Below are 113,419 nucleotides of genomic sequence, written 5' to 3' on the forward strand. Positions count from 1 at the left end.
GCAGGCGGACTGGCCGCCACCCGCCATCTGCTCGACCTCGGCCACCGCGCCATCGCGGTCGTCACCGGCCCCGAGGACATGCTCTGCTCCCTGGCGCGCCTCGACGGATTCCGCTCGGCCATGGCGATGGCCGGCGCGGAGGTCGATCCCCGCCTCGTGAGATTCGGCGACTTCCATGTCCAGGCCGGTTACGACCACGCGATGGAACTGCTCCGGCTCCCCGAGCGGCCGACCGCGATCTTCGCCGGGAGCGACCTCCAGGCGCTCGGCGTCCTGGAGGCCGCGCGCGTGCTGGGGGTCCAGGTCCCGGAGGACCTCTCCGTGGTCGGGTACGACGACATCCCGCTGGCCCAGTGGTCCAGCCCCGCGCTGACCACCGTCCACCAGCCGCTGGTGGAGATGGCCGAGGAGGCCGCCCGGATGCTGCTGCGGCTGCGGCGCGGGCACCAGAGCGGCGGCCCCCGGACCGACCGGTCCGACGGACGTCCCGAGACCCGCCCGGAGGCCCGGCCCGACCAGGCCGACACCCGCATCGAGTTCGGCACCCGGCTGGTCGTCAGGAACAGCACCGCGGTGGTGAAATCCCCGACGGAGTGAATCATTCCGTGAGAGAGACCGGTCCCGGGGAAGGTGAAGGGCGACCCAGCAGGACCGGAAGGGACGGACACCGTGGCACGATCGAGGATTCTCGTAGTGGGCGCAGGCTTCGGCGGCGTGGAGTGTGTACAGCGCCTGGAGCGGAAGCTCGGGCCGGAAGAGGCGGAGATCTCGCTGGTCACGCCCGTCTCCTACCAGCTCTACCTGCCGTTGCTGCCGCAGGTGGCCGCGGGCGTGCTCACCCCGCAGTCGGTCGCGGTCTCACTGCGCCGCAGCAGGAAGCACCGCACGCGGATCATCCCCGGCGGGGCCATCGGAGTGGATCCGAAGGCCAAGATCTGTGTCATCCGCAAGATCACCGGCGAGATCACCTATCAGCCGTACGACCTCATCGTGCTGTCCCCCGGCAGCATCACCCGCACCTTCGACATCCCCGGACTCGTCGACAACGCACGCGGGATGAAGACGCTCGCCGAGGCCGCCTACGTACGCGACCACGTCATCGCGCAGCTCGACCTCGCGGACGCGAGCACGGACGAGAAGGAGCGTGAGGCACGCCTCCAGTTCGTGGTGGTCGGCGGGGGATACGCGGGCACGGAGACGGCCGCCTGTCTGCAACGCGTCACCAGCCACGCGGTACGGCGCTATCCGAGGCTGGACCCGAAGCAGATCAAATGGCACCTCATCGACATCGCCCCCAAGCTCATGCCGGAACTCGGCGACAAGCTCGGCGCCACCGCCCTGGGCATCCTCCGCAAGCGCGGCATCGAGGTCTCGCTCGGGGTGTCGATCGCCAAGGCCGGCCCCGACGAGGTGACCTTCACCGACGGCCGGGTGCTGCCCTGCCGCACGCTGATCTGGACGGCCGGCGTCGTCGCGAGCCCGCTGATCGGCACCCTCGGCGCCGAGACGGTGCACGGCAGGCTCATGGTCTCGCCCGAGCTGCGGGTGTCCGGGCTCGACGGTGTCTTCGCCCTCGGCGACGCCGGGGCGGTGCCGGACCTGGCGAAGGGCGGCGACGCGATCTGCCCGCCGACCGCTCAGCACGCCCAGCGGCAGGGCCGCACGGCGGCCGACAACGTCATCGCGACGGTACGCAACCAGCCCCTGCGGCGGTACGAACACAAGGACCTCGGCCTCGTCGTCGATCTCGGCGGCAGGGACGCCGTCTCCAAGCCGATGGGTGTCGAACTGCGCGGGCTCCCGGCGCAGGCCGTGGCCCGCGGCTACCACTGGTCGGCGCTGCGGACGAATGTCGCCAAGGCGCGGGTGCTCACCAACTGGGTGCTCAACGCCGTCGCCGGGGACGATTTCGTACGGACGGGTTTCCAGGCGCAGAAGCCGGCCTCGCTGCACGACTTCGAGTACACCAACGTCTATCTGACGCCGGAGCAGGTGCGCGAACACACGGCGGCGCTGACCGTACGCGGTTGACCGAAGCGGCTGGGCGAGACGTCCGACCGGCGCGTTTCGGCCCTTCGGCAATCCGACCAATCCGCATCGCTGCCGGCTCCGAACTGATGTCTGTGCGCGTGGATCGACAACGCGCGGACCAGGAGCGGAGACCAGGGGGCGTGTCGAGCGCGGTGACCGGACACAAGGACAGTTCACACAGGGACAGCGCACACAACGACGACTCACACACGGTTGGCCGGGCGGAGAGCCGGTCGGTGTTCGTCGACGCCAGCGGTCGTCGGGGCCGGACACTGCGCCGGTTCGGCTGGGCGGTGACCATCGTCTGCGCGTGTTACGCGACGACCGTGGCCGCCTCGCTGGTAGGGGGCGATTCCGGCGCACCGTTCCTGCGGATACCCGGGGTGACGGAGGGAATGGCGGAAGCCGTCGAGGCCGAGGGGGCAGAGGCCGAGGCGGTGGCCGAGGCGGAGCGGCCCACCCGGGAGCCGACCATCCCGAACGGGACGCCGCCCTCCGACCGGGGCCGGTTGGCGGGCGTCGTACCTCCCTCGGCCACGGCGGATCCCGACGAACCGGTGGGCCGGGTCGCCCCGGTCGCTGAGGGCGGCGTATCGGACGAGCGCGACGAGGAGGGCGGCACGGTCGCGGACACCGCTCCGGCACAGCCCGCTCCGGCACAGCCCGCTCCCGGCACGACGCCGCCGGCCGGAGGCAGCGCCGGGACGCCCCCGGCGGACCCCCAGAACGAGACCGGGACCGAGGACGAGGCCGACCCGCCTGCCGAAGAGCCGGCGGGCAACGGCAATCCGGTCGACGGCCTCCTCGGCGGTCTGCTCGGACTGCCGCCGCTGCTCGGCGGCTGACCCGCTCCACCGGGTACGGGCAGCACCCGTACCCGGTGGAGCCTGTCGCGACCGGTCCCGCGATCAGTCCCGCGACCGGTCCCGCGATCAGGTGGTGAACCGGTGCCGTCCCGACCCCACCACGTACACCGCGCAACCGTCGTCCATCCGCAGGAACTTCGCCCGCGTATGCCTGACGTCGCGCTCCTTCGCGGCCGGTACCCACACCTCGGCGGTGGTGTTGGGCGGTACGGAGCACTCCAGCTCGAAGCCGCCGCGTCCCGTCGTCTCCCAGCGGGTGGTGATCGGCCCGTAGACCGAGACGTACCGGCCGCCCGCCCGCCTGACCTCACCGCCGGGCCGCGGCCGGACGACGATCTCCTTGAACCCGGCCCGGCCGGGCGCGATGCCGGAGATGTTCGCGTACATCCACTCGCCGACCGACCCGTAGGCGTAGTGGTTGAAGGAGTTCATCCCGGCGTCCTGGAAACTGCCGTCCGGCCTGATCGAGTCCCAGCGCTCCCACATCGTGGTCGCGCCGTTCTCGATCTGGTAGCCCCAGCCGGGGAACGTGCGCCGGTGCAGCAGGCGGTAGGCGACATCGTTGTGGCCGGTGGCGGTGAGCACCGGCAGCAGCCGGGGAGTGCCGAGGAAGCCGGTCGACAGATGCCAGTCCTTCGCCTCGATCAGCGCCACCAGCCGGTCGGCGGCGGGCTTGCGGGCCGCCTCGGGCAGCAGATCCATGGACAGGGCGAGCACGTACGCCGTCTGCGTATCGCCCTTCACCCGGCCGTCGGCGCTCACGTACGCCGCCCGGAAGGCGTCGCGGATCTGGCCGAACAGCGTGTCGTACGGGGCGGGATCCTTGCCCAGCACCCGCGCCGTCCGCGCCGTGAGATCGGCGCTGTGCGCGAAGTAGGCGGTCGCGATGACGTCCTTCGGCGTCTCGTCCTCGATGTTGAGCCAGTCACCGAAACCGTCCGCCGGGCGCAGCAGTTCATCGCTGTGCGCGCGCAGGTAGTCCAGCCACTTGACCATCGAGTCCCACGACGTGTCGAGTATCCGCTCGTCGCCGTAGGCCTGGTACAGCGCCCACGGCACGGTGACGCCGGCGTCTCCCCAACCGGCCGAGCCGTCACCGACGTTCGCGATGTCCGGAGCGACGTGTGTGAACGAGCCGCCACCGGTCTGCGCGTCCCGCAGGTCCTGGAGCCACTTGGTGAGGAAGCGCGCCGACTCCATGACATACGAGGCGGTGGGCGCGAAGACGTTGATGTCACCGGTCCAGCCGAGCCGTTCGTCGCGGGCGGGCGTATCGGTCGGTATGGAAAGGAAGTTGCCGCGCTGGCCCCAACTGATGTTGCTGTGCAGCTGGTTGAGCATGGGGACGTCGGACTCGAACTCGAAGGTGAACGGCGCCGACGTGTGCATCACCCGACCGGTGACCGCGCTCGCTCGCGGCGTGCCCGGGAAGCCGGTGACCTCGACGTAGCGGAAGCCGTGGAAGGTGAAGCGCGGTTCGAACGTCTCCTCACCCCCGCCCTTGAGGGTGTAGGTGTCGGTGGCCCGTGCCGTACGGAGGTTGGTGGTGTAGAGCGAACCGTCCGGGTTCAGCACCTCGGCGTGCCGCAGCCGCACGGTGGTGCCCGCCTTGCCCGACACGCGGAGCCGTACCGAACCGACCATGTTCTGGCCGAGGTCGAAGACGAAGACCCCGGGAGCCACGCGCGTGACCTTCTTGGCGGGCAGCTCCTTCGCCACCCGCACCGGGCCGTCCAGTTCCGCGACGATCTCCGTGTCCACGCCCTCGACCGGCTCGGCCGCGAGCCAGTCCTTGTCGTCGAACCCCGGTGACGTCCAGCCCTTCGTCTCCAGCCGGGCGTCGTACTCCTCGCCCGCCTGCATGTCGGTCGACACGATGGGCCCGGCGGCGGCCCGCCAGCCGTCCCCCGACACGACCCGCTCTCTCGTCCCGTCCTTGTACGTGACCTCCAACTGGGCCAGCAGCGCGGGCCGGTCACCGTAGTGGTGAGGTCCGAACATGCCGAGGTTGCCGCCGTACCAGCCGAGCGCGAGATGCGCGCCCAGCGCGTTGGCGCCGCGCCGCACCAGCCCGGTGACGTCGTACGTTTGGTACTGCACCCGCTTGCGGTAGTCGGTCCAGCCGGGCGCGAAGTGGTCCTTGCCGACCCGCTGTCCGTTGATGTGCGCCTCGTAGTGGCCGAGCGCCGTCGTGTACAGCCTGGCGCGCGCCACTGGCTTGTCGGCCAGACGGAAGCCGTGGCGCAACTGGGTGGCGGGGAAGAACGCGGGCGCCACCGCGCCCCACGGCCCCGAGCCCCACGCCGGGCCCTTCTTCGCGGCGGGCCAGGCGCTGTCGTCGTAACCGGCCTGCCGCCACGCGCCGTCGGCGCCGGACGGCTCCGCGTTCGTCGTCCTCCAGGCGTCGTCGGTGGGGACCGTGGTGGCGGTGCCGTCCGCCGCGGTCAGTTCCAGTACGGCGATGAGACCGGCCGGGCTCTCGGTGGCGTTGACCGCGGTCGCCGCCAGCACACCCGCGCCCGCGCGCAGTTGGGCCGTGACATCCACGACGGCCGGACGACGCCAGTTCTCGGCGGGCCCGTCGGGCTCGGTGCGTGCCACCTCGGTGCCGTTCACGTACACGGTGTACGCGTCGTCGGCGCTGATGACGAGCCGGGCGCCGGTGACACCCGCCGGGACGTCGACGGTGCGGCGGAACCAACGCGTCCCGGCGGGCAGGTTGCCGGTCGGCTCCCCCTCGGGGAACCAGATCCAGGACGCGCCCCGCAGGCTCGGGGCGCCGCTCAGCGCCGCCGGCGCCGCGATCCACTTCGCGGACCAGGCCGCCGTGCTCATCAGCCCCGTCTCCCACGAGGCGCTCTCGCTCCAGCCCGAGACCTCGCCGGCGGCGTTCCAGACCCGCACCGACCAGTGATAGCGCGTCAGAGGCTTGAGCGCGGGCCCCGCGTACGGCACGAGCACCGACCGGTCCGACACGACCTTGCCGCTGTCCCACACGTCGGGCTCGGCCAGCTTGTCGGGACCGGAGGCGACCCGGACCTGGTACGCGCTCTGCGCCTGGTCCGGCGTGTCGGACAGCAGGGGCCAGCTCAGCCGGGGCTTCGCGGTGTCGAGGCCGAGCGGATTGCGTACGTACTCGACGGTGGGCGAGCTGACACGCAGCGCGCCGGCCCGGCCCGAGCCGGCGGCGGCGCCGGCCGAGGTCTGCCCGGCGGCCTGCGCGGACGGGGTGTTGGCCGCCGCGAGGGTGGTGCCCAGTGCGGCTGCGGTGGTGGTGGTGAGCATGCGGCGTCTACTGATCACGTCAACCCCAGAACAATTCGACAGTGAATCGATTCACTGCGTGAAAGTAGGGGTGCCCCCTTGGCCCGTCAAGGTGTCGCGCTCAAATTGCTGCGCCGGGCAGGAGATTTGGGCGGCCTTGCTGAACCCTTTCAGTCGGATCGGGCCGATGAACCCCTCGACGTGAGCCGCCGTACCGGAGCGTCGAGCTCGCTCGTGTAGAAGTCGAAGAAGCCGTCCGGGTCCGGCCCCGCGTTCATCAGGACGAGCTGGTCGAAGCCCGCGTCGACGTAGTGCTGGACGGCTTCCACGAACCGCGCGGGGTCGGGCCCGCACGCGAACTTCTCCAGGATGTCCTCCTCCCGGACGGTGGTGGTGGCCGCTTCGAAGTTCACCGGATTGGGTAGTTCGCTCATCACCTTCCAGCCGGTCACCGCCCAGCGCGTGGTGTCCAGCGCGGCACGGGCCGCCGTGCGCTCGTCCGCCGCCCAAGCGACGGACACCTCCGCGTAACGCGGCCCGGCGCCGCCCGCTTCGCGGTAGTGCCGGACGATCTCCGGCTTCGCCTCGGTGGCGAACAGACCGTCACCCAGCTCCGCGGCGATCCGCGCGGACAGCGGTCCGCTCGCGGCCACCGCGATCAGCGGCAGTTCGGCGGGCAGGTCGAAGATCCGCGCGTCCTCGACGCGCAGATGCCTGCCCTCGTAGCTGCGGTAGCCGCCGCTCCACAGCAGCCGGATGATGTCCAGGGCCTCCCGCAGCAGTTCGTGGCGGGTGCGGACGTCCGCGGGGAATCCGGGGCCCACGACGTGCTCGTTGAGGCGTTCGCCGGAACCGACGCCGAGGACGAAGCGGCCGTCGGAGAGCAGCGCGAGCGTCGCCGCCGCCTGGGCGATGACCGCCGGGTGGTAGCGCACGGTCGGACAGGTCACGCCCGTCGCCAGCCCGATGCGTTCGGTCTTCGCCGCGATCGAACCCAGCACGGTCCACGTGAAGGGCGAATGTCCCTGGTTGTCGAGCCATGGGTGGAAGTGGTCGCTGATCTCGACGAAGTCGAAACCCGCGCGCTCGGCCAGGACCGCCTGCCGTACCAGCTCCGCCGGACCGAACGCCTCTGAGGCCAGTTTGTAACCGATCCGCATATGTGGTCCTTGTCTCTGTCAGGATCTCTTCCGGGTACTCCGAAGGCCGCGCGCCGACCGGGCCCGCGCACAGGTACCCGATGTCCCCGGGCGTCTAACGGGACCATCGGCCACCAGGACGACCATGGCGTCGGCCCGTACGCGCGCCTGATCGTTCGAGGCCGGCCGAGGGTGATTCCGGAAAATGTTGTCATGGGGTAACTGATCGCTTTAGTCTCAACGCGGACGCACCCGTAGGTCCCACGGGCGCGGCGCCTGTGGCGAGAGGAGAACAACTGCCATGGGCACCGGCCCGAACACAGCGGTCAGATCCACCTCAGGCAGACCCGGCACCTCCCCGTCGCCCGGCGCCCGGGACCACGTCCCCGCGAGCCGTGACACGACGCGGGGGGACGACCCGGCGGAGGCCCCGTGGAACGGCCGCACGCCCACGGTGCTGCTGATCGAGGACGACCCCGGCGACGCGCTCCTCGTCGAGGAACTCGTGGCCGACAGCGAGGTCCCGCTGCGGCTGAGTCTGGCCAGGACGCTCGCGGAGGCGATCACCGCGCTGGAGGCGGAGGTGCCCCAGTGCATCCTGCTCGACCTCCATCTGCCGGACGCCCAGGGCCTGGAGGCCCTGGAACGCGTCCTCGTCCACTCCGGCGGCTCCGCCGTGGTCGTGCTGACCGGGCTCGCCGAGGAGCGGTCCGGTCTCGCGGCCGTCGCCGCCGGAGCCCAGGACTATCTGATCAAGGGCCGGGTGGAGCCCGATCTGTTCGTCCGCGCGATCCGTTACGCGATGCAGCGCAAGCAGACCGAACAGGCGGCGTCCGCGCTCCAGACGAGCCGCCTGCGCGCCCAGGAGAACGCCCGCCTGGAGCGCGGGCTGCTGCCCACCCCGCTGCTCCTCGACTCGACGGTCGCCATATGCGCCCGCTACCAGCCGGGCCGCTCCCAGGCCCTGCTCGGCGGCGACTTCTACGACGTCGTCCAGACGCCCGACGGCATGACTCACGCGGTCGTGGGCGACGTGTCCGGGCACGGGCCCGACGAGGCAGCGCTCGGGGTGTGCCTGCGCGTGGCGTGGCGTTCCTTCGTCCTGGCGGGTGCACGTGGCCAGCAGTTGCTCACCCTGCTCGAACAGATACTGGTCGCCGAGCGGTCCGGCCCGGAGATCTTCGCGACCCTCACCTGTCTGACCCGGTCGCCGGCCGACGACCACATGAACCTCCAGCGCGCCGGCCACCCCGGAGTGCTGATCCGCTCGCCCGAGACCGGCGTGAGTCTGGAGGAGGTGACGGGCGGTCCGGTGCTCGGTCTGCTCCCCGGCCGGGCGTCCTGGCCGGTGACCGCCGTCCCCATTCACCGGCACGGTGCGGTGATGATGTTCACCGACGGGCTCATCGAGGGCCGTATCGGAACGGGCCACGAACGGCTGGGCGAGCAGGGACTGCTGGAACTCGCCCGGCGCCACGCACACGAGGCGGCCGACGCGTTCGTCGACACGCTGATCCACTCCGCGCAGACCCTCGCCGCGAGCGGCGGCGGCCTGGCCGACGACGTGGCCGTGCTTCACCTCGAATGGAACGGTGCCACCTGATGTCCCAGTCCACGCGGCTTCCCGCCGGGACGCCACCCCCCTCCGCGGACGAGGCGCCGCCCCCGGGCGACGTAACCCCGCCGTCCACGCCGCCGCCCCCGGCCCCACGGCCACCGCTCGGCCACCGGGTACGGATACTCCGGCGGCTGACCGTCCAGGGCTGGTTCCTGCTGGCCGTCGCCGCCCTCTGCGTCATGACGCTGGTCGCCGGCGGAGCGGCGGCGGCCATGCTCGCGCGCGCCACCGACACCGGAGACCATCTGATCGACGAGGTGTCCCCGGCCCGTACCCAGGCGTTCCGGCTCCAGGCCGCCCTCCTCGACCAGGAGACGGGCGTACGCGGCTACCTCCTCACGAAGGACGAGGACGTGCTGGAGCCCTACCGGCGCGGTCTCGCCGACGAGGCCGTGGCGCGCGAACGCCTGCGCGACCTCGTCGACGGGCTCGACCGGCCGGTCGCCGACCTGCGGGCGGTCGACCGGGCCGCGCGCGAGTGGCGTGCCGAGTTCGCCGACCCGGCGCTGGCGGGCCGAGGAAGCGACGGGGGGAGCGACGAGGTCGCCTCGGTGACCGAGGCGAAGCAGGCGTTCGACCGGGTCCGCGCGGCGCTCGACGCCCAGCAGGCGCATCTCGGGGACGAACAGCGCAAGGCACGGGCCGCGTTCGCCGAGGCGCGTTCGGACCGCGACCGGGCGCTGGTCGCCGCCCTGGTGGCGTTCCTGCTCACCGGAGTGGCGATCACCGTCCTCGTGCACTTCACGGTGGTACGGCCGCTGGACACCGTGCGTGCCGCCTCCCGCCGCGTCGCGGGCGGGGACTTCGACCACGCGATCCCCGCGCACGGGCCCGCCGATCTGCGGACGCTCGCGGACGCCGTGGAGGGCATGCGGCTGCGGGTGGTCAGTGAGCTCGCCACCTCCCGGAGCGACCAGGCCGAACTCGCCCGTCAGGCCGCCGACCTGGACGCCGCCGCGGTGGAACTGCGGCGTTCCAACGCGGAGCTGGAGCAGTTCGCGTACGTCGCCTCGCACGACCTCCAGGAGCCGCTGCGCAAGGTCGCCTCCTTCTGCCAGCTGCTGGAGAAGCGCTACGGGGACCAGCTCGACGACCGCGCCACGCAGTACATCGGCTTCGCCGTCGACGGCGCCAAGCGCATGCAGGTCCTCATCAACGACCTGCTCACCTTCTCCCGCGTCGGCCGGGTCCAGGACGCGCAGGAGGAAGTCGCCCTCGACGCGGCCCTGGACCGCGCCCTGCGCAACGTCTCGGTGAGCATCGAGGAGACCGGCGCCGTCGTCGAGCGCCCGGCGGAGCTGCCGGAGGTCATGGGCGATCCGACGCTGCTGACGATGCTCTGGCAGAACCTCGTCGGGAACGCGGTCAAGTTCCGCCACCCCGACCGGGCTCCGCACATCACGGTCGCCGTCGACCGTGAGGAGGGGGCCGACTCCTGGACGTTCAGCGTCACCGACAACGGCATCGGTATCCCCGAGGAGTTCGCCGAGAAGGTCTTCATCATCTTCCAGCGACTGCACGCCAGGGACGCGTACGCGGGTACCGGCATCGGTCTGTCACTCTGCAAGAAGGTCGTCGAGCACAGCGGCGGCCACATCTGGATCGACACGGCCCACACGGGCGGCGCCCGTATCGCCTTCACCCTCCCCGCCCAACCGCCGCCGCCCGCCGTCGAGCCGCCCTCGCCGGCCACCGCCACCACCGAAGGAAGCACCGCATGAGCACCTCTCCCCAGCCGCACCCCGTCGAAGTACTGCTGGTCGAGGACGACGCGGGTGACGAGCTCATGACGCGTGAGGCGTTCGAGGACAACAGGATCGGCAACACCCTGCATGTCGTACGGGACGGACTGGAGGCCCTGGACTTCCTCTACCAGCGCGAGGAGCACGCCGAGGCGCCGCGCCCCGATCTCATCCTGCTGGATCTGAATCTGCCCAAGTACGACGGCCGGCAGGTGCTGGAGAAGATCAAGTCCGACCCCGACCTCAGCCATATCCCGGTGGTCGTCCTCACCACGTCGGCGGCCGAGGAGGACATCCTGCGCAGCTACAAGCTGCACGCCAACGCGTATGTGACCAAGCCCGTCGATCTCGACCAGTTCATCAAGGCGATCCGGGACATCGACGATTTCTTCGTGACCGTGGTCAAGCTGCCGCGCGCGTTCTGAGACCGGCCCGTCGCGCGGTAGGGTTCACCACGTAAACGAATGTTTCCCTATGACAACATTCTTGGTCGCACGCGGCACACGCGGAAATGGAGCGCGATGACGTCAGGCGCTGTCCGCCGCGGTGCCCCGGTCGTCCGCGGAACGCGTCTCCGCCGCCGCGTCGAGCCGGGCGGACGCCGCCTCGTGGAACGCGGTCAGCCCCTCCGTGAGCGCGGCCACGGCCGCGGGGCTCATACCGTCCAGCACGGCGCTGACCTCAAGGGCGCGGATGGCCCGGTGCTCGTCCAGTACCTTGCGGCCGCGCGGGCTCAGCCGCAGCTCCACCTCGCGGCGGCTGGTCGCGCTGGTGCGCCGCTCCACCAGGCCCAGGGCCTCCATCCGGTCGCACAGCCGGCTGACCGACGGGGGACGGGAGCCGAGTGCCTTGCCGAGCGAGCGCAGGTTCGTCCCGTCGTACTTCTCCAGCACGAGAAGGGCCCTGAGCTGCGAGGGCGACACCGTTCCCGACGGCGCGGCCTCCTGCCCGCGTCCCCACAGCACCTCAAGAAGCTCCGAGGCGGTACGAGCTGCCTCGGCCATCTTCTCGCGCGGACGCGGCTGACCGGTGAGGGGGGACATCCCTCCACTGTGTCACCCGACGGCCGCCCCTGTCAGCTCTGCCCCACGGACGACTGCGCCCGTGCGGCCACCCCCGCCCCTACCAGGAATGTCTGAGAGACCGTGACACAACGCGACGATGTACTCGGAAAATCGGTGCGCTCAGCCGCGCCGTACGCGCTCGTGGACAGGGTCCGCGACGCGCTCGCCGCCTCGCACGGTGCCAGGCGCGTACAGCTGTTCCTCGCCGACTACGGGTTCACTGTCCTCACCCCGTACGACCCGCTGCCGGGCAAGGAACAGCCGCTCTCCCTCTACAACAGTCCCGAGGGGCGGGCCTTCGGCAGCCAGGAACCGCGCGAGCAGCAGGTGCGGCACGGCGACGCCGTGGACCACCATCTGCCGGTGACCGTCCGTGGTGAGCGGATCGGCATCCTCTCGGTCCGGCTGCCCGGTGACCGGTCCACCCCCGAGGCCGTCGACGAGCTGACGCACGTCGCCGATCTGCTCGGGCACGAGATCCTGGTCGCCGAGCGGGACACCGACGCCTACCAGCGGGCCCGGCGGATCAGCAGGCTCACGCTCGCGGCCGAGATGCAGTGGCAGTTGCTCCCCGGGCGCGCCTGCGGCGCCGAGGAGTTCGCCATCGGCGCCCAGCTGGAGCCGGCCTACGCGATCCACGGGGACAACTTCGACTGGGCGACCGACGCGGATCAGCTGACCCTCGCCGTCACCAACGGCATGGGCGAAGGCATCCAGGCGTCCCTGCTCAGCAATCTCGCCGTAAACGCCCTGCGCAACGCCCGCCGATCGGGCCTCGACATCGCCGGTCAGGCCGCCCTCGCCGACCAGGCGATCTACGAGCAGCACCGGGGCGCGTCGCACGTGTCGACGCTGCTGATGCGTTTCGAACTGGCGACGGGCCGCGTGGAGGTCGTGGACGCGGGATCGCCGCAGCTGTGGCGCCGCCGCGGCCGGACCGTCGAGCGCGTCCCCCTCGAAGCGCAGCTTCCGCTCGGCATGTTCGAGGAGTCCCACTACGAGGCCCAGGAATTCCACGTACTGCCGGGCGACCGGCTGTTCATGGTGAGCGACGGCGTGTACGAAGCGGTCTCGCCGGAGGGTGAGGCGTACGGCGAACGGGCGCTGGCCCGCGCGATCAACTCGACGGGTCTGCTGCCCGCGGCGACGGTGCCGCGCGCCGTGCTGCGCGCGCTCGCCGAGTTCCGCAAGGCGGATACGACGGACGACGCGCTCGCGGTCTGCCTCGACTGGTTCGGCAGACCGGACGGCGAGTCGCCCACGGCTCCGCCGCTCCTCCCGTCGGACGCCGCTCCGACGTCGCCCCCGCAGAGCTGAACGGGGGGTGCGGACGCCCGTTCCGGCGCCCGCACCCCCGCTGATCAGGAACTGCCGTCCCTCACTCCTCGGAGAGCATGCCCGTGCGCAAGTTGGTCAGGATGCGCGAGAGCAGCCGGGACACATGCATCTGCGACACACCCAGCTCGGCGCCGATCTCCGACTGTGTCATCTCGCGCCCGAAACGCATCTCGACGATCCCGCGGTCGCGTTCGTCGAGCCGCCCCAGCAGCGGTGCCAGCGCGTGGAAGTCCTCGACGAGCTGCATGGCCGGATCGCACGCGCCGAGCGTGTCGGCGAAGACGCGCCCACCGACGACGGCCGGTGCTTCGTCCCCGCTGTCGGTCGGCAGATCGAGCGAACCGGCGGTGTAGCCGTTGGCGGCGACCCGCCCGTCGTTGACCTCCGCCTCGGTCAGCCCGAGATGCTCCGCCAGCTCGGCCACGGTGGGCCCGCGGTTCAGCTTGTCGCTCAGCTCGTCCTGGGCCCTGGCCAGGTCCGTACGCAACTCCTGGAGCCTGCGCGGCACATGGACGGCCCATGTGGTGTCCCGGAAGAACCGCTTGATCTCGCCGTGGATGTAGGGCACCGCGAAGGAGCTGAACTCCACCTCGCGGGAGAGGTCGAACCGGTCGATGGCCTTGATCAGACCGATCGTGCCGACCTGGAGGACGTCCTCCATGTCGCCGCTGCCCAGATTGCGGAAGCGCCGCGCCGCGTATCTGACCAGGGACTGGTTCATCTCGATCAGTGTGTTGCGGGCGTACTGGTGCTCAGGCGTGCCTTCTTCGAGGACCTGGAGCCGGTCGAAGAAGAGCTTGGACAGCGCCCGCGCGTCCTTGGGGGAGACCTTCCCCGTGTCCTCGATCCACGGAAGCTCGTCTGACAGTGTGTCTGTGTCCGTTCGGGTGATGACCGCTCCGGAGCCCATAGGGGCCGGAGCGGCGGGGGAGTGCGTACTCATCGTCACGTCATCGCCTTCGCTGGTGTGGGCGCTCTGCCGCGTTGCCACTGCCTGAGGACCCGTCCGGTCCCACCGTGGCCTAATAGTTGCCGCCTGGCAAGTGTTGCCCGGAATCCGGTCTTCTAACGGGATGCGTGAGTGAAGATCGCTTAGCATGTCGGCGGAAGGCATGGTGAGTCGTGGTACTGAAAACTTTCGGCTGGGCATTCGGATTCACCGCGCTCGGTCTGGCGGCGGCGGTGTTCTACGACGGCTGGGCCGCACTCGGGGTCGTCGCGATCCTGACCGTGCTCGAGGTCTCGCTGTCCTTCGACAACGCGGTGATCAACGCCGGAATTCTGAAGAAGATGAGCGCCTTCTGGCAGAAGATCTTCCTCACGATCGGTGTCCTCATCGCCGTGTTCGGCATGAGACTCGCCTTTCCCGTCGTCATCGTCGCGGTCACCGCCAAGCTCAGCCCCGTCAAGGCGGTGGAGTTGGCCGTCAACGACAAGGACCGCTATCAGCAACTGGTCACCGACGCCCACCCGTCGATCGCCGCCTTCGGCGGCATGTTCCTGCTGATGATCTTCCTCAACTTCATCTTCGAGGACCGCGAGATCAAGTGGCTGGGCTGGATCGAGCGCCCGCTGGCCAGGCTCGGACAGGTCGACATGCTGGCCGTCTGCCTCGCGTTGATCGTGCTGCTCGTCGCCTCCATGACGGTGGCGACCCACGCCCACCAGCACGGCGGCGAACACGCGGACAAGGCCCAGACCGTGCTCACCTCCGGACTCGCCGGCCTCGTCACCTATCTGATCGTCGGCGGGCTCTCCAGCTACTTCGAGAACCGGCTCGCCGACGAGGAGGACGCGCAGGCCGAGAAGGAGGCCGAGGCGCGGACGGCGGCCGGGCGCGGTGGCAAGGGCGGCCCCTCGCTCGTCGCCGTCACCGGCAAGGCCGCGTTCTTCATGTTCCTCTACCTCGAAGTCATCGACGCGTCCTTCTCCTTCGACGGGGTGATCGGCGCGTTCGCCATCACCAACGACATCGTGCTGATGGCACTCGGCCTCGGTATCGGCGCGCTGTACGTCAGGTCGCTGACCGTCTATCTCGTCCGCCAGGGCACCCTCGACGACTACGTCTATCTGGAGCACGGCGCGCACTACGCGATCGGCGCGCTCGCCGTGATCCTGCTCATCACCATCCAGTACCAGATCAGCGAGATCATCACCGGCCTCGTCGGGGTCGTCCTGATCGGCTGGTCCTTCTGGTCGTCGGTCCGGCGCAACCGGCGGATCGCGGCGGGCGAGGCGCGCGCGTCGGACGCCGCGTGAGCCGTACGTCGCAGGAGCCGAACGTGACCACGGAGGCGGCCCGCCGGACGACCGACGTGCTCCAGCCCCGCAACACCCTGCTCGCCGGAATGGTCGGCATAGGCGCCGCGGCGGCGGGTGACTGGACAGGCGTCCCCTGGGGGCTGCTCGGCGCGGTGTGCGCCGGGCTGGTGCCGGCCGCGTACATCGAGTGGGAGCGCGGGCGCGGCAGATGGGGCGACCGGCATGTCGTGGACCGGACCCAGCGGGCACCGATCTTCCTGGTGATCCTCGGCTCGATCGGTACCGGTGCGCTGGCGATGATCGCCGGACGGGCACCCGACGGCATCCTGATCGCGATGACCGCGCTGTGGGTGATGACGGTCGTCCTGCTGGCGGTGAACACCGTATGGAAGATCAGCGTCGACTCCGCGGTGGCGTCCGCGGTCACCGCGATGCTCGCCGCCGTCCACGATCCGTGGTGGCTCGCGGCGTACGGCCTCGTGGCCGCCGTGTGCTGGTCGCGGGTGCGGCTCGGCTACCACTCCGTCGCCCAGACGGCGGCGGGCGCCTCGCTCGGCGCGGCCACGGCGGCCGCGTTCCTGCCCTTGTAGTGGCTGTCCCGGTCACCGAACGGGCGGAAGCGCCTGTACCGGGGCAAGGTGGACGCGACGCACACGGCCGACGGAGGATTTCCATGACGAACGGCGACGCGGCGAACGGTAGGGACGCGGCACCCGCGCTCCACTGTCTGGTCACCGGCGCCACCGGCTACATCGGCGGCCGGCTCGTGCCGGAACTCCTGGACGCCGGACACCGGGTGCGCTGCCTCGCCCGTACGCCCGGGAAACTGCGCGACCACACCTGGGCGGACCGCGCCGAGGCCGTACGCGGCGACGTCACCGACGCCGAGTCCGTACGCGACGCGATGCGGGGCATCGACGTCGCCTACTACCTCGTCCACGCGCTCGGCACCGGATCCGGCTTCGAGCGGACCGACCGCGAGGCCGCTCGGATCTTCGCCGAACAGGCCCACGCCGCGGGCGTCCGGCGCATCGTCTATCTCGGCGGCCTCACCCCGGCCGGCGTACCGGAGCGGGACCTCTCACCACATCTGCGCTCCCGCGCCGAGGTCGGACACATCCTGCTCGACTCGCGGGTCCCCACCACCGTGCTGCGCGCCGCCGTCATCATCGGGTCCGGCTCGGCGTCCTTCGAGATGCTGCGCTACCTCACCGAACGCCTCCCGGTGATGGTCACACCGAGCTGGGTGCGCAGCCGTATCCAGCCGATCGCCGTCCGGGACGTACTGCGCTACCTCGTCGGCGGCGCGCGGATGCCCGCCGACGTGAACCGCTCCTTCGACATCGGCGGCCCCGACGTCCTCACCTACCTCGACATGATGCACACGTACGCCGCCGTCGCCGGGCTCCGGCGCCGGCTGATCGCACCCGTGCCCGTCCTCACGCCGACCCTCTCCAGCCACTGGATTGGCCTGGTCACGCCCGTACCCCGCTCGATCGCCCGGCCGCTCGCGGAGTCCCTGCGTCACGAAGTGGTCTGCCACGAGCACGACATCGCGGGTTACCTGCCCGACGGACCCGGCAGGCCCATCGGCTTCGAGGAGGCACTGCGCCTGGCCCTCAAACGGATCCAGGACGCCCAGGTGACCACCCGCTGGTCCTCCGCCGCCGTCCCCGGGGCGCCGAGCGACCCGCTGCCGACCGACCCCGACTGGGCGGGCGGCAGCCTCTACACCGACAATCGCGAACTGACCGTCGACGCGGGCCCCGAGGCGCTGTGGCGGGTCATCGAAGGCATCGGCGGCGAAAACGGCTGGTACTCCTTCCCGCCGGCCTGGGCCGTACGGGGCTGGCTTGACCGCCTCGTCGGCGGCGTCGGGCTGCGCCGGGGGCGCCGTGACGCCGCACGGCTGCGGGTCGGTGACTCGCTGGACTTCTGGCGCGTCGAGGAGATCGAACCGGGCCGGCTGCTGCGGCTGCGCGCGGAGATGCGGCTGCCCGGACTCGCCTGGCTGGAGATGCGCGTCGAGCAGGGCGAGCGCGGCCGTACCCGCTACCGGCAGCGCGCCGTGTTCCATCCGCGCGGGCTGCTGGGACACGCGTACTGGTGGAGCGTCGCTCCGTTCCACGCCGTCGTGTTCGGCGGTATGGCGCGCAATATCGCGCAGGCCGCGGGTGCGGACCGTCCGGAGACCGAGGACGAACCGGCGGCGGGGCGGGCCGGGTAGACGGCCCCAACTCCCCCGCGCGCAAGGGCTTTACGGGTCCGTCGCGCGGCGGTAACTTCCTTTCTGCAAGAGCTTGCAGCAACATTCCGGCACAACTTCCATGCCGGACCGTGCTGTTCAGCCGACCCCTGAGGCGCGTCAGGGTCCCGGCCGCCGCGGTCGTGACCGTGGCACCTCTCCGCAGGAGTCCTGGATGACGCGCGACTCGCACCCGCTCCACCCTCAACCTCACCGGCTCAGACGCCCCTTGGCCGCGGCGACCGCCGCCGTCGGTCTGCTGGGGCTCCTCAGCGCCGTACCCGACACCGCGAACACGGCATCGATGCCCGTCGCCGCCGCCGAGACCACGGCGACGGTCTTCTACTACACGAAGACCAAGAACTGGTCGGCGTACAACCTCCATTACGCCCCGGACGGCGGCGACTGGACCGTCGTGCCCGGAGTCCGGATGGAGGCCGCCTGCACGGACTGGGTGAAGAAGACGGTCACCCTCGGCGCCGCGCCCGGACTCAAGGCCACCTTCAACGACGGAGCCGGGGTCTGGGACAACAACGCCGGGAAGAACTACGACCTGGGCAGCGGGAACATCACCGTCAAGGACGGCGTCGTGGCCCACAGCGACCCGTGCGCCGACACCGGACCGGACCCGGACCCCGGCGAGGGCAACACGGCCGACGTCTACTACGCGACGGCGAACGTCGGCTGGACCACCACCAACCTGCACTATCAGCCCGACGGCGGCGCCTGGACCCCGGTCCCGGGCGTCGGCATGGAGCCCGCCTGCACCGGCTGGGTGCGCAGGACCGTGGACCTCGGCGCCGCCACCGGGATGCGGGCCACGTTCAACAACGGCAACGGCGTGTGGGACAACAACAACGGCAAGGACTACACCGTCCCGGCCGGACTGAGCACCGTCAGGAACGGCACCGTCACCAAGGACGCCGACGACCCCTGCGCGGCCGAGCCGCCGGACACCCGGGCCCCGACCGTACCGGCGAAGGTGACCGCGAAGGCGGACGGCGTCGCCGTCGTCCTCACCTGGGAACCGTCCGAGGACGACCGGGGAGTGACGAAGTATCAGGTCACCCGCACCGGCGGCACGAAGGGCACGGTCGTCACCGACGTCGGCTCCACGGTGCTCTCCGACGCGAACCTGGAGGAGCGGACCACCTACCGCTACACGGTCAGGGCGGCCGACGCGGCGGGCAACATCTCCGCTGCGTCCACGGCGGCCGAGGCCACCACCGGCGACCGGCCACCCGCCGCCGATCCGGGAAAGCCACTGGGCACCGACCCGCGCAAGGACCCCATCTACTTCGTCCTCACCGCCCGCTTCAACGACGGCGACGCGAGCAACAACCGCGGCGGCAACCAGCACGTGAAGTCCGGCAACGCCGCGAACAACGACCCCATGTTCCGGGGGGACTTCAGAGGGCTCGTCGACAAGCTCGACTACATCAAGGCCCTCGGCATGTCGGCGATCTGGATCACCCCCGTCGTCCTCAACCGGTCCGACTACGACTACCACGGCTATCACGGCTACGACTTCTACAAGGTCGACCCGCGACTGGAGTCCGCCGGCGCCTCCTACCAGGACCTCATCAACGCGGCCCACGCCAAGGGCATGAAGATCTACCAGGACGTCGTCTACAACCACTCCTCGCGCTGGGGCGCGAAGGGCCTGTACACCCCGACCGTGTACGGCGTCCGGGACCAGGACTGGTCCTGGTACTACGACGAGAAGAGCGACGGGTTCGAGTACGACGGCCTGACCGTCGAGCCCAAATCCGGGAAGTCCTACTACAACGGCGACCTGTGGTCGACGGCCGAACCGTCCGGCAACACCTGCGTCGACTGGGGCAAACCCACCCAGCACACCTCGCCCGAGGGCTACCGCATCTACAACTGCCAGTGGCCCAGCCCCACTTCGGGCATGTTCCCGAAGGCGTACTACCACAACTGCTGGCTCGGGAACTGGGAGGGCGAGGACTCCCGCTCCTGCTGGCTGCACGACGACCTCGCCGACCTCAACACCGAGTCCGCGCCCGTCCAGAACTATCTGATCGGCGCGTACGACAAGTACATCGACATGGGCGTGGACGGCTTCCGCGTCGACACCGCCGTACACATCCCGCGCACCACCTTCAACCGCCGCTTCCTGCCCGCCATCCAGGAGCGCGTCACGCGGAAGCACGGCGCCGAGGCCGCCAAGAACTTCTTCGTCTTCGGCGAGGTCGGCGCGTTCGTCAACGACAAGTGGAACCGCGGCTCGGTCAACCACTCCGCGCAGTTCTTCACCTGGAAGGAGCGCAAGGAGTACGCCGCGGACGACGCGAAGGCCGCACTGGAGATGTACGAGTACGAGAACCAGGCGGGCGTGGCCGCACAGCCCACCTCCACCAACGCGTTCCTCGACGGCAACGCCTACCACACCCCCGACCGCAGCCGGTTCTCCGGCATGAACATCATCGACATGCGGATGCACATGAACTTCGGTGACGCCGGCAACGCCTTCCACAACGGCAAGGACTCCGACGACTCCACCAACGACGCCACCTACAACGTCGTCTACGTGGACAGCCACGACTACGGACCCAACAAGAGCGCCGAACGCTACACCGGCGGCACGGACGCGTGGGCCGAGAACATGTCCCTGATGTGGACCTTCCGCGGCATCCCCACCCTCTACTACGGATCGGAGATCGAGTTCCAGAAGGGCAAGAGGATCGACTGCGGGCCCTCCTGCCCGCTGGCGACCACCGGCCGCGCCTACTACGGCGGCCATCTGGCCGGTGACGTCAAGGCGTCCGAATTCGGCAAGGCCGACTCCGCCACCGGAGAGGTCGCCACGACCCTGGCCAAGCCGCTCGTCAGACACCTCCAGCGGCTGGGCGACATCCGGCGGAGCGTGCCGGCCCTCCAGATGGGCCAGTACTCGACCGACGGCATCACCGGCCAGATGGCCTTCAAGCGCCGCTACACCGACGCCGCCTCGGGGACGGACAGCTTCGCCCTCGTCACGGTCACCGGCGCGGCGAAGTACACCGGAATCCCGAACGGCACCTACCGGGACGCCGTCACGGGCGACACCCGCACGGTGACGGGCGGCACGCTCGACGTCCCGGCGCCCGGCAAGGGCAATCTGCGCGTGTACGTCCTCGACCTCGGCGGCGCGAACGCGGCCCCGGGCAGGATCGGGACCGCCGGTCCGTATCTGAAGTGAGCGGTACGCCCGAGCGGGGCGGACACGCCCCGCTCGGGCACACCCGCGCCCGTCCAGGATGCGGCCGGTGATTGACCGGGTTCGGCCGGCGCGGTTACGTTGCCCGGCATGCAGCGATCCGCGCACCTGACGACGAGAGGTCACATCGATCTCAAGCGTGTGTGCTCCGCGGCGTGTCGCCAGGGCTGACGTCACCACGCCCACGCGGTCCGGCCGACCCTCGACGGGACATGTCCCCGAGGTCGCCGCCGCTGCCATCCAGGATCTGGAAGACACCCGTGAAGAAGCCGCCGGTGCCCGTCCCCCGCCGACCCACCCCGCTGCGCCGCGCGGACATCCCGCCGGCCACCGCACCGCCACGCCGCGCGCCCGGCACGAAGACCGTGCTGAACGCCGTCCTCGACCACGGCCCGGTCGCCCGCAGCACCGTCGCACGCCTCACCGGACTGTCCCCGGCGTCCGTCACCGGGCACAGCGCGCACCTGCTGGCCCGGGGGCTGATCCGGGAGAGCCCGGAGACCACCGGGCCGCGCGGCCTCGGCCGTCCGCACGTCCCCGTGGACATCGACACCGGCCGCCATCTGGTCGCGGGCGCGCACATCGCCGTCACCAACTCGACCCTGTCCCTGATGGATCTGCGCGGCCGGATCGTCGCCGAGGACCGGCGGCCGCACGAGGACATCCGTCCGCGGCCGGGCGCGGTGCTGGACTCCCTCGCCGAGCGGCTGCCCCGGCTGGTGTCCGCGCACGCGGGCGGCCGTTCGGTGCTGGCCCTCGGCGTGGCGACCGGCCACCGGGTGGACCCCGGCGCCGGGGTGATCGTCCGCCATCCCCAACTGGGCTGGCGGAACGTGGCCGTACGGGACCACCTCGCCGACGCGACCGGGCTGCCGGTCCATGTGGACAGCCACGCAAGGGCGTTGGCGCGCGCCGAGCAACTGGTCGGCGAGGCGTCGACGCGCGGGAGCGCCGTCCTGCTGTTCGTCGGCGCGGTGGTGGACGCCGCGTTCGCCACCGCCGGAGAGGTGCACCTCGGGCCCCGGCACGGCGCGGGAAGCATCGCGCATCTGCCTGTCGGCGGCGACGGCAGCCTCGAATCGGAGGTCTCCGAGCAGGCGATGGTGCGCCTCGCGGCCGAACAGGGCGTCCCCGTACCGTCGTTCCCCGCCCTGCTGGAGCGGGCGGTGGCGGGGGAGGCCCGCGCGCTGGAGTTGTTCCGCCGCAGGGCCCGGCTCGTGGGCCGGGCCGTGGCACTGCTGCTGGACATGTTCGACCCCGAGGTAGTGGTGGTGGTCGAGCCGGGCACCGGTCTGCTTCCGCACTGCCTGGACGATCTTCGGACGGAGGTCGCGAGACGCTCCCTCGTCTGCGACGACCCCGAACAGGCCGTCGTGGCAAGCAGTTTCACGGGCGGTGTGCTGTCCACGGCGGGGGCGGCGGTCGCGCTGGGCGCGCTGTACGCGGATCCACTGGGGCCCTGGCCCGAGCTGACGAACGTGTCCTGACCGGTGAGCGGTCCCGTCCCGACCGGCGAGTCGCTTCGAGTTAATTCAGGAAGTTGCATTGTTGACCCGGCCCGTACGTGCGCAGGACAATCAATTCATGACCATTCGGCAGCGGATCCCGCGTTACGTGCCCTGCCCCTGTTGTCGCGCCTGAATTCTCCTCGCGCCACGGTCCACCGATGAATTCACCGGCGATCGCGTCCGGCCCGCCTCGCGCGCCCCGAAACGCGTAGTACCGAAACGCGTAGTACCGACTCGTCCCACGGCTCCGTGTGTGGCCACCGCATGCCCTTTTCCGCTGCTTCCACCTCTCTTTCTGGGGGAGACGTTGACTGTCACCGTGTCGTCGCATCTCGTTTCGGGTATCGCCCCGGAGCGTTTCAAGAAAGTGTTCCGCCGATATCCGGCCGGAGTGGTCGTGGTCACCGCCGACGCCGGCCTCGGTCCGGTCGGTTTCACCGCCACCTCGCTCACGTCCCTCTCCCTCTCCCCACCGCTCGTGTCGTTCGGTATCGCCCTCACCGGCTCGTCCTGGCCGACGATCGAGCGCGCCTCCTCGGTCGTCGTGAACTTCCTCGGTGCCGAACAGGAGCCGCTGGCACGGACGTTCGCCACCAGCGGCATAGACAGGTTCGCCGCGCCGACGGCCTGGCGGCGGCTGCCGGAGGGGGAGCCCGTGCTCGACGGCGTGGCCGGCTGGCTGCGGCTGAGCATCCAGCAGATCGTCCCGGCCGGTGACCACCGGATCGTCGTGGGCCGCGTCGAGGACGCCGCGCACGACGACGGCCGGCGCCCGCTGCTGTTCCACGACGGCCGGTACCTCGCGCTCTGAGCGTCGCGAACACCCGGCACCGAACACCCGGCACCGAGCACCCGGCACCAAGCGTCGCCACTCACGCACCCGTCACCCCGCCCCAGGAGAAGAAGACCCATGTCACGCGACCCGGACCGCAAGCCCCTGCACCTCAACGCCTTCCTGATGACCGTCGGCCACCACGAGGCCGCCTGGCGGCTCCCGCAGAGTCCCGCCGACGGCACGGACGTCGAGCACTACAAGAACCTGGCCCGCATCGCCGAGCGCGGCAGACTCGACTCGCTCTTCCTCGCCGACGGCCCCGCCCTGCACGGCGACCCGGGCCGCCGGCCCGCCAGCATTCTGGAACCCACCGTGCTGCTCACCGCACTGGCCGGCGTCACCAGCCGGATCGGCCTCATCGCCACCGCGTCCACCAGCTACAACGAGCCGTACAACCTCGCCCGCAGGTTCGCCTCCCTCGACCATGTCTCGGGCGGTCGCGCCGGCTGGAACATCGTCACCACGGCGGGCGCCGACGCCGCCCGCAACTTCGGCCTCGACGACACCCCACCCCACCACGAGCGCTATCTGCGGGCGGCCGAGTTCATCGACGTGGCCACGAAACTGTGGGACAGCTGGGCCGACGACGCGGTGGTGGCCGACAAGGCACGCGGTGTGTACGCGCTCGCCGAACGCGTCCGCCGGATCGAGCACCGCGGCCCCCACTTCCGGGTCGACGGGCCGCTGAACGTACGCCGCTCCCCGCAGGGTCACCCCCTGCTCGTACAAGCCGGGTCCAGCGAGGACGGCAAGGACTTCGCGGCGCGCTACGCGGAGGCCGTGTTCACCGCACAGCAGACCCTGGAGGAGGGCGTCGCCTTCTACAAGGACGTCAAGCAGCGCGCGGCGGCCCTCGGCCGTGACCCGGACGGCATCAAGATCCTGCCGGGGATCGTGCCGGTCATCGGCGACACGGAGGCCGACGCCCTGGAACTGGACGCCGAGCTGGACCGGCACATCGTCCCCGAGTACGCCCGGCGTCAACTGGCGAACTTCCTCGGCGTGCCCGCCGAGCGGCTGGTCCTCGACGAGGAACTGCCCGACGACATCCCCACCGAGGACGAGATCCAGGGGGCCAAGAGCCGCTTCACCCTGGTCGTGGAGCTCGGCAGACGAGAGCGCCTGACGGTACGTCAACTCATCGGCAGGCTCGGCGGTGGCCGCGGGCACCGCACCTTCGCGGGCACGGCGGAGCAGGTCGCCGACACGATCGAGCACTGGTACGACAGCGGCGCGGCCGACGGCTTCAACATCATGCCGGCGCTGCTCCCCTCCGGTCTGGAGGTCTTCGTCGACCAGGTCGTGCCGATCCTCCAGGAGCGTGGCCTGTTCCGCACCGAGTACACCGGTACGACGCTGCGCGAGCACTACGGGCTGGAGCGCCCGGCCAACCGGCTGTTCGACCCGGTGGGTGGCTGATCGGGGTGAGGGGGCGGCTCACCGGGCACGGCCCGGCCCGGAGCCGTACGCGATACTGCGCACATGCGCATTTCAGCCAGAGCGGACTATGCGGTACGTGCCGCGCTGGAGCTCACCACGTCCCCCGACGACGCCCCGTTGAAGGCGGAGGCGATCGCCGCCGCCCAGGACATCCCTCACAAGTTCCTCGAAGGCATCCTCAACGACATGCGCCGCGGCGGGCTCGTGGTGAGCCGGCGCGGCGGCAACGGCGGATACCGGCTGGCCAGGCCCGCGAACTCCATCACGGTCGCCGATGTCATCCGGGCGGTGGACGGACCCCTCGTCTCGGTGCGCGGGGTCCGACCGCCGGAGCTTTCCTACAGCGGGCCCGCCGAGTCGCTGCTGCCGCTGTGGATCGCGGTGCGGGCGAATGTCCGCCAGATTCTGGACGTGGTGACGCTGGCGGACGTCGCCTCGGCCGGGCTGCCGGACGACGTGTCCGCCCTTGCGGCGGACCCGGAAGCCTGGACGAACCCCTGAAATGACCGGGACGGCCCGAGGGCCGCCCCACCCCGGTTTCGCTGACCGGAACGCGAGTCCACCATATGAACACGCACTTGGGGCAGGGATGACTCCGTGCCAGTATTCCTACTAATCCAGTGGGAAACCTAGGGATGTTGGAGGTGGCCGGCACCGTGCCGACGAAACCCGTGGTCCGAACCGCTGCCCTGCGCAAGCCCCCCGTGGCCGACGACGCGATGTGGCCGCGCGTCACGCGGGAGGTGGCCGACGACCTCGCCGCCGACGCGATCGCCCGTGATCGGGCCGGCAAGCCGCCGTACGACGAGGTGGCTCGGCTGCGCGAAGCCGGTCTGCCCGCGCTCCTGACGCCGCCCCCGCCCCTCGGCCGGGCCGGTACGGCCTCCGACGGTGGCGGCGAGAGCGGCGCCGACTGGCGCACGGCCACCGCCGTGATCCGCGAGATCGCGGCGGCCGACGGCTCCATCGGCGAACTCATCGCCCGGCACTACGTGCTGTCCTGGAGCAGCCGCTTCTTCGGCGCGTCGGACGATACGGCCGAAGCCCCCGCCGTCGGCGACGGTCTGCTCCTCGGCGGCGGCACCGACCTGCCGGAACTGGAGAGCGGCCCCGGACTCACCCTCGCCCCGGCCGGCTCGGGCTATCTCCTCAACGGCCGCAGGACCATCGCCGCCGGTGTCACCGTCGCCGACCGGCTGGTCGTCGGGGCGACCTCCACGCACACCGGCGAGCTGCTGGTCGCGCTGGTGAACCCGGCCCACCCCGGCGTACTCGCCGGCACCGACGACGACCGGCTCGGCCAGCGCCTCACCGGTGCGGGCAGCGTCGACTTCGACAACGTGCCCGTGGACGCGGGCCACATCCTCGGCGCGACACCGCGCGACGAGCACGCGGTCTCCGCCTTCACCGCGCTCGCGCCGCTCGCCCTGCGCCTCGTCCTCAGCCATGTCGCCCTGGGCATCGCCGAGGGCGCCCTCGCCGAGGCCCGCGACGTCAGCCGGGCGGTACTGCCCGCACCGCGCTCCGAGGCAGCGGGCGCGACCACCTACGCCGTACGGCCCAGCGGCGACCCGTATCTCCTGCTCGCCTACGGGGAGTTGGCGACCGCCGCGCACACCGCCGCCGCCGTCGTGGAACGCGCGACGGACGCCCTGCAACAGGGCCTGATCACCGGGCGTGACCTCGGCATGGACGAGCGCGCCGAGATCGCCGTCCTGGTCGCGGCGGCCGAGGCCGTCACCAGCAGATCCGCGGTCGACATCACCACACGCATCCTCGAACTCACCGAAGCGGCAACGTCGTTCGACGGCGGACCGGCGCTCGACAGATTCTGGCGCAACGCCCGCGCGCTGACCGCGCAGAGCTCACCCACCCACCGCCTGCGCGACATCGGCGACCACTACCTCAACGGAACGCACCCGCCCTTCACGGCCCGTTCCTAGGGCCTGTCGTTTGGATCAAACCGGTGGCCGTCCGGGCCGGGGAAGCCTCCAGCGTCGACACCAACCGGCCCAGCGACTCGGTGAGTTCGTCCTCCTCGACCGTCATCGGCAGCCGTGACCAGTCGTCGCGGATCTCCCGGTCCAGCCGGGACCACAACGCGCGCCCGCCGTCGGTCAGATACGCCAGGATCCGGCGGCGGTCGAGCGGGTCGACACGGCGGTGGACGAGATTCTGGTCGACCAACTGGTCGACGAGTTTGGTGAGCGTCGGCGGCGGCAGGAACACGCAGTCCGCCACCGCGCTCATGCGGTGGCCCTGTCCGTCCGAGAGCAGCGACAGCACGCGCCAGGCGTCGACCGAACAGCCGGCGGCGTCCAGCACGGTGCGCAGCCGGCGCAGTACCAGCCGCTCGGCACCGGTCAACAGGCGTACCAGGTCGTGGGGTTGACGCGCAGAGGGCATGGGCCGCTCGCTCCTCGGTCCGGTGGCCGGTCCATCGTACAAAGTGTGGACGGACGCTCCGCGTTCCACAGGGCGGACAGCACGGAGATCCCCGGCCGGACCGGGCAATCATGGGGCGATGCGCCGGTCCATCTGGCACGCCGACGACACGTCGATCGGCGTCGCGCTCGTCCACCCCATGCGGGGGCCCGCCGGGATCTTCGGCCCCGCCTGCGGGCTCTGCGCGCAGCTCGCCGCCGACGAGGTCAACCGCAACGGCGGCGTCCTCGGCCGGGAGCTGCGCCTCGTCCCGGTGGACGGCGGCGCCCCGCCGCACCGGGTGGCGGACGAGGTGGAGACCCTGGTGGCGAGTGGCGCGGTGCACGGCGTGACCGGCTGGCACATCTCCTCCGTACGGCAGGTCCTCGCGCCCCGCATCGCCCACCGGGTGCCGTACGTGTACACGGCGCTGTACGAGGGCGGCGAGCGCACAGACGGCGTCTATCTGACGAGTGAGACCCCCGCCGCGCAACTGCGCCCGGCGATGCGGTTGCTGGCGGACGAGCGGCGTATCAGGCGTTGGTACGTGGTCGGGAACGACTACGTGTGGCCGCGCCGCACCGCGCTGGCCGCGCACGGCTACGCACGCGAGAGCGGGGGAGTCGTCTGCGGCGAGACGTATCTCCCGCTGGGCACCGAGGAGTTCGGCCCCGTACTGCGGGCGATCGAGCGGTCGGCCGCCGACGGCGTACTGATGCTGCTCGTCGGCAGCGACGCCGTCCGTTTCAACCGCGCCTTCGCCTCGGCCGGACTCCCGGTACGCGCGCCGCGCCTGAGCACCCTCATGGACGAGAACATGCTGCTGGCCAGCGGCGCCGACGCCACCACCGACCTGTACAGCGCCGCCGGCTTCTTCGCCTCCCTCGCCAACCAGGACACCCTCGACTTCCACGGGCTGTACGCCCGCAGGTTCGGCATCGAGGCGCCCCTGCCCGGCAGCCTCGGCGAGTCCTGCTACGAGGGAGTGCTGCTGCTCGCGGCCCTGGTGGAGCGGGCCCGCACCCTCGATGTGACGGCGATCGGCGCGGGCGCCGACAAGGTGTCGTACGAAGGGCCGCGCGGACACCTGCGGCTGCGCCGGCGCCATGTCAGCCAGCGCATCTATCTCGCGCGGGCCGACGGACTGGACTTCGACGTGCTGACCGAGCTGCGGCCGGACCGGCAGGACCACCGGCCGCACTGACCGGCGCGCCAACCAGGAGCGCCCATAGTCGAGTTACTTCCTGCGGGAAGTATTAATTGCCGTGAAACAACGGGGAAACCGCGCCCCCCGAGGCTCGTTGCCGTCAACGCAACCCGCACTTCACGGCCCCCGTCCGGGGGCGAGGAGGCTTCGATGCCCGCTTCCCGCGCGATCCGAACAGCCTTGAGCTGTACGGCACTTGTCACCACCACCGCACTGGTACTGACCGGCTGCGGCGCCAAGACGGGTGACGCGTCGGCCGAGGGCAAGGGCGTCGAGGCCGACGTCTCGGGCAAGACCGTCAAGGTCGGTCTGCTCAACTCGCTCTCCGGCACGATGGCCATCAGCGAGGTCACCGTACGCAACGCGCTCAATCTCGCCATCGGGGAGATCAACGCGGACGGCGGCGTGCTGGGCAAACAGGTAAAGGCGATCAGCGAGGACGGCGCGTCCGACTGGCCGACGTTCGCGGAGAAGTCCGAGAAGCTGATCCGGGAGGACCGTGTCGCCGCGGTCTTCGGCTGCTGGACGTCCGCGAGCCGCAAGGCCGTCAAGCCGGTGTTCGAGAAGAACGGCGCGCTGCTGTTCTACCCCGTCCAGTACGAGGGCCTGGAGCAGTCGCCCAACATCTTCTACACCGGCGCCACCACCAACCAGCAGATCGTGCCGGCGCTCGACTATCTGAAGAAGCAGGGCAAGAAATCCCTCTACCTGGTCGGCAGCGACTACGTCTTCCCGCGCACCGCCAACAAGATCATCAAGGCGTACGCGAAGGCCAACGGAATGACGGTGGCCGGCGAGGACTACGCGCCGCTCGGCTCGACCGAGTTCAGCAGCATCGCGGGCAAGGTGAAGTCCGCCAAGGCCGACGCCGTCTTCAACACCCTCAACGGCGACAGCAACGTGGCCTTCTTCAAGGAGTACAAGTCCTCCGGCCTCACCGCGGCCACCATGCCCGTCGTCTCGGTCTCGATCGCCGAGGAAGAGGTCAAGTCGATCGGCGCCCCGTACCTGAAGGACCAGCTCACCTCCTGGAACTACTACCAGACCACCGAATCCCCGGCGAACACCGCCTTCGTCAAGGCGTACAAGGCCGAGTACGGCCAGGACAAGCCCACATCGGACCCCATGGAGGCCGCGTACACCTCGGTCCATCTGTGGAAGGCCATGGTCGAGAAGGCCGGCTCCTTCGACGTCGACAAGGTGCGCGAGGCGTCCGACGGCATCACCTTCGACGCCCCCGAGGGCAAGGTCACCGTGGACGGTGCGACACAGCACATCCACAAGACCGCGCGTATCGGCAGGATCGGCCCCGACGGGCTGATCACCGAGGTCTGGAAGTCCGAGGGACCGGTCAAGCCGGACCCGTTCCTCAAGGGCTACGACTGGGCCGCGGACCTGTCATGACGGTGATCATCGGTCAGCTGTTCATCGGCATCAGCATCGGCGCCGTACTGCTGCTCATCGCGCTCGGACTCTCCCTGACCTTCGGGCAGATGAACGTCATCAACATGGCGCACGGCGAATTCATCATGGCCGGCGCCTACACCGCCTATGTCGTCCAGCAGACCGTCAGCAGCGCCGGAGTGTCCCTGCTCGTCGCCCTGCCGGCGGCCTTCCTCGTCGCGGGCGCGCTGGGCGTCCTGCTGGAGATGCTGCTCATCAGACGCCTCTACGAGCGGCCCATGGACACGCTCCTCGTCACCTGGGGCGTCTCGCTGATCCTCCAGCAACTCGCCCGTGACATCTTCGGCGCGCCCAACGTGCAGACCCGCGCGCCCGATTGGCTCACCGGTCACACCACGCTGTACGAGTCCGGCGGCGACAGCCTCACCCTCGCCAACAGCCGCCTGTTCATCCTCGCCCTCGCGATCGCCGCGGTGGTCGGCATCACGCTGCTGCTGCGGCTGACCCCGCTCGGCCGCCGCATCCGCGCGGTCGTGCAGAACCGCGATCTGGCGAAGGTGTCCGGACTCGCCACCGCGCGGGTGGACCGTACGACGTTCTTCATCGGGTCCGGTCTCGCCGGCCTCGCCGGTGTCGCGCTGACACTGGTCGGCCCCATCGGCCCGACCATGGGCACCAACATCATCATCGACGCCTTCCTCGTCGTGGTCGTCGGCGGCATCGGCCAGCTCAAGGGGAGCGTCATCGTCGCCTTCGCACTCGGGATGCTCCAGTCCGTCATGGAGTACTCGACCACCGTCAGCATCGCCAAGGTCGTGGTCCTCGTCGCCATCGTCGCGTTCCTCCAATGGCGCCCCCAAGGCCTGTTCACCCTGCGCACCCGGAGCCTGGCATGACTGACCGGACCGGCACGAAGCGGCTGCGCGCCGCCGCGATCCTGGCCCTCGGGGCACTCGCGCTCTTCGGCCTCGCCCCCGCGCTCCTCAGCGACTTCCGGCTCTCGCTCCTCGCGAAGTACCTCTGCTTCGCGATCGTCGCCGTCGGCATCTGCCTCGCCTGGGGCCGCGGCGGACTCCTCACGCTCGGCCAGGGAGTCTTCTTCGGCCTCGGCGGCTACGCCATGGCCATGCACCTCAAACTCGCCGACGCCGGGCCCGGCGAACTCCCGGACTTCATGCAGCTGTACGGACAGGTCGACCAACTGCCCTGGTGGTGGCGGCCGTTCGAGAACCCGGTCTTCGCGCTGGCGGCGACCGTCCTGCTGCCGATGGCCGTCGCCACGCTGCTCGGCGTACTCATCTTCCGGCGCCGGGTGCGCGGCGCGTACTTCGCCATCCTCAGCCAGGCGCTCGCCGTCGCCATGGTCATCCTGCTCGTGGGCCAGCAGGGCACCACGGGCGGCACCAACGGCCTCACCGACATCCAGGGATTCTTCGGCTACGACCTGGACGACCCCGTCAACCAGCGGATGGTCTACTTCGTCATCGCCGCCGTGCTGCTGATCCTGATGATCCTGGTCCGTCAGCTCATCCACAGCCGCTACGGCGAACTCCTGGTCGCCGTACGGGACTCCGAGGAACGTGTACGGTTCCTCGGCTACGACCCGGCCAACGTGAAGCTCTTCGCGTACGTCGTCGCCGCGGGCGCCGCCGGTCTCGCGGGCGCCCTCTTCGTCCCCGCGGTCGGGATCATCTCGCCCGCCCTCATCGGCATCGTCCCGTCGATCGAGTTCGTCATCGGCGCGGCGCTCGGCGGGCGCGCGTCGCTGGTCGGCGCCGTGCTCGGCGCGATCGCCGTGGCCTGGGCGAAGACCGCGCTCTCGGAGGAGTTCCCGGCGGCCTGGACCTACGCCCAAGGGCTGCTGTTCGTGCTGGTGGTCGGCTTCCTGCCGGGCGGGCTCGCGTCCCTCGCCGCGTTGCTCAAACGCCGCTCGGCCGCACCGGAGACGCCACCCGTCGCACCGGGGGCGCCACCGACCACACCGTCCGCCGTACCCGCCGCACCGGAGGTGACCTCATGACGGGGACGACGACACCCGACGTCCTGCTCAGCATCCGCGACCTGCGGGTCTCCTTCGACGGATTCACCGCGGTCGACGGGGTCGACCTCGATGTCGCAAGGGGCGACATCCGCTTCCTCATCGGCCCGAACGGTGCGGGCAAGACCACCCTCGTCGACGCCGTCACCGGCCTCTCCCGGGCGAGCGGATCGGTCGAGTTCGACGGCCGGCAACTGCTCGGGCGCAGCGTCCACCGCATCGCCCGCACGGGCATCGGCCGGACCTTCCAGACCGCCACCGTCTTCGAGCGGCTGACCGTGGAACAGAACCTGGACATCGCCGCCGGTGCCGGCCGCTCGGCCCTGACGCTGCTGCGCAGACGCCGGTCCACACCACAGAGCGTCCTGCGCGCCCTGGAGGAGATCGGTCTCACCGCGCAGCGTGACAAGCTCGCCGGAGTGCTCGCGCACGGTCAGAAGCAGTGGCTGGAGATCGGCATGCTGCTGGTTCAGGACGCCCGGCTGCTGTTGCTGGACGAGCCGGTGGCCGGGATGAGCCACGAGGAACGGGAAGCCACGGGGCTGCTTCTCCAGAAGGTGAGCCGCGACCGGACCGTGGTCGTCATCGAGCACGACATGGACTTCATGCGCTCCTTCGCCCGCACCGTCAGCGTCCTGCACGCCGGGCGGGTGCTGAGCGAGGGGACCGTCGAGCAGGTCCAGGCGGACCCCGGGGTCCAGGAGGTCTACCTCGGGCACGCGCCCGTCACCGACACCGGTGCCACCGGGGTTCCCGTACCCCCGCGGACGCCCGCCGCGCAGGAGGCATGATGCTGGAGATCGAGAACGTCCGGGCCGGCTACGACCGCAGCTCCGTCCTGCACGGTGTGTCCCTCACCGTTCCCGCCGACGGGGTGGTGGCCGTGCTGGGACACAACGGCGCGGGCAAGACCACCCTGCTGCGCACCGCGATCGGCCTCCTCGGACCGCAGGGGGGAACCGTGCGGCTCGACGGCGAGGACATCACGCGCCTGGCGCCGCACGAGCGGGTCGCCCGGGGCATGGCCTACGTACCGCAGGGCCAGCAGTGCTTCCAGCAGTTGACCGCCGGGGAGAACCTTCAGCTCGTCGCCGACGGCCGGCGCGGCGGCAAGGCGTCCATGGCCGCCGCGCTGGACCTCTTCCCCGCGCTCCGCGGGCTCCTCGGCCGCCGGGCCGGGCTGCTGTCCGGCGGCCAGCGGCAGCAACTGGCCATCGCCCGCGCCTTGATCACCGAACCGCGTCTGCTGCTCCTCGACGAGCCCACCGAGGGCATCCAGCCGTCGGTGGTCGCCGAGATCGAGGAGACCGTGCTGCGGCTGAGCGCGGCGGGCGGGCTCTCCGTACTCCTCGTCGAACAGCACGTCGGCTTCGCGCTGCGCGCCGCCGAGCACTACTACGTGCTGGAGTCCGGCCGGGTCACCTCCACCGGCGCGGGCGGCGTGGCCGCGCAGCGGGACGTACGGGAGGCGCTGAGCGTGTGAGCCCGCGCTCCGCGCCCACCGATGGGGCAATCCCGCCGGTGCGGGTCCGCATGGGGTCGGATGGCGGGCGTCATCGATAGACGCCCCCGTCTCCGGCGTGGTGTCCCTGAACTCCGGAGCCGGAGCCGGGACACGTACGGGGCCGAGCGGGGGCCTCACCCGTGGGAGCCCTGTTGAAGCTCAGACATGTCGCCGCCGCACTGGTCGGATCCGTAGCGATCGCCGTCGCGGCGGCGGCGCCCTCATCCTCGTCGTCTCCCTCCATCTCCGTCACGGCGGGCTCCGCCCGCACCTCGGCGGCCGCCCCCAACGCCGGCCTGGCGAGTTTCTCCGCCGCGTTCGCCCGGTCGCAGGCCGCCCCCGAGATGTCACCGCCCGGCGCCAACGACTGGGCGTGCGAGCCGAGCGCCGCGCACCCGCGGCCCGTCGTGCTGATCCACGGCACCTGGGCGAACGCGTACGCCAACTGGTCAGGGCTGTCACCTGTTCTGAAGCAGGCCGGCCACTGCGTCTACGCCCTGAACTTCGGCGCACCCGACGGCGACGTGTTCAAGGGAAGGGGCCACATCCCCGAGTCCGCCAAGGAGGTGGCCGTCTTCGTCGACAAGGTCCTGAACGCCACCGGCGCCGACAAGGTCGATCTGGTCGGACACTCGCAGGGCGGTGGGCTGCTGCCGCGCTGGTACCTGAAGTTCGAAGGGGGCGCTGCGAAGACCCACCGCCTGGTGGGCATCGCCCCGAGCAACCACGGCACCACGGCGTCGGGCATGGCGTCCCTGGCCAGGTCGCTGCGCGTGCTGGACACCGCGGCGCAGATGGCCGGGCTGGCGGCCAAGGACCAGACGATCGGTTCCGACGTCAACGCCCGCCTGGACGCCGGCGGCGACACCGTGCCGGGCGTCCGCTACACGACCGTCGTCACGCGCACCGACGAGGTGGTCACCCCCTACCGCCAGCAGTACCTCAAGGCGGGCACCGACGCTCCGGTGGACAATCTGGACCTCCAGGACGCGTGTTCGGTCGACATGAGCGCGCACCTGGGTATCGCCTACAGCACGGTCATGTACCGGCTGGTCCTCAACGCCCTCGACCCGGCGAACCCCCGCACCGCGAACTGCCTCAGCTGAGCGCGGTCACCGGCCGGGGGCGGCGCAAAACGGATGTACGGCCGGAGGCCGTCGGCGGCACCATGGGGCGCATGACCCCACCGACGCGACCTCCGGCCCGGCCCCGTACCGCTCCGTCCGGAACAGCCGCACCCGCCGCACCATCCGCTCCCTCGGCTGCCGCCGCGCGCAGGAGCCTCGAAGGGCTCGCGCTCGGCGACGCCTTCGGCGAGCGCTGGTTCCCGCTCTTCCGTGACCGGTCGCGGGCGTACGCGGAGATCAGGGCGCGCGTCACGCCGAGCGAGCCGCGATGGCACTGGACCGACGACACTGCGATGGCGCTGGCCGTCCAACGGGTCCTCGACCAGGGCGGCTTCATCGATCAGGACCGCCTCGCCGGCTGCTTCGCGCTCACCTTCGACGCCGACCAGGCGCGGGGCTACGGGCACGGCATGCACATCCTGCTGCCCCAACTCCTCGCGGAACCGGCGAGTTGGCGGACCCTCGCGCCCACCCTCTTCGAGGGTGGCAGCCTCGGCAACGGGGCGGCGATGCGCGTCGCGCCCCTCGGCGCGTGGTTCGCCGACGATCTCGAACGCGTGGTGGAACAGGCCACGTTGTCGGCGGAGGTGACCCACGCCCATCCGCAGGGCATCGCGGGCGCGGTGGCCGTCGCCGTCGCGGCGGCGCTCTCGGTCCGCGGCGAACTGTCGCTCGCGGCGGTCGTGGAGGCGACCCCGCCGGGGCCGGTACGTGACGGCCTCGCGCGGGCGGTGGACGTCTCCTTCGACACCGAGCCGTGGAAGGCGTCGGACATCCTCGGCAACGGTCAGCGCATCCGGGCCGACGACACGGTGCCCTTCGCGCTCTGGACCGCGGTCCGGCACCAGGACGACTTGGAGGCCGCGCTGTGGGCGACGGCAGAGGCCTTCGGCGACGTCGACACGACATGCGCCATCACGGGCGGCGTCGTGGGCGCGCGTACGGGAGTGGACGGCGTACCGCGCGAGTGGCTGGACCGGCGGGAGGCGCTGGGCTGAGAGCCCGCGCGGCGGGCCACCGGCTAGGACCCGAACAACGCGAATCGCTCAAGCGTTCGAATGTGTGGTTATGCTGGAGGTATGGCAGCACACGCGCAGGGGTCCCTCTTCGACCAGACCGACGAGATCCGGCTCGGTCCGCTCACCGGCATCCGGCGGACCGTGCTCGGTGACGGGGCGTGGATCGATCTGCTCCCCGGCTGGCTCGGCGGGGCCGACGCGCTGCACGAGGAGCTGGCCACCGGCGTGCCGTGGCGGGCCGAGCGCCGGCGGATGTACGAGCGGGAGGTGGCGGTCCCGAGGTTGCTGGCCTTCTACGGAGAGGGCGACGGCACGCCCGACGCCCTCCCGCACCCGGTCCTGGACGAGGCGCGCGACGCGCTGAGCGCGCACTACGCCGAGGAGTTGGGTGAGCCCTTCGCGACCGCCGGACTCTGCTACTACCGCGACGGCCACGACGGTGTCGCCTGGCACGGCGACCGGACGGGCCGGGGTTCGAGTGAGGACACCATGGTCGCGATCCTGTCGGTCGGCGCCCCGCGGGATCTGGTGCTACGGCCGCGGCACCGGCACGGTTCCGTCGTTCGCAGGCCCCTCGGGCACGGCGACCTCATCGTGATGGGCGGCTCCTGCCAGCGCACCTGGGAGCACGCCGTCCCCAAGACGGCGCGGGCGGTGGGGGCGCGCATCAGCGTCCAGTTCCGCCCGCGCGGCGTGCGCTGAGCGCCCCGGAACACCCGCAACCGCACCGGACCGGCGCGCCCGGGATCCCTCCTCGGCCTTGACGCATCCGACTCGGCGATGTGCAATATATTGCATGCCGGTACCCCAGAGCCGAGGGCTCGTCTCCAGATCGCTCCTGCGGGAGAACGCCTACCAGGCGCTCAGGGACGCGATCGTCGACGGCACGCTCACACCGGGGGAGCGGCTCAACGACAGTGATCTCGTGGAGTGGCTGGGCATCAGCCGCACCCCCATCCGGGAGGCGCTGGGACGCCTGGAGCAGACCGGTCTCGTACGGACCAAGCCCGGCCGCTACACGATCGTCAGCCCGCTCGACCTCAGGGCGGCCCGGGGTGCGCAGTCCGTCACCGCCGCCATGCACGAACTGGCCGTACGGGAAGCCCTCCCCAACCTCTCCACCGCCGAACTCGACGCCATGCGCGCCGCCAACGCCCGCTTCGCCGACGCCCTGGCCAGGAACGACGTGGACGCGGCGCTGGCCGCCGACGACGCGTTCCACGGCGTCGCCGTCACGGCAGCCGCGAACCAGGCGCTGCACGCCGTGCTCGAACAGTTCACACCGGTCCTGCGCCGTGTCGAGCGGCTCCGCTTCTCCTCGCTGAGCGGCCGGGGCTCGGTCGCCCAGCACGACCGGATCATCGAGCGGTGCGCCGCCGGAGACGTGGACGGAGCCGCGGCGGCCACGCGCGCCAACTGGCAGACCCTCGCCCCGCTTCTCGACGCGCTGGCCGCCGACGACAGCGACGACTGACCCCAAGCCTCAAGGAGCCCGAGATGTCCCTCGACAGTTTCCCGCGCCATCCCCTCCTCTTCGGCCCCAGCCCCGTCCATCCCCTCGACCGCCTCTCCGGCCATCTCGGCGGCGCCCGTATCTGGGCCAAGCGCGAGGACTGCAACAGCGGTCTCGCGTACGGCGGGAACAAGACCCGCAAGCTGGAGTATCTGGTCCCCGACGCCCTCGCGCGGGGAGCCGACACCCTTGTCACCATCGGCGGCATCCAGTCCAACCACACGCGACAGGTCGCGGCCGTCGCCGCAAGCCTCGGACTGAAAGCGGTCCTGGTCCAGGAGAGCTGGGTCGACTGGCCGGACGCGGTCAACGACAAGGTCGGCAACATCCTGCTGTCCCGTGTCATGGGCGCCGAAATACGCCTGGTCGAGGCCGGGTTCGGCATCGGCGCGAAAGACAGCTGGCGCCAGGCGCTGGCGGATGTCGAGGCCGGGGGCGGCACCCCGTACGCGATCCCCGCCGGCGCCTCGGACCACCCTCTCGGCGGACTCGGCTTCGCCAACTGGGCCCAGGAGGTGGCGCGTCAGGAGCAGGAGCTGGGCGTCTTCTTCGACACGATCGTGGTGTGCAGCGTCACCGGCAGCACGCACGCGGGCATGATCGCGGGTTTCGCCGGACAGGACCGGCCCCGCAGGATCCTGGGCATCGACGCCTCCGCCAAGATCGGCGAAACCCGCGCACAGGTCGCCAAGATCGCCCGCGCCACCGCCGAACTCATCGGTCTGGGAAGGGATTTGAGGGAGGAAGAGATCACCGTCCTGGAGGGCTGGGCCGGAGATCTGTACGGCATCCCCGTGGAGTCCACGCTCGACGCCATCCGGCTCACGGGCCGGCTGGAGGGCATGATCATCGACCCGGTGTACGAGGGGAAGTCGATGGCCGGGCTGATCGATCTCGTACGCGGCGGGGATATCCCCGCGACCTCGAACGTGCTGTACGCGCACCTCGGCGGCCAGCCCGCCCTCAACGCCTACAGCGGTGTCTTCCGCTGAGCGGTGTGCGCGGCCTGTTGAACGGCGGATGTACTGGGCCTGAACTCCCGTTGTCGCAGGCGTAGTTCGGGACTCTCGCACCATCGCGCACAGGAGTTCCGGGAGTGCTCGACGGTCATCACTGGACGTCGCGAAGTGATCGTAAATGGTCACACTCGGCTCATCTATGACCAAGGGATATTCAAGGGGCAGCCAAGACTTCGCATGTATGAAAGTTCTTTAATGTTACGAGAGTTAACGTCCGTGCGTGAAAATGACCACGCATGCTCAGATGCCGGTGGCGACCAGCCGCCGCGCACTGCTCCGCGCCTCCGTCGCCACCGCGGCGGTCGCCACAGCGGCCGGAAGCGGACTCATCGCCGGCGCCACGCCGGCGGGTGCCGCCACCCGGAAGCCCACGACGCGTCCCAGGCCCAGCACCCCCGCCGCCGCGCTGGCGGAACTCTCTGCCGGTAACCGCCGGTGGCGCACCCTCAACCAGCAGCACCCGCACGAGTCTCAGGGCGTGCGGCAGTCGCTCGTGTCCGGCCAGGCGCCCTTCGCCGTGATACTCGGCTGCATCGACTCCCGCGTTCCGCCGGAGCTGGTCTTCGACCAGGGGCTCGGCGACCTCATGACCGTCCGCTCCGCCGGTGAGGTCCTGGACGACGCCGTGCTCGGCAGCGCCACCTACGGTGTCCTGGAACTCGGCGTCCCGCTGATCGTGGTCCTCGGACACCAGTCGTGCGGCGCCGTGGCTGCCGCTGTCCACGCGGACGAGACGGGCGCGCACCTGCCCGCCTCCCTCCAGTACATAGCCGACCAGATCAAGCCCGCGATCGACCACTCGCAGCAGGGTGACGCGCGGGTCGACGCCACGGTCAGCGCGCAGGTCGACCTGGTCCGTTCGCGCCTGGCGGCCGAGCCCGACCTCGCCGCCAAGGTGGCCGCGGGTGAGCTGCAGATCGTCGGCGCGCGTTACGAACTGAACACCCAGCTGGTCCACCGCATCAGCTGACCCGACCGGAACCAACGGGTTCTCACGGGGCACCCAGGGATCGCGGACGAGTGCCACTCGTCCGCGATTCTTTGCGTTCACGGCCCCTGGCCGCGGCGCCGGACGACGCCGCGGCCAGGGACCGCAGGGCGAGCAGCAGGACGCCGATGTCGTCGAGGTAGACGGGGTCGGGCAGCAGGTCCACGGGGCTCACCACATAGATGAGGGCGCCCCAGTACGCGGCGCGGTTGCTCAGCGGCACCCCGGCCTCGCGCAGCAGCGCACGGGTCCGGAAGACCTTGACGAACAGGACGATCGTCGTGGCGAGCATCGCGACCACCGCGACGGCTGCGACGACCAGGGCGACCGTGAGGTTGACGTCCATCGTTTCCATGGCCTCCTGCGGCGCGGGCCTTGCCTGTCCCGGAGCGTGTTCCCGTAACGGGGCGCTCCAACGTACGAATTGAGCGGGTTCACCGTACTGCCTCCCCTCGGTGATGGGCTTCCGAACCTCTATACACTCCGCGTATACAGCGTGTGTATAGTGACTCGCATGTCATGGGAAACCGCCTGGCCCGGCATGTTCTGCCCTGCCCGGCTCCGTCCGGCCGATCCCGCGCCCGCTCGCGGTGACGGGCCCCGGATGTAAGCACCAGCCCTTCCGGGGGCCCTTCTCCGCGCGACAGCGCCCACCTCACCTTCCGCACAGCCCCGCTCGCGCGCACACCACCGCGAGGCCCGGGGGTGGGTCCCGTCGTGCCCGGTCACCCGCAGGCCGGTGACCGGTGGACGCCGAGCGGTTCAACGCCGAGCGCGGAAACGCGCCGCGAGAACACAGAGAGAGCACCGACATGTCCGCAACCGCCACACCCCGCTCCGCCATGCCCGAAAACGCCCCGATCGCGCGTGTGCGCCGTACGGCCACCGCCGCACTCGCCGTCGTCGCGGCCCTCGCCCTGACCCTCACCGGCTGCGGCACGCAGACCCTCTCGCCCGCCTCAGTCAGGGCGGACGCGGGAGGTGACGGCGAGGGGAGTTACGGCTCCGTCGACTGCGCCGAGGCCAAGTGCATCGCCCTCACCTTCGACGCCGGCCCCGGCGAGGACACGCCCCGGCTGCTGGACATCCTCAGGGAGGAGAAGGTGCCGGCGACCTTCTTCCTGCTGGGCAGGAATCACGTACTGGCCCATCCCGGCACCGTCCGCCGTATCGCCGACGAGGGGCACGAGGTCGCCAACCACACCTGGAGCCACCGCATCCTGACCGATCTCGACCGGGACGGGATACGCGAGGAGCTCTCCCGCACGCAGGACGCCATCGCGAAGATCACCGGGAGCGAGCCCACGCTGATGCGCCCGCCCCAGGGGCGTACCAACGACGACGTCACGGACATCTCCCGCGAACTCGGCCTCTCGCAAGTCCTGTGGAGCGCCACGGCCAAGGACTACTCCACGACCGATTCCGACCTCATCGAGAAGCGCATCGTCGACGACGCGTCCGCCGACGGGATCATCCTGCTCCACGACATCTACGACGGGACGGTCCCCGCCGTGCCCGGGATCATCAAGCGGCTGAAGGAACGCGGCTACACGTTCGTCACCGTTCCGCAGCTGTTCGCCCCGGCGCTTCCGGAGCCCGGCGAGGTGTACCGCCCATGAGGACGGACTTGAACGAAGTGTTCAACATGAACTGTTGACATCGGCTTGTGTATCGAACCATGCTGGTGTGCATGTCATCGACTTCCGATCAGCACCCCTCCGACCCCTTCACCGCCCCTCACCCGGACCAGGCCCGTGCGCACCGCGTGCACGCGTCCCTGTTCCGTATCGCCGAGCGGCACGCGGCCACGGAGACCCAGCGCCGCCGGCAGACGCATCCGTCCGTCATCGCGCCGCACGAGGCGGTCAGGCTCGTGTCGTTCCTGCTCAGCGGGGCGGCGAAGCCGGAAGCGGGTGAGCCGGAGGTGGACCACGCCGACATCACCGCCGCTCTGAGCCTCGTGCCGCGCGCCCGCGGGGACATGGACGAACTGGAGGCGGGACTCCTCCAGATGGCGCGCGGCCGGGGCATGACCTGGCAGGAGGTCGCCTTCGGTCTCGGTCTCGGCACCCCGCAGGCCGCCCGCCAGCGCTACGAACGGCTGGTCGGGCGTACGGCCGCAGACCAGGACGCCGAGTAGGCCGCAGCGTCGGCAGAGTCGGGGAGGCCGCGCGCGCGGCGATCGCGCGAGGTGGTCACGTGGAGTGGTCCGACGGCACGTCGTGCGCGGCGAGCGGGAGCGTCGGCAGGCAGAGTAGAGCCATGGTGACCATCTCTACGGGTGACGGGCAGCCGTCCCGCACTCTCCTCGGCAGTTGGCCGACCCCGCTCGAACCGATGCCACGGCTCGCCCGCGCACTCGGCCTCGGCGCCGACGACCTGTGGGTCAAACGCGACGACCTCATCGGTCTCGGCGGCGGCGGCAACAAGGTGCGCAAGCTGGAATGGACCTGCGGGGCGGCGCTGGCCGACGGCGCGACGGTCCTGGTGACGACCGGGGCGCCGCAGAGCAACCACGCGCGTCTCACAGCGGCGGCGGGCGCCCGGCTGGGACTGGACGTCGTCCTCGTACTGACCGGCGGCCCCGGATCGTCCGAGTCGGGCAATCTCACGCTCGACGGACTGTTCGGCGCGCGGGTGGTGTGGGCCGGTGATGTCGGCAAGGAGGAGCTCGCCTCCATCGCCCGGCATGTGGCGGGCACACTGCGCGACCGCGGCGCCGTGCCCGCGCTGATCCCCTTCGGCGGCTCCAGCGTGCTCGGCGCCCGTGGCTATGTCGAATGCGGACAGGAACTCCTCACCCAGGCCGCCGACCTGGCGACCGTGGTGGTCGCCCTCGGCTCCGGCGGCACCATGGCCGGACTGGTCGCGGCGCTGGGACCCGAGCGGGTCCTGGGCGTTCACGTCGGAGCCGTCGCCGACCCCGGCCGCGTCGTGTCGCACCTGGTCTCCGGTCTCTCCGGAACGCACTGCCCGCCGGAGTCCCTGCGGATCCGCCTCGACCAGGTCGGATCCGGCTACTCCGCCCTCACCGAACCCGTCATGACCGCCCTCACGCTGGCGGCCCGCACCGAGGGCATGGTGCTCGACCCCATCTACACCGGACGCGCGATGGCCGGGCTGACGGCGGCGGTCGAGGCCGGCGAGATCACACCCGGCCGGCGCACGGTCTTCCTGCACTCGGGCGGCCTGCCCGGCCTCTTCGGCCACCGGCCGGCCCTCGAACGGGCGGCGGCCGAACTGGCCGTGGACGGCGACCCGTTGAGCACCTGGGAGCCCTCGTCGGAGGTGACGGACCGGCGGAAGTGACGGCGAACCGGCGGAGGTGACGCACGGGCAGAGGTGACGCACGGGCAGAGGCGACAAGCCGGCCGGGTGTCACGAATCCGGCTCGGCGAGCGCGGCCTGCTGCCGGGCCGTGCGCACCGCCGCCGAGAGATTGCCGATGTCGTACGCCCCGTGGTGGCGCCGCCCGTTGATGAAGAAGGTCGGCGTCCCCGACACACCGCTCAGATCGGCCGAGTCCACGTCGTCGGCGACCCACGCCGCGCCCTTGTGGCGCCGCAGGTGCCGCTCGAAGCGCTCCGTGTCCAGACCGAGGTCGGCGGCGAAACGGAGCGCGTCCGCGAACCGCAGCGTGCCCTCGTGCGCGAGCAGGAGATCGTGCATCTCCCAGAACGCGCCCTGGTCGTACGCGGCCTCCGACGCCTCGGCGCCGAGCATCGCACCGGGATGCACATCGGTCAGCGGCATGTGCCGCCATACGTAGCGGACGTCCCCGAAGTCGGCCAGCAGCTCCCGGATGACCGGCTCGGCCTTCCCGCAGTACGGGCAGTCGAAGTCGCCGTACTCCACGACCGTCACCGGCGCCTCCAACGGGCCGCGGATCTTGTCGCGTTCGGAATCGACGGGGACCGCGAGGTCGACGATCGATTCGGCGGTGCCCAGCAGCGCCCGGTTGCGGCGCCGTTTCGGCAGCAGCCCGATCACCGCGCTGACGGCCCAGGTCACCGCGAACGCGCAGAGCAGAGCCGTGAGCGTGCCGATCTTCGCCTCCTCCAGATGATCGCCGTCGAAGGCCAGGGTGGCGATCAGCAGCGACACCGTGAACCCGGCGCCCGCGATCGTCCCGCCGGCGGCGACGGCGCCCCAGCCGACCGGCGGACGCAGCCGGCCGTGGCTGAGACGGGAGGCCAGCCACGAGGCGGTGAGTACCGCGATGGGCTTGCCCACGACGAAGGCGCACACGATGCCCAGCGTGACGGGGGAGGTGAAGGCCTGCGACAGCTCGTCGGGGGTGATCCTGATGCCCGCGTTGGCCAGCGCGAACACCGGCACGATCACATAGCTGGACCAGGGGTGGTACATGCGCAGCAGCCGGTCGTTGGGCGAGATCGCCGAAGCCAGCCCGAGCCGCGCGGAACGCTCGAGTTCCGGCGTCGGCTGTTCCCTGAACCGGCGGAACAGGCCGGTGGCGCGCTCCAGATCACCGCGGGCGGCGGGGTACGCGGAAGTGAGCAGGCCCATCACCAGCCCGATGACGACCGGATCGACACCGGACTCCAGCAGCGCCACCCATGCCGCGATCGCCAGCAGCGCGTACCAGACGCCCCGGCGTACCCCCTGGTAGCGCAGCACGATGATCACGCCGAGGATGCCGAGGGCCACCAGCAGAGCGACGGGCGCGACGCTCTCGCTGTAGGCGAAGGTGATGACGGCGAGAGCCACGAAGTCGTCGACGACGGTAACGGCCAGGATGAACGTACGCAGACCGGTGGGCAGCCGCCTGCCCAGCAGCGCGAGCATGCCCAGGGCGAAGGCGGTGTCCGTGGACATCGCGGCGCCCCAGCCGTAGGCCGTGCCGTTCCCGGCGTTGACCAGCAGATAGATCGCGACGGGCACGAGCATTCCGCTGACCCCCACGAACACGGGCAGCGCGATACGACGTCCGTCGCGCAGCTCGCCCATGTCCCGCTCGCGGCGCGCCTCGAGACCGACGACGAAGAAGAACAACGCCATCAGGCCGCTGTTGACCCACTCCCGCAGTTCGAGAGACAGGCTCCGCGACCCGAACGACAGCCCCACATGCGTCCGCCAGAGGCGCTCGTACGACGAGAGGTCGGCGTTCGCCCAGGCGAGCGCGGCGAGCACGGCGGCCAGCAGGACGGCCGCACTGCCCGTCTCGGTGCGCAGGAACTCCCGCCACGGTGTGCGCGTCGGCCCACCGCACCGCGTCTGGCCGGTGTAGTCGGCGTCCGGGGAGGAATCGGTCATCCCCGGATTCTCCACTCGCCGGGCGGGCGGGCCCGGCAGCGAAGAGTGTGTCGGCCCCGGCTCTTGCCGTACGCCGCCGCGCGAGCACCGCCCGGACCGCCGATGCTCGTCGGTCGTCGTCGCCGGGCGGGCTCACGCGGCGTCGTGGAAGACGAGCCCGAGAGTGTGCCGACGGCCGGTGCGCACCGTGCTCACACCGTGCCGCATGGGCGCGTTCGACCAGCCCCGCGCGGAGCGCACCGGCCGGTCACGGGTGGTGAAGACCAGCCCGTGACCCTGCGCAATGGTGGCCGACGAGCCCCGCGACTGGGCGCGCGGACGCTGCTCGGTCATGATGAATTCCCCGCCGCCGAAGTCCGTTCCGGGCACGTCAAGACCGACAACGACCTGGAGCGGGAAGACCATGTCGCCGAACACGTCCCGGTGCAGGGCGTTCCAGTCGCCGGCGCCGTAACGCAGCAGAATCTGGGCGGACTTGGGCTGCCCTGCCTCATGACACATCGTCAGCCACTCGTCCAGCGTGTCGGGCCAGGGCGCCGTCTTGCCCAGTTTCCCGGCCCAGTCGCGGGCGACGGGCAGCAGGCGCGGATAGAGTGCGGCCCGCAACTCCCGTACCAGGTCGGGAAGTTCATGGGTGAAGTAGCGGTACTGCCCGGACCCGAACCGGTGGCGGGCCATGTCCACGGTCGTCCGGAACCGCTCGCCGTCGTCGTACAGCGCGCCGATCGCGCGGCACTCGGCGGGGGAGAGGAGCGGCTGCCCGGTCAGGGCGTTGCCGTACGCGTCGAGGTCGCCGGTGATCGCCTTCCAGTCCTGCGCTGCGACGCGATCACCGATCCTGCCTGCCGTGTCGATGGTCCGCATCGTCTCTCCGCCTCTCCGGTCGCTCTCGGTGCACTGTCGAGAGTGCCGCCCGGAGACCTCTCCCGCTGGCGGGATTCGGACATCGCGCTGGTCGGGCGAGACGTCCGGATCCACACCTTCCGATGAGTGGCCGATCGGCTATCCGGCGGGCAGATCCGCCTTCGCGAGGAATTCGCGGATCAGCTCGGCGACCTCGTCCAGCGTGCTTTCCAGCAGGAAGTGCCCTCCGTCGAGGAGATGCACCTGCGCGTCCGGCACGTCGTCGGCGAACGCGCGGGCGCCGTCCGGACCGAAGATCTCGTCGTTCCTCCCCCAGACGGCCAGCAGGGGAGGCCGGCGGTCACGCAGATAGGCGTGCAGGGGCGGGTAGAGCGGCAGATTGCTCGCGTAGTCGAGCAGCAGCTTGAGCTGCACGCGGTCGTTGCCGGGGCGCGACACGAGGGCGTGGTCGTGGAGCCAGGTGTCCGGGCTGACCAGGCTCGGGTCCGGAACGCCGTGCAGATACTGCCACTTGATGGTGTCCAGGCTGAAGGCTTCGCGGATGGCGCCCACCGTCTCGGGGGTCTGCTCGCGCCAGTACGCGCGGGCGGGCTCCCAGAAACTCTCGACGAGTCCGGCCTCGTAGCCGTTCCCGTTCTGCGTGATGATCGCCGTGATCGCGTCCGGGTCGCGCAGCGCCAGGCGCCAGCCGATCGGGGCGCCGTAGTCCTGGACGTAGAGGGCGTAACGGGAGACCCCGAGCCCGGCGAGAAGCTGGTGGGTGAGGTCGGTGAGCGCGTCGAAGGTGTAGTCGAACTCCCCGACGGGCGGCGCGTCGGACAGGCCGAAGCCGAGGTGGTCGGGGGCGATGACGTGATAGCGGTCCGCGAGCTCCGGGATGAGATGGCGGAACATGAACGAGCTGGTGGGAAAGCCGTGCAGCAGGACGAGTACGGGGGCGTCGGCCGGTCCCGCCTCCCGGTAGAAAAGCTGTCGGCCCTGAACTGTCGCGTAGCGGTGATGGACGTCGACCATGACGGTCTCCTTGCCTCGGGCCCCGAGTGTCTGGTTGTTCCACACCGGTCCGGCCGATCCGTCCGGCCGGGCCGGGCGGGCTCACGCCTTCGCCGACTCGGCGGCGTCGCGGTGGCGCCGGTAGTGGCGGGCGACGCGGGCGCGGTTCCCGCAGTCGGCGGAACACCACTCCCGGCGTGGGTGGGAGCGCACGAAATACAGCACGCAGCGCGGACCGTGGCAGGCCCGCAGCTCGGTCCTGCCGGGCCCGGCGAGGAGGCGTACGCCTTCCTCCGCGAGCTGCGACAGGATCCAGCCGGACGGGGCGCCGTCGGTGGCGGCCGTACGGCCCGGCCCGCTCTCCCCGGTCCACTCCAGCATGGACCAGGAGGGTGTGTACGCGCAGGACTCGTTGACGGCGGCGACCGCCGTCGCGAGGGCGTCGGCGTCGGAGGCGGCGCCCGTAACGGTGTCCGGCGTGTCCCCTGTGTCGCCTGTATTGCCGGTCGTGACGGCGGCGAGGTGGCGCAGCGCGTCACGCAGTCGCCGGAACTGTCGGAGCTCGTCCGCAGAAGGTTCCGGCAGCCGCGCGAGGGACAGACCGTCGGCCCGCGGGAGGCGCGGCCGGACGCCGCACAGCCAGGCCACCAGGCCTCCGGGACGCGCCAGCTCGTCGTGCACGCCGTCCCGGTCTGCCCAGAGCGTGTTCATGAACTCGACCGGCAGAGGCTCCCCCAGCAGCGGAGCCGCTGTCGGGGGCGGGACCTCGGACGTGCCGGCCTCAGTGCTCTCCATACGCACAACCGTAATACGGAACCTAATGGTTGTCGACCGGAGTAAGCATTTGGATCGGTGGTGGCTGTCAGCGGCGGCGCTGCACCTGGGTCCACTCGGCGAACCACCAGACGAACGCGACCAGCACCGCCCACAGCAGTGCGTGCCCGGCGGCCGACGGCCAGGGCAGTTCCCCTCCGAAGCGCTCCACTCCGGCCGTCGCGGCCCAACTCACGAGCAGAACCGCCAGGATCCGGATACGTCGGTGTTTCAACATGAGACCCGAATACCCAAGATCATGAGCCGGACACGCGACGGCCGCACTCGGCCACCCGAAGCCACAGGCGGCTACCGCGGGAGCACCGCGTAGATCGTCTTGCCGGGACCGGGCCCCGGACCGGGCGCGATCGCCAGCCAGCCGGCCAGCCTGCGGACCATGTGCCAGCCGAACCCGCCGCCACCGCCGTCGAGATCGGGGGCGCGCTCGCGCGGCGGCGCCGGGTTCGGGTCGCTGACGGCCACGGTCACCGAGTCGGGCGCCGCGGACAGTTCGAGCGTGTACCGGCCGCCGCCGTGCCGCAGGGCGTTGGTGACCAGCTCGGACACCACCAGGACGATGGTGTCGACCACGCCGGACCCCGGTGTCGGAGTGAGGCCGCCGGTGAAGGCCCTGGCGGTGTCGCGGGCCTCGTGGATCCCCGCCGGGTTGTCGCCTCGCACCACGCCCGGTTCGGGCATCACGTCGGTGATCCTCGTGCCGTTCATGCGTGTTCACCTCACGTGCATCGCTTGTACCGCTTTCAGGGCAAGCGTTCCCCCTCGGTCCGACTTCAGGCCCATGGAATCAGCCGTGTCCTTAGACCCCCTCCCGTCCCTCCCCTTCCTCGTCCTCGGCCCGTTCCTCGTCCCAGAGATCGGTGCTGTACGCGCCGACAAGTGCCCCGAGCCTGTCCAGGAGTTCGACGGCCGGCAGGGCGTCCACGCGCCGCCCGTCCCGCAGGCGCAGCGCGACCGAGTCCCCGGCGGCCTCCCTCGCCCCGATCACCGCCTGGTACGGCACCAGCCTGGCCGCCCTGACGCGGGCACCCAGGGTGCCGTGCTCCGGCCCCGAGATCTCTGCCCGCAGTCCTCGCGCGGCGCATCGCTCCACGAGCGCTTTTGCCTGCGGGAGTTCGGTGTCGGAGACGGGCAGGACCACGAGCTGGGTTGGCGCGAGCCAGCCCGGAAAGGCGCCGCCGTGCTGCTCCACAAGATGTGCGACCGCCCGCTCCACGCTGCCGATGACACTGCGGTGGATCATCACCGGCCGGTGCTTGGCGCCGTCGGCGCCGATGTAGCGCAGATCGAACTGCTCGGGCTGGTGGAAGTCGACCTGGACGGTGGACAGGGTCGACTCGCGCCCGGCCCCGTCGGCGATCTGTACATCGATCTTCGGGCCGTAGAACGCCGCCTCACCCTCCGCCGCCTCGTACGCGACGCCCGCCCCGTCGAGGACCTCGGTGAGCAGCGCCGCGGACCGTTCCCACAGAGCCGGATCGGCGACGTACTTCCCGCCGGGCCCCGGCAGGGACAGCCGGAAGCGGGCCGGACGGATGCCGAGCGCGTCGTACGCCCGCCGGATCAGCTCCAGCGCCGCCCGCGCCTCCTCGGCGACCTGGTCCACGGTGCAGAAGATGTGCGCGTCGTTGAGCTGAATGGCGCGTACGCGGGTCAGTCCGCCGAGCACCCCGGACAGCTCGGAGCGGTACATGGCGCCCAACTCGGCCATCCGCAGCGGAAGTTCACGGTAGCTGTGGGCGCGGGACCGGAAGATCAGCGCATGGTGCGGACACAGGCTCGGCCGCAGCACGAACCGCTCCCCGCCCAGCTCCATCGGCGGGAACATGTCGTCGCTGTAGTGCGACCAGTGCCCGGAGATCTCGTACAGCTCCTGCTTGGCCAGCACCGGTGAGTACACATGCCGGTACCCCGCGCGCCGCTCCACGCCGCGGATGTACTCCTCCAGGGCGTGCCGTACGGTCGCGCCGTCGGGCAGCCAGTACGGCAGGCCGGCGCCGATCAGCGGATCGGTGTCGAACAGGCCCAATTCGCGGCCGAGTCTGCGGTGGTCGTGCATGGCGGTCTCCTCGCTCGCGTGGAGCGAGTGACCGCGTGACGAAGCCCCGGGGCACTCGCCCCGGGGCTTCGAATTGGATCAGCAGTCAGCGCGCCGGGACACTCTCCGGCGTCGTCGTCATCGCGGCACGCTTCATGACGTCGACGGTAGAGCCGAACCCGCGCCCGTAGCAACGCCATTTCCGCCCCGCGTCCCGCGAACACCTTGTGTCGTAACTCTGGACACCCGCCGAGCGGGCGTGCTGTCATTCCGCTGCGCACTCTTTCCAACGTTGTAATGCCAGGGACGGAACCCTTCCGCTCCCGCTCGTTCCGCCCCCGCCCGCGCGAGGACACCGAGGAAACCATGAGACGAAAGCCCGCCACCCGCTCCCGACCACTGCTCCGCTCGCTGCTGCTCGCCGTCGCCCTGCTGCTGCCGGCGAGCGGTTTCGTCCCGGCCGCGACGGCCGCCGACACCGCGTCCGCCGATGCCCGGTCCGCCGTCGCCCCGGCCGACGACGAAGTGCACGGTCTCAAGGGCGAGTACTTCAGCATGTCCGCGCCGGGTGCGCGCGACTTCGCCGACCTCGGGGGAGTGGCCCTCGACCCGCAGATCGAATTCCCGGGCCTGGCCTCGACGTTCGAGTCCATGACCGGCCGCACCGAGCACACCACCGCCCGCTGGACCGGCCGCATCGAGGCCCCCGCGAGCGGCGACTACACCTTCTACGCGACCGGCGACAACGGCTTCCGGGTGTGGATCGGCGACAAGGTGGTCATCGACCACTGGGAGCCGGACTGGGACAAGGAGCAGACCAGCGAACCGGTCGCGCTGACCGCCGGTGAGCCGCAGGAAGTCCGGGTCGAGATGTTCCAGGACATCGGCGGCGCGAACATGTTCCTGCGGTGGTCGGGCGCCGGCACCGAGAAGCAGATCGTCCCGGAGTCCGCGTTCACCCCGCCCGCCGACTTCGAGATCTACCCGGTCTCGCTGACGGTCGGCAAGGACGGCCGCCGGCTCCGCGCGACCTTCGAGGACAAGGTCGGCGGCACGATCGCTTCGGTCAAGGACCATCTGAAGGTCGAGGTCGACACCACGCCGATGCCGGTTTCCTCCGTCGCCCGCACACCCGGCGACCCCTACTCACTGACCGTCACGCTGAAGGCGCCGGTCCAGAAGGACCAGCGGGTCAGCTTCCGTTACGACGGCGAGGGCGGCCTCCAGGCCGGCGGCGAGACGGTGCCGGAGATCATGCGCACCGCCACCAACGACTCCACGCACCGCCTCACCACCGAGTGGGGCGACAAGCTCGACCCGGACAACCCGCTGCCCGAGTACCCCCGCCCGCAGCAGGTGCGCGACAACTGGAAGAACCTGAACGGCCCTTGGCAGTTCGCGGGCGCCGAGAAGGACGAACGTCCCGTCTTCGGCAAGGACCTCGACGAGAAGATCATCGTGCCGTTCCCGGTCGAGTCGCAGCTCTCCGGCCTCGAACGCCACGAGGACCACATGTTCTACCGCAAGCTCGTCACCGTGCCCCAGGGCTGGAAGGTCGGCAGCGGCAAGCGGCTGAAGCTCAACTTCGACGCCGTCGACTACGCGACCCGCGTCTGGGTCAACGGCACCCAGGTCACCGAACACACCGGCGGCTACACGGCGTTCGGCGCCGACATCACCGACGCGCTCAAGGACGGCGGCAAGGGCCCGCAGGAGATCGTCGTCGCCGTCACCGACACCAACGGCCCCAACCAGCCGATGGGCAAGCAGTCCACCGACCCCGGCGGCATCGTCTACACCCAGTCGTCGGGCATCTGGCAGACGGTCTGGATGGAGCCCGTCGCGACGGCGGCCATCGACGAACTCCTCACCACGCCCGACATCGACGCCGGCTCCCTGGCCGTCACGGTCAACTCCGCCAAGGCCTCGCCCGACGCCAAGGTCAGGGCCGTCGCCCGCGACGCCAAGGGCCGGATCGTCTCGGCGGTCAGCGGCCGTCCCGGCACCGAACTGCGCCTCCCGATCAAGAACCAGCGCCTCTGGACCCCGGACGACCCGTACCTCTACGACCTCGACGTCACCCTCACCGACGGCCGCTCCACCGACAGCGTCGACAGCTACTTCGGTATGCGGTCCGTCGGAATCGAGAAGGTCGGCGGCTACCAGAAGCTCGTACTGAACGGGAAGCCGGTCTTCTCCCTCGCCATGCTGGACCAGGGATTCTGGCCCGACGGCCTCTACACCCAGCCCAGCGACGCGGCGCTCGCCTTCGACCTCAAGGCCCAGAAGGAGCTCGGCTTCAACGCCGTACGCAAACACATCAAGGTCGAGTCGGCCCGCTTCTACCACCACGCCGACAAGCTCGGTCTCCTCGTCTGGCAGGACTTCGTCTCCAGCGACATCACCAACGAGGCCGGACAGCGGACCTTCGTCGACGAGGGCAAGCAGATGATGCGGCAGCTGCACAACTCGCCCTCCATCATCGGCTGGATCGTCTTCAACGAGGGCTGGGGCGAGTGGAACCGCGAGGAGACCGGCCGGATCGCCGAATCGGTGAAGCAGACCGACCCCTCCCGGATCGTCAACGCCCACAGCGGCGTCAACTGCTGCTCCTCCAAGGGGGATTCGGGCAAGGGCGAGATCATCGACCACCACGACTACGTCAACAACGACGCCCCGTTCCCCGACCACCGCGCCGCGATGGACGGTGAGCACGGCGGCTTCACCCTCCGTACCCCCGGGCACATGTGGCCGGGCCCGCCCGCCGCGATCTACAGCGGAGTGGCCGACAAGGACGCGCTCACCGCGAAGTACGTCCAGAACACCACGGACTTCTACCTCGAAGCGGCGGGCGCCGAACTCTCCGGCTCCGTGTACACACAGGTCAGCGACCTGGAGAACGAACTCAACGGCTTCTACACATACGACCGCCGGGAGATAAAGGTCGATCCGGCGCAGGTGCGCGCCATCAACCTGAAGGTCATCGAGGCAGGCGCCGAGGCGGGCGAGCGGGACGAGCTGAGCGGCGGCGGGTACTGGCCGCTGGACGAGGGCACGGGCACCACCGCCCGGGACAAGGGACCGAACGGCAGCTCCCTGAACCTCGTCGGCGGTTCCACCTGGACACCGGGCGTCAGCGGCACGGCGCTCGCCTTCGACGGCGAGGGCCAGTACGCGCAGACCGAAGGACCGGTGGTCGACACGACCAGGAGCTACTCGGTGTCGGCGTGGGTCACGCTCGACGAGCTGCCCGGCAACTACGCCACGGCGGTGAGCCAGGACGGACGGCGCACGGAGAATCCGTTCTATCTCCAGTACGGCCAGGGCGCGTTCGCGTTCAGCACCCCCGGCGGCAACCGCGCGCGCCTGGAGATCCGGCCCGAGACGGACCGCTGGTACCACCTCGTCGGGGTCCGTGACTCGTCCTCGGACGACATCACGCTGTACGTCGACGGCGCACCGGTCTCTACCGTCGCCGCGGGACCGGTCGATGTGAGCACCGGACCGCTGTCGCTCGGCCGCGCGAAGTACGACGGCGCCAAGGGCGACTTCTGGAACGGATCGATCGACCAAGTACGCGTCTACGACAAGGCGCTGACGGACAGTCAGGTTCAACAGCTGCACGAGGAGGAGCAGCCGCGGTAACGCGGACACACAGCGACGTGGTCCCCGGCGAGCCGAGCGGCTCGCCGGGGACCACACGCGCGTCGGGGGCGGCCCCGGTCAGGGCAGCGGCGCGCCGCGCGCCGTCAGCCACAGGTCGTACCACTCCTCGTGGGTGAGTTCCGGCTCCCGTACGGCCGCGTCGGCGCAGGCGCGGATGCGCTCCGGGCGCGCGCTTCCGACGACCGGCGCGATCCGGGCCGGGTGCCGTCGCAGCCACCACAGCAGGATCGTTTCCGGTGTGGTGTTCTTCGCCTCGGCCAGCGAGGCGACGAGCCGCGCCGTCGCCCGCTCGTCCGCCGTCTCCTGGCGGCCGGTGTACCGGCCCTGGGCGAGGGCTCCCCAGGCCTGGATCGCGATCCCGTTCGCCCGGCAGTACTCGGTCGTCCCGAGCGGATAGCCGCCCTCGGCCGCCTCCGGGGTGTTGATCAGCACCCCGGCCTCGACCCAGTCCCGGCGCGCCAGGCTCATCTCCAACTGGTTGGCGACCAGGGGGAATCCGAGCCCCGCCCGCAGTTGTGCGATCTGCGCGCCGCCCATGTTCGACACGCCGAACCGCCGTACGAGACCCTGCTCGTGGAGCGAGGTGAGGGCGCTCGCGATGTCGTCCGGGTCGGCGAGCGGGTCGGGCCGGTGCAGCAGCAGGACATCGATGACGTCCGTACGCAGCCTGGTCAGGCTCTCCTCGACGCGCCTGACGATGCTCGCGGCGCGCAGGTCGTAGATTCCGGGCCGCTCGCCCTCGGCGAGCCGGATACCGCACTTCGTCTGTACGACGACACGCTCCCGTAGTCCCGGGGTGCGGCTGAGGACCTCGCCGAAGACGGCCTCGGACTTCCCGTGCCGGTAGATGTCGGCGTGGTCGAACGTGGTGATCCCGCTCTCCAGCGCCGCCTCGACCGCCGCCTCGGCGGCGTCGATGTCCGCAGGGCCGTAGGGGGTGGTGTCCCAGCCGCCGCCGAGCCCCATACAGCCGTACAGCAGCCGGTCGGCGTCCTTCGGCTCCGCTTCTTTCGTCTCTTTCGTCACGCGGTCACCCTACGGCGGCCCGGATCGCGTGTGGCCCCGGGGAAAGCCTCCCCGGGGCCACACGCTTCGTACGTCCTGCCGGGGCAGGTCAGCAGTACAGATTGCCGCCCGGCGCGACGCCCAGGATCTGGGTGAAGCGCTGGTAGTTGTTGATCCTGCTCTGGACCGTCGCGGGGTTACGTCCGTCGCACTCCAGCGAGCCGTTGATGGAGCGGATCGTCTGACCGAAGCCGGCCTGGTTGACCATCGCGTTGTGCGGGGTCATGGTGCCGGGACCGTTCTGGGTGTTCCAGTACCAGAGACCGGTCTTCCAGGCGACGGCCGAATCGTTCTGCACACGCCACGGGTCGGCGAGCAGGTTGATGCCGAGGGCGTCACCGGCCGCCTTGTAGTTGAAGTTCCAGCTGAGCTGGATCGGTCCGCGGCCGTAGTACGCGGCCTGGCCGGCCGGGCACCCGTACGACTGCGAACTGTCGCAGTAGTGCGGGTAGTTGGCCGTGTTCTGCTCCACGACATGGACCAGACCGCCGGTCTCGTGGCTGACGTTGGCGAGGAAGGCCGCTGCCTCCTGGCGCTTGACGGTGTCGCTGCCGGTGGTCGCGAAGCCCGGGTAGGCGCTCAGCGCCGCGGTGAGACCGCTGTAGCTGTAGAAGCCGTTGCGGCTCGGGAACATCTGGTTGAACTGCGCCTCGCTGACGACGAATCCGCCCGGGTTGCCGCCGCCACCGCTCGGCGGCGCGTTCCACTTCTGGTTCGACTGCCCCGAACAGGTCCATATCTGGAGCCGGGTGCCGTTCGCCGAGTTGCGGTCCTGGACGTCCAGGCACTTGTTCGCCTGCGGGTTGACGATGTCGTTCGCACCGGAGACCACCCAGCGCTGGTTCGCGCCGCCGGTGCAGTCCCACAGATGGACGAGCGCCCCGTCGGCGGTGCTGTTCCCCGAGACGTCAAGGCACTTGCCGAGCGCGCGCAGCGTGCCGTCACCCGAGTTGGACCAGCGCTGCGCGTTGCTGCCGTTGCAGTCGTAGATCTGTACGGGGGTGCCGTTGGCGCTGCTCGCCCCGGCGACGTCGACGCACTTGCCGGCCAGACCGGTGATCTGGCCGTCGGCCGCCTGGGCGGCCGGAGCGGTGAAGAGAGTGGCGATGAGGGCTGCGACCGCGAGGAGGATCGCGGACCGTACGAGGGAAATGCCTCTGCCGGATTTGCTCAACATCTCTGATTTTTTCCCTTCGCGCCAACGGCGCACGGAGCCCTGCCGGCGAGCCGGCAGGGCCAAGGAGGAGATGCGCATGGGTGGTGTGTCGATTGGATTGAAAAGGAAGGTCTAGACCTTGTCAAGGCACATGGCGGACGGACCGTCAGGGGGCGACGCGGGGCTGACCCGGCGTCAGGCCCTCGGCGGCAGCATGGACCAGGTGCTGTGCCAGGTCGTCGACTTCGTCGGATCGAGAGTCGCACCGCCGCGGCGAGACGCGGCCGGCGTCATGATCCGTGATGCGCGGTATCCGTACCGCGCCGTGACTTCGTGAGGCTTCCCGATCCCCTAAGGAAAGGCCGCGGTGGGACCGCCCGCGTCGAGATCGCCCTTGCGCAGACGGTAGACCTGCAACTGCAGGTTGTAATACTTCTCCGTCTCGCCGACCCACTCCATCCCGACCCGCCGGGCCGTCGCCGCGCCTCGGGCGTTCCGGGGCCGTACCACCGCGAACAGCTCCTCGACGCCGGCGTCCGACTCGAAAGCCCGATGCGCAACGGCGTGGCCCGCCTCCGCGGCCAGACCCTGCCCCCAGACGCCGGGAGCGAGCTGCCAGCCGATCTCCAGGTCGCTGCCGAACGGGGGGAGCGGCAGCAGGGCCACCCCTCCGACCAGCTCACCGGTCTCGCGCAGGGAGACGGCCCACCGGCCCTGCGGAGGTTCGAGCGTGGCCGACTCGGTCACCCACCGCTCGACGAGGCGCTCCATGGCGGCCAGATCCGATACCGGCTCCAGAGCCGGGGCGAGCCATCGGGACACCTCGTCCACGCCGTAGACCGGCAGGGCCGCCTCGGCATCACCCGTCGCCCACGGTCGAAGGGTCAACCGGGGAGTACTGATCAGGGAGCCTTCGATAATGACCCGATGTATTCGGTCAGCCATACATCGAGAATATCACCGGAACGCCTGGTCAGTCGGGGGCGGTACGGGTCAACTACCTGTTCATCGGCCACCGGTGGACCATCCGAATTCGGCGGAATAACCGTCCCCCTCCCACCGTTGAACCACATACGCGGGGGTCGATCGGACCCCAGGCGAGTCGGCAGGAAGGGATCACATATGAAGCCTCGTATCCACCCCGTATCCCGTCCGGTGGTTTTCCGGGACCGCGCTGCCGATTACGCGTTTCTGACGCGCTCGACCGCGGAATCGGACAAGACGATCGAGTGGGAGGACGGGGGGAAGTACCCCGTCATCGACGTCGAGACATCATCGGCGAGCCACCCCTTCTACACCGGTAACTCGCAGGTTCTTGACACCGCGGGCCGTGTGGAGCGCTTTGAGCGCCGCTACGGCGACGCCTCGAAACGTGGATGAGTCGCACCGGGAAGCGTCGGCGCGAAGACGGAGACCATGGGCCCCGGTGGCGAGATCAATTGATCACGCCACCGGGGTTTTTCCTATGTCGCGGTGCATTGTCGTACGCGCGGGGACCGGAAAATATCGCGCGCGACGGCCAAAACGAATTGATCATGGCCCGACCCGTCTGACACCATCACCGGATGATCAGCATCGGGACGATCGTGATGGGCGCCTCCGACGTGCGGCGCGCGGCCGAATTCTGGAGCCGGGCGCTGGACTACGTCCCGCGCGACGGCGAGAGGGAGGACGACTGGGTCGTCCTCGTCCCCGCCGACGGCCCGGGGCCGGGGCTGTCCCTCGGGCTCAGTGAGACGCCGGTGCAGAAGCACCCCCGCGTCCACCTCGACCTCTACGCGCGCGACGCGGCCGAGCAGGCCGCGGAAGTGGCGCGCCTGGTGTCCCTGGGCGCCGAACGCGTGGACTGGGACCTGTATCCCGGCGACGCCGACTTCGTCGTCCTCGCCGACACCGAAGGCAACCGCTTCTGCGTCATCGACACCGGACGCGGCTGAGATCCGCCTGCGAGGGGGGAGAACCGGGTGAGTATCCAACTACGTTCCGCGGTCGTCCTGATCACCGGCGTGATGGCCTCCGGGAAGTCCACCGTCGCCGGCATCCTGGCCGAACGGCTGCCACGCGCCGCCCACGTACGCGGCGACACCTTCCGCCGCATGCTCGTCTCCGGCCGGGAGGAACTGCTGCCCGAGGAGACCGCCGAGGCCAGGGCCCAACTGGACCTGCGCCAACGGATCACGGTGACGGTGGCGGACGCCTACGCCGACGACGGATGGACAGCCGTCGTCCAGGACATCGTCATCGGCGAGGACTTGAGCCGATTCGTCGCCAGGGTCCGCACACGGCCTCTGTACGTCGTCGTGCTCGCCCCCTCGACCGAGGCCGTACGGAGCAGGGAGCACGCGCGTCCGAAGACCGGATACGGCGTCTGGTCGGTCGAGGCGCTCGACCACAGCCTGCGCACCGAGACCCCGCGCATCGGACTGTGGCTCGACACGACGAAGCAGACACCGGCGCAGACGGTCTCGGCGATCCTCGCCGACCTTCCGGCGGCGCTCGTCACGACCGACCGGAATCGACCGATCGCGATCGACCGCGCTGGGTCGGCAGAGCAGTCGGCGCAGTGACCGGCGATGCGGTGGACAAGCCCCTCAGGGGGTGACGAGGACCGTCAGTCGCTCGTGGCCGGGTCCCGCCCCTCGTCGAACGCGCGCCGCACCGGACCGGGCAGCGGAGCGAGACCGAGCAGACCCGAGACCAGCTCGGTGGTGAGCGAATGCCACTCGTCGGCCCGCCGGAGCATCGCGTGGTCACCGCCGGACATCAGCACCGCGCACGCGTCGGCGCCCGCCGCTCGGGCGCGGCGCACCACGTCCCGGCTGCCCAGCGGGTCGGTCGTACGGTCCCGGTCGCCGTGCACGAGGACGATCTGCCGGTCCATGAGCTGACCCACCGGTTCCCCGGACGGGCACCACGGGGCGAGTCCCACCACGCCGCGCACCAGATCGTGCCCGGCCACGGTGAGCGCGGCGCGCCCGCCCATCGAATGACCGACCAGCACCACCCGTACCGAACCGGCGAGCTGTTCCAGCTCGTCGAGCGCCCGGAGCGCGTCCACCGCCGCGTCCGCACGCGCGCCGTTCCATCCCCGGTGCCGGTAGCGGACCCGTCCCACGAGGACGTCCCGGCCCTCGGTGGCGCGCAGCACCGCCCGCGTGAACGGGCGCATCCGCACGGCGGCCAGATTCCACCGGGGCGGCGGCTCGATGCCCTCCGAACGTCCACCGTGCAGCAGGAGCACTGCGGTACGGGGCCGCGCGGCCGATCTGTCGAGCACGAGGGCGGGTGGGAGCGGAGCACCGGGATCGCTGACGGGCACGAGGTGCCTGACCTCTCTTCTGTCATCTGTGGTGGGTGGGGCCCCATCCACCACAGAAGGTATTCGGCGCCGAGGCCGCCGCGGATGCCTCGTCCGGCGTATCGATTTCGCATGCCGGAACAGACCGGAACGGACCGGACGAGACCGTAACGGACCGGAAGAGACCGGAACATGTTCGAACTGAAGGGGCGGTGGCGCGGCGCCGACCTCCGGACCGTAACCGCACCACCGCCCCCTCAGTTCCGAGATCGCGGACTCAGGACCGTCGCGCAGTCCCCTCCGACTCGACCGCCGCCTGGTCCGTGCCGCGAGGCCCCGGGACAACCGCCGGTGCGTCCGCCTTCTCGGCGGCCACCGCCGCCGCGCGCTCCCGCGGTCCCCAGGTCTCACTCGTCGTCGCCACACCGATCAGTCCGACCAGCCCGATGACCACGTAGAAGGCGGCCGGGCCCACCCAGTCGAACGACTCCGCAAGCAGCACGGCCAGGAACGGCGCGAACCCGGCGACGGACGCCGCGATCTGGTAGCCCAGCGAGGCGCCGGACGTACGGGTGTTGGTCTTGAACAGCTCGGCGAACCACGCCGCCTGCGTACCGGTCAGCGCCGCGTGGATCACACCGATCGCGATCAGATAGATCAGCACGACGAGCACCGGATTGCCGGTGTTGGCCATCAGGAACATCGGGAAGCCGAACGCGACCGCCATCAGACACCCGGCCAGATACAGCTTCCGCCGGCCGATCCGGTCGGTCAGCGCGCCGGACAGCACCGTCGTGCCCACCGCGAGAAGACTCGCGATGACGATGCCGGCGAGGGCGATGCCACGGTCGTTCTCGTCGCGGTCGGTGATGTACGACAGCAGATAGGTCGCCGTCAGGTAGTACGCACACGACTCGACGACGCGCAGCGCGATGATCCGCAGGATGTTCCGCCAGTCGTTGCGCAGCACCGTCGCGAGCGGGTTCTTGACGGTCCCGCCGCTCGCCTTGGTCTCCTCGAACTCCGGCGACTCCGTCAGCTTCACCCGGACGACCAGGCCGACCACGATCAGCACCGAGCTGGCCAGGAACGGCACGCGCCACGCCCAGTCGCTGTCGAAGTTCACGGACAGCAGGAAGACGATGTTGGCCAGCGCGATGCCCAGCGGGTTGCCCGCCTGGGGTATCGCCGCGTACAGACCACGCCGCCTGCGGGGCGCGTGCTCGTACGCCATCATCACCGCGCCGCCCCACTCGGCGCCGAACGCGAGGCCCTGCACCATGCGGATCAGCACGAGCAGGATCGGCGCGGCGATGCCGGCCTGCGCGTAGGTGGGCAGCACACCGATGAGGACCGTGGCGATGCCCATCGTCAGCAGGGCGGTGACCAGGACGGGCTTGCGGCCGTACTTGTCGCCGAGATGGCCGCCGACGGCGCCGCCGATGGGGCGCATCAGGAAGCCGACGCCGAGCGTGACGAAGGCCAGCAGGGTGCCGACGACCGGGTCGGACTCGGGGAAGAAGACGTCACCGAAGTAGAGGGCGGACGCCGTGCCGTAGGCGACGAAGTCGTAGTTCTCCACACAGGTTCCCGCGGCGGCTCCGAGGGAGGTCCTCAGCTTGCCGCGGCTGCCGTCCTGAGCGGTGGCGGCGGCCGGGGAGGGTGCGCTGTTGCTCGCGCTCATGCCGTAACTCCTAATCTCCTTTGATCACCGGTTACGCGGTGGGGGTACTTCTGCGGGTGGTGTGCGTGGGGACGGGGGTGCGGGGGAGGGGAGGGGAGGAGCGGTGATCAGCTCCCGTCGGCGGCGAGTTCCGCCGCGAGTTCACGCGCCGACCTGAGCTCCAGCTCGTGGAGCTTGGCGACCCGCCGGACGGTGTCCTCGTCGTTGTCGAACGTCGCGCCGAGGAATGCCTCGATGACCGCGCCCGCCGTCGCCGGGCCGATCAGCCAGGCACCCATGGCGATGGCGTTCGCGTCGTCGTGCTCGACGGCCTGGTGCGCCGAGTAGACGTCGTGGCCGAGACCGCAGCGGATCCCGGCGATCTTGTTGGCCGCCATCAGCGCGCCGGCGCCGGTTCCGCACACGAGCACGGCGCGGTCGGCCTCACCGGTGCGTACGGCGTCGCAGGTGGCGAAGGTGATGTCGGGGAAGTCGACCGGCGCGTCACTGTCCGTGCCGCGGTCGAGGACTTCGTGGCCGAGCCGTTCCAGGACGCCGCGCACATGGTCCTTCAGCGCGTGTCCGGCGTGGTCGTTGCCCAGAGCGATTCTCATGTGTCAGCCCTTCGTGGTGAGTTCGGTGATGTCAGTGGTGCCGGTGGTGCCAGTGGTCCGGGTGGTGCCGGTCGTGTCCGAATTCGTGCGCGCCTCGCCGATCTCGTCCGCGTACGGGATCGAGGCCATCGCCCCGCGCCGGGTGACCGTGACCGCCGCCGCGGCCGAAGCCGTCGCCAGTGCGACGGGCAGGTCGCTCTCGCCCCGGGCGAGGGCCGCCGCGAGATAACCGGTGTAGGTGTCGCCGGCCGCGGTGGTGTCGACGGCGGTGACCTGTACGGCGGGGATGTGGATCACCCGGTCGCCTACGTTGGCGTACGCGCCGTCCGCGCCCGTGGTGCAGACGACGACGCAGTCCAGTGCCCGGGACGTGGTGAGCACGGTGCCCGCCGCATCCCGGCCGTCGCCGCGCTCGTCCGCGCCGACCAGCGCGGCCACCGCCCGCATCTCCACCTCGTTGACCACCAGCAGGTCGATGTCGGTCGTCAGACAGCCGGTGTCGGCTGGCGCCGGAGCGGCGTTGAGTACGACGGTGGCGCCGCGCTCCTTGGCGAAGCGGGCCGCGTGGGCGACCACCGCCACCGGGGTCTCCAACTGGAGCAGTACGAGATCGCCGGGCGCCGCCCCGGCCAGCCCCGACTCGACGTCCTCCCGGCTGAGACGGGCGTTCGCGCCGGACGCCACGATGATGCGGTTCTCGCCGCCCGCCTCCACGGCGACGACCGCCGTGCCCGTGTGCGTACCGTCGGCGGTCACCACCCACCCGGTGTCCACACCCGATTCGGTCAGCGCCCGGCGTACGAGCCGGCCGTGCGCGTCGTCGCCGAGCGCACCGATCATGACGACCGTCGCACCTGCCCGTGAGGCGGCCACGGCCTGGTTGCCGCCCTTGCCTCCGGCGGTGATCAGTACGTCCGACGCGAGCACGGTCTCACCGGCCGCCGGGAACGCGGGCACCTCCAGTAGCTGGTCGGCGTTGAGGCTGCCGACGACGAAGACGGTGGTGGGCATGGGGGATCCCCGTTCATGGTGTGGAAGGCGCGGTGCTGTACGGGACGGCGGGCGCCGGTCGGGCGGGCCGCTTCCCTCAGAAGGCCTGATACGGATGAGCAGTTGTGTGATGGGCGAGGTGACGGCGGACGCCGGTTCCGCCTCCCGCCAGGGGGAGATCCGGACGGCGGGCGCGGGCCGGGGTGTGGCCGCTTACCGCCTTCTCCCGGCTAGAGAGGCCGGCGTCGGCCGCCCGACGACTCCCGCACGACGAGACGCGTCGGCAGGATCACCGATTCGGGGGTGCGGCCCTCGATGACGTCGAGGAGGAGTCTCATCGCCGTCGACCCCATGGCCTGCGCGTCGTGCGAGACGACGGTCAGCGGCGGGTCGAGTTCGGAGAACCACTCGATGTCGTCGAAGGCCACCAGATCGATGTCCGAGCCGATGCGCAGCCCACGGCGGCGCAGCGTCCCGAGCGCGCCCACCGCCATCGGGCTGTCGGCCGCGAGCAGCGCGGTCGGCGGGCGTCCGCCGGACAGCAGCCGTTCGGCGGCCGTCGAACCGCTCGCCGAGCGGAAGTCCCCGGAGGTGATCAGTTCGGGGTCGGCGTCGAGACCGTGCCGGGCGACGGCACGCACGAAGGCGTCGTGCCTGGCGCGGCCGGTGGAGATGGACCGGGGGCCGCCGATGTAGCCGATACGGGTGTGGCCGCGGTCGGCGAGATGGGCGACGGCCTGGTCGATGCCCAGCGCGTTGTCGGAGGTCACGCTGGGCACCTCGAAGCCGTCGACGGTCCGGTCGACGAAGACGAGGGGCACGGTGGTGGCGAGGGTTCTGAGGTGGGCGCTGTCCTCGCCCTGCGGAGCGATGATGATGCCGTCGACCCGCTGGGTGAGGAAGGACTCCAGGTAGGTGTCCTGCTGCTTGGGATCCTCGTTGGCGTTGGCGAGGAGGGTGACGTACGAGGAGCGCAGGGCGGCTTGTTCGGCCCCGTGCGCCACATCTGCGAAGAACGGGTTGCGCACGTCGGAGATGAGCAGGCCCACCGTCTGCGAACGGGCCGAGCGCAGGGAGCGCGCACGGGCGTCGGGCCGGTAGCCGAGTTCGGCGACGGCGGCGTGGACGCGTTCACGGGCGGCGGGGGAGGTGGAGGGGTTGCCGGAGAGCACTCGGGACGTCGTGCCCACGGAGACGCCGGCCAGTGCGGCGACGTCCTTGATGGTCACGGTGCTGTCCATGGGTGCCTCTTGCGGATCGGTGTGTACGGGTGGGCGGTGGCGCGTTCGGACGGGTGGTCGGGCGGTCGGCGACATGGCCGGCCGGACTGACGGGACTGTATCCCGAGAGCCTCTGGAAACGATTCCATGGAAACGTTTCCGAGACAGGATCCTGAAGCGTCTCCTCCGGTGCGTCAAGGGGTTCGACCGATCGGTTCTCGGATCGGTCCGCGCGGCGACCACGTCCCCCACCAGGCCGTGGGCCAGGTGTGACGTCTAATCTGCGGACATGGATTCGCAGGCGTATCTCTCCGAACTGTTCTCCCTGGAAGGCCGCGTCGCCCTGGTCACCGGCGGCAGTTCCGGCATCGGCAGGGCCATCACCGAGGCCCTCGCCCGAGCCGGTGCGAGCGTCGTGATCGTGGCCCGCAGGGAGGCGGAACTGGCCGCCACTGTCGACGAGTTGACGGACCGTGGCTGCCGGGCGGCGTGGGTGAGCGGCGATCTCGGTACGCGCGAAGGCGTCCGTACGGTGGCCGACGAGGCGGCGGGGATGTTCGGCGAACCGGACACCCTCGTCAACTGCGCCGGGATCAATCTGCGGCCCCCGCTGGGGGAGACCGGCGACGACGTGTGGGACACGACGATGTCGGTGAATCTTCAGGCGCCCTATCTGCTGGGGCAGCGGTTCGGCCCCGGCATGGCCGAACGCGGTTTCGGACGGATCATGCACGTCACGTCCCAGCAGGCGCACCGGGCGTTCGTCCAGAGCGGTGTCTACGGTGTCTCGAAGGGCGCGCTGGAGTCGCTCGCCCGCTCACAGGCCGAGGCGTGGTCGCGGTACGGGGTCACCTGCAACACGCTCGTGCCGGGGTTCGTGATGACGCCGCTCAACGAACGGCTGTCGTCCGACCCCGAGCGGGTCGCGGCGCTCGCCGCGCGCACGATGGCCGGGCGCAACGGGGTCGCGGAGGACTTCGCCGGCGCGGCCGTGTTCCTGGCGAGCCGGGCGTCCGCGTACGTCACCGGGCAGTCGGTCTTCGTGGACGGCGGGTTCTCCGTCCACTGATCCGTCCGTCGAGGGCCGGGCGCGGCTGTACGGCGGCCCGGCTCAGGTCCTGGACCGTGCCGGGCCCTGGACCGGGCCAGGTTCGGGTCCTGGACCGGGCCGGGCTCGTAACCACGCCCGGAATCAAGCGCGTTGACGTCGGGGCCGGCGTTCGCGTGGCAGCGGGTCGGGTTCGCCGGAGCGGGCCGCCGACCGCCGTGCGCGCAATCCGCGCGCGGCCCGTGTCACGACCGGCTGCCCCAGCGCGATGCCGAGGAACACCAGTGCCAGGCCGAAGACTTGGCGCGCGGTGAGGGTGTCGCCGGCGACGAGCGTGCCGAGCAGGACACCGGTGACAGGGTTGAGCAGACCGATGAGCCCCACCGTCCCCGCGCTCAGGTGCCGCAGTCCGGTGAACCACGCGGTGAAGGCGAGAGCCGTCGCCACGCCGGAGATGTAGGCGAAACCGAGCAGGGCGCCCCCGTCCAGGGCCGGCGGTGCCCCTTCGACGGCGATCGCGACCGGCACCAGAACCGCTCCTCCGGCGATGAGCTGCCACGAGGTCAGTGCGAGAACATCGACGTCCGGGCACCACTTCTTGGTGAGGATGTAGCCGATCGAGGAAATCGTCATGGCGGCCACGGAGGCGAGCACGCCGAGCGGATCGATCCCGGTCGCGTTCGTGAGGAGCATGACGCAGACGCCCGCTATTCCGACGCCCGCGCCGACGGCGGGCAGGGCGCGCGGACGCTCCGCCAGCAGCGGCCAGGCGAGCAGCATCATCATCACCGGCGCGGTCGCCATGACGGTCGAGGCGATGCTGGTCGGCAGGAGCTGCGCCGCCACGTAGACGAGGGCGAAGAACGCCCCCATGTTCAGGGTGCCGAGCACCAGCGCCTTCCACCACAGCGCTCCGCGCGGCCGTCGCCTGCTCAGCGCCAGCAGGACGATTCCGGCGGGCAGGGCCCGGAACACCGCCCCGTACAGCGGATGGTCCGCCGGCAGGTGGCGCTGCGTGACGAAGTACGTCGTGCCCCACGCGATCGGTGCGACGGCGGTGACGAGTGACCAGCGGGCGGACGCGGGGCTCGTCGCGGTGGCGGTAGCTTCCATGGAAGCAATAGTATCTTCCTAGGAAGGTATTATTCCCGCCATGACCGAATCCCTTGACCGCGTGGCCCGTATCCAGCGGGAATGGGTCCGCGAGCGCCCCGATGTCGACGTCCGTCCCCAGGGCGTCATCGGGCGGCTGCACCGCCTCGGCGCATATCTCACCGAGGAGTTGTGCGTCGTGTACCGGAAGTACGGGCTGGGGGAGGGGGACTTCGACGTCCTGGCCGCACTGCGGCGGGCGGGCGCGCCGTTCGAACGCGCCCCCGGCGAACTGGCCGAGCACACCATGGTCACGACGGGCGCGATGACGAAACGCGTCGACCGGCTCGAACGGGCCGGGCTCGTATCCCGGCGGGCGAGCGAGAGTGACGGGCGCGGCAGGGTCGTCGCGCTGACCTCGGAGGGCCGGGCGCTCATCGACCGCGCCTTCTCGGAGCACATGGCCAACGAGCGCCGCTTGCTGGAAGCCCTGACCGAGCGGGAGGCGGCGCAGCTCGAATCCCTGCTGACCAAGTGGCTGGCGGCGACCGAGGAGCCTCGCGGCTGAGCGCGCGGGGTCGGCGGGGCCGTCCGGCGGGTTGTCCTGGGGGCCGTCGGTGAGGGTGCGTGCGGGGAATCCCAAGATCTGTTCGCAAAGAGATATTCGCGAAGAAGTCTTTGCGAAGAACTGTTTGCGGTCTAGTCTGCTCCGCATGACGGATTCCGACAGCACCCCTCACGGTCCCAAGCACGAGTCGAACACGGTCGTCCTGGACGCGAAGGGACTGCGCGCCCTGGCCCACCCGGTACGTGTCCAACTGGTCGGGCTGCTGCGCAAGCACGGCCCCTCGACCGCCACCCGGCTCGCCGAGCGGCTCGGGGTCAACTCCGGTACGGCCAGCTACCACTTGCGCCAGCTCGGCGACGCCGGGTTCGTCGAGGAGGACGCGGAGCGCGGCAACGCGAGGGAACGCTGGTGGCGCGCTGTCCACCAGTCCACACGGTTCACCGAGCCCGAGCTGGCCGAGCGGGAGCCCGAGGCCGCGTTGGCCTATCTCCAGTCGGTCGCCGCCGCGTACACCCTGCGCACGCAACGGGCGCTCAGCGAGCTCCAGACGCTCCCCGACCAGTGGCGCGGCACCTTCGACATCAGCGACTGGCCGCTGCGGCTGACGCCCGAGGAGACGGTGAATCTGCGGGACGAACTGCACGCGCTCCTCGCGCGCTACCGCTCGGACAGTCCGGAGACGGCGGCCGAGGCGCCGGAGGGAGCCGAGCGCGTCTCCGTGATCGCCCAGATCCTGCCCGAGCTGGACACCCCGGACGGCGATTCCGCCGATGCCGCCCCCGCGAGCGACCCGGCGCCCGCACGGCGTCGGGGAATGGAGACCTGGTGAAGCGAACGGGGTTGCGGGCGAACGGTACTGACGTCGCGTCAGGGCGACGTAGCTCGCTGCCGCTCGTCGGCGTGCTCACCGCGATGGCGGTCTCGTTGACCGGTACGCGGGTCTCGGCCATCGCCCTGCCGTGGTTCGTGCTCGTCACCACCGGCAGCGCGACCCAGACCGGGCTCGTGGCCTTCTGCGAGATGGCGCCCTACGTGGTGGTGAAGGCGTTCACCGGACCGCTCGTGGACCGGGCCGGACCGCGGACCATATCCTGGACGACCGACCTCATCAGCGCCGTCGCCGCCGTCGCGGTGCCAATTCTGCACGGCGCGGACCGACTCTCGTTCCCCCTGCTGCTCGTGCTCGTCGCGTTGATCGGCGCGGCGCGCGGGCCGGGCGACCTGGCCAAGGACGTCATGGTCCCCGAGGCCGCCGACCACGGGCGCGTACCTCTGGAGCGGGCCGCCGCCTTCGCCGGTGTGACCGAACGGCTCGCCTCCACCGTCGGACCGGCGGCGGGCGGCGCCCTGATCGCGCTTCTCGGTCCGCTGCCGGGGCTGACCGTCAACGCGGCCTGTTTCGCGCTCGGTTCGGTGATCATCGCGCTGGTGCTGCCACGGGGGATGGGCCGGCCGGCCGAGCATGTTCCGTCGCCCAGGGACGACTCCGATCCGTCCGCGGAACCGGGCTACTGGCGGCGGTTCGGCCAGGGCTTCACCTTCCTGCGCGGTGAGCCGCTGCTCCTCGCGATCATCATCATGGTCGCGATCACCAACCTCCTGGACGCGGCGTTCAGCTCTGTGCTCCTCCCCGTCTGGGCAAAGGAGTCCGGCAACGGACCGAGCGCCATCGGTCTGTGCGCGAGCGCGGGCGGACTCGCGGCGATCGGCGGCAGCCTGATCGCGGCGGCCGTCGCGCACCGGATGCGCCGACGGCTGGTGTTCTTCGGCGGATTCCTCCTGGCGGGCGCGCCACGCTGGCTGATCCTCGCCTCGCCCGCACCCCTGTGGGCCGTGGTGGCCGTGTTCGCGGTAGGAGGCTTCGGCGCCGGATTCCTCAACCCCATTCTGGCGGCGGTCAGTTACGAACGCGTGCCCCGCCGCCTGCTGGGCCGGGTCAAGGCCCTCAGCGGATCGCTCTCCTGGTCCGGAATCCCGCTCGGTGGGCTGATCGGCGGCGCGGCGGTTGCCTCGTTCGGACTGGCGCCGGTGCTGCTGGCGGGCGCGGCGGCGTACTTCCTCACGACGAATCTCACCGGACTGCGCCCGGAATGGCGGGAGATGGACCGCCTGCGCGGCAAGGGCCGGGCGCCCGACGCCCAGTTCACCCCACCACCGGCGGACCCCAGGCCGGGCCCGGGACCGGCGAACTCGGACCCGGACTCAGGACCGGACCCGGAGCGTCTCGCGCTCTCCGAGCGGTGAACGTTCTCGTACCGCGCCCGCCGCCCCTCTGAGCTCGCGCGAATGACCTTCGACGAACGAGAACGCGATCGAGCAGTGGAACGCCTCCGCCACGCGCGAGGCGATGGAAGCGACGGTTCAGTGCGGCCGATCACCCTGTTGGCCACGCCCGCTTTGGCGCTGGTGATCCAGCCACTCGTCGAAGGTGGTCGGCGCGATACGGGCGTTCTCACCCGGCAGCAGCACATTGCCCGCCATCTCCGGCCTGAAGACCGCCGACCAGCTCGGCACGAGCTTCACCGTGTGCCCGCGTGCCTCGTTGGTGCGCCGTGCCATGTCCACCAGGTCCTGCGGATCGGGACCGACGACCTCCACATACCGCCCCCGTGGCTCGCCCGTCACGATCTCGGCGAGGACGTCGGCCACATCGGCGGGCGCGATCGGCTGTACGAGCAGGGGAGCGACCGTGGCGACACCGTCCTGCTCGGTCCAACTCGCCACCATCGCGGCGAAGTCGTGGAACTGCGCGGCCGGGACGATCGTCCACGGCACCGGACCGGCGGACACGAGACGTTCCTGCTCCCGCTTGCCCGCGTAGTGCGCGTTGCCTTCGACGCGGTCGACACCGGCGATCGAGAGCAGCACATGGTGCCGGACACCGGCCCGCTGCCCGGCGGCGAGCAGATTCCCGGTGGCGGCGTGGAAGTACGCGACCGTACCGGCCCGGTCCGCCGCCGGGCTGTTGGTGACGTCCAGGACCGCCTCGACGCCGGTCAGCGCGTCATCGAGCCCCTCACCCGTCGACAGGTCCACGCCCAGGGAACGGCTGACGCGTACGACGTCGTGGCCGCCCCGTTCGAGGGCGGCCACGGTGAGGGCCCCGATGTTCCCGGTCGCGCCGGCGACTGCGATCCGCATGATGCTCGTCCTCTTCTCTCGATCCCGCGCGGACAGTAACAGGGGGCAAGCGCGTCGGTGGCGAAGCTCGCGCGGCGCTACGACCTGCCGGGCCCCAGGCCTGACAGGGACGAGGACAGGCACGGCGTGGCCACCGATGGCCTTCGCGGCACCGGTGCCGCGTGTCGTACGGACTCCGCGCGGGGTCTGTGGGCAGGGTGCTGCTCATGAGACTGCGGGGCGCGGGCGACGACGACAGGGGTGGCTCCGCGCGCGGGGCGTTGACAGCGGTCGTCAAGTTGCGGAACGACGTGACCATCACACAGACGCTGCGCTCGGCGGTTGCCGCGACGCTCGCCTACATCGTCGCGCTGTGGCTCAGCACCGAACCCGCGCCGCTGACGGCGCCGCTCACCGCGCTGCTCGTGGTGCAGGTGACGCTCTACTCCACCCTCACCACCAGCTTCCGCCGGGTGAACGCCGTCGTCGCCGGCGTGCTGATCGCCATCGCGTTCAGTGTGCTCGTGGGGCTGTCGTGGTGGAGCCTGGGACTGATCATCCTGGCTTCCCTCCTGGCAGGCAGGCTCGTCCGGGTCGACGAGTTCGTTCCCGAGGTCGCGATCAGCGCCATGCTCGTCCTCGGCGTGACCCACGCGGCGAACACCGCCTGGGACCGTGTCCTGGAGACCCTGATCGGCGCGGTGGTCGGGCTCCTGTTCAACGTGCTGTTCGTGCCGCCGGTCTGGATCTCCGCCGCGGGCGAGTCCATCGAGGACCTCGCCCGGCAGATGCGCCGGCTGATGCGCGACGTCGGCGAGGAACTGACCACCCCCACCCCGGTCGAACGCGCCGCGGCCCGGTTGTCGGAGGCGCGGCGGCTCGACCACGGCATCGCCGAGGTGGACGCGGCGCTGCGCCAGGCCGAGGACAGCCTGCGGCTCAACCCGCGCGTCAAGGAGGGACTCCTGCACCGGGTGGTGCTCCGTACCGGCCTCGACACGCTGGAGATCTGCGCGGTCGTACTGCGCGTGCTCACCCGCACCATCACGGACCTCGCCAAGGAGCGGGAGGAGGAGAACCTCTTCACGCCCGAGGAGGGATCCGGCCTGGAAGAGCTGCTGTCGCAGGTCGCCGACGCGCTCGTCAGTTTCGCCGTGCTGGTCACCACACAGACGAGCGAGGCCGCCGAGGCGGCGGAGGACCGCCTCGCGGGCGATCTGAGCGCCGCCGGGGCGAGCCGCGAGCGGGTGGCGCATCTGCTGCTGGAAGGCGTACAGCGGCACCCGAGACAGTGGCAGCTCCACGGCGCGCTGCTGTCGGAGATCGACAGGCTGCTCGACGAACTCGACACCGATCACCGCTCCCGCCGGCTGATGGAGGAGCTGGACAGAGCCACCCGGGAACAGCGCGAACGGTATCCGCGGTACACCGCGTTCACGCAGTGGCTGCGGGGCCTGAAACGGCCCCGACTACCGAGCCGACCGAGACTGAAGCGCCGGGATGGCTAGGGCCTGTCGTTCGGATCTTGCCGGGCTCGCGTCCCTGGCACGCACGCCCGCCGCGTTGTCGTCGGTCGCCAACGCTCCGCGTTGTCTCCCTCCTCCGCCTTGCGCTCGCACGCACCAACGCGGACATCAGCCGCTGGCGCGGCGGGCGCTCCCTGATCCGGCCTGATCCAAACGACAGGCCCTAGCCCGTCCGGGCCCCGCTCCGGGTCGGGGGGCGACCGGCGGCCGACGGCGAATCGGACGCCGCCGTGATGACGTCGTCCAGCACCTCGCGCGTACGCATGAGTTCGGCGATCTGCTGGTCGATCCTGGCCCGCTGCCGCGTCAGGTCTGCCACGAGCCACGGCGTCGCGGCCTCCGACGGGCCCCCGTCCTCGTCCCGCATGCACGGCAGCAGTTCGGCGATCTTCCCGCTGCACAGCCCGGCGGCGAACAGCTCCTGGATACGGATCACCCGGTCGACCGCCCGCTCCGGGTACGTACGGTGGCCCGAGGGCGTGCGCTCGGCCGCGAGCAGTCCCTGTTCCTCGTAGTAGCGCAGCGAGCGTTCGCTGACGGCGGTACGTCTCGCCAGTTCGCCGATCTTCACGCGTCCTCCCGGGGTCCGCACCGTCGCGGTGGCGGTGGCGGTGGTTGAACCTGACACCAGTGTGAGGTCTTACCGTCCCGCCATGACGAAAACGACGCTGCTCGCCCCGTATTCCCTCGGCCCCCTCCATCTCCCCAACCGCATGGTGATGGCCCCCATGACCCGCTACCGCGCGGCCGTGGACGGCACCCCCCTGCCGGTCGTCGCCGACCACTACGCGCAGCGTGCCGGCGCCGGCCTCATCGTCACCGAGGGCATCTGGCCCAGCAGCCGCGGCCAGAGCGGCTGGCGGCTCCCCGGCCTGGAGACCGGGGCACACATCGAGGGCTGGCGTGCGGTGACCGACGCGGTGCACGCCGCCGGGGGCCGCATCATGGCCCAGCTGATGCACGGCGGCCGGCACGGCCACCCGCTGTCCCGGATCGACGGGGACGTACCGCGCGGACCGTCCGCGGTACGGGTACCCGGCCCCGTCCATGTACGTGACGGCGGCAAGGCCGACCCCCTCCCGCCGCGCGAGATGACGCGCGACGACATCCGGCAGGCCGTCGACGACCACGCCAAAGCGGCGGCGAACGCCATGGCGGCGGGCTTCGACGGGGTCGAACTGCACGGCGCCAACAGCTACTTGATCCACCAGTTCCTCGCCGACAACACCAATCTCCGCACGGACGGGTACGGCGGTACGACCGAGGGCCGGATCCGCTTCCCCGTCGAACTGGTCACGGCGGTGGCGGACACGATCGGAGCCGGTCGGACGGGGCTGCGGCTCTCCCCGGGCAACCCCCAGTTCGGCATGGCCGAGGCCGACCCGGCCCCCGTCTACCGCGCACTCCTCGACTCGGTCGACCCTCTCGGTCTGCTCTATCTCCACCTCACCGACAACGACAGCTACCCGGCACTCGCCGACCTGCGGCCCCGCTGGCACGGCCCGCTCATCGCGAACGTCGGTGAGAACCACGACCCCACGACGCGTGAGGCGGGAGAGACGGTGCTCGCCGACGGGCTCGCCGACCTCGTCTCGTACGGCAGGTCCTTCATCGCCAACCCGGACCTCCCCGAACGCTTCGCCTGCGGCGCCCCGCTCAACGCCGTCGACGAGCGGCACCTCTACACGCACGGCGCCGAGGGCTACACCGACTACCCGGCGCTGACCCAGGGCCTCCGGGCGGTCGGCACATGACGCCACGCGAAGCGCGGGCGATACTGACATATGGAATTCGCCGTCTTCATGACTCTGCCCGGTCTGGTCATCCTGCTGACCGCGCTGGCCTTCGTCGATCAACTCCTGCTGCGCGCCGGCCGGGCAGGCATCCTGCCGTGGCGGAACGCCGCCCGGCAGGGACAGGTCTCGACCACCGGCTTCGAGATGCTGCACGCGAGCCTCTCGCCGGGCAAGCAGAGCGAGTTGAAGGAGCGCCGGTCGGCGCTGCTGATGCGGGACGACGAGGAGGACGGGGCTCCGCCGAACCGGACGACGGTGGATCTGGACGGCGGCACGGCGGTCGTACGGATACAACCGGGACGGCCGGACCGCCCGAACTGACCGGCCGGTCCGGCGAATCCTCGTCGCGGAGCGTTCAGAGCGGAAGTACGCAGACTGCCACCGGTGACGCGAACGGGGCGCCGGCCGCGGCCAGTTCGCCACTGTCCTGGTCGACGTGGAAGACGGAGACGGCGTTCGACCGCTGATTCGCGGCGAACAGCAATGTCCCGTCGGGTGAGAGGGCGAGCTGCCTCGGGTAGTCACCCCCGACGGGCACCGTGCCCAGCAGTCGCAGACCGGCGCCGTTGTCCTCGACGGCGAAGCGGGACAGGCTGTTGTGCCCCCGGTTGGCGAGGAGGACGAAGGCGCCGTTGCCCGTGATCACGGGCTGGGAGGGGAAGCTGCTGCCCGCGCCGCCCGCGCCGGTGGGCAGCGGGTCGCCGGGGGTGAGGGTCCCGCTGCCGGGGTCGTACGCGCAGACGGCGATGGTGTTGTTCAACTCGTTGGCCAGATAGGCGAATTGGCCCGAGGGATGGAAGACGAGATGCCGCGGCCCGGCTCCCGCGGGGAGCCTCGCGTACGAGACCTGGGTGAGCGTGCCCGCCGTCTCGTCGAGACGGTAGGTGTAGACGCTGTCGGTGCCGAGGTCGACGGCCAGCACATGGGCGCCGTCCGGGCTGGTGACGATCTGGTGCGCGTGCGGGCCGTTCTGGCCGGGGGCGGGGGCGGGCTCGGTATGGGTGACCAGATCGGTGCGCTCGCCGAGCGCGCCCGACGCGTCGATTGGGTGCACCGCCACGTTGCCGGAGCCGTAGTTCGCGCTGAGCAGCCACCGACCGCCGGGATGGACGGACAGGTGGCAGGGCGACGAGCCGCCGGTGCCGCGTGTGCCGAGGACCGTGTGGTCGCCGTTCTCGCCCAGCGCGATCGCGGTGACGCCGCCCTCCTGGCGCTCGTTGACCGCGTACAGGGTGCTGCCGTCGGGGTGTACGGCGAGATACGAGGGGTCGCCGACGCCTTGGAGCGTGCCGGTGCCGGTGATGGCGCCGGTGCCCGTGTCGTACGAGGCGAGCCCGATGCCCGTACCGCCGCTGGAGGTGTATGTGCCGATGAACAGCGTTCCTGTGGCGCGCAGTTGTCGGGTGCGCGCCGCGACTCCGGCCGCGTGAGCGGTAGTTGGCGTGGCTCGGGGCGTCGTGGCCGTCGCCGTGGCGGGTACCGCGACCGTCGCGACGGCTGCGGCCACCATGCCGATGACCTGACGGCGGCTCGGGCCGCCTGTGGACCTGGCGGCTGTCGCGGCCGCTCCCGCGCCTGAAGCCGAATCCTCGCCTGAGGAGGACATTCTTGTGGGGTCGTTGCTCATGCCGGGCACCTCGGATGACTCGTGGGGGGAGTGCTTGCCGGTGTTGTCGCACTCACCCTGTCGCCATCCCGCCCCCGTCGGCAAGGCCCCGTCGGCGGTGTCAGTCGCGGAGCGCCAGGGCATCCCCCATCACGATCACCGGCCGCTTCGCCGGGTCCAGCAGGCGCAGGAGTTCGACCATGTGCGTTCTCGACAGCGAGACACACGCCTGGGTGGGGCCCTTGTGGTCGACATGGATCCAGACACCGCCGCCTTTGCCGAGGCCCATCGGGCGCTCCTTGTTCAGCGGCGTGGTCCCCGGCGTGCGGTTGTAGTCGATGGCCACGACGTAGTCGAAGGAACCCTCCAGCGGCTCGCCCAGGAAACCGGTTCCGGGCGCTTCGAAGTCGCTGTCCTCGTCGTAGGGAAGCCGGGACCCGGGATCGGGCAGCCGACCGCCGGCGTCGCCGAGTGTGAAGACACCGATCGGCGACCTCAGGTCGGAGGCCCGGTGGTCGCGGGTCCAGCCGCGCAGCGCGTTGTGCGCGGGCCAGCGGTTGGTGACGGGCTGCCAGCCGGTGTCGGCGTCCCGCTCGTACAGCGCGACTCCGGACCGCGGTGAGTCCCGGCCCTCGCCCGTGACGACGAAGGCCTGGCGGGCGGAGACGGGGATACTGGCGCGGGTGACCGGACCGAGGCCCGGGATCTCGCGGACCAGCGACGCCTCCACCGGGCCACCGGCGACCCCACGGGCCGCCGCCCCGTTCGCCGAGCCCTGACGCCGCTCAAGACGTCCGTTCCCCGGCTCACCCCGCGCCGCGTTCCGCTCCGCCGGGTTTCCTTCGGCCGATTTGCTCTCCGTGATCCGGCTCTCCGGCACCTGCTGCGCGCATCCGGAGAGAAGCAGGGACGTACAGAGCGAGGTGAGGGCCAGAGCACCTCTGGCGCCGTGGAGAGCGCGGGGGAGGAGGAGCATGTCGAACCTTTCGTGGGCGTGGGCGGGCGGCCCGTCCTCGTCCGCCGCGTTTCTCTGCGCCATGAAACGCGATCATCGTGTGATCCGACCGCCACGAGATACGCGACCAGACACAGACCCTGCGATTTCCCCCGTTCTGCCTAAGACGGCGTCGGATGTGCACGTGGAAGCATGCCTTCCGCTTCGCAGCCGGGCTGTTCCCCGGTTTCCGTCATTGGTGCGAGCAAAGGCGGTCGAGGGTGATTGGTCGGCCCGCGGGCGATTCGTGAACGCGCGTAGTTTCAGGCAGCCGAAAGAGCGTCAGATTGGTTGCCCGACAGGGTTGTCGAGGACATGGCGGAATTGCTTGTCTTGACGGGTCGTGCATCGTGGGCGCGCCGCGACTCCGCCCCACCGGAGTGGCCAACCCTGCTGCGCGGCATGCCTGTTGTCGTTGAACCCGGGAGATCGTTCCCCCCACTTCCCAAGGAGATCGACATGGTTGCCAATTCAGGACCCGGCCGTCGTACGGTGCTGAGAGGCGGTCTGACCGCCACGGCGGTCGGCGCGCTCGGGCTCGCCGCGACCGGGTCGGCGAACGCCGCCCCCGTCCGCCCGGCGGCCCGTTCACCGCTCGCCGCCGCCGAGCCGCGTATCTACAGCACCGCCGAATGGGGCGCGCGGCCCCCGAACCAGCAGATCGTCGTGCTCGACCGGGTGCCGACCTACATCGTCGTGCACCACACGGCGGAGCCCGGCAACAGCGAGGACTACTCGCTGGAGCACGCGATGGAGATCTGCCGGTCGATCCAGAACTTCCATATGGACGGCCAGGGTTGGGGTGACTCCGGCCAGCAGTTCACCAACTCGCGCGGCGGCTTCATCCTCGAGGGCCGGCACCAGAGCCTCGACGTCGTACGCGGTGGTACGCAGCACGTGCAGGGCGCGAACGTCGGCGGCCGGAACAGTGAGGTCATCGGTATCGAGAACGAAGGCCTCTATACGGAGGTCGACGTACCCGCCGCGCTCTGGGGCTCCCTCGTCCAGCTCGTCGCCTGGATCGCCACCCAGTACGGGCGCCCGGTCACCGACATCATGGGCCACCGCGACTTCAACTCCACCGAGTGCCCCGGCGGTGTGCTCTACGGCAGGCTCCAGGAGCTGCGCGACGCGGTCGCCGGCGCACTGGGCGTCGCGCCGGCCGACCGGCCTTCCGTCTGGCCGCTGCTGCGGCCGGGAGCGGCCGGTCCTCAGGTGCGTGCCGCGCAGTACCTGCTGCGCGCCCGCGGCTTCGCGGACGTGCCCGTGGACGGCGTCTTCGGCTCGGCCACCAAGCGCGCGGTGGTCAAACTGGCCGACGTGCACAACGTCGAGAAGCACACCTGCGCGGCCATGACCCGCAGCCGTACGGACGAGACCGGCTACCTCGGCTCCGACATCTGGCCCCTGATCACCCCGAAGGTCAGGGCGGGCGAGAACGCCGATGTCGAGAAGGCGGTGACCACCCTGCACCGTGCCGGCGCTGACCGGGCCCACTCGGCCGGCGTCCTCACCGCGACGGACTGGAAGCAGCTCCTGGCCTGACCCCGCGTGACCCTTCGGCGGCAGGAGTCACTTCCTGCCGCCGAAGGCTTTTTCACGGAAGGACCGCACTTCGAAGGGCCGGTACGTCGCGGCGGCGCCGGGCGGCGGCCGTCGGCACGCTGACGGAGATCCTGGCCCGGACGTGCCAGGGCGTGTCCTGTGGATCGGGGAGTCCGTTCGTGGCCCACTCGTCACGTTCCTGTTCCCGTCTCTCTTCCTGGGCACGTCCCTTCCGGAGCCGCTATGAAGACCCTGACCGAAGAGGCCCGCGACGAACGGGGCGTCGGGCGCCTGTTCACCCTGTGCGACGGAGTGTTCGCCATCGCCATGACGCTGCTCGCCCTCGACCTCCGGTTGCCCGACCTCGGCAAGCACCCCGGCGACGCCGCGCTCCGGCAGGCCCTCGTCGATCTGGAGCCGCGCTATCTCTCGTTCCTGATCAGCTTCTACGCGATCGCGAGCTACTGGCGGCGGCACCGCGCCGAGATGCGCACGGTCCGCGTCAGCCCGCCGGGACTCGTACGGCTGACGATGTTCCTTCTCCTCACGATCGCCGTGCTGCCCTTCGTCTCCAACGTCCTCGGCTCCTACGGAAATCAGGCCGGGATCGCCGTGGCCGTGTACGCCGGGGTGAATGTGATCGCGGCCGGAACGCTGCTGGTGATCAGGTGGGTGGTCGACAGGCATCAGCCTCCTGGGGAGGTCGCGAGTGAGCACGGACGGTACGAACTCTGGTTCGACCTGGCCGCGTTCGCGCTGGCCGTTCCGTCGGGGTACGTCTTTCCGGGCAACGGGCCACAAGCGCTGATCGTGCTCCTCGCGCTGAGCGGCGTCGCCTCGTTCGTAACCCGCCACCTCCTGAAGAGGCGGAGGGACGCCGGGGCGCCGGCTCGGGACGTGTTCCCCGGATCCCACTCTTGAGCGACTGCTCAAAGTCCTGCTACTTTCAGTTGAGCAGTCGCTCAACAGCAGCGCTCAACAGCAGCGCTCAACAGCGACAGGGCAAGGGTCGGGGGACGGAATGGGGCTGTACGTCGAAACACGCGTCCGTGCGGACATGGAGACGCTCTGGGAGCGGACGCAGGACCCGGCGCACCACCAGCGGTGGGACCTCCGCTTCTCGGAGATCGACTATCTGCCGCGCCCGCCCGGTGAGCCGCAGCGGTTCCGCTACGCGGTCCGGGTGCTGCCCTTCCTCACCGTCTCCGGCACCGGCGTCAGCGCGGGGGAGAGTGGCGGGGCGGACGGACGCCGCGTCTCCGTACTGAGGTTCGCATCGCCGCACCCCCTCTCCCTCCTGGCGGAGGGCAGCGGGTACTGGCGTTACGTGCCCACGTCCGACGGCGTCCGCTTCCTCACCGGCTACGACTACCGCCCTCGTTGGGGACGCTTGGGCGCCGTCGCCGACAGGTGGGTGTTCCGGCCGCTGATGGGGTGGGCGACGGCCTGGTCCTTCGACCGGCTGCGGCTCTGGTGCGAGCACGGGGTCAGCCCGGCGCGATCCCTCGCCCACGCGGTTGGCGAGTTGGTTGTCCGGCTGATCGCCGTTCCGGGCGTGGTCGCCGTACTCACGGCGTCCGGCACCGGCGGGGCGGACGGGGCGGCGTCATGGGCCCTGCCCGCGGTCGTCGCGCTCGCGTCGGCCGCCCTGCTGCTTCTCCTGCCCCCGCTGCCCCGCACCCCGGCCGCCAGGCGCTGTCTGCGTACGCCACCGGGCCGCCCGACGTCAGCGACGTCGGCCGCGTCCGCGTCGGCCGCCCCCGCCCTTCTCGCCACACTGGAGCGACCGTGACCTCGATCTTCCGCCTCGCGATGGGCGACGACTTCGACCGGCTCCACCCCCAGTTGCGACGGCGCTTCTCCGTCGGCCTCGACAGCGGCGAGGCCTGCCTCGGGCGCGGCGTGATGGACCGCATCTGGCACGGACGCCCCTTCGTCAAGCCGTTCCTCGCGCTCGGCGCCGCCCGCAACATCCTCGTCCCGCGCACCGGCCGCCGTATCCCGTTCACCATCGAGAACGTCCCGTACACCGACGCCTACGGCCGTGAGACCGTCACCTTCGTACGGACCTTCGAACTGGCGGGCGGGGAGCGCCGGTTCGACGCCACCATGATCTACAGCCCCGAGCGCGACTGTGTCCTCGACTACCTCGGCACGCACCAGCACCTCGCCAGCGATCTGCACCCGACCGCCGAACCCGACGGTTCCCTGCTCATCCGGTCGGGCCAACACCGCTTCCGCGAGGGGCCGGTGGACACGCGCGTGCCGGAGCTCATAGGAGGCGACGCCGAGGTACGTGAGTCCTACGACGACGCGGCCGGCTGTTTCCGTATCCGCGTCAGCGTGACCAACCGGCGCTTCGGCCCGCTCTTCGGGTACGAGGGTGCCTTCGCCGCCACATACGTGCCCCTGCGCTCCTACGGGCTGCGCGCCGGCCTGCGTCCGGTACGGGAAGAGGCCCGCGCATGAGCGAGGATCCGGATTCCCGGGGCACCGCCCCGCGTGGCAAGGGGACCAAGGGCGGTGACAGCAAGAGCGGTGGCAGGAGCCGGGACACCAGGACGAAGCTGCTGGAGGGAGCGCTGCGTACGCTCACCGAGCAGGGCATCGCCCGTACCTCCGCCCGTACGATCGCCGCCGCGGCCGGCGTCAACCAGGGCCTGGTCTTCTACCACTTCGGCTCCGTCGACGAACTCCTCGGTGCCGCCTGCCACCACGGCGCCGAGCAGCGGGTCTCCCGCTACCGCGCCCGGCTGGCCGCCGTCACCTCCCTCGCCGAACTCCTCCAATTCGGCAGGGAGATGCACGCCGAGGAACGGGCCGCCGGCCATGTCGCCGTCCTCGGCCAGCTGCTCGCCGGAGCCCAGACCCAGCCCCGCCTCGCCGACGCGGCCCGGCGCGGACTGCAACTGTGGATCGACGAGATCGAGAAGGTCCTGGAACGAGTGCTGACCGGTACTCCCATCGCCGATCTCACCGACTCGGCGGGCCTCGCCCGCGCCGTCGCCGCGTCCTTCGTCGGACTTGAGCTGTACGAGGGCGTCGACCAGGAGGGCGCGGGGCACGCTCTCGACGCACTGGAGCAACTGGCCGTACTCGCCTCGGTCCTGGACGAACTCGGCCCGCTGGCCCAGCGTGCGGTACGGCGGCGGCTGCGGAACACCGCGCAGAACTGAGGCACCCGCCAACCGCCGGCCGTCGAGAGGAGTCAGAGCGCGACCAGACCCGCCGCGGTGGGCCGGAATCCGCAGGCGTCGGTGTAGAAGGAGCGCAGGTGGTCCTCGTAGTCGACGTGCAGCCACTCGCAACCGGCGGCGCGGGCGCCTTCCGTGGCCCTGGCGACGAGCGCCGTGCCGACGCCGCGCCCCCGACAGCTCCGGGCGACGACCGTGTCCAGGAGGAAGGCGTGCTCCCCGCCGTCCCAGGCGACGTTGACGAAGCCGACGAGCCGGCCGGCCTCCCACGCGCAGACCCACCCGAGGCTGTGCCGACGCAGCCGTCCCGCCCGGTCGACGGGAGTCCGCGGCTCACCGAAGCCCTCGGCGTGCAGGGCGCCGAGCGCCGCGTTCTCCACGTCGCCCCGCCATTCGTAGATGATCGCCATGGCGCGATCGTAGGGTGAGCATTCGGACAGCGGCCACAACTCCCGTGCCGGGCAGGACTCTTCGGCGGACCGCCGGGCCGTCCAGCAGCCTTGCCGTGCCGTCATTACCCCGCGGGTAATCGACGTCCTCCCGGCGCCGCGAAAGGGTGGTGACCAGACGACGAGAGGAAACCCAGATGTCCCTTCACGACGACGCTGTCGCACGCTACTTCGCCGCCTGGAACGCCGCCGACGAGGACCTGGAGAAGGCCGTCGCCGACGCCTTCACCGAGGACGGCACCTACACCGACCCGCTGGTCGAGGTCGCCGGGCACGCCGGAATCACGGCCGCCATCCGGGGAGCCCACCAGCAGTTCCCGGGCTTCGACTTCACTCCGACGGGCACTCCCGACGCCCACCACAACCTGATCCGCTTCACCTGGGATCTCGTCTCGCGGACCGACGGCTCGGCGCCCGCCGCGGGCTTCGACGTCGTCACCCTCGCCGAGGACGGTCGTATCAGTTCGGTGAGCGGTTTCCTCGACCGGCTGCCGGGCGCCTGAGACCCTCCCCGCGGCCGCTCACTGGCCTCCGAGCCCGGTCGTGGCGACGGACTTGACGATCTGCCGCTGGAAGAGCATGAAGACCACCAGCAGCGGAATCGCGGCGAGCACGGACGCCGCCGACGCCTGGGCGTTCTGGAGGCCGTAGGAGTCCTTGACGCTCGACAGTCCCACAGGCAGCGTCATCAGCGTCGGGTCGCTGGTGATGATGAACGGCCACAGGAAGTTGTTCCAGGTGGTGATGAAGACGAAGATCGACACCGCGGCGAGAATCGGCCGGGACAGTGGCAGTACGACGCTGACGAAGATCCGCACACTGCCGGCGCCGTCGATGCGGGCCGCCTCCTCCAACTCCCGAGGCACGGCGTCGAAGAACTTCTTCAGGATGTAGACCATGACCGGCGCCACCACCTGGGGCAGAATCACCGCCGCGTAGGTGTCGACCAGGTTCATGGCCAGCATCTGCCGGAACAGCGGCACGATCAGGATCTGCGGCGGCACCAGGATCGACGCGACGGTGACGGCGAGCAGCGCCCGCCGGCCACGGAAGAGCCCACGGGAGAGCGCGTACGCCGCCAGCGCGGACACGACGACCGTCAGGACGGTCACCGCCACCCCGATCAGCAGGCTGTTGAGCGCCCAGGCGGGCAGGTTCCCCTGGGCGAAGATCTCCCGGTACGCCGCGAGTGTGAAGCCGCCGGCCGGTATCCAGTCGCCGGCGGCCGAGCTCGCGTCGACCTCCGACTTGAAGGAGGTGTCCACCCCCCAGGCCAGTGGCAGCAGCCAGACACCGGTCATCAGGATCAGCGCCAGCACGGACAGGACCCGGGGCAGGAGACCCGCGCCCAGCATGGGGTGCCAGCTCCGCCCGGCCCCTACGCCGGGCGGCAGGCCGCCGCCACGGCGCCTGCGCGCCACCTCCCTCGGCATCGTGCTGCGACGTGGTCCGGACGACTGGGATGCGAGTGCGTCGGTACTCATGACCGGATCAGTCCTCCCTGCGCGAGAAGATCTTGAGTTGGGCGAGGGAAAGGATCAGGACGACCGCGAAGAAGACGTACGACACCGCCGACGCGTAGCCCAGCCGGTAGTTGGTGAAGCCGGTGTCGTAGATGTACTCGAGGATCGGCCGGGTGGATCCGGCCGGTCCGCCCTTGGTGAGCAGATAGATCTGGTCGAACACCTTGAGGGAGGCCAGTACTTGCAGGACCGCGATCAGCCCCGTCGTACGGCGCAGCTGCGGCAGCGTGATCGACCACAGCCTGCGCCACGCGCCCGCCCCGTCGAGGGCCGCCGCCTCGTAGAGATGGTCCGGGACGGACTGGAGCGCGGCGAGGTAGAGCAGGAAGTTGAAGCCCACGGTCCACCAGAGCGTGAGGAGCGCGACGGACCACATCGCGTACTTCTCCTCGACCAGCCAGCCGATCCCGTCGACGCCGACGGCCTTCAGCATGGTGTTGAAGAGGCCCAGTTCGGGCTGGTAGAGCATCCCCCACACCTGGGTCACGACCGCCACGGGCAGCAGGTACGGGGCGAAGAAGGACAGCCGCCAGATCCACTGGCCGGGCAGGCCGGTGTGCACGAGCAGGGCCATGACCAGCGCGAAGAGCACCAGTGGTACCGACGAGAGCAGGGTGAACCAGGCGGTGTTGCCGAGGCTCTGCCAGACCTCGCTGTCCCTGAAGGCTTCGGTGTAGTTGTCCAGTCCTGCGAACGCGCTGTCGCCGTGGCCGGTGAGACTGGAGTCCGTGAGGCTCATCCACAGTCCGAAGCCGAGAGGCACGACGAGGAAGAGAACGAAGAAGACCAGGAACGGTACGACGAACGGCCAACCGGCGCCTCTCGACGCGCCTCCTCCCGACCTGACGCCTCCCGGCGCGCTCTCTCCTGAGGGGCCGCCGCCACCCGGCACACCACGTCGCCGGCGTTTCGCGGAGGGCCGGGTTTCGTCCACGGCGGCCGGGCCGCCGACGGTGGGCACGCTGCTCATGGCCGTCGCTCCTTTCCTTCGCGATCAGGCCGGATTCGGCTTGGACAGAAGCGTGTTGATCTCCGACTCCATCTTCCGCACGGCGCTGCGGGCGGACGCCGACCCGGTCAGGGTCGGCTGGAGCGCCTGGCACATCCGGTTCTGGAAGTCGGAACCGGAGCCGCTGAACCAGGCCTGCGGATCGAGGACCGGGTGGTCGGCCGCGGCGGCGTACTCAGCCTGCGGGTGCAGCCCGGCGTATTCCTTGGACTCGACGACCGGCCGATACGCCGGGATGTGGCCGGCCTCCGCCCACGCCAGACTGGACTTGAGCAACTCGGCGACGAACTGGTGTGTACGACGACGCCGGTCCGGATCCGCATCGCTCTGGTGGGGGAGCACCAGGGAATGGCTGTCGGACGCGGCGCCGGGCCGGTCGAAGAAGGTGGGGAACGGAGCCGCGCCGAGGGTGTCCTTCTTGGCCGTACGGAAGGTGTTGAGCTCCCACTCGCCCGAGAAGATCATCGGGGACTGGCCGTTGGCGAAGGCGGCGATCGCGGTGGTGAGGTCCATCGTGCGGCAGTCGGGCCGCACGATGTCCGCCATGAACTCCACTGTTTCCGCGGCCACTTCACGGTCGATCTCCAGTCGGCTGCCCGAGAGGTCGAAGGTGGCGCCGGTCTGGTTGAACAGGGTCCAGAACATGCGCCAGCCCATGGCGGCGTCGGTGACATGACCGAAGAGCGGACCGAGCTTTCCGTGGTCCTTGCGGAGCTTCTCGGCGAGTTCGAGATAGTGCGCGGCCGACTCGAAGGGGAGGGGTTGTCCGTCACTGTTCAGCAGCCCCGACCTGTCCATCATGTCGCGGTCGAAGTAGATGATGAACGGGTGGGTGTCGAGGGGGATCGCGTAGGGCTCGCCCTCGTACAGACAGCGTTTGAACACCGTCTCGTTGAGGTCCTCCCGGCGGACGCCGAACTCGGCCAGCAGATCCATGTCGAAGGGGTCGAGCAGACCGCCGGGGGCGTAGCCGGGCAGCCGGGTGAGATGGAGGATCGCCAGGTCCGGTGAGCGTCCGCCGGCGGAGGCCATGGCGAGTTTGGTGTAGTACGGAGGTCCCCACTCCAGGACCGTGCTCCTGACCTTCAGTCCCGGTGTGCGGCGCTCGATGTCACGGGTGATGTCCTTCATCAGCGCGCCGTCGGGTCCCTGGAAGAGATTCCAGTACTGGATCCGGTCGGTGTCCGAGACGCTGCCGGTGACCGATCCGCAGGCGCTCAGCGCGGGGGCCAGGGCGGTCGCCCCGGCGCCGTACAGCGCGCCTTTCAGCACCCGGCGCCGGGACGGGCCGTTCACCGCTCGGCCCTGCCGTCGCCGTCGTCGCCCGGGGCTCCGCCGGCCGGATCCACGGACGCCGGATCCACGGACTCGGGGTCTTCGAACGCCGAGTCCTCGGAAGCCGGTTCCTCGAAGGCCGCTCGACGCTCCTGTGCCGCGCGCAGCCGCCCGACGTCGAGCTTCGGCGTACGGTCGAAGCGGTAGACCCCGTTCTGCTCCTGGAACACGTCGGTGAGCTGGGTGTAGCAGTAGCCGAACATGTACGGATCGTCGAGCAGCACCCCGGTGAGCCCGGCGAAGCGCTGCTGGAACTCCTCCTCCGTACGCGGGCGTTGCCCGTAACCCCACGAGACGCTGCGGTCGGCGTCGTCCGCCGCGGCGTCGTTCTGCGGGCCGTCGCGGTGGGCGGCGGCCTCTTCCGGGTTCCACCAGATGCCGCCGAACTCGCTGCAGAAATAGGGCTGTCCGCGGTACGGCAGCGACCACACGGCGTCCGTGTCCCGCTCGTCCGGGTTGATGAACGGGGCGTCCTTGTCCAGGCCCGCCATCTGGGCGCGGAAGAGGCTGGGGTCCTGTTCGTAGCTGTGCGAGTCGTACACGTCGGTCTCGGCGACCCGGTGCGAGTAGCCGGACGCGTCGATGACGGGCCGTGAGCGGTCGGCGGCCTTCGTCGCGAGGAACATCGACCTGGTGACGTCGTCCAGGACGGTCTGCCGGTCGTGGAGCTTCTGGTGGGTCTCGTTGAGCGGGCACCAGCCGACGATCGAGGGATGGGAGTAGTCGCGCTCCAGCGCCTCCAGCCACTGCGCGGTGTATCCGGCGGTCGGCCGCTGGTTGTCCCTGGTGGTGGTGCCGCTCGCGCAGCCCCAGTCGCCGAACTCGCCCCATACCAGATAGCCCAGCCGGTCGGCGTGGTGCAGGAACCGTTCCTCGAAGACCTTCTGGTGCAGCCGGGCGCCGTTGAAGCCCGCGGCGAGCGAGAGTTCGATGTCGCGTACGAGGGCGGCGTCGTCGGGCGCGGTCATCAGCCCGTCCGGATACCAGCCCTGGTCGAGTACGAGCCGCTGGAAGACGGGGCGCCCGTTGAGCAGCAGCCGTTTGCCGTCGATGGCGACCGACCGCAGTCCCGCCGTGCAGACGGCGGAGTCGCTCACGCACCCGGCCGCGTCCACCACCTCGATCAGCACCGAGTAGAGATGCGGATCGCGCGGACTCCACGGCCTGCGCCGGCCGGCGGGGACGGCCAGCACCATACGGGGCGCCAGATCGAGATCGGCGGGTACGTCGGCCCGTACGACGGCGTCGCCGTCCGCGTCGCGGAGCGTGGCGCGTACGCGGTGCCCGGGACGGTTGGCGGACAGCGGCAGTTCGAGGTGGAACGCGCCCGAGCCGAGGTCCGGGGTGATACGGGGACGGTGCAGATGGACACCGGCGACCGGCTCCATCCACACCGTCTGCCAAATACCGGTCGTACGGGTGTAGTTGCAGGCGCTGTTGGCGTACTCGACGGACTGTTTGCCGCGGGCCTGCGGACCGTGCGGGGTGTCCCTGGCCCGTACGACGATGACGACCTCCTGGCCGTCGTCGCCCGGTTCCCTGCCCCCGCCCGCGACATCGCCGAGGTCGACGGTGAAGGAGGTGAAACCGCCGCTGTGCCGCCCCACTTCACGTCCGTCGGCCCACACCGTCGCGTCGTGGTCGACGGCGCCGAAGTGCAGGAGCACACGCCGTCCCGCCCAGTGCGCCGGGACGCGCACCGTACGCCGGTACCAGACCGCGGGATGGAAGTCGGGGTCGCCGATGCCCGACAGCTCGGACTCGGGACAGAAGGGCACGGTGATCCGGCCGTCGAGCTCCTGATGGAGCAGTCCGCGTTCCAGACCGCTGTCACCGGGGTCGAACGCGAACTGCCACGTGCCGTTGAGATTCCGCCACTCCTCGCGCACGAAGCCGGGGCGCGGATATTCGGGTCGCGGGACGGTGTTCGACTGGTCGGACGAAGTGGCGGTCGGGTCGGTGGGGGGCTGTGGCATGGCGTCTCCGGTCAGGGACGAGGCACGGAAGAGGCACGTGAGTGGCAGCGGGGAGGCTGGGCTGACGTGTGCGGCCGGACATCGATTACATCGATGTAAAACCCTGGATGTAAATACCTCGCACAGAGGTTTCTCGTCATGGGCCACACATGATCAGGCCAGGCGGATCACGTTCCACGAGAGCGGGGCGAGTGTGGTGCGCAAGATGCCGCCGGACAGTTCGGTCCCCAACTGGGTCCGTGGCGCGACCCGTTCGGGCTCGGCGAGGGTGTTGCGGGCATCGGGATCGGCGTCGTGGAGCGCGCTGTGCTCGACGATTTCGCTCACCCCCGTCCCGCGCAGGGAGATTTCCAGCGGAAGCGGCTCGGCCGTGCCCCGGTTCACGGCGAAGACCGTGACCGAGCCGTCGTCGCCCCGGACGGCGGTGGCGTGCAGCAGGTCGGTCTCCCCGTACGCGCGCGTCGGATACGTCGGCGAGTCCACGGCCACCCGCAGGACCTGGCCCCGGCCGTACCGCGACGCCTGCTGGAAGGGGAAGTACGTGGTCTGCTTCCAGGCGGCGCCGCCCGGCTCGGTCATGATCGGCGCGATCACGTTGACCAGCTGCGCCAGGCACGCGACGGTCACCCGGTCGGCGTGCCGGAGCAGGGCGATCAGCAGCGAGCCGAACACGACCGCGTCGGTGACCGAGTACGCGTCCTCCAGCAGTCGGGGAGCCTCGTCCCAGCTGTCACCGGTCGGGGGCTCGTAGCGGGACTGGTACCAGACGTTCCACTCGTCGAAGGAGAGATTGACGCGCTTGCGGGACTTGAGGCGGGCGCCGACGTGGTCGCAGGTGGCGACCACGTTCTCGATGAAGGACTCCATGTCGACGGCGGAGGCGAGGAACGAGTCGCGGTCCCCGTCCTTCTCCTCGTAGTAGGCGTGCAGGGAGATGTGGTCGACCAGGTCGTACGTCTCCATGAGCACCTCCGCCTCCCACGCGGCGAACGTCGCCATGGCCTGGTTCGAGCTTCCGCACGCGACGAGTTCGACGGACGGGTCGAGTTGGCGCATGGCCCGCGCGGTCTCGGCGGCGAGCCTGCCGTACTCCCGCGCCGTCTTGTGCCCGGTCTGCCACGGGCCGTCCAGCTCGTTCCCCAGGCACCAGAGCCTGATGTCGTACGGCTCCTTCGCGCCGTGCGACCGGCGCAGTTCGGACAGGGCGGTGCCTGCGGGGTGGTTGGCGTACTCCTGGAGGTCGAGGGCTTCCCGTACCCCGCGCGTACCGAGGTTCAGGGCCATCATCGGCCGCGCGCCGACCTTGCCGACGAAGTCCATGAACTCGGCGAGGCCGAAGCGGTTGGTCTCGGTCGAGTGCCAGGCGAGGTCGAGCCGGCGGGGCCGGTCGGCGACGGGCCCGACGGAGTCCTCCCAGCGGTGTCCGGAGACGAAGTTGCCGCCCGGATAGCGGATGACGCTGACGCCCAGGTCCCGTACGAGGGACAGCACGTCGCCGCGCAGGCCGGCGGCGTCGGCGGAGGGGTGGCCCGGCTCGTACACCCCGGTGTAGACGCAGCGGCCGAGATGCTCCACGAAGGAGCCGAAGAGGCGGTCGTCGACCTCGCCGACGGTGAAGGCGGGATCGAGGGTGAAATGGGCGGTGCGGGCCATGCGTTCCTCACATAGGTTCGATATCTCGGACAACGGTCGCAATGCCGGACGCGAACAAGGGGAACGTAGGGCGCGGGAAGGGTCTCGTCAACGGGGCCGAGGCGCGACTCGGGGTGGGGAGCGGTGCGGCCCGGACCTGAACCGGGGCAGGGGCGGGCCGCGCTCCCGCGTCACGGAAACCGGCCCGCTCCATGCTCTCCGTCAGGCCCCGGTGCGGACCGTCCGCAGAGCCCTCGACCAGCTGACGAGCTGGTCGAGCGTGGTGTCCAGGGCCTTCCTGTGGTGCTCGGCGGGCGTGAACTCGACGACGTCCGAGACGCTCACGAAGTCGGTGTAGAGGGAGAGCGCCACCTGGGAGCGCACGGTCGCCACCTGTAGTTCGGACATGATCAGGCGCAGATGCTCGACCGCGCGCGTGCCGCCGACGCTGCCGTAACTGACGAATCCGGCGGCCTTGTTGTTCCACTCCGCGTAGACGAAGTCGATGGCGTTCTTGAGGGCGCCGGAGGTCGAGTGGTTGTACTCGGGCGTGACGAAGAGATAGCCGTCGAAGGAGGCCACTTTCTCCGCCCACGCCAGGGTGTGGTCCTGGGTGTACTGCCCCATGGCCGGCGGAACGACCTCGTCCAGATGTGGCAGCTTGAAATCGGCGATGTCGACGAGCTCGAACTCGGCGTCATCGCGCTGAGCGGCGATCTCGCGGGCCCATTTGGCGACGGCCTCACCGTTACGGCCCGGACGGGTGCTGCCAAGCACGATCGCGATCTTCAACGTCATGATCCGCTCCTGACTCAAGATGTCAATTGATGCTCCTCTTCCATGCTGATCGATCTCGCCGACGCGGGCCACACCAAGATCGTGGACGCCGTGTCAGGGCCGGATTCCGACCGTCATCCGAGAACCGTGCGTTCCTTCGTGCGTGGCCCGTCCGCTCCGGCGGCGCCGGGTAACTATCAGCCGCTACGGGGTATTTGTGCGGCGGAGTTCCTGCTTATTGGGTCATGAGGGTTGTAATTCGGCCATGTGAGCGCCTACACATCGTCTCCACAGATGTGAGGGACGGGAGCGCGGCACATGCAAGGCACGGTTGACGGGTTCAGCTACGGGGTCATCACACCGATCGCGGCTTTCGTGATGGCCTGCTTCGGGAGCGCGCTGGGACTGCGCTGCGTCACCCGCTCACTGCGGGCGGAACAGTCCTTCAAACCGGGGTGGTTGTCCCTCGGCGCCGCGTCCATCGGCTGCGGCATCTGGACGATGCACTTCATCGCCATGATGGGCTTTCAGGTACGGCGGACACCGATCGACTACGACGTCCCGCTCACGGTCGCCAGCCTCGTCGTGGCGGTCCTCGTCGTCAGCGTCGGCGTCTTCGTCGTGGGCTACCGGGGCAGCTCCCCGCCCGTCCTGATCACCGCCGGAGTCATCACCGGCCTCGGCGTCGCGGCGATGCACTACCTCGGCATGGCGGGCATGCGGCTGGAGGGCCAACTCCACTACGACACCACGATCGTGGCGGTCTCCGTCGTGGTCGCCGTGGTCGCCGCGACCGCGGCGCTGTGGGCGGCGGTGTCCGTCCGGGGGTTCTTCCCCAGCCTGGTCGCGAGCCTCATCATGGGCGCGGCCGCGACCGGAATGCACTACACGGGAATCGCGGCGATGAGCGTGCACCTCGCCGGTGGCGCGCCTCGTCCGGGGGTCTCGGGCGACTCGCTGCCTTCGATCATGCTGCCCATGCTGCTGGGCCCCCTCGTCTTTCTTGTGCTGGCGGGTGTGGTCGTCATGTTCGACCCGCTGCTGGTCCTCGGGGAGGGCGAGTGGAACGACGCCCCGGCGAGGAAACGCGAGTCGACCGGACCGGGCCGGACCGATACGTCGGACATGCCGGTCCTGCCGGGTACGGCCTCGGATGCCGCGAACCCGGTGGCCGGTCCGCCGGCCTGGACGGCGACGGCGAACCGTGACACCGGCGCGCGGTCGCCGGCCGAGGAATCGACGCGCCAGCGGCGTTGGTGACGTCAACTGCCCTTGATGTCAGTGGCGTTCGCGTCGTTCCCGGAGCCACCGGCTTTTCCGGTGCCTTCGGCCACCGGCTTCACCGCCCAGACACGCTCGGCGCGCAGCGGTCCGTTGCGCGCCAGCAGGATGCCGTGATCGGCGGCCAGAGGCGCGAGTTGCGAGCCGTAACACAGCACCGCCTCACGCTTCAGGGCCCACTGGTCATCCGTCAGCGTGAGGTCGTGTTCGACGCGCAGGTCATGACGGCTCGTCATGTCCTGGTAGGCGAGCCCGTACCCGTGACTCCGGCCGAGCGCCTGATCGGCTCCGGCGGAACCCCATTCGTCCAGATGGCCGGTGTAGGGGAGGTCCGCGTAGACCGATGGCACCGCGCGGCCGAGCTGCGCGGCGACCGCCAGCGCCCGGTCGCGGACCTTCTCGTGGTCCGGCTGATTGGTGGCGATGGGGATCAACAGCCGCGTTTCCGCGGGCAGTTCGGCCAGGCAGGCATCGATCCCCGTCAGTTCGGTGCCGTCGCCGTAGGGGCCGTCGGGATGGTCCAGTACGACGCTCTCGACCCCGAGGAGTTCACAGGCCCGCGCGTCCTCCGCGCGGCGGGCGCGATAGGCCTCCCGCGCGGTGGAGAACCCGCAGGCGCTGTCCCACCAGGAGACCGGGTGGTGGGAGGCGGGCTCGCCGCCGTACACGGTCACCACCGTGACGGGGCCGGGGAGTTGGGCGACGAGGCCGGCGACGGAGAGCGCGGCGTCGTCGAAGTGCGGCGAGAGGATCACGGTGCCGGGCGCTGAGGGTGTCATGGGGGTGTCTCCTCGGTTGTGGGGTGGGCCAAAGAGGATGGGAGCCGTTCGGAGCCGGTGGAATTACGACCGGGGGCCGGGCGACAGAGGTACGGCGCCGAACGCCTCGTCCCACTGCGCGTCGTCGCCCTCCCAGCGGTTGGGGTCCTCCGCGACCGTCCCCCAGCTGATGTCCGGGGAGAGGATCGCGGGATCGGCGGGGGGTGTACGGCGCAGCCACAGCAGTGAGAACCGCTGCCCGGGGTGTGCGGTGGCGATCGCCTGACGCAGCCGGTTCAGGTCCCTCGAGGTGCTTTCGTCGAAGGCGTCGTGATGGACGTAGAGCACATGCGCCGGGGATGCGGCGAGCGCGCGCCAGCGCTCCGCGAGCGCGATGAACTTCGCCCTGACGGGGTCGAGTTGGCCGTCGATGTCGCTCTGGGTGAGCAGCCGCCCGTCGGTCGGCCGGAAGTCGTGGAAGAAGCGGATGTCCGAGCCGCGGTCGAGGGCGCAGAGCCCGTCGCTGAACGGCTCGACCTGTCCCGGACGCAGTATGTGGGTGAAGTCCTCGGAGATGGCCTCGACCACCGACTCCAGTTCGAGGTCGAGCCAGTCGAAGAAGTGCGCCGAGTCGTTTCCCGTGATGCGGCGGAGCTGATACGTCGTCTCGCAGTGGTAGCCGAGCCCCACGCACACGTCGTACGCGTCGGCCGCGGTCACCTCGCCCGCCCTGCCCGCCCCGTCGGCTCCCTGAGCCGGAACGGCCGGATTCGTCTGCGCCGTCACGGCGGTCAGCCGGCGGTGCGTCGCAGAAGGAGCCCGTCGCTGCCGCGTTTGATGAGATAGGCGCGGCCCGCGCAGACCGTTTCGACGCGCGGCGGGACCAGGTGGACGCTCTCCACCTCCTGCCAGGTCGCCGACGCCGCGAGCCAGGGCCGTACGCGGCTGTCCATGGCGTCCGGTTCGAGGGCGACGAAGAGGTGGTCGGTGGGGAGGCGGTCCAGAAGGTCGAGGTCCTGGCCGTAGTACAGCATCTCGATGAGCAGATGGGCTCCGGCGCGCGGGTGCGCCTCCTCCGTGGGGTCCGGGAGGTCCGAGACGGCTGCGAGGTCCGGGACGACCGCGAGTTCAGCGAGGTCCTTGGAGGAGACCAGGACGGTCTCAGTACCTCCCACGGCCTCCATAAGTCGCTTCCTGAACAGCGGATTGGGCTCGGTGGCGTGCACGGCGCACCCCGCCGAGACCAGACGGTGCGTCAGCGCGCCCTCGCACGCGCCCACTTCGACCAGAGACTCGCCGGTCGCGGCGCGATGTCCCAGCACCCAGGCGGCGGTGGCGTCCAGCCGGTCCTTCTCGTAGGGAGAACTGCCGAACTCCCAGGGATCCGGGATGGACGCGGCCTCGTCGTCCAGGCTCGCCAGCAGCGCGAAGAGCCGTTCGCGCTCCTCGGCCTCGGCGTGGAAGAAGCGCTCTGTCGCCGGTATGCGGGGCGTCTGGACGACGTACTCCGGCGACGGCGCCGTGAGCAGGTGCTCGCACGACCGGTTCACGAAGTCGAGCTTCCCCGCGATCAGTTCACGGTCCAGCGAATGGTCGAAGTCGCTCACGACCTGGAGATACGGCGAGTAGCCGACCGCGTGCCGCACATCGCGGTCCGCGCAGCCGACCGCCGTGTCCCGGCCGACCCGGCCCCGGCTGCGCCGGTTGTCGGCAGGCGAGTGCGTCCATACGCGCGCCTCGCGATCGCCGGCGGCCTCGCGTACGAGCTCCGCCAGGGAGCCCGGACCGGACGCCCCGGCCCGGTCGTCGGCCGGGCGCACGTGGCCGGCGATCCGGGCGAGCCGTTCGGCCGGGCTCTGCGTCGCGGGGAAGGTGAGCGTCCGGCCGTGATCGGCGAGGACGAGGGCCGCCTCACCGTCGGTGAGAACGGACAGGAAGTCGAGTACGGCGTCTTCGGCGCGGAGCACAACAACGATGTCGATCACAGCATCGGTCCTCTGTACGGAACGGGCGGGCCGCAAGCAGCACACGTTAGGTCTAGACCACTGTGGGGTGCAAGGGACTCCGCCGCCGAAGGTCATGTCTCGGCCTTTTCCGGCCCCGGCCCTCTCCGCCGCGTTCACCGAAACCCCGCGAGGCACCGGGCGGCCTCGGGGTTGAGCAGGGACCACCCTGGTGAGAGCCTTGAAGGGATACGACACCAGGAACGAGGAGCGGACCCGCGATGGGACCGACACACGACATGCGCACGCTGCCGCTGCCCTCGGGAGAACACGTTCCCGTGCTGGGACAAGGCACCTGGGGCTGGGCGCAGGACCCGGCGCGGCGGGGCAGCGAGAAGGAGTCCCTGCTGCTGGGGATGGACCTGGGCATGACCCTGATCGACACGGCCGAGATGTACGGGCAGGGCGCCGCGGAGGAACTGGTCGGTGAAACCCTCGCCGCCCGCCGCGACGAGGCGTTCCTGGTGACGAAGGTCCTGCCGTACAACGCCGGCCGCATGGACACCGTCAACGCCTGCGAACGCAGCCTGAAACGCCTGCGGACCGACCGGATCGATCTCTACCTGCTGCACTGGCGCGCCTCCGTTCCGCTGGAGGAGACCGTCACCGCGTTCGGCGAACTGCTCCGCGCGGGCAAGATCCGCCACTGGGGAGTCAGCAACTTCGACCCGGCAGATCTGCGGGAACTGGCCGAGGTGCCCGGCGGTGACGCGATCGCCGCGAACCAGGTCCTGTACAACCCGACCCGGCGCGGTATCGAGTACGACCTGCTGCCCCTGTGCCAGGAGCGCGGCATCCCGGTCATGGCCTACTCGCCGGTGGAGCAAGGACGGCTGCTCACCGCCCCGGTTCTGGACGCGGTGGCCGACCGCCACGAGGCCACGGCCGCCCAAGTGGCCCTGGCCTGGGTCCTGAGCCGCGGCGGAGTCGTCACGATCCCCCGGGCGGGCCGGCCCGAGCACGTCCGCGACAACCACGCCGCGCTCGTGCTCACCCTCACCGACGACGACCTCGCCGACCTCGACGCGGCCTTCCCGCCCGTCCGGGGTCCGGTACCGCTGGAGATGCTGTGATCGGCATCGGCATCGGCATCGGCATCGGGAGCCGGGTGAACCGGCGGTGCTCGTAAGCTCATCGGCGGCCCACAACAGCGGAGGCAGAGATGGCTGACGACATTCTGCGGACGATCGATACGCTGGTCGCGGAGGAACACCGCCTGCGCGAACAGGCTCCCGGCAAGGGCCTCAGCGCGGAGGAACGCGCGCGGCTCCAGGACCTGGAACAGCGATTGGACCAGTGCTGGGACCTGCTGCGGCGACGCAGGGCGGGGGCCGAGAGCGGGGAGGACCCGGAGCGGGTCGAACCGCGCCCGGTCGCCGAGGTCGAGTCGTACGAACAGTAGAGGGGTGTGTACGTGACGTACGACGTCGCCGCGACGCGTGCCCGGTTTCCCGCCCTGCGGGCCGGTGTCGCGCACTTCGACGGCCCTGGAGGCACACAGACGCCCACGCCCGTCATCGAGGCGATCACCGGCGCGCTGAGCGGTCCCCTGTCGGTCAGGGGCTCCGTGGCACCGGGCGAGATCAACGCCGAGACGATCGTCCGCGACTTCCGGCGGGCGATGGCCGATCTGCTGGGCGCGGAGGCCGAAGGGATCGTCGTCGGGCGCAGCGCCACACAGCTCACGTACGACTTCTCCCGTGTCCTGGCCGAGAGTTGGGCGCCCGGCGACGAGGTGGTGGTGAGCCGGCTGGACCATGACGCCAACATCCGCCCCTGGCTGCGGGCCGCCGAACGGGCCGGTGCCGTCGTGCGATGGGCGGACTTCGACCCGGCCACGGGTGAGCTGTCCGCGGAGACCGTCGGCGCCCTGCTCACCGACCGGACGCGGCTGGTCGCGGTGACCGCCGCCTCGAACCTGATCGGGACCCGGCCGGACGTGGCGGCCATCGCCGACCTGGTCCATCGGGCGGGTGCGCTGCTGTACGTGGACGGTGTGCACTTCGCCGCGCACGCCTTGGTGGACGTCGCGGAGTTCGGCGCGGACTTCGTCGTCTGCTCGCCGTACAAGTTCTTCGGCCCCCACCACGGTGTACTCGCCGCGTCCCCAAGGCTGTTGGAGACCTTGCGACCGGACAAACTCGCGCCGTCCACCGACGCCGTACCGGAGCGCTTCGAACTCGGCACCCTGCCGTACGAAGCGCTCGCGGGCACGCGGGCCGCGGTGGACTTCCTCGCGGATCTCGCCCCCGACACGACAGGCGACCGGCGTGACCGGCTCCGATCCGCGTACACGGCGATCGAGGCCCATGAGAGCGTCCTGCGCGAGAGCGTCGAACGAGGGCTGTCCCAACTCGACGGCGTGACACTGCACTCCCGCGCCGCGCTGCGGACCCCCACGATGCTGCTCACCTTCGACGACCACGCCGCGACCGACGCCCACCACTTCCTCGCCCGATCCCGGGTCCACGCCCCGGCGGGTTCGTTCTACGCCCTGGAAGCCTCCCGCCACCTCGGCCTGGGCGACACGGGCGGCCTGCGCGTGGGACTGTCCGCGTACAACGACACGGACGACGTCCAACGCCTCCTGACGGGCCTCTCCGCCTTCCTCCGCTCCTGAACCACCACCACTCACGCCGATAGGGTGACGCGGGTGAGGGTGGGCACCGAACAGAGTCGGCTTGTCGTCCTGCGGGGCAACAGCGCTTCGGGCAAGTCGACGGTCGCGGCCACGATCCGGGAGCGGTTCGGCCGTGGTCTGGCTCTGGTCGGTCAGGACAACCTCCGGCGTGTCGTGCTCCGCGAACGCGACCGGCCCGGCGCGGCGAACATCGGCCTGATCGACACCGTCGCCCGGTACTCGCTCGACGCCGGCTATCACGTCCTGATCGAGGGCATCCTCTACGCCGACCACTACGGCCCCATGCTCGCCGCGCTGCGCGCGGACCATCGCGGCCCGACACGCGGCTACTACCTGGACGTTCCTTTCGAGGAGACCCTGGCCCGGCACGCCGGCAAGCCCCAGGCGGGGGAGTACGGGGAGAGGGAGATGCGCGACTGGTACCGGCGGCTCGACCTTCTGCCGGGCGGTGACGAGACCGTCATCGGTGCCGACAGCGCACTGGCCGAGACGGTCGAGCGCATCATGCTCGACACCGGGCTTGCCCGACTCCCCGCGCATGACTGAGGGTTGGCGTGAGCAGGCACGGTGTCGTGACCGGTGCCGGGGTGGATGGGGGCGGGGCGGGTGTACGGCCAAGCGGTGCTGGTGGGTTGGTGTGTGGTGGTCGGTGGGCTCGCGTTGGTGGGGTACGGGCGGTCCCTCGCCGGGGTGACCCGGGCCCAGCGGATGGTCCGGGTACCCGGGCGGATCGTGGCGGTCGAGGAGCCCGCGCACGACGGCCGTAAGGGGAAGGGCATCCCGGTGCTGATCTCCTTCCAGGACCCCTCCACCGGACAGGAGTTCACCCTCCCCAACAAGGGCGGGAACGAGCTGCCGATCGAGGTCGCCTGGAAGGGCCGGGAAATCGGGATACTCTTCCGGCCCGGCCGACCCGAGGACTTCAGCACCACCTTCGATCTCGAATACGGGCGGCACGGCGTCGCCCTGCCGAATTTCGCGGTCTTCCTCGTGTACGCCGCCCTCGTGACCAGCGCCGCGCTCACCTGGGGCTACCAATGGGCGCTGATCGGCGCCGGGATCCCGTGGACCGTGGTGGCGGGTGTCGCGTCCCGCCACGAGATCCGACTGGCGAAGGGGCGGCTCGCCAGGCTGACCGCCGCGCCCGCCGTTCCGGGCCGAATCGTCTCCGTGACGCGGTCCGTCCACACCGACCAGGACGGCACGCTCGTCTCCTTCGCCCCGGTGGTGTCGTTCACCACCCGCGAGGACACGACCGTCATCGGTTTCTGCCCCTTCGACGTGACGAACCCGAGCGGCTCGCGCGGACGCGAGGTGACGGTCCGTTACCAGCCGGGCGATCCGGCCGAGTTCACCCTCGACCTCGCGGACACCCGCCGTGACCTGTGGGGAGTCGTCCGCTTCGATCTGTCGGTGCTGCTCGTCGGGGTGGCGGCGGTCGTCGCCGGGCTGTACCTGCTGTGAGCGCCATGACCGCCCCGCGGGAGATCACCCAGGGCGAGCGGATGACGGCCCGGACCGGCTTCAGACGTGGATCATCGACATCAGCAGTCGGTGGGTCTCCTCGTCGGCGGCCGCGACCAGTCCGCGACCCCCCTGTCCGACCGGGGCGCCCTCGATGCCGGTGACCACGCAGCCGGCGGCCCGGCACATGGCGATGCCGGCGGCGAAATGCACGCTCTCGGACAGGTCGCCGCCGACGGCGACGTACGCCGCGCGTCTCCCGGCGGCGACCCATGTCAACGCGAGCGACGTGGAGGCGACCCGGGGCCGGAACCGTTCGGCGAATCCGGGGTGGGCCAGCAGGTCCACGGCCCGGAATCCGGGTGCGTGGGGCATCGGCGGGTCGAGGTCGACGTCCACGAGCCGGTTCGCGGGCGTGGGCGCCAGCGGGGCATCGGCACCGTCACGCCGTACCCGGGCGGAATGACCGTCGGTGAAGAAGATCTCGCCGCTGAACGGGTCGGCCACCGCCGCCGCTCCGCCTCGCAGAGCCACGTTGACGGCCACCAGCATCGTGCCGGCGGCGTAGTTCAGCGTGCCGCACAGGGGATCCACCAGCCACTGGCGCGCGGCGTCCGCCGGACCCCGCTGCCCGCCCTCCTCGCCCAGGACGGCGTCATCGGGCCGGGCGCCACGGATGACGCCGACAATCGCCTTCTCCGCCTCCAGATCGGCGGCGGTGGCGAAGTCCCCGCCACCCTTGTCGACGCGGCTGAGCGGCCGGCCGTACATGCCGCGCACAACGTCCGCGCCGGCACCGGCCGCGGCGGTCGCGACCCCGGCATCGTCAAGGCCCGCATACGAGTTGGTCATGTCCCGCAGAATATCGGCGGGTTGAGCGAGGGCGGGCCGCACCGCGGAGTCAACGCGCGCGAGGTTCGGGCGGGGAGGTGCCCGACGCCAGAGGGGAGCGGGCCAGTTCGATACAGCCCGCGGTGATCAGGGCGATCGCGATGAGTTCGGGCAGCAGCCACCAGCCGGTACGCACGCTCTCACCGAACAGCGTCACACCGTAGGTGATGCTGATCAGCGCGTCACCGAGCGTCAGCATCGGCTGGGACGCCACCAGGGAGCCCGCCTGGAGGGCGTTCTGGAGCAGGAACAGCGCGCCGATCCCGGCGACGGCAGTGGCGTACAGCTGCCAGGACGAGAAGAACGCGGCGACCCCCGACCCTCCTTCGAGCCTGGCCACGGCGTCCTTGAGGAGCGCGGCGGTCAGCGCGTACGCGCACGCCGCCGCGAGTCCCAGCAACGCCGCACGCGTGTTGTGCCGGGTCCGGAGCGCGACGCCGATGAGCAGGGCCTCGAAGACCCCGGTGACGATCAGCGCCGGGATCCAGGAGAGGTCCTCCACGGTCTCACTGCCGCCGGTGGGCGATGCCGATCCGAGGCCCACCGCCAGACCGACGGTCACCGCGGCCACGCCGTACCAGGTGGTGCGTGGCAGCCGGGAGTGGAAGGCGTAGCTCGCGATCAGCAGCGTCATGGGCAGCTCGATGACGAAGATCGGCTGTACGACGGCGATGGGACCGGTCGCCAGCGCCACCGCCTGGCAGACCGCCGCCACCATCACGAGCCCGATCCCGGCGAGCCAGACGGGCTTGCGGAGCAGATGCCCGATCAGCGACAGGCGCATGGCATCGGAGTCGGGCGCCGTGGCCGCGGCACGCCGCTGGAGCACGGAGGCGGAGCCGTTGCTGATCGCGGTCAGCACGGCGAACAGGACACTGATCACCGCCCCATCATGCGGGCGGGGCGCGCCGGGGCCGCTCTCATCGCGGGCGATGCGGCCGCGCGGGGGCCGAACGGGTTACCCGTCCGGCCCCCGGCGCCTCAGTTCACCGTGAACGTCGGGGACGTCCCCGTGAACGGCGTGATCTTTCCGAGGAGGTTCTTCGCGTCACCGTGGTGCGCGATTCGGTAGGTCCCGGGAGCGGTGTCGGCGCCGATGTCCCAGGTGACCGTGGCTTTCGACGTACCGGTGAGCCCGTTGATCCGCGTCCACCGGTACTTGGTCCGCCAGTCGCCGTCGTCCAGGATCCGCACCCACTTCCCGTCGACCAGCCGCTGTACCTCCAGGAAGGTGCCGCCCCGGCGCACGTTGTTCTTCGGGTGCCCGGTGGCGAACTCGACGGTCGCGGTCCGGCCGCGGGTGTACGACGCGTCAGGCGGGGTCAGCACGGAACCGAACGCGCTGTTGGGGGGCGGGTTGTCGTAGACGACACCGGTCTGGAAGTTGAACTGCCGGCCCGACTCGTCCGGCGGCGCGGTACCCCGGTCGATCGTGGTGCCGTCGCGCAGGGACGCCGCGACCCGCGCGTACTCCTGCTGGTAGGCGGGCAGCGTGTACCGGCCGTAGAGGGTGGAGCCGCCCTCGTACTGCTGGGTGTCGTACTCCTCCGGTGTCGTCACGTACTGGCTGTAGGAGTTGGCGTACCCCTGGAGCAGCACCCGGTCGAGCGGGACACCGAGCTGCTCCGCGACGGTGCGGCGGACCCGGAGCCCGGAGGTGATGGTGAACTCGCCCGGACCGGCCACGAGATGGAGATCGCCGATCTTCATGATCTGAAGCGGCAGGATCTTCGGGGTGACCGGGTGGACGTTGCTCAGCAGACCCGTGGGGACGAGGCTCGCCTTCGGGTACTGGCAGGTCGCGAGCCAGGACGGGGTGTCGATGTGCAGCGCTTCGATGATGGAGGCGACCGGGGTGCGCATGCCCTCCTCGAAGCCGGGGATCGCCGGGCCGTCCTCGACGCTGCCCGCGAGTGTGGAAGCGCCCACGACGGCGGGACAGGTGCGGTGCTCCTGACCGTCCGGGGTGTAGGCCCCGTTCACGGTCACGTTCTCCATGTCGACGTAGGCGAGCCGCGAGTCGACACCGCCGCTGACGGGCCTCGCGTCCCGGTAGATCTCTCGGGCCTTGCCGAGCTGGCGTTCACCGAGGATGCGCGCGTTCTCGAACTCGTCCTCGGTCGGGCCCGATCCCGGCCTCAGGTTGAGATTGGGGGACATGTCGCCGGCGTTGGTGTTGGGGAAGGCGGCGACGAAGCCCGGTGTGTTGTCGAGATAGCGCACGCCCTCCACGTCGTGTTCCCACGCGTAGGAGGCGTAGCCCTTGTTGTCGGGGCTGATGAGCGTGTTCTTGTTGGTGATCGAGGTGTTGTGGGTCGCGAACCAGCTGATCGCGCCGGCGTCCTTGTCGCCCTGCCGGAAACGCAGCACGGTCATGGCCGGGTCGATACCCCCGGGGAAGGCCGCCCGGTCGGCCGCCGGATTGCGGTCGAAGGCGCTCCGGGAGCGGTTGACACTGGCGTTGGTGAGCGTGCCGGTGCCCAGACTGATGGTGCCGGGCCGCAGATCCTCGTGGGCCTCGACCACGGACTCGACGATGCCGTCGACGATGGCCCGGTAGGTGCCGCTCTGGAAGCCGAGGACGGACAGGTTGTACGCGACGTCGTGGGAGTATCCGCCGGGCCCCGAGTGGGTGTGGGTGGCCGACAGCAGCACGTTCTCGTCGCCGTAGAGGCTCCCGTAGCGTTCCTTGAGGCGTGAGATGACGCCCTGCTGGACGGACTGGAAGATCATCGCGAGGTCGGCGTTGACGTACACGACGCGTTTGCCGCTCGACCGGTCGGCGACGACGAACGCGCGCGACCGCTGCCGCTGGTGGATGCCGGACGTCTTCTGGTCGAAGCTCGAATAGCCCATCATCCCGGTCTCGGCGGCCTCGCCCGTGACGTCGGCGATGCCGCGCCCGACGAGGTAGTCCCCGGAGTCGGCCGTGCCCGAGGCAGGGGCCCCGGAGGCGAGGGCCGGGGGAGGGGCGGTGAACGAGGCCGCTCCCAGGGCCGTGGCAAGGGCCAGGACGGCGAGCCTGCTTCTGGAGCGACGGGGGGTGGGGGGTGGCATGGAACCTCCTGGGCGGGAGAGGAACGGGACGCCGGTCCCGGTCGGGCGACCCGCCGATGTCGGCGGGTGCGCGGTGGTGCCCCGACGGTAGAGGCGCGGGCCCTTGATCGCATAGATCTCTACCGGACAGTAAGTACCCAGTGCCGCAGAGGAGATGGGAGGCGCCGGCGACGCGCGACCGGGTGCGGCGCCACGTCCGGCCCCGGGCGGGCGGCCTGGTCCGAGTGCCTTTACGACCCGCCGATAGCCTGCGTCATCATGACGCGCGCCTGGAAACTGCCGATCCTGCTTCTGCTCTGCGGCTCCCTCGTCGCTGCCGGGCTGATCGTCGGGGGAGACGTCGGCTCGGCCGTCGCACCCCTGCTGGTGTTCCTGGTACTCGTGGGCGTGAACTCGCCTCTGATCTTCCCGAGGCCGGTCGGCGCGCTGGAGGCACAGCGGCGCAGCGCGGTCGACGGCCGGCCGGTCGTCTTCTGGCGGTCGGGCTGCAAGTACTGTCTGCGGCTGCGCATCCGACTGGGCCGTGACGCACGCCGGTTGCACTGGGTGGACATCTGGCGTGACCCGGCCGGAGCGGCGGCGGTGAGGGCGGCGAACGACGGCGACGAGACCGTTCCGACTGTCTTCGTGGCGGGCCGGGCGCACGTCAACCCCGATCCCGCATGGGTACGCGAACAGCTCCCGCCTTCCGTGTGACCGGGACGGCCTGCTCCCCGGCGATCGGCGCGCCGAGAGAAATTCCCTACCCCGGCGGCCGGAAAGGGCGGAGACTCGTCCCGTGGCAGACATGGGTTCGTTTCAGGATGCGGTCATCGCGTGGGCGGCCGGCGGTCCCGGCGAACGAGCGCGCGAGCTCGCCGCGTGTCTGCCGGTCCGGGCGGCCGTCCTGCTCGAAGGTCCGAGCGATGTCGCGGCGGTCAACGCGCTGGCCGCGAGACGCGGCCGGAACCTGGCGGACGAAGGGGTCTGCGTCCTGTCGATGGGCGGTGCGATGAGTGTCGGTCGCTTCGTGAGCCTCCTCGGCCCGCCCGGTCTCGGGGTCCGACTGACGGGACTCTGCGACGAGCAGGAGCGCAGCTTCTACGACCGCGCGCTGGAGCGGGCCGGTGCGGCGCGGCAAGGGTTCTTCGTCTGCGCGGCGGATCTGGAGGACGAACTCATCCGCGCGCTCGGCGTGAAACGCGTGGAGGAACTCGTACGGGCGCAGGGCGACCTGCGCGCCCTCCAGACCTTCCTGCGCCAGCCCGCGCAACAGGGCCGCACCCCGCAACAGCAGTTTCGGCGCTTCCTCGGTACGAAGAAGGGGCGGAAGATCCAGTACGGGCGCGTCCTGGTCGAGGCCCTGGACCTCGATCACGTACCGGCCCCGCTCGACGGCCTGCTCGCCAGCCTCTGACCACGGGGCGGCGGAGCCGGGCGAGCGACGCGCTGTCTTCGACGGTGCCCGGTAGTGGCTCCTGGCCGGACGCGCGAACCGTTGCGCGCCCGCCTCCGGCCGATGATCGACACGCCCGGGCACCGCACCTCCGGTAGCGTTGTTCGGACGACGTGCTCATCCAGGGTCGCCCTCTCTCGCCGCCGACCCCTCCGCCGATCGACCGCGCTCTCGACGCCGGTCCGCGGCGTGAATCGGGATTCCGGTCGGGCACTGAACTCCAGCGCGTACACGGAGTTGTGGATCAGTTCGGAAGGAAGTCACCATGCCCTTCGCCACCGCCAAGGACGGCACACAGATCTACTACAAGGACTGGGGCGCCGGTCAGCCCGTCGTCTTCTCCCACGGCTGGCCGCTCATCGCCGACGCCTGGGACCCCCAGATGAAAGTGATGGCGGACAACGGCTTCCGCGCCGTGGCCCACGACCGGCGCGGCGGCGGACGCTCCGGCCAGACCTGGGAAGGCAACGACCTCGACACCTACGCCGACGACCTCGCGGCGGTCATCGAGGCCGCCGATCTGCGCGACATCATCCTGGTCGGCCACTCGACCGGCGGCGGAGAGGTCACCCGCTACATCGGCAGGCACGGCTCGAGCCGGGTCGCCAAAGCCGTACTGCTGGGAGCGATCCCGCCGCTCATGCTCAAGACGGACGCGAATCCCGAAGGGCTCCCGATCGATGTCTTCGACGGGATCCGCAAGGGCGTGGAGAAGGACCGCTCGCAGTTCTACCAAGAGCTCAGTGCCGCGTTCTACGGTGCCAATCGCGACGGTTCGACCGTCTCCCAGGGAACCCGCGACGAGTTCTGGCTGTGGGGAATGGCGGTCGGTATCAAGGGCGCCTACGACTGTGTGAAGGCGTTCTCCGAGACCGACCTCACCGAAGACCTCAAGCGGTTCGACGTACCCACGCTGATCGTTCACGGCGACGACGACCAGATCGTGCCGATCGTGGCCGCCGGCGACAAGTCCTCCCAGCTGGTCAAGGATGTGACCTACAAGGTCTATCCGGGTGCGCCCCACGGGCTGGCGATGGTGCCCGAGTTCGCCGAGCGGTTCAACACGGATCTCCTCCAGTTCGCACGCGGTTGAGCGGTGCGCCCGGACGTCAGTTGACGGCGTCGGGGTCGGGGCCGGTGCGCATGCCGCGGTCCAGTGCGGTGATGGCGTCGATCTCCCGCGGGTCCAGTTCGAAGCCGAAGACGTCGAGGTTCTCGCGGATACGGGTCTCGGTCACCGACTTGGGGATGACGACGTTGCCGGTCTGGAGGTGCCAGCGCAGGACGACCTGGGCCGGGCTCCTGCCGTGCTTCGCGGCGATGGAGGTGACCGGCTCGTCGTCGAGGACGGCGCCCTGCGCGAGCGGGCTCCATGCTTCGGTGACGATGCCGTGCCGGGTGTGGAAGTCGCGCGACTCCCGCTGCTGAAGGCCGGGGTGCAGTTCGATCTGGTTGACGGCCGGGACGATTGAGGCGCCGCCGAGCAGCCGCTCCAGGTGCTCGGGCCGGAAGTTGGACACTCCGATGGCGCGGGTGCGTCCGCCGGCGAGCAGCTTCTCGAGGGCGCGCCAGGTCTCGGAGTAGAGGTTCCGGGCCGGGGCCGGCCAGTGGATCAGATAGAGATCGACGTGGTCCAGACCCAGCTTCTCCAGGGAGACGTCGAACGCGGCGAGCGTCGCGTCGTGGCCCTGATCGGCGTTCCAGAGCTTGGTGGTGATGAACAACTCGTCGCGGTCGAGACCGGATTCGGCGATCGCCCGGCCGACGCCCCGCTCGTTGCCGTAGACGGCGGCGGTGTCGATGCTGCGGTAGCCGGCGGCGAGGGCGGTGCCGACGGCGGCGGTGGTCTCCTCGTCGGGCACCTGGAAGACGCCGAAGCCGAGCCGGGGCATCGTGACGCCGTTGTTCAGGGTGACGGTGGGGACGGAAGTCATGAGGTTCGCGTTCCTTCTCAATGGCGTGTCGGTTCGTTGCGTGAGCATCTTATGAGCGGAAACAATAATTGCACACGCGGGTTAATGCAAACGCGGCATACGTGTGCCCCGGTGGGCCTCCCGGACTCGTCCGGGAACCCCTCGACCCGTTCGGCGCGTAGGTACATTGAGACCGCCGATTCCTTGAGCGAGGGGGCTGGGATGCGCGGCACGATCCTGGACGGCCGGTACACACTCACGGAGCGGATCGGCGCGGGTGGCATGGGCGTGGTGTGGCGGGCCACGGACGCGCGGCTCGATCGCCAGGTGGCTGTCAAGCTGCTGAGCCTGCCGCCGGGCACGGCCGGCGCCGAACGGGACCGGCTGCTCGCCATGTTCGGCCGGGAGGCGCGGGCCGCCGCCGCTCTGGACAGCTCGTACATCGTGCCGGTCTTCGACCACGGGGCGGACGGCGAAGTCCCCTACCTCGTCATGGCGTTGCTCTCCGGCCGGACCGTGCGTGAGCTGCTGGCCGGGGGACCGCTGGCGCCGGAGCGGGTCGCGACGCTCGCGGCACAGGTCTGCCGGGCGCTGGCGACCGCCCACCGGGCCGGCATCGTCCACCGCGACATCAAACCGGCGAACGTGATACTCACCGACGAGGGCACGGTGAAGGTGCTCGACTTCGGCATCGCCAAGTTCCTCGACGCGACGGCCGGCAGCCGGCTCACCGTCACCGCCGACTCACCCGTCGGCACCCTGCCCTACATGGCGCCGGAGCGCTTCACACGAGGCGCGGACGACGGCCGTACGGACGTGTACGCGCTCGGCTGCATGGTCTACGAGATGCTCACCGGCACAACGCCGTTCGACTCGGTGTCGGCGCCCGCGCTGATGCACTGCCATGTGTACGAGACACCGCGGAAGCCGTCGGCACGGCGTCCGGGGCTGGCCGTCGAGTGGGACGAGCTGCTGGGGCGGATGCTGGCGAAGCCGGTCGACCGCCGACCGACGGCGGACGAGGCGCGAGCGGCGTTCGAGACACTGGCCCGGCCCGCGCCGCGACTCCCCGCCCCCGCCTCACCTCCGCGGCGACCGGCCATCGGCGCCGTGCCCCGCGATCCCGACGTCATCTCCTACCTCCTCGCTCCGCCTCTCCCGACGCTGTCGGCTCCGGCTCCCCGTGCCTCAGGCCGGTCCACGCGACGCGTCGCGTGGACCGGGGCCTCCGCGGCCGTCGCGGCTCTCGTCGTCGCGTTCCTGGTCGTCCAGGCGTTCGGCGGTGACGGTGACGGGAACGGCGGAAAGAACGGCACGGGCGCGACGGAGGTCGGCACCGTGGCCGAGGTGGCGAAGACCGAGACCCTGACGCTCGGCTCCACCGCCGACTCCAAGGGCCCCGCCCCGGCGGTCCGGGGCGCTCGCGAGGGCGGGACGGTCACCGTCCTCGAACCCGGCGGTATCACCACCCTCGACCCGGGCAACATGTGGTCCGGCTCCGAGAGGCTGATCTCGCGCCTCGTGCACCGCAGCCTGACCGCCTTCAAGACCCAGCCCGACGGTTCCGTCCGTCTCGTCGGGGATCTCGCCGAGGACACCGGCCGGCCGTCGCTGGACGGCCGTGACTGGACATTCACTCTCAAGCCGGACCTGACCTACAACGACGGATCGGCCGTCCGCGCCCAGGACTTCGCGTACGCGATCGAGCGCGCCCTCGACCCCGGCGACTTCGCGATGGGCGACCGCACCCTGCGGAGTTTCCTGCTGGGTCCCGAGGACGCGGAAGGCATCGGCGACGAGCACGAGATGCCGCCGGGCGTCATCGAGACCCCGGACAACCGCACCATCGTCTTCCACCTCGACGGCGCCCACCCCGACTTCAACGTCGTCCTGGCCGGTCCCGGCAGCGCACCCGTCCCGGAGCGGGTGTCCGAGATCTCCGGCACCTCCGTACTCCTGCCGTCGACCGGCCCGTACCAGATCGACTCCTTCACCGGCGCCAAGAACCTCACGCTCACGCGCAACCCGAAGTGGCACGCGGACACGGACCCGGTGCGCACCGCGTACCCCGACCGTTACGAGATCACGGGCTCGCTCACCCTCGACGAGATCAAGTCCCGGATCCGCGCGGCCGGTTCGGACGCTGCCGTGATGACGTTCTCCGGCTCGCAGGACAAGGACGGACTGGGTGCGACGGACGGCGCCGCCGGCAGCGGCACCCATCGGGTGACCTCACCGGCCCCGTTCGTCCACGTGTACTCGGTCGACACCGAACGCGTACCGGAACTGAAGGTCCGCCGGGCCATCGCCACCGCGTACCCGGCGGCCGACGTCCTGGCCGCCAGCGGTGAGGACGGCGTCGCCACGCACCACCTCATGCCGCCGGGCATCCGTGGCTCGCGCGACTTCGACGTGCACGGGGCCGGGGAGCACGGCGACCCCGTCCGTGCCCGCGCACTGCTCGCCGAGGCCGGCGAGACGGGCTACCCGCTCACCCTCGCCTACGCGACGACAGCCGACGAAGCACGGGCGGAGGTGGTACAGCACGCCCTGGGCAAGGCCGGTTTCAAGGTGACGCTGAAGAACGTCGACGTCTCCGACCTCTACGAGAACGTGGGCGAAGGCGCGTACGACCTGGTCCGTCTGCCGATGAACACCGGCGGCCTCCCGCTGGCCTCGACGTATCTGCCGGACTCCTTCGACGGCCGCCACACCTACCCGACCACCTCCAACTTCTCCCGGCTCGACAGCCCGGCGGTCAACTCCGCGATCGACGAGGCCAACGCGACGGCCGACCTGGCGGCGGCGGGGGAGAAGTGGTCCACCGTCGACCGCCGGGTGATGGAACAGGCGGCGGCCATCCCGGTGTACGTGCCGGTACGCACCTTCCTCCACACGTCCGGACTGAAGGGCCTCCAGGTGGATCTGGACGGGCTGTCACCGCTCAACGCGTATGTGACCGAGTGACGGCCCGCTCCACGGCAGGGACGTAACCACCCCGGCCGCGTCACAGCCAGCCGCGCCGGGCCGCCTGCCAGGCCAGCTGCATCCGGGTCGTCGCCCCCGCGAGTTCCATCATGTGCTGGATATGGCGCTGCACCGTGCGCCGGCTCAGCCCCATCTGGCTGGCGATCGCCTTGTCGGCGACGCCCGCCACCAGCAGGGACAGCAGCCGCCTGTCGATGGAGGAGAGCGGGTCCGGGGCGCCGACTCCGTCGGTCCCGGCGACCGCCCCCGAGTCGTCGACGTCCAGCGGGACGGCGTCCTCCCAGTAACGTTCGAACAGGGCGATGAGGGCGGCCAGGAGGTTGCTGTCCCGGACCAGCGCGGCCGTCGGCTCGTCGGGGCTGCCCTGCGGCCCCCCGGGCACCAGCGGGCAGACGGCGATGGCACGGTCGGCCACGGCGAGCCGCAGCGGCAGATGGGGGACGGATCTGGCGATCTCCCCGGCGCGCACGCCCTCCACGACGTTGTCCACCGCGCCCTCGTCGTCGAAGAAGGCCTTCTCGTACAGCACCCGGTAGGTCACGCCCCGGCCCAGTGCGTCGAACTCCGCGTCGTTGCTGCCCGACGGCATGGCCACGTACTGCGCCTTGCAGAACCAGAGCATCTCGTCGCGCGCGCTCGCCTGGATCTGTCGCAGATGCTGGCGCAGGGCCTCACCACCGGTGATGACCTCGATGAGCTGGCCCGCGTCCTGCCGGCGCGCGGTGTCCCGGTAGGTCTCCAGGAGGCTGGTGACTTCGACGCGGGCCCGGTCCAACGCGTCCGAATTGCGTTTCAGCCGGGGGGTGAGCGCCACGTCCGGGGGAGTCGCCCGGTACTGACGCGGCACACCGTCGGTATGGCTGGCCATGCCCTTGGCCGCGAGATCGGTCAGCACGCTCCGGGCCTCCACGACCTCCAGCCCGACGCGCGCGGCGACATCGGCGGCCTTGAGCGGACCGGTCGTTATGAGAAGCCGGTAGACGGCCTCCTCGACTGCCGACACCCCGGCGGCCTCCAGCGCCACTGCGCCCTCCTGAGACCTCGGCCCCCACGCGCTCAAATTCACGCACCCTCGAACGTTGAATACCGTACTGCATCGTGTGCACAGCACACCGGTGGGCGGACGGCTACCACCGTCCGCCCACCGGTGCGCGACGACTCCCCGCTATCCGCGGTGGAGATACGCGCGTTCGACGGTCTGCCGCACACGGTTGCCCGCGGAGTCCTTCGCGGTGACACGCAACGTGACGTACGCGTCGTCCCGTTGCCGCTTCGGTCCGTCGACCTTCGCCGAGAAGGTGTTGGAGCCGCGGCTCCGCACCGTGGCACGCTCCCAGCTGTCGCCGTCGTCGTAACTCGCCTCGACCTCGACGCTCGCACCGCGCGGTGCGGCCAGTCCGTCCTGGGCGCGGACGGTCAGCCCCACGGAGTGGGACCGGCCGGGACCGACCGAGTTGCGCGCGTCGACGGGTACGTCGTAGTCGAGTTGGAGCAGCGGCAGCGCCGCCGTCCCGCTCGCGGCCCCTGAGCGGAACGACCACGACGTCTCGGTCGCCGTCCCGAACGCCCACTCGGGGGAGACCCGCGACGTCGTCAGTTCCAGCCGGTAGTCCGCCGCGCCGGACGGCACGGTGAAGTCCGTCCAGGCGCTGTCGGCCTCGGCGGTCTTCTTTCCGTCGCGGTACAGCACGGCCGCCGCGCTGTCCCCCGGCTGACCGGTCCGCGCGTGACCGGAGGTGCCGATCCCGCCGCCACCGACGAGCAGCCGCGACCAGTGCCCGGCCGTCGAGTCGGTGAACTCCGGGATCCGCAGCGACAGCACGTTCCCCGCGCGGACCGATGGGTTCTCCGTACCGCGCGGAATGGACGGCCGGACCAGGGCCCCCTGCCACACCTCGGACGCGCGCTCACCCGGCCGGTAGGTGCGTGGCGTGTCCCGCATCCCCACGTTCAGCGGCGTGTCGACGTCGAAGGTGGTCTGGTGGTGCACCAGATGCTGCCAGCTGGTGTCGCCCGCACTGACGTACTCGGTGCGTTCGAAGCCGGTCGGCACATGGCGGGTGTACTGGAGCCACGCCGCGTCCTGGTACGGCCGCCGCGCGAAACGCTGTTCGGCCGCCCACGGTGATCCGCCGTTGTCGGCGTACGAGGTGCGCACGACCGCGCTGTTGCGCTCCGACACCGTGTGCACCACACGGTCGGGAATCCGCTGCGAGGACACCTGCATGACGTCGTAGAGGTACGGGCTGCGCGCCGTGCCGGTGAACCGCACCTCCGTGGAGCGCTTGCCGATCCGCTTCAGCAACTCGGCGCCCACCTTCGCGCCGATCCGCACGGTGGGCAGGGCCCGGCGTTCGCCGTCCGGCCGCCAGCGGGTCCAGGCGATGTCGCCGAAGTGGACGAGCATCAGACCACGGGCGCCGGCCGCCGCCGCCTTCTCGGCGAGTTCGCCCTCGTCCTCCCCCTCCTCGTTGGTGACGACCGCGAGCTTGCCGCGCGCCCTGCCGAACTGGGGGGCCTTCGCGTCGCCCGCGTCGACGGCGGTGAGCCGCGCGCCGCGCTCGTCGAACAGGGGCGAGGTGGGCATGTAGTAGGCGTTCAGGTCGAGTTCGGTGCCCGGCACCTCCGTCTCCAGGAGCGGCGCGCTGAGCTGCCAGCGGGAGGCGAACTCGAATGTGCCGTCGGTGACGGCGGGGGTGGGGCTGACGTACAGGCGCTTCGCGAGGTCGAAGTACATGGTGCCCTGGATCAGGCCGTGCCCGTCGATCTTCCGGTACGTCTGGTAGCTGAGGATGCCCTGCTGCTCGGCGGGGCGCGGGGTGCGGATGTCGACCAGCGTCGTACGGCGCGCGTCGAGGGTGACGGGCATGTCCTTGGTGACCTTCACCTCGGGCAGGACGACATGACGCAACTCCTGTCCGTCACCGGCCGTGTCCAGGGTGGAGTAGTCGAGTTGGTAGGTGCCCTCCTCGACCTCGGCCACGGCGGATTCGGGATCGGTGTACCCCACGAATCCGTTGGCGCCCCAGATCGTCGGCAGCGCCTGGACGCGCTTGCCCTCGTGGTCGTACGTCCTGACGGTGAGCTTGTGGGTGGGGCCCTGCACGACCAGGCTCACCGTGGTGTGGACGGCCGGACCGTCCGACGGAGTCGCGGTCACGTAGCCGTAGTAGTCGCCCTGCGCCGCGCGGGCGGGGTCCACGGTGAGCGGCACCTCGGCCGTCGAGCCGGGCCCGACGCGTACCGAGTCGGCGCCCAGGCGCACAGCGCCGGCCGCGGGCTCCCGGCCGCCGGTGGTGGCCAGCTTCAGACCGAGCGAGAGCGTGACCTCGTTCTCCGAGGTGTTGGTGTAGCGCAGCGTTCCGGTACGGGACTCACCCGTACCGGTCTCGAACGGGCCGAGCGCGACGGTGCCGGTGGCGGTCACCGGACCGAGCGCGGCGGCGGCCAGGTCGATACGGCCACCGCCCTGTTCGGTCACCAGCTGGCCGGCGACGGTACGGGCCGTGCTGATCAGCGCGTCCTTGATCCGCGCGGCCGACCACTCTGGGTGGCGCTGGGCGAGCAGAGCCGCGGCTCCCGCCACATGGGGCGTGGCCATCGACGTCCCCGATGCCGCCACATAGCTGTCGTCCACCGGATCGCCCATGGCGGTGCCCGCGGCGCGGGCCGCCACGATCCCGACGCCGGGGGCCGTCACATCGGGCTTGACACCGTCGTCCCCCGCCCGGGGACCACGGCTGGAGAACGGGGCCAGCGAATCGTCCCGGTCCACCGCTCCGACGGTGAGCGCGGCATCCGCGGCGCCGGGGGAGCCGATCGTCCCCGTTCCCGGGCCGCTGTTGCCCGCGGCCACGACGAACAGCGCGTCACTGCTCTCGCTCAACTCGTTCAGCGCGAGGCTCATGGGGTCGCTGCCGTCGCTCGGCGCGTCCGAGCCCAGGCTCATGTTGACGACCTCGGCCCCCTGCGCCGCGGCCCATTCCATCCCGGCGATGACCTGCGACTCGCTGCCGAAACCGTCGTCGCCGAGTACCTTCCCGATCATCAACTCGGCGGCGGGGGCGACTCCTTGACGGGTGCCGCCCGACGCCTGGCCGCTCCCGCCGACGATCGAGGCCACATGCGTACCGTGTCCGAACGCGTCGCCCGTTCCGGAGCTGCCGGAGAAGTCCTCGGCCGAGGCTATCCGGCCCGCCAGGTCGGGGTGGGTCCGATCGGCGCCGGTGTCCAGGACGGCCACCTTGACGCGCTCACCGCGCAGACCGGCCTTCCATACGTCGGGGGCCCCGATCTGGGCGGTGCTGCGGTCCAGGGACGCGCTCACGCGCCCGTCCAGCCACACCCGGGGCGTGGCGGTGACGGCGGCGGCGTTCATCGACGGCCCGGTGGGCGCGAGCCGCTTCCAGAACGCTCCGAGGTCGTCGGAGGAGACACGGACCGACCGGGCGTCGATGCTGTCCAGGCGCCGGCCGGGAGAACCGTCTTCGGCGAGGGCGGTGAGGCGCCGCACGGCGGAGTCCGCGACTCCGTCGGCGCCCGCCACGATCAGCGGGAGTCCGGCGGTATGGGCCTCGTCGTAGCGTTGCGCGACGAGCGCGGTCACGTCGAACAGCTTCTTGTCCAGACGCCCGGCGGAGACCAGCTCTCCGGCGTCGGAGGGCAGGACCGTCAGTCGACCGTCCTCCTCAAGAGTCCGGAAGATGATTCCTTTACGGCCCTTTCCCGGCTCGACCGAGACGACCTGGCCACCCTCGCCACCACCGCTGAGAGTGACCCGGTCGCCGGTGATGAGGCGTACGGAGACACTGCCCGCCGCGGCCCCGCCGCTCGCCGCCGGCTTCTCCCGTACTCCGTTGGTGGTGGCCGACACCGGCGCCACCGCGCCGGCGGCCAGAGTCAGTCCCGCCGATATGGCCGCCACAAGGCGGATCCGTCTCATCTGGTGCCATGCCTTCCGTTGTGCGAGGTGAGGAGTTCACCTGCTGCACAGACTCCTGTGGCGTCGGATGGGTGTCACTGAATTCCGGTGGCACAGGTGGGACATGTCCCAACGGCGACACGCGCCTGCTGAGGCCCTGCCGGGAGCGCCGGGAACGCCGCGTCGCCACGTGGAAGCTCTCGGTCACCCGCGATGTCGTGACCGATGACACCGGTCGAGGCGGGCTGTGGCGGAGAGCGGTACCCACGGCTCCGGAGTTGTTCAATAATGGACGAAAGCTGATAAAACGCTCGCCCGGATCAATACTTTTAAGGGTGGGTGCTCCATTCGATGCCGGTCCCGAAGGAGCCAAGGAGATGAGTCCCCGCGTGAAGGAGTCGGCTCGGGGTCCCCGTACGCCCGGCGACAACCGTCGTGAGGCGTGGAGGTTCCCGTGACCTCCGGGCGCCGCGTGCACACCACGCGCATCGCGGAGATGGTGCCGCACGCGCTGATCGCGACGGTCGTGCTCGTCGACGTACTGGCACAGTCCGCCGTCCTGCTGTCCCTGCTCGCCGCGCCCCCCGCTCTGGCCGCCGCCACGAGCCGACCGCGCGCCGTCGCCTTCGTGGGCGCGCTCGCCATCGTCGTGTGCGCGGGTGTGGTCGTCGCGGACGAAACCCTGGCGCCCGGTCGCGGGATGGTCGCGCTCGGCTCCGTGGCCTTCGTCGCGCTGGTCGCCGGCTACGCCTCGGTCGTGCGCGTCCGGGCGGTGGAGAAGCAGCGCAGGACCATGCGTGAACTCGTGGATGTGCGGGCGGTCGCCGACGTCGCCCAGGCGGCGATTCTCGGTCCGGTGCCCCGGACCAGCGGTCCGATCGAAATGGCGGTCTCCTACACCTCCGCGGCCGTGGGGGCGCGGATCGGCGGGGACCTCTATGAGGCCATCCCCCTGACCGGGGGAGGAATCCGTCTGATCGTCGGAGACGTGCAGGGCAAAGGGCTGACAGCGGTACAGACGGCGGTCACGGTCCTGACGGCCTTCCGCGTCAGGGTGCTGGGGGCCGACAGTCTCCAGGAGGTGGCACGGCACATCGAGAACGCCCTGAGGAGCCGCGAACTCTCCGAGAAGTTCGTCACGGCCGTTCTGGCCGACTGCACGGAGGACGGGACGGTGACCATGCTGAACTTCGGGCATCCGCCACCGCTGGTGCGCCGGGTGGACGGGACCGTCGTGCCGGCGGAGCCCGATGTACCGGGCCCGCCCCTGGGCCTGCCCCGGGTTCTGAGCAAGCACTTTCTCGACGGCTCGGGCACCTGCTCGGTGCGGCTGGGGCCCGGAGACCGGCTGCTGTTCTACACCGACGGCACCACCGAGGCCCGCGACACCGACGGCGCGTTCTTCGAGCTCCCCGAAACCGTTCGCCGTCTCGACCACGACGACCTCGACCATGACCTCGCGGCCCTGCGCGGCGCGCTCGCCGCCCACACCCGGCGGCCGCTGGACGACGACGCCGCGCTCCTCCTGCTCCGCCTCACCGGCTGAGCACCGGGCCGAGCACGTGCCGAGCGCCGGGCCGAGCGCGCCTGCGTAACGCCAAGTAGCGCGGCGATCACTGTACGTTCTACTCTCGCCCCGATGAACGCACAGTACGAGTTCGGGATCCTGGGGCCGCTCGTCGTCACGCGCGACGGACGGCGTGTGAGCCTCGGCGCCGCCCAACCGCGCACGCTCCTCGCCGCGTTGCTCCTCGACGCCGGACGTGTCGTCCCGGTCGACGCGCTCGTGGACCGGTTGTGGGGGGAGTGTCCGCCGCCAGGGGCCAGGAACACCGTGCAGAACTATGTCCTGCGGCTGCGCCGGGCCCTCGGGCCGGAGGTCGTACGGACGGACCGGCGCGGGTACGCGCTCGACGCGGAGGGCGGGCACCGGCTGGACACGCACCGGTTCACCTCCCTCACCCGCGAAGGTGTGGCCGCGCTCGACGCCGACAGGCCCGAGCGGGCGCTGGAACTGCTCGGCGAAGCGCTCGCGCTGTGGCGGGGGGAGCCGCTGGCCGATCTGGAGCCGGAACGGTTCCGGGACGTCGTACCCGTCCTGTGCGAACAGCGGCTGGCCGCCGAGGAGTCCTGGATCGACGCCGCGATCCGTCGCGGGCGGCCCGCGGACGCGCTCCCGGAACTGCGCAGGCTGACCCGGCTCCACCCGTTGCGCGAACGCTTCTGGGCCCAGCGGATGCTCGCGCTGTACCAGTGCGGCCGACAGGGCGAAGCGCTGGCGAGTTTCCGCGAGATCAGCGCGCTGCTCGCCGAGGAACTGGGTGTCGATCCGGGCGTCGAACTCAAGACCCTGCACCAGCGGATGCTCACGGCGGCGCCGGACCTCG

The 113,419-nt window shown here is 70.6% G+C and carries 103 protein-coding genes (2 of these 103 cut by a window edge); 61 read left to right on the top strand and 42 right to left on the bottom strand.

Annotated features, from left to right (window positions below):
* The 3 genes from ACFWHU_RS25160 to ACFWHU_RS25170 all read left to right on the top strand — a co-directional run.
* Positions 1–597 carry the 3' portion of a LacI family DNA-binding transcriptional regulator gene (locus ACFWHU_RS25160; protein ID WP_387227348.1) on the top strand. It extends 498 nt beyond the left edge of the window, so the window shows 597 of its 1,095 coding nt (coding positions 499–1,095); its start codon lies off the left edge, out of view; the stop codon is at positions 595–597.
* Positions 598–669: 72 nt separating this feature from the next.
* Complete coding sequence (locus tag ACFWHU_RS25165) at positions 670–2,031, top strand: NAD(P)/FAD-dependent oxidoreductase (RefSeq protein WP_385800296.1); 1,362 nt, start codon at positions 670–672, stop codon at positions 2,029–2,031.
* A gap of 236 nt (positions 2,032–2,267) precedes the next feature.
* Positions 2,268–2,876, top strand: a complete 609-nt coding sequence (locus ACFWHU_RS25170) for a hypothetical protein (RefSeq protein WP_387227350.1) — start codon at positions 2,268–2,270, stop codon at positions 2,874–2,876.
* An 87-nt stretch (positions 2,877–2,963) separates the two neighbouring features.
* Here the strand turns inward: ACFWHU_RS25170 and ACFWHU_RS25175 are convergent, their stop codons facing one another.
* Both ACFWHU_RS25175 and ACFWHU_RS25180 read right to left on the bottom strand, forming a co-directional pair.
* The gene (locus ACFWHU_RS25175) at positions 2,964–6,200 is read right to left on the bottom strand and encodes an alpha-L-rhamnosidase (RefSeq protein WP_387227352.1); all 3,237 of its coding nucleotides are present in this window, start codon (positions 6,198–6,200) and stop codon (positions 2,964–2,966) included.
* 131 nt (positions 6,201–6,331) lie between these two features.
* On the bottom strand, positions 6,332–7,321 hold the full coding sequence (locus ACFWHU_RS25180; RefSeq protein ID WP_387227354.1) for a TIGR03557 family F420-dependent LLM class oxidoreductase: 990 nt from the start codon (positions 7,319–7,321) through the stop codon (positions 6,332–6,334).
* 280 nt (positions 7,322–7,601) lie between these two features.
* Here ACFWHU_RS25180 and ACFWHU_RS25185 point away from each other — a divergent pair, with 280 nt between their 5' ends.
* From ACFWHU_RS25185 to ACFWHU_RS25195, 3 genes are read left to right on the top strand one after another with little or no spacing between them, the layout of a single operon-like run.
* Positions 7,602–8,903: a PP2C family protein-serine/threonine phosphatase gene (locus tag ACFWHU_RS25185; protein ID WP_387227356.1), complete on the top strand. Its 1,302-nt coding sequence runs from the start codon at positions 7,602–7,604 to the stop codon at positions 8,901–8,903.
* Positions 8,903–10,639, top strand: a complete 1,737-nt coding sequence (locus ACFWHU_RS25190) for an ATP-binding protein (RefSeq protein ID WP_387227358.1) — start codon at positions 8,903–8,905, stop codon at positions 10,637–10,639. Before ACFWHU_RS25185 ends, ACFWHU_RS25190 begins: the two co-directional genes overlap by 1 nt.
* Positions 10,636–11,085 (top strand): response regulator, encoded by a 450-nt coding sequence (locus ACFWHU_RS25195; protein WP_381789855.1) that lies wholly within the window; start codon positions 10,636–10,638, stop codon positions 11,083–11,085. The genes ACFWHU_RS25190 and ACFWHU_RS25195 overlap by 4 nt, the downstream gene beginning before the upstream one ends.
* Positions 11,086–11,187: 102 nt before the next feature.
* Here the strand turns inward: ACFWHU_RS25195 and ACFWHU_RS25200 are convergent, their stop codons facing one another.
* Positions 11,188–11,703 (bottom strand): MarR family winged helix-turn-helix transcriptional regulator, encoded by a 516-nt coding sequence (locus ACFWHU_RS25200; protein WP_385800284.1) that lies wholly within the window; start codon positions 11,701–11,703, stop codon positions 11,188–11,190.
* Between the two features lie 102 nt (positions 11,704–11,805).
* Between ACFWHU_RS25200 and ACFWHU_RS25205 the strand changes: the two genes are divergently transcribed.
* Entirely contained in the window at positions 11,806–13,041 is a 1,236-nt protein-coding gene (locus ACFWHU_RS25205; protein WP_385800282.1) for a PP2C family protein-serine/threonine phosphatase, read from the top strand.
* A 61-nt stretch (positions 13,042–13,102) separates the two neighbouring features.
* Here the strand turns inward: ACFWHU_RS25205 and ACFWHU_RS25210 are convergent, their stop codons facing one another.
* Entirely contained in the window at positions 13,103–13,972 is an 870-nt protein-coding gene (locus tag ACFWHU_RS25210) for a SigB/SigF/SigG family RNA polymerase sigma factor (RefSeq protein WP_387227615.1), read from the bottom strand.
* Positions 13,973–14,184: 212 nt separating this feature from the next.
* Here ACFWHU_RS25210 and ACFWHU_RS25215 point away from each other — a divergent pair, with 212 nt between their 5' ends.
* From ACFWHU_RS25215 to ACFWHU_RS25255, 9 genes are all read left to right on the top strand, one after another.
* Positions 14,185–15,321 (top strand): DUF475 domain-containing protein, encoded by a 1,137-nt coding sequence (locus ACFWHU_RS25215; protein WP_385800280.1) that lies wholly within the window; start codon positions 14,185–14,187, stop codon positions 15,319–15,321.
* Positions 15,322–15,344: 23 nt separating this feature from the next.
* The gene (locus ACFWHU_RS25220; protein ID WP_387227361.1) at positions 15,345–15,914 is read left to right on the top strand and encodes a hypothetical protein; all 570 of its coding nucleotides are present in this window, start codon (positions 15,345–15,347) and stop codon (positions 15,912–15,914) included.
* Positions 15,915–15,997: 83 nt separating this feature from the next.
* The gene (locus tag ACFWHU_RS25225) at positions 15,998–17,551 is read left to right on the top strand and encodes an SDR family oxidoreductase (RefSeq protein WP_387227363.1); all 1,554 of its coding nucleotides are present in this window, start codon (positions 15,998–16,000) and stop codon (positions 17,549–17,551) included.
* Between the two features lie 193 nt (positions 17,552–17,744).
* Entirely contained in the window at positions 17,745–20,774 is a 3,030-nt protein-coding gene (locus tag ACFWHU_RS25230) for a carbohydrate binding domain-containing protein (RefSeq protein WP_387227365.1), read from the top strand.
* A gap of 278 nt (positions 20,775–21,052) precedes the next feature.
* Entirely contained in the window at positions 21,053–22,279 is a 1,227-nt protein-coding gene (locus ACFWHU_RS25235) for an ROK family protein (protein WP_387227367.1), read from the top strand.
* Positions 22,280–22,607: 328 nt separating this feature from the next.
* The gene (locus tag ACFWHU_RS25240; protein ID WP_385800270.1) at positions 22,608–23,111 is read left to right on the top strand and encodes a flavin reductase family protein; all 504 of its coding nucleotides are present in this window, start codon (positions 22,608–22,610) and stop codon (positions 23,109–23,111) included.
* Between the two features lie 99 nt (positions 23,112–23,210).
* Positions 23,211–24,554, top strand: a complete 1,344-nt coding sequence (locus ACFWHU_RS25245) for an LLM class flavin-dependent oxidoreductase (protein ID WP_387227369.1) — start codon at positions 23,211–23,213, stop codon at positions 24,552–24,554.
* A 63-nt stretch (positions 24,555–24,617) separates the two neighbouring features.
* Complete coding sequence (locus ACFWHU_RS25250) at positions 24,618–25,076, top strand: RrF2 family transcriptional regulator (RefSeq protein WP_385800266.1); 459 nt, start codon at positions 24,618–24,620, stop codon at positions 25,074–25,076.
* Positions 25,077–25,231: 155 nt separating this feature from the next.
* Positions 25,232–26,518 (top strand): acyl-CoA dehydrogenase, encoded by a 1,287-nt coding sequence (locus ACFWHU_RS25255; RefSeq protein WP_387227371.1) that lies wholly within the window; start codon positions 25,232–25,234, stop codon positions 26,516–26,518.
* On the opposite strand, the gene ACFWHU_RS25260 is transcribed toward ACFWHU_RS25255, so the two are convergent.
* Complete coding sequence (locus ACFWHU_RS25260) at positions 26,502–26,981, bottom strand: MarR family winged helix-turn-helix transcriptional regulator (RefSeq protein WP_385800262.1); 480 nt, start codon at positions 26,979–26,981, stop codon at positions 26,502–26,504. The two genes, ACFWHU_RS25255 and ACFWHU_RS25260, sit on opposite strands and share 17 nt — an antisense overlap.
* A gap of 118 nt (positions 26,982–27,099) precedes the next feature.
* Between ACFWHU_RS25260 and ACFWHU_RS25265 the strand changes: the two genes are divergently transcribed.
* From ACFWHU_RS25265 to ACFWHU_RS25320, 12 genes are all read left to right on the top strand, one after another.
* Positions 27,100–28,203 (top strand): substrate-binding domain-containing protein, encoded by a 1,104-nt coding sequence (locus tag ACFWHU_RS25265; RefSeq protein WP_387227373.1) that lies wholly within the window; start codon positions 27,100–27,102, stop codon positions 28,201–28,203.
* Positions 28,204–28,356: 153 nt separating this feature from the next.
* Positions 28,357–29,610: an urea ABC transporter substrate-binding protein gene (gene urtA / locus ACFWHU_RS25270; RefSeq protein ID WP_385800258.1), complete on the top strand. Its 1,254-nt coding sequence runs from the start codon at positions 28,357–28,359 to the stop codon at positions 29,608–29,610.
* A complete protein-coding gene (gene urtB / locus ACFWHU_RS25275; protein ID WP_385800256.1) occupies positions 29,607–30,506 on the top strand; it encodes an urea ABC transporter permease subunit UrtB in 900 nt (299 codons plus the stop codon). Before urtA ends, urtB begins: the two co-directional genes overlap by 4 nt.
* Positions 30,503–31,630, top strand: coding sequence for an urea ABC transporter permease subunit UrtC (gene urtC / locus ACFWHU_RS25280; RefSeq protein ID WP_387227376.1), 1,128 nt, complete (start codon positions 30,503–30,505; stop codon positions 31,628–31,630). Before urtB ends, urtC begins: the two co-directional genes overlap by 4 nt.
* Entirely contained in the window at positions 31,627–32,439 is an 813-nt protein-coding gene (gene urtD / locus ACFWHU_RS25285) for an urea ABC transporter ATP-binding protein UrtD (RefSeq protein WP_385800252.1), read from the top strand. The genes urtC and urtD overlap by 4 nt, the downstream gene beginning before the upstream one ends.
* The gene (gene urtE / locus ACFWHU_RS25290) at positions 32,439–33,131 is read left to right on the top strand and encodes an urea ABC transporter ATP-binding subunit UrtE (protein WP_387227617.1); all 693 of its coding nucleotides are present in this window, start codon (positions 32,439–32,441) and stop codon (positions 33,129–33,131) included. The genes urtD and urtE overlap by 1 nt, the downstream gene beginning before the upstream one ends.
* A gap of 173 nt (positions 33,132–33,304) precedes the next feature.
* Positions 33,305–34,258 carry an esterase/lipase family protein gene (locus ACFWHU_RS25295; protein WP_385800250.1) on the top strand — a complete coding sequence of 318 codons (954 nt, stop codon included), beginning with the start codon at positions 33,305–33,307 and terminating at the stop codon, positions 34,256–34,258.
* Positions 34,259–34,329: 71 nt separating this feature from the next.
* Complete coding sequence (locus tag ACFWHU_RS25300) at positions 34,330–35,277, top strand: ADP-ribosylglycohydrolase family protein (protein ID WP_387227378.1); 948 nt, start codon at positions 34,330–34,332, stop codon at positions 35,275–35,277.
* Positions 35,278–35,358: 81 nt separating this feature from the next.
* Positions 35,359–36,000: an alpha-ketoglutarate-dependent dioxygenase AlkB gene (locus ACFWHU_RS25305; protein ID WP_387227380.1), complete on the top strand. Its 642-nt coding sequence runs from the start codon at positions 35,359–35,361 to the stop codon at positions 35,998–36,000.
* Between the two features lie 94 nt (positions 36,001–36,094).
* A complete protein-coding gene (locus tag ACFWHU_RS25310; RefSeq protein ID WP_385800244.1) occupies positions 36,095–36,772 on the top strand; it encodes a GntR family transcriptional regulator in 678 nt (225 codons plus the stop codon).
* A gap of 23 nt (positions 36,773–36,795) precedes the next feature.
* Positions 36,796–37,803, top strand: coding sequence for a 1-aminocyclopropane-1-carboxylate deaminase (locus tag ACFWHU_RS25315; protein WP_387227382.1), 1,008 nt, complete (start codon positions 36,796–36,798; stop codon positions 37,801–37,803).
* Positions 37,804–38,056: 253 nt separating this feature from the next.
* Positions 38,057–38,800 carry a carbonic anhydrase gene (locus tag ACFWHU_RS25320; RefSeq protein WP_385800240.1) on the top strand — a complete coding sequence of 248 codons (744 nt, stop codon included), beginning with the start codon at positions 38,057–38,059 and terminating at the stop codon, positions 38,798–38,800.
* Positions 38,801–38,822: 22 nt separating this feature from the next.
* Here the strand turns inward: ACFWHU_RS25320 and ACFWHU_RS25325 are convergent, their stop codons facing one another.
* Positions 38,823–39,173, bottom strand: a complete 351-nt coding sequence (locus ACFWHU_RS25325) for a DUF1232 domain-containing protein (protein ID WP_385800239.1) — start codon at positions 39,171–39,173, stop codon at positions 38,823–38,825.
* 487 nt (positions 39,174–39,660) lie between these two features.
* Between ACFWHU_RS25325 and ACFWHU_RS25330 the strand changes: the two genes are divergently transcribed.
* The 3 genes from ACFWHU_RS25330 (at position 39,661) to ACFWHU_RS25340 (ending at position 42,127) form a co-directional block, all read left to right on the top strand.
* Positions 39,661–40,437 carry a polysaccharide deacetylase family protein gene (locus ACFWHU_RS25330; RefSeq protein ID WP_385800379.1) on the top strand — a complete coding sequence of 259 codons (777 nt, stop codon included), beginning with the start codon at positions 39,661–39,663 and terminating at the stop codon, positions 40,435–40,437.
* A 71-nt stretch (positions 40,438–40,508) separates the two neighbouring features.
* Positions 40,509–40,958: a DNA-binding protein gene (locus ACFWHU_RS25335; protein WP_385800237.1), complete on the top strand. Its 450-nt coding sequence runs from the start codon at positions 40,509–40,511 to the stop codon at positions 40,956–40,958.
* Positions 40,959–41,080: 122 nt separating this feature from the next.
* Complete coding sequence (locus tag ACFWHU_RS25340; protein WP_385800235.1) at positions 41,081–42,127, top strand: D-cysteine desulfhydrase family protein; 1,047 nt, start codon at positions 41,081–41,083, stop codon at positions 42,125–42,127.
* A gap of 69 nt (positions 42,128–42,196) precedes the next feature.
* Here ACFWHU_RS25340 and nhaA read toward each other — a convergent pair whose 3' ends face one another.
* From nhaA to thrS, 7 genes are all read right to left on the bottom strand, one after another.
* The gene (nhaA, locus tag ACFWHU_RS25345; protein WP_387227385.1) at positions 42,197–44,092 is read right to left on the bottom strand and encodes a Na+/H+ antiporter NhaA; all 1,896 of its coding nucleotides are present in this window, start codon (positions 44,090–44,092) and stop codon (positions 42,197–42,199) included.
* A 132-nt stretch (positions 44,093–44,224) separates the two neighbouring features.
* Positions 44,225–44,956: a 2OG-Fe(II) oxygenase gene (locus ACFWHU_RS25350; protein ID WP_387227387.1), complete on the bottom strand. Its 732-nt coding sequence runs from the start codon at positions 44,954–44,956 to the stop codon at positions 44,225–44,227.
* A gap of 138 nt (positions 44,957–45,094) precedes the next feature.
* The gene (locus ACFWHU_RS25355; RefSeq protein ID WP_387227389.1) at positions 45,095–45,970 is read right to left on the bottom strand and encodes an alpha/beta fold hydrolase; all 876 of its coding nucleotides are present in this window, start codon (positions 45,968–45,970) and stop codon (positions 45,095–45,097) included.
* Between the two features lie 81 nt (positions 45,971–46,051).
* Complete coding sequence (locus tag ACFWHU_RS25360; RefSeq protein WP_387227391.1) at positions 46,052–46,744, bottom strand: CGNR zinc finger domain-containing protein; 693 nt, start codon at positions 46,742–46,744, stop codon at positions 46,052–46,054.
* Between the two features lie 67 nt (positions 46,745–46,811).
* Entirely contained in the window at positions 46,812–47,000 is a 189-nt protein-coding gene (locus ACFWHU_RS25365; protein WP_385800227.1) for a hypothetical protein, read from the bottom strand.
* 71 nt (positions 47,001–47,071) lie between these two features.
* A complete protein-coding gene (locus ACFWHU_RS25370) occupies positions 47,072–47,488 on the bottom strand; it encodes an ATP-binding protein (protein WP_387227393.1) in 417 nt (138 codons plus the stop codon).
* 91 nt (positions 47,489–47,579) lie between these two features.
* Positions 47,580–48,839 carry a threonine--tRNA ligase gene (gene thrS, locus ACFWHU_RS25375; RefSeq protein WP_387227395.1) on the bottom strand — a complete coding sequence of 420 codons (1,260 nt, stop codon included), beginning with the start codon at positions 48,837–48,839 and terminating at the stop codon, positions 47,580–47,582.
* Between the two features lie 345 nt (positions 48,840–49,184).
* On the opposite strand from thrS, the gene ACFWHU_RS25380 reads away from it, so the two are divergent.
* Positions 49,185–52,463 carry a LamG-like jellyroll fold domain-containing protein gene (locus tag ACFWHU_RS25380; protein ID WP_387227397.1) on the top strand — a complete coding sequence of 1,093 codons (3,279 nt, stop codon included), beginning with the start codon at positions 49,185–49,187 and terminating at the stop codon, positions 52,461–52,463.
* Between the two features lie 78 nt (positions 52,464–52,541).
* On the opposite strand, the gene ACFWHU_RS25385 is transcribed toward ACFWHU_RS25380, so the two are convergent.
* From ACFWHU_RS25385 to ACFWHU_RS25395, 3 genes are all read right to left on the bottom strand, one after another.
* Positions 52,542–53,510 carry an aldo/keto reductase family oxidoreductase gene (locus ACFWHU_RS25385; protein ID WP_385802882.1) on the bottom strand — a complete coding sequence of 323 codons (969 nt, stop codon included), beginning with the start codon at positions 53,508–53,510 and terminating at the stop codon, positions 52,542–52,544.
* 88 nt (positions 53,511–53,598) lie between these two features.
* A complete protein-coding gene (locus ACFWHU_RS25390; RefSeq protein WP_385802880.1) occupies positions 53,599–54,726 on the bottom strand; it encodes a lectin in 1,128 nt (375 codons plus the stop codon).
* Positions 54,727–55,056: 330 nt separating this feature from the next.
* Positions 55,057–55,650, bottom strand: a complete 594-nt coding sequence (locus ACFWHU_RS25395) for a GNAT family N-acetyltransferase (RefSeq protein WP_385802878.1) — start codon at positions 55,648–55,650, stop codon at positions 55,057–55,059.
* 177 nt (positions 55,651–55,827) lie between these two features.
* On the opposite strand from ACFWHU_RS25395, the gene ACFWHU_RS25400 reads away from it, so the two are divergent.
* The 3 genes from ACFWHU_RS25400 (at position 55,828) to ACFWHU_RS25410 (ending at position 57,272) form a co-directional block, all read left to right on the top strand.
* Positions 55,828–56,085 carry a type B 50S ribosomal protein L31 gene (locus ACFWHU_RS25400; RefSeq protein WP_381789766.1) on the top strand — a complete coding sequence of 86 codons (258 nt, stop codon included), beginning with the start codon at positions 55,828–55,830 and terminating at the stop codon, positions 56,083–56,085.
* Between the two features lie 185 nt (positions 56,086–56,270).
* Entirely contained in the window at positions 56,271–56,642 is a 372-nt protein-coding gene (locus ACFWHU_RS25405) for a VOC family protein (protein WP_385802876.1), read from the top strand.
* Positions 56,643–56,675: 33 nt separating this feature from the next.
* On the top strand, positions 56,676–57,272 hold the full coding sequence (locus ACFWHU_RS25410; protein WP_387227620.1) for an AAA family ATPase: 597 nt from the start codon (positions 56,676–56,678) through the stop codon (positions 57,270–57,272).
* A gap of 44 nt (positions 57,273–57,316) precedes the next feature.
* Here the strand turns inward: ACFWHU_RS25410 and ACFWHU_RS25415 are convergent, their stop codons facing one another.
* The 5 genes from ACFWHU_RS25415 to ACFWHU_RS25435 all read right to left on the bottom strand — a co-directional run bounded on the left by ACFWHU_RS25415 (position 57,317) and on the right by ACFWHU_RS25435 (position 62,511).
* Complete coding sequence (locus ACFWHU_RS25415) at positions 57,317–58,024, bottom strand: alpha/beta hydrolase (RefSeq protein WP_385802874.1); 708 nt, start codon at positions 58,022–58,024, stop codon at positions 57,317–57,319.
* 256 nt (positions 58,025–58,280) lie between these two features.
* Positions 58,281–59,687, bottom strand: a complete 1,407-nt coding sequence (locus ACFWHU_RS25420) for an MFS transporter (RefSeq protein WP_387227401.1) — start codon at positions 59,685–59,687, stop codon at positions 58,281–58,283.
* A 107-nt stretch (positions 59,688–59,794) separates the two neighbouring features.
* The gene (locus tag ACFWHU_RS25425) at positions 59,795–60,280 is read right to left on the bottom strand and encodes an RpiB/LacA/LacB family sugar-phosphate isomerase (RefSeq protein ID WP_385802870.1); all 486 of its coding nucleotides are present in this window, start codon (positions 60,278–60,280) and stop codon (positions 59,795–59,797) included.
* A gap of 3 nt (positions 60,281–60,283) precedes the next feature.
* Positions 60,284–61,291, bottom strand: coding sequence for a ribokinase (locus ACFWHU_RS25430; protein ID WP_385802868.1), 1,008 nt, complete (start codon positions 61,289–61,291; stop codon positions 60,284–60,286).
* Between the two features lie 209 nt (positions 61,292–61,500).
* Positions 61,501–62,511: a LacI family DNA-binding transcriptional regulator gene (locus tag ACFWHU_RS25435; RefSeq protein ID WP_387227405.1), complete on the bottom strand. Its 1,011-nt coding sequence runs from the start codon at positions 62,509–62,511 to the stop codon at positions 61,501–61,503.
* A 268-nt stretch (positions 62,512–62,779) separates the two neighbouring features.
* Here ACFWHU_RS25435 and ACFWHU_RS25440 point away from each other — a divergent pair, with 268 nt between their 5' ends.
* Positions 62,780–63,559 (top strand): SDR family NAD(P)-dependent oxidoreductase, encoded by a 780-nt coding sequence (locus tag ACFWHU_RS25440; RefSeq protein WP_385802865.1) that lies wholly within the window; start codon positions 62,780–62,782, stop codon positions 63,557–63,559.
* A 123-nt stretch (positions 63,560–63,682) separates the two neighbouring features.
* Here the strand turns inward: ACFWHU_RS25440 and ACFWHU_RS25445 are convergent, their stop codons facing one another.
* The gene (locus tag ACFWHU_RS25445) at positions 63,683–64,651 is read right to left on the bottom strand and encodes an EamA family transporter (protein WP_387227408.1); all 969 of its coding nucleotides are present in this window, start codon (positions 64,649–64,651) and stop codon (positions 63,683–63,685) included.
* Positions 64,652–64,691: 40 nt separating this feature from the next.
* Here ACFWHU_RS25445 and ACFWHU_RS25450 point away from each other — a divergent pair, with 40 nt between their 5' ends.
* From ACFWHU_RS25450 to ACFWHU_RS25460, 3 genes are all read left to right on the top strand, one after another.
* Complete coding sequence (locus ACFWHU_RS25450) at positions 64,692–65,198, top strand: MarR family winged helix-turn-helix transcriptional regulator (RefSeq protein WP_387227410.1); 507 nt, start codon at positions 64,692–64,694, stop codon at positions 65,196–65,198.
* Between the two features lie 145 nt (positions 65,199–65,343).
* The gene (locus ACFWHU_RS25455) at positions 65,344–66,027 is read left to right on the top strand and encodes an ArsR/SmtB family transcription factor (protein WP_387227411.1); all 684 of its coding nucleotides are present in this window, start codon (positions 65,344–65,346) and stop codon (positions 66,025–66,027) included.
* A complete protein-coding gene (locus ACFWHU_RS25460) occupies positions 66,024–67,442 on the top strand; it encodes an MFS transporter (RefSeq protein ID WP_387227413.1) in 1,419 nt (472 codons plus the stop codon). Before ACFWHU_RS25455 ends, ACFWHU_RS25460 begins: the two co-directional genes overlap by 4 nt.
* Positions 67,443–67,559: 117 nt before the next feature.
* Here the strand turns inward: ACFWHU_RS25460 and ACFWHU_RS25465 are convergent, their stop codons facing one another.
* Complete coding sequence (locus ACFWHU_RS25465) at positions 67,560–68,339, bottom strand: SDR family oxidoreductase (protein WP_387227415.1); 780 nt, start codon at positions 68,337–68,339, stop codon at positions 67,560–67,562.
* Between the two features lie 206 nt (positions 68,340–68,545).
* Between ACFWHU_RS25465 and ACFWHU_RS25470 the strand changes: the two genes are divergently transcribed.
* Positions 68,546–69,826, top strand: coding sequence for an aromatic acid exporter family protein (locus ACFWHU_RS25470; RefSeq protein ID WP_385802855.1), 1,281 nt, complete (start codon positions 68,546–68,548; stop codon positions 69,824–69,826).
* 181 nt (positions 69,827–70,007) lie between these two features.
* Here ACFWHU_RS25470 and ACFWHU_RS25475 read toward each other — a convergent pair whose 3' ends face one another.
* Positions 70,008–70,415, bottom strand: coding sequence for a MerR family transcriptional regulator (locus ACFWHU_RS25475; protein ID WP_387227417.1), 408 nt, complete (start codon positions 70,413–70,415; stop codon positions 70,008–70,010).
* Positions 70,416–70,497: 82 nt separating this feature from the next.
* On the opposite strand from ACFWHU_RS25475, the gene ACFWHU_RS25480 reads away from it, so the two are divergent.
* Both ACFWHU_RS25480 and ACFWHU_RS25485 read left to right on the top strand, forming a co-directional pair.
* Entirely contained in the window at positions 70,498–71,598 is a 1,101-nt protein-coding gene (locus ACFWHU_RS25480) for an alkene reductase (RefSeq protein WP_387227419.1), read from the top strand.
* Between the two features lie 30 nt (positions 71,599–71,628).
* Positions 71,629–71,961: a DUF6191 domain-containing protein gene (locus ACFWHU_RS25485; protein WP_387227421.1), complete on the top strand. Its 333-nt coding sequence runs from the start codon at positions 71,629–71,631 to the stop codon at positions 71,959–71,961.
* A 34-nt stretch (positions 71,962–71,995) separates the two neighbouring features.
* Here ACFWHU_RS25485 and ACFWHU_RS25490 read toward each other — a convergent pair whose 3' ends face one another.
* Both ACFWHU_RS25490 and ACFWHU_RS25495 read right to left on the bottom strand, forming a co-directional pair.
* A complete protein-coding gene (locus ACFWHU_RS25490) occupies positions 71,996–73,150 on the bottom strand; it encodes a lactonase family protein (RefSeq protein ID WP_387227423.1) in 1,155 nt (384 codons plus the stop codon).
* Positions 73,151–73,367: 217 nt separating this feature from the next.
* Positions 73,368–74,222 (bottom strand): hypothetical protein, encoded by an 855-nt coding sequence (locus tag ACFWHU_RS25495; RefSeq protein ID WP_387227621.1) that lies wholly within the window; start codon positions 74,220–74,222, stop codon positions 73,368–73,370.
* A gap of 477 nt (positions 74,223–74,699) precedes the next feature.
* Between ACFWHU_RS25495 and ACFWHU_RS25500 the strand changes: the two genes are divergently transcribed.
* The 5 genes from ACFWHU_RS25500 to ACFWHU_RS25520 all read left to right on the top strand — a co-directional run bounded on the left by ACFWHU_RS25500 (position 74,700) and on the right by ACFWHU_RS25520 (position 78,961).
* Complete coding sequence (locus ACFWHU_RS25500; protein ID WP_385802847.1) at positions 74,700–75,785, top strand: N-acetylmuramoyl-L-alanine amidase; 1,086 nt, start codon at positions 74,700–74,702, stop codon at positions 75,783–75,785.
* Between the two features lie 243 nt (positions 75,786–76,028).
* Positions 76,029–76,706 (top strand): TMEM175 family protein, encoded by a 678-nt coding sequence (locus ACFWHU_RS25505; protein ID WP_385802845.1) that lies wholly within the window; start codon positions 76,029–76,031, stop codon positions 76,704–76,706.
* A gap of 100 nt (positions 76,707–76,806) precedes the next feature.
* Complete coding sequence (locus ACFWHU_RS25510; RefSeq protein ID WP_387227426.1) at positions 76,807–77,577, top strand: hypothetical protein; 771 nt, start codon at positions 76,807–76,809, stop codon at positions 77,575–77,577.
* The gene (locus ACFWHU_RS25515) at positions 77,574–78,254 is read left to right on the top strand and encodes a DUF4166 domain-containing protein (RefSeq protein WP_385802842.1); all 681 of its coding nucleotides are present in this window, start codon (positions 77,574–77,576) and stop codon (positions 78,252–78,254) included. Before ACFWHU_RS25510 ends, ACFWHU_RS25515 begins: the two co-directional genes overlap by 4 nt.
* A complete protein-coding gene (locus ACFWHU_RS25520; protein WP_385802840.1) occupies positions 78,251–78,961 on the top strand; it encodes a TetR/AcrR family transcriptional regulator in 711 nt (236 codons plus the stop codon). Before ACFWHU_RS25515 ends, ACFWHU_RS25520 begins: the two co-directional genes overlap by 4 nt.
* Before the next feature lie 32 nt (positions 78,962–78,993).
* Here the strand turns inward: ACFWHU_RS25520 and ACFWHU_RS25525 are convergent, their stop codons facing one another.
* Positions 78,994–79,389, bottom strand: coding sequence for a GNAT family N-acetyltransferase (locus ACFWHU_RS25525; protein WP_387227430.1), 396 nt, complete (start codon positions 79,387–79,389; stop codon positions 78,994–78,996).
* Positions 79,390–79,565: 176 nt separating this feature from the next.
* Here ACFWHU_RS25525 and ACFWHU_RS25530 point away from each other — a divergent pair, with 176 nt between their 5' ends.
* Entirely contained in the window at positions 79,566–79,931 is a 366-nt protein-coding gene (locus ACFWHU_RS25530; protein WP_387227432.1) for a nuclear transport factor 2 family protein, read from the top strand.
* Positions 79,932–79,949: 18 nt separating this feature from the next.
* Here the strand turns inward: ACFWHU_RS25530 and ACFWHU_RS25535 are convergent, their stop codons facing one another.
* The 6 genes from ACFWHU_RS25535 to ACFWHU_RS25560 all read right to left on the bottom strand — a co-directional run bounded on the left by ACFWHU_RS25535 (position 79,950) and on the right by ACFWHU_RS25560 (position 87,701).
* On the bottom strand, positions 79,950–80,912 hold the full coding sequence (locus tag ACFWHU_RS25535) for a carbohydrate ABC transporter permease (RefSeq protein WP_387227435.1): 963 nt from the start codon (positions 80,910–80,912) through the stop codon (positions 79,950–79,952).
* Positions 80,913–80,919: 7 nt separating this feature from the next.
* Positions 80,920–81,921 (bottom strand): carbohydrate ABC transporter permease, encoded by a 1,002-nt coding sequence (locus tag ACFWHU_RS25540; protein ID WP_387227437.1) that lies wholly within the window; start codon positions 81,919–81,921, stop codon positions 80,920–80,922.
* A gap of 24 nt (positions 81,922–81,945) precedes the next feature.
* Positions 81,946–83,256, bottom strand: coding sequence for an extracellular solute-binding protein (locus ACFWHU_RS25545; protein ID WP_387227441.1), 1,311 nt, complete (start codon positions 83,254–83,256; stop codon positions 81,946–81,948).
* Positions 83,253–85,271 (bottom strand): glycoside hydrolase family 2 protein, encoded by a 2,019-nt coding sequence (locus ACFWHU_RS25550; protein WP_387227443.1) that lies wholly within the window; start codon positions 85,269–85,271, stop codon positions 83,253–83,255. The genes ACFWHU_RS25545 and ACFWHU_RS25550 overlap by 4 nt, the downstream gene beginning before the upstream one ends.
* 153 nt (positions 85,272–85,424) lie before the next feature.
* A complete protein-coding gene (locus ACFWHU_RS25555) occupies positions 85,425–86,924 on the bottom strand; it encodes an alpha-N-arabinofuranosidase (RefSeq protein ID WP_387227445.1) in 1,500 nt (499 codons plus the stop codon).
* A gap of 201 nt (positions 86,925–87,125) precedes the next feature.
* Positions 87,126–87,701, bottom strand: a complete 576-nt coding sequence (locus ACFWHU_RS25560; RefSeq protein WP_385802825.1) for an NADPH-dependent FMN reductase — start codon at positions 87,699–87,701, stop codon at positions 87,126–87,128.
* Between the two features lie 42 nt (positions 87,702–87,743).
* On the opposite strand from ACFWHU_RS25560, the gene ACFWHU_RS25565 reads away from it, so the two are divergent.
* Together ACFWHU_RS25565 and ACFWHU_RS25570 are read left to right on the top strand one after the other, a co-directional pair.
* The gene (locus ACFWHU_RS25565; protein WP_387227447.1) at positions 87,744–87,929 is read left to right on the top strand and encodes a hypothetical protein; all 186 of its coding nucleotides are present in this window, start codon (positions 87,744–87,746) and stop codon (positions 87,927–87,929) included.
* Between the two features lie 69 nt (positions 87,930–87,998).
* Positions 87,999–88,940: an MHYT domain-containing protein gene (locus ACFWHU_RS25570; protein WP_387227449.1), complete on the top strand. Its 942-nt coding sequence runs from the start codon at positions 87,999–88,001 to the stop codon at positions 88,938–88,940.
* Positions 88,941–88,942: 2 nt separating this feature from the next.
* Here the strand turns inward: ACFWHU_RS25570 and ACFWHU_RS25575 are convergent, their stop codons facing one another.
* The 3 genes from ACFWHU_RS25575 to ACFWHU_RS25585 form a co-directional block, all read right to left on the bottom strand.
* Positions 88,943–89,740 carry a PIG-L deacetylase family protein gene (locus tag ACFWHU_RS25575; RefSeq protein ID WP_387227451.1) on the bottom strand — a complete coding sequence of 266 codons (798 nt, stop codon included), beginning with the start codon at positions 89,738–89,740 and terminating at the stop codon, positions 88,943–88,945.
* Between the two features lie 63 nt (positions 89,741–89,803).
* Entirely contained in the window at positions 89,804–90,439 is a 636-nt protein-coding gene (locus ACFWHU_RS25580) for a DUF1796 family putative cysteine peptidase (RefSeq protein ID WP_387227623.1), read from the bottom strand.
* 71 nt (positions 90,440–90,510) lie between these two features.
* Positions 90,511–91,704 carry a hypothetical protein gene (locus ACFWHU_RS25585; RefSeq protein ID WP_387227453.1) on the bottom strand — a complete coding sequence of 398 codons (1,194 nt, stop codon included), beginning with the start codon at positions 91,702–91,704 and terminating at the stop codon, positions 90,511–90,513.
* A gap of 239 nt (positions 91,705–91,943) precedes the next feature.
* On the opposite strand from ACFWHU_RS25585, the gene ACFWHU_RS25590 reads away from it, so the two are divergent.
* From ACFWHU_RS25590 to ACFWHU_RS25610, 5 genes are all read left to right on the top strand, one after another.
* Positions 91,944–92,795 (top strand): aldo/keto reductase, encoded by an 852-nt coding sequence (locus ACFWHU_RS25590; RefSeq protein ID WP_387227455.1) that lies wholly within the window; start codon positions 91,944–91,946, stop codon positions 92,793–92,795.
* A gap of 89 nt (positions 92,796–92,884) precedes the next feature.
* Positions 92,885–93,124: a DUF2630 family protein gene (locus ACFWHU_RS25595; protein WP_147877177.1), complete on the top strand. Its 240-nt coding sequence runs from the start codon at positions 92,885–92,887 to the stop codon at positions 93,122–93,124.
* A 12-nt stretch (positions 93,125–93,136) separates the two neighbouring features.
* Entirely contained in the window at positions 93,137–94,342 is a 1,206-nt protein-coding gene (locus ACFWHU_RS25600; protein ID WP_385802814.1) for a cysteine desulfurase-like protein, read from the top strand.
* Positions 94,343–94,366: 24 nt separating this feature from the next.
* Positions 94,367–94,909: an AAA family ATPase gene (locus tag ACFWHU_RS25605; RefSeq protein WP_387227457.1), complete on the top strand. Its 543-nt coding sequence runs from the start codon at positions 94,367–94,369 to the stop codon at positions 94,907–94,909.
* A 60-nt stretch (positions 94,910–94,969) separates the two neighbouring features.
* Entirely contained in the window at positions 94,970–95,827 is an 858-nt protein-coding gene (locus ACFWHU_RS25610; protein ID WP_387227459.1) for a DUF3592 domain-containing protein, read from the top strand.
* Between the two features lie 60 nt (positions 95,828–95,887).
* Here the strand turns inward: ACFWHU_RS25610 and ACFWHU_RS25615 are convergent, their stop codons facing one another.
* The 3 genes from ACFWHU_RS25615 to ACFWHU_RS25625 all read right to left on the bottom strand — a co-directional run bounded on the left by ACFWHU_RS25615 (position 95,888) and on the right by ACFWHU_RS25625 (position 99,775).
* On the bottom strand, positions 95,888–96,679 hold the full coding sequence (locus ACFWHU_RS25615) for an inositol monophosphatase family protein (RefSeq protein ID WP_387227461.1): 792 nt from the start codon (positions 96,677–96,679) through the stop codon (positions 95,888–95,890).
* A 49-nt stretch (positions 96,680–96,728) separates the two neighbouring features.
* On the bottom strand, positions 96,729–97,601 hold the full coding sequence (locus ACFWHU_RS25620) for a DMT family transporter (protein ID WP_387227463.1): 873 nt from the start codon (positions 97,599–97,601) through the stop codon (positions 96,729–96,731).
* Positions 97,602–97,699: 98 nt separating this feature from the next.
* A complete protein-coding gene (locus tag ACFWHU_RS25625) occupies positions 97,700–99,775 on the bottom strand; it encodes a neutral/alkaline ceramidase (RefSeq protein WP_387227465.1) in 2,076 nt (691 codons plus the stop codon).
* Between the two features lie 258 nt (positions 99,776–100,033).
* Here ACFWHU_RS25625 and ACFWHU_RS25630 point away from each other — a divergent pair, with 258 nt between their 5' ends.
* The 3 genes from ACFWHU_RS25630 (at position 100,034) to ACFWHU_RS25640 (ending at position 102,303) form a co-directional block, all read left to right on the top strand.
* Positions 100,034–100,471 (top strand): glutaredoxin domain-containing protein, encoded by a 438-nt coding sequence (locus tag ACFWHU_RS25630; protein WP_387227467.1) that lies wholly within the window; start codon positions 100,034–100,036, stop codon positions 100,469–100,471.
* A gap of 82 nt (positions 100,472–100,553) precedes the next feature.
* Positions 100,554–101,171, top strand: coding sequence for a TOPRIM nucleotidyl transferase/hydrolase domain-containing protein (locus ACFWHU_RS25635; RefSeq protein WP_385802803.1), 618 nt, complete (start codon positions 100,554–100,556; stop codon positions 101,169–101,171).
* Positions 101,172–101,475: 304 nt separating this feature from the next.
* Positions 101,476–102,303, top strand: coding sequence for an alpha/beta fold hydrolase (locus ACFWHU_RS25640; RefSeq protein WP_387227469.1), 828 nt, complete (start codon positions 101,476–101,478; stop codon positions 102,301–102,303).
* Between the two features lie 16 nt (positions 102,304–102,319).
* Here the strand turns inward: ACFWHU_RS25640 and ACFWHU_RS25645 are convergent, their stop codons facing one another.
* Positions 102,320–103,144 carry an aldo/keto reductase gene (locus tag ACFWHU_RS25645; protein ID WP_385802799.1) on the bottom strand — a complete coding sequence of 275 codons (825 nt, stop codon included), beginning with the start codon at positions 103,142–103,144 and terminating at the stop codon, positions 102,320–102,322.
* A 201-nt stretch (positions 103,145–103,345) separates the two neighbouring features.
* Here ACFWHU_RS25645 and ACFWHU_RS25650 point away from each other — a divergent pair, with 201 nt between their 5' ends.
* Positions 103,346–106,090, top strand: coding sequence for an ABC transporter substrate-binding protein (locus ACFWHU_RS25650; protein WP_387227471.1), 2,745 nt, complete (start codon positions 103,346–103,348; stop codon positions 106,088–106,090).
* Between the two features lie 40 nt (positions 106,091–106,130).
* Here the strand turns inward: ACFWHU_RS25650 and ACFWHU_RS25655 are convergent, their stop codons facing one another.
* A complete protein-coding gene (locus tag ACFWHU_RS25655) occupies positions 106,131–107,135 on the bottom strand; it encodes a helix-turn-helix domain-containing protein (protein ID WP_385802795.1) in 1,005 nt (334 codons plus the stop codon).
* Positions 107,136–107,276: 141 nt separating this feature from the next.
* Positions 107,277–111,053, bottom strand: coding sequence for a S8 family serine peptidase (locus tag ACFWHU_RS25660; protein ID WP_387227474.1), 3,777 nt, complete (start codon positions 111,051–111,053; stop codon positions 107,277–107,279).
* 433 nt (positions 111,054–111,486) lie between these two features.
* On the opposite strand from ACFWHU_RS25660, the gene ACFWHU_RS25665 reads away from it, so the two are divergent.
* Complete coding sequence (locus tag ACFWHU_RS25665; RefSeq protein WP_385802791.1) at positions 111,487–112,578, top strand: PP2C family protein-serine/threonine phosphatase; 1,092 nt, start codon at positions 111,487–111,489, stop codon at positions 112,576–112,578.
* 93 nt (positions 112,579–112,671) lie between these two features.
* On the top strand, positions 112,672–113,419 hold the 5' end (the start) of the coding sequence (locus ACFWHU_RS25670; RefSeq protein ID WP_387227476.1) for a BTAD domain-containing putative transcriptional regulator. Its footprint extends 2,300 nt past the window's final position; only the first 748 of its 3,048 coding nucleotides appear in the window; it begins with the start codon at positions 112,672–112,674; its stop codon lies off the right edge, out of view.

This window comes from Streptomyces sp. NPDC060366, assembly GCF_042725135.1.
Lineage (GTDB): Bacteria > Actinomycetota > Actinomycetes > Streptomycetales > Streptomycetaceae > Streptomyces.

Excerpts from the sequence above, each read along its gene's own strand:
- ACFWHU_RS25425 (WP_385802870.1), bottom strand. The coding sequence starts at position 60,280 with ATGAGAATCGCTCTGGGCAACGACCACGCCGGACACGCGCTGAAGGAC.
- ACFWHU_RS25470 (WP_385802855.1), top strand. The coding sequence starts at position 68,546 with ATGAGACTGCGGGGCGCGGGCGACGACGACAGGGGTGGCTCCGCGCGC.
- ACFWHU_RS25640 (WP_387227469.1), top strand. The coding sequence starts at position 101,476 with ATGCCCTTCGCCACCGCCAAGGACGGCACACAGATCTACTACAAGGAC.
- ACFWHU_RS25485 (WP_387227421.1), top strand. The coding sequence starts at position 71,629 with ATGGAATTCGCCGTCTTCATGACTCTGCCCGGTCTGGTCATCCTGCTG.
- ACFWHU_RS25570 (WP_387227449.1), top strand. The coding sequence starts at position 87,999 with ATGCAAGGCACGGTTGACGGGTTCAGCTACGGGGTCATCACACCGATC.
- ACFWHU_RS25595 (WP_147877177.1), top strand. The coding sequence starts at position 92,885 with ATGGCTGACGACATTCTGCGGACGATCGATACGCTGGTCGCGGAGGAA.
- ACFWHU_RS25465 (WP_387227415.1), bottom strand. The coding sequence starts at position 68,339 with ATGCGGATCGCAGTCGCCGGCGCGACCGGGAACATCGGGGCCCTCACC.
- ACFWHU_RS25590 (WP_387227455.1), top strand. The coding sequence starts at position 91,944 with ATGGGACCGACACACGACATGCGCACGCTGCCGCTGCCCTCGGGAGAA.
- ACFWHU_RS25260 (WP_385800262.1), bottom strand. The coding sequence starts at position 26,981 with ATGCCCTCTGCGCGTCAACCCCACGACCTGGTACGCCTGTTGACCGGT.
- ACFWHU_RS25315 (WP_387227382.1), top strand. The coding sequence starts at position 36,796 with ATGTCCCTCGACAGTTTCCCGCGCCATCCCCTCCTCTTCGGCCCCAGC.
- urtB (WP_385800256.1), top strand. The coding sequence starts at position 29,607 with ATGACGGTGATCATCGGTCAGCTGTTCATCGGCATCAGCATCGGCGCC.
- ACFWHU_RS25325 (WP_385800239.1), bottom strand. The coding sequence starts at position 39,173 with ATGGAAACGATGGACGTCAACCTCACGGTCGCCCTGGTCGTCGCAGCC.
- ACFWHU_RS25455 (WP_387227411.1), top strand. The coding sequence starts at position 65,344 with ATGACGGATTCCGACAGCACCCCTCACGGTCCCAAGCACGAGTCGAAC.
- ACFWHU_RS25390 (WP_385802880.1), bottom strand. The coding sequence starts at position 54,726 with ATGTTGAGCAAATCCGGCAGAGGCATTTCCCTCGTACGGTCCGCGATC.
- ACFWHU_RS25555 (WP_387227445.1), bottom strand. The coding sequence starts at position 86,924 with ATGGCCCGCACCGCCCATTTCACCCTCGATCCCGCCTTCACCGTCGGC.
- ACFWHU_RS25625 (WP_387227465.1), bottom strand. The coding sequence starts at position 99,775 with ATGCCACCCCCCACCCCCCGTCGCTCCAGAAGCAGGCTCGCCGTCCTG.
- ACFWHU_RS25210 (WP_387227615.1), bottom strand. The coding sequence starts at position 13,972 with ATGGGCTCCGGAGCGGTCATCACCCGAACGGACACAGACACACTGTCA.
- ACFWHU_RS25540 (WP_387227437.1), bottom strand. The coding sequence starts at position 81,921 with ATGAGCAGCGTGCCCACCGTCGGCGGCCCGGCCGCCGTGGACGAAACC.
- ACFWHU_RS25505 (WP_385802845.1), top strand. The coding sequence starts at position 76,029 with ATGAAGACCCTGACCGAAGAGGCCCGCGACGAACGGGGCGTCGGGCGC.
- ACFWHU_RS25650 (WP_387227471.1), top strand. The coding sequence starts at position 103,346 with ATGCGCGGCACGATCCTGGACGGCCGGTACACACTCACGGAGCGGATC.
- urtD (WP_385800252.1), top strand. The coding sequence starts at position 31,627 with ATGACGGGGACGACGACACCCGACGTCCTGCTCAGCATCCGCGACCTG.
- ACFWHU_RS25265 (WP_387227373.1), top strand. The coding sequence starts at position 27,100 with ATGCGCCGGTCCATCTGGCACGCCGACGACACGTCGATCGGCGTCGCG.
- ACFWHU_RS25180 (WP_387227354.1), bottom strand. The coding sequence starts at position 7,321 with ATGCGGATCGGTTACAAACTGGCCTCAGAGGCGTTCGGTCCGGCGGAG.
- ACFWHU_RS25630 (WP_387227467.1), top strand. The coding sequence starts at position 100,034 with ATGACGCGCGCCTGGAAACTGCCGATCCTGCTTCTGCTCTGCGGCTCC.
- ACFWHU_RS25225 (WP_387227363.1), top strand. The coding sequence starts at position 15,998 with ATGACGAACGGCGACGCGGCGAACGGTAGGGACGCGGCACCCGCGCTC.
- ACFWHU_RS25405 (WP_385802876.1), top strand. The coding sequence starts at position 56,271 with ATGATCAGCATCGGGACGATCGTGATGGGCGCCTCCGACGTGCGGCGC.
- ACFWHU_RS25355 (WP_387227389.1), bottom strand. The coding sequence starts at position 45,970 with ATGGTCGACGTCCATCACCGCTACGCGACAGTTCAGGGCCGACAGCTT.
- ACFWHU_RS25380 (WP_387227397.1), top strand. The coding sequence starts at position 49,185 with ATGAGACGAAAGCCCGCCACCCGCTCCCGACCACTGCTCCGCTCGCTG.
- ACFWHU_RS25560 (WP_385802825.1), bottom strand. The coding sequence starts at position 87,701 with ATGACGTTGAAGATCGCGATCGTGCTTGGCAGCACCCGTCCGGGCCGT.
- ACFWHU_RS25500 (WP_385802847.1), top strand. The coding sequence starts at position 74,700 with ATGGTTGCCAATTCAGGACCCGGCCGTCGTACGGTGCTGAGAGGCGGT.
- ACFWHU_RS25350 (WP_387227387.1), bottom strand. The coding sequence starts at position 44,956 with ATGCGGACCATCGACACGGCAGGCAGGATCGGTGATCGCGTCGCAGCG.
- ACFWHU_RS25420 (WP_387227401.1), bottom strand. The coding sequence starts at position 59,687 with ATGAGCGCGAGCAACAGCGCACCCTCCCCGGCCGCCGCCACCGCTCAG.
- ACFWHU_RS25190 (WP_387227358.1), top strand. The coding sequence starts at position 8,903 with ATGTCCCAGTCCACGCGGCTTCCCGCCGGGACGCCACCCCCCTCCGCG.
- ACFWHU_RS25565 (WP_387227447.1), top strand. The coding sequence starts at position 87,744 with ATGCTGATCGATCTCGCCGACGCGGGCCACACCAAGATCGTGGACGCC.
- ACFWHU_RS25615 (WP_387227461.1), bottom strand. The coding sequence starts at position 96,679 with ATGACCAACTCGTATGCGGGCCTTGACGATGCCGGGGTCGCGACCGCC.
- ACFWHU_RS25340 (WP_385800235.1), top strand. The coding sequence starts at position 41,081 with ATGGTGACCATCTCTACGGGTGACGGGCAGCCGTCCCGCACTCTCCTC.
- ACFWHU_RS25305 (WP_387227380.1), top strand. The coding sequence starts at position 35,359 with ATGGCAGCACACGCGCAGGGGTCCCTCTTCGACCAGACCGACGAGATC.
- ACFWHU_RS25435 (WP_387227405.1), bottom strand. The coding sequence starts at position 62,511 with ATGGACAGCACCGTGACCATCAAGGACGTCGCCGCACTGGCCGGCGTC.
- ACFWHU_RS25370 (WP_387227393.1), bottom strand. The coding sequence starts at position 47,488 with ATGAACGGCACGAGGATCACCGACGTGATGCCCGAACCGGGCGTGGTG.
- nhaA (WP_387227385.1), bottom strand. The coding sequence starts at position 44,092 with ATGACCGATTCCTCCCCGGACGCCGACTACACCGGCCAGACGCGGTGC.
- ACFWHU_RS25525 (WP_387227430.1), bottom strand. The coding sequence starts at position 79,389 with ATGGCGATCATCTACGAATGGCGGGGCGACGTGGAGAACGCGGCGCTC.
- ACFWHU_RS25335 (WP_385800237.1), top strand. The coding sequence starts at position 40,509 with ATGTCATCGACTTCCGATCAGCACCCCTCCGACCCCTTCACCGCCCCT.
- ACFWHU_RS25200 (WP_385800284.1), bottom strand. The coding sequence starts at position 11,703 with ATGTCCCCCCTCACCGGTCAGCCGCGTCCGCGCGAGAAGATGGCCGAG.
- ACFWHU_RS25520 (WP_385802840.1), top strand. The coding sequence starts at position 78,251 with ATGAGCGAGGATCCGGATTCCCGGGGCACCGCCCCGCGTGGCAAGGGG.
- ACFWHU_RS25330 (WP_385800379.1), top strand. The coding sequence starts at position 39,661 with ATGCCCGAAAACGCCCCGATCGCGCGTGTGCGCCGTACGGCCACCGCC.
- ACFWHU_RS25395 (WP_385802878.1), bottom strand. The coding sequence starts at position 55,650 with ATGGCTGACCGAATACATCGGGTCATTATCGAAGGCTCCCTGATCAGT.
- thrS (WP_387227395.1), bottom strand. The coding sequence starts at position 48,839 with ATGCACGACCACCGCAGACTCGGCCGCGAATTGGGCCTGTTCGACACC.
- ACFWHU_RS25645 (WP_385802799.1), bottom strand. The coding sequence starts at position 103,144 with ATGACTTCCGTCCCCACCGTCACCCTGAACAACGGCGTCACGATGCCC.
- ACFWHU_RS25510 (WP_387227426.1), top strand. The coding sequence starts at position 76,807 with ATGGGGCTGTACGTCGAAACACGCGTCCGTGCGGACATGGAGACGCTC.
- ACFWHU_RS25300 (WP_387227378.1), top strand. The coding sequence starts at position 34,330 with ATGACCCCACCGACGCGACCTCCGGCCCGGCCCCGTACCGCTCCGTCC.
- ACFWHU_RS25660 (WP_387227474.1), bottom strand. The coding sequence starts at position 111,053 with ATGAGACGGATCCGCCTTGTGGCGGCCATATCGGCGGGACTGACTCTG.
- ACFWHU_RS25450 (WP_387227410.1), top strand. The coding sequence starts at position 64,692 with ATGACCGAATCCCTTGACCGCGTGGCCCGTATCCAGCGGGAATGGGTC.
- ACFWHU_RS25250 (WP_385800266.1), top strand. The coding sequence starts at position 24,618 with ATGCGCATTTCAGCCAGAGCGGACTATGCGGTACGTGCCGCGCTGGAG.
- ACFWHU_RS25575 (WP_387227451.1), bottom strand. The coding sequence starts at position 89,740 with ATGACACCCTCAGCGCCCGGCACCGTGATCCTCTCGCCGCACTTCGAC.
- ACFWHU_RS25440 (WP_385802865.1), top strand. The coding sequence starts at position 62,780 with ATGGATTCGCAGGCGTATCTCTCCGAACTGTTCTCCCTGGAAGGCCGC.
- ACFWHU_RS25310 (WP_385800244.1), top strand. The coding sequence starts at position 36,095 with ATGCCGGTACCCCAGAGCCGAGGGCTCGTCTCCAGATCGCTCCTGCGG.
- ACFWHU_RS25550 (WP_387227443.1), bottom strand. The coding sequence starts at position 85,271 with ATGCCACAGCCCCCCACCGACCCGACCGCCACTTCGTCCGACCAGTCG.
- ACFWHU_RS25530 (WP_387227432.1), top strand. The coding sequence starts at position 79,566 with ATGTCCCTTCACGACGACGCTGTCGCACGCTACTTCGCCGCCTGGAAC.
- urtA (WP_385800258.1), top strand. The coding sequence starts at position 28,357 with ATGCCCGCTTCCCGCGCGATCCGAACAGCCTTGAGCTGTACGGCACTT.
- ACFWHU_RS25195 (WP_381789855.1), top strand. The coding sequence starts at position 10,636 with ATGAGCACCTCTCCCCAGCCGCACCCCGTCGAAGTACTGCTGGTCGAG.
- urtE (WP_387227617.1), top strand. The coding sequence starts at position 32,439 with ATGCTGGAGATCGAGAACGTCCGGGCCGGCTACGACCGCAGCTCCGTC.
- urtC (WP_387227376.1), top strand. The coding sequence starts at position 30,503 with ATGACTGACCGGACCGGCACGAAGCGGCTGCGCGCCGCCGCGATCCTG.
- ACFWHU_RS25445 (WP_387227408.1), bottom strand. The coding sequence starts at position 64,651 with ATGGAAGCTACCGCCACCGCGACGAGCCCCGCGTCCGCCCGCTGGTCA.
- ACFWHU_RS25535 (WP_387227435.1), bottom strand. The coding sequence starts at position 80,912 with ATGAGTACCGACGCACTCGCATCCCAGTCGTCCGGACCACGTCGCAGC.
- ACFWHU_RS25230 (WP_387227365.1), top strand. The coding sequence starts at position 17,745 with ATGACGCGCGACTCGCACCCGCTCCACCCTCAACCTCACCGGCTCAGA.
- ACFWHU_RS25245 (WP_387227369.1), top strand. The coding sequence starts at position 23,211 with ATGTCACGCGACCCGGACCGCAAGCCCCTGCACCTCAACGCCTTCCTG.
- ACFWHU_RS25400 (WP_381789766.1), top strand. The coding sequence starts at position 55,828 with ATGAAGCCTCGTATCCACCCCGTATCCCGTCCGGTGGTTTTCCGGGAC.
- ACFWHU_RS25495 (WP_387227621.1), bottom strand. The coding sequence starts at position 74,222 with ATGCTCCTCCTCCCCCGCGCTCTCCACGGCGCCAGAGGTGCTCTGGCC.
- ACFWHU_RS25430 (WP_385802868.1), bottom strand. The coding sequence starts at position 61,291 with ATGCCCACCACCGTCTTCGTCGTCGGCAGCCTCAACGCCGACCAGCTA.
- ACFWHU_RS25365 (WP_385800227.1), bottom strand. The coding sequence starts at position 47,000 with ATGTTGAAACACCGACGTATCCGGATCCTGGCGGTTCTGCTCGTGAGT.
- ACFWHU_RS25480 (WP_387227419.1), top strand. The coding sequence starts at position 70,498 with ATGACGAAAACGACGCTGCTCGCCCCGTATTCCCTCGGCCCCCTCCAT.
- ACFWHU_RS25490 (WP_387227423.1), bottom strand. The coding sequence starts at position 73,150 with ATGGTGGCCGCAGCCGTCGCGACGGTCGCGGTACCCGCCACGGCGACG.
- ACFWHU_RS25320 (WP_385800240.1), top strand. The coding sequence starts at position 38,057 with ATGACCACGCATGCTCAGATGCCGGTGGCGACCAGCCGCCGCGCACTG.
- ACFWHU_RS25360 (WP_387227391.1), bottom strand. The coding sequence starts at position 46,744 with ATGGAGAGCACTGAGGCCGGCACGTCCGAGGTCCCGCCCCCGACAGCG.
- ACFWHU_RS25185 (WP_387227356.1), top strand. The coding sequence starts at position 7,602 with ATGGGCACCGGCCCGAACACAGCGGTCAGATCCACCTCAGGCAGACCC.